96 protein-coding genes and 2 tRNA genes are annotated in these 105009 nt (G+C 70.2%); 61 read left to right on the top strand and 37 right to left on the bottom strand.

From position 1 onward, the window contains the following. The coding region (locus HZB25_06095; GenBank protein ID MBI5836794.1) for a T9SS type A sorting domain-containing protein at positions 1 to 1683 on the top strand (1683 nt) is incomplete at its 5' end. A 23-nt stretch (positions 1684 to 1706) separates the two neighbouring features. After that, on the top strand, positions 1707 to 2441 hold the full coding sequence (deoD, locus tag HZB25_06090; protein MBI5836793.1) for a purine-nucleoside phosphorylase: 735 nt from the start codon (positions 1707 to 1709) through the stop codon (positions 2439 to 2441). A gap of 79 nt (positions 2442 to 2520) precedes the next feature. Here the strand turns inward: deoD and HZB25_06085 are convergent, their stop codons facing one another. Beyond that, entirely contained in the window at positions 2521 to 3645 is a 1125-nt protein-coding gene (locus HZB25_06085; protein MBI5836792.1) for a hypothetical protein, read from the bottom strand. A 128-nt stretch (positions 3646 to 3773) separates the two neighbouring features. Between HZB25_06085 and HZB25_06080 the strand changes: the two genes are divergently transcribed. The 5 genes from HZB25_06080 to HZB25_06060 all read left to right on the top strand — a co-directional run bounded on the left by HZB25_06080 (position 3774) and on the right by HZB25_06060 (position 12432). After that, complete coding sequence (locus HZB25_06080) at positions 3774 to 6032, top strand: protein kinase (protein ID MBI5836791.1); 2259 nt, start codon at positions 3774 to 3776, stop codon at positions 6030 to 6032. Positions 6033 to 6103: 71 nt separating this feature from the next. After that, on the top strand, positions 6104 to 6442 hold the full coding sequence (locus HZB25_06075; protein MBI5836790.1) for a hypothetical protein: 339 nt from the start codon (positions 6104 to 6106) through the stop codon (positions 6440 to 6442). A gap of 100 nt (positions 6443 to 6542) precedes the next feature. Continuing rightward, entirely contained in the window at positions 6543 to 7976 is a 1434-nt protein-coding gene (locus HZB25_06070) for a TolC family protein (protein ID MBI5836789.1), read from the top strand. Next, positions 7973 to 9334, top strand: a complete 1362-nt coding sequence (locus HZB25_06065; GenBank protein MBI5836788.1) for an efflux RND transporter periplasmic adaptor subunit — start codon at positions 7973 to 7975, stop codon at positions 9332 to 9334. The genes HZB25_06070 and HZB25_06065 overlap by 4 nt, the downstream gene beginning before the upstream one ends. An 11-nt stretch (positions 9335 to 9345) precedes the next feature. After that, complete coding sequence (locus tag HZB25_06060; GenBank protein ID MBI5836787.1) at positions 9346 to 12432, top strand: efflux RND transporter permease subunit; 3087 nt, start codon at positions 9346 to 9348, stop codon at positions 12430 to 12432. Between the two features lie 11 nt (positions 12433 to 12443). Here the strand turns inward: HZB25_06060 and HZB25_06055 are convergent, their stop codons facing one another. From HZB25_06055 to HZB25_06020, 8 genes are all read right to left on the bottom strand, one after another. Beyond that, positions 12444 to 14297, bottom strand: a complete 1854-nt coding sequence (locus HZB25_06055) for an ABC-F family ATP-binding cassette domain-containing protein (GenBank protein ID MBI5836786.1) — start codon at positions 14295 to 14297, stop codon at positions 12444 to 12446. Between the two features lie 118 nt (positions 14298 to 14415). Next, the gene (locus HZB25_06050) at positions 14416 to 15111 is read right to left on the bottom strand and encodes a sulfite exporter TauE/SafE family protein (protein MBI5836785.1); all 696 of its coding nucleotides are present in this window, start codon (positions 15109 to 15111) and stop codon (positions 14416 to 14418) included. Continuing rightward, positions 15108 to 15581 carry a hypothetical protein gene (locus tag HZB25_06045; protein ID MBI5836784.1) on the bottom strand — a complete coding sequence of 158 codons (474 nt, stop codon included), beginning with the start codon at positions 15579 to 15581 and terminating at the stop codon, positions 15108 to 15110. The genes HZB25_06050 and HZB25_06045 overlap by 4 nt, the downstream gene beginning before the upstream one ends. Then, positions 15578 to 15811, bottom strand: coding sequence for a TM0996/MTH895 family glutaredoxin-like protein (locus HZB25_06040; protein ID MBI5836783.1), 234 nt, complete (start codon positions 15809 to 15811; stop codon positions 15578 to 15580). The genes HZB25_06045 and HZB25_06040 overlap by 4 nt, the downstream gene beginning before the upstream one ends. A 53-nt stretch (positions 15812 to 15864) precedes the next feature. Further along, positions 15865 to 16917: a permease gene (locus HZB25_06035; GenBank protein MBI5836782.1), complete on the bottom strand. Its 1053-nt coding sequence runs from the start codon at positions 16915 to 16917 to the stop codon at positions 15865 to 15867. After that, complete coding sequence (arsB, locus tag HZB25_06030; protein ID MBI5836781.1) at positions 16910 to 17938, bottom strand: ACR3 family arsenite efflux transporter; 1029 nt, start codon at positions 17936 to 17938, stop codon at positions 16910 to 16912. Before arsB ends, HZB25_06035 begins: the two co-directional genes overlap by 8 nt. 82 nt (positions 17939 to 18020) lie before the next feature. Beyond that, positions 18021 to 18488, bottom strand: coding sequence for an arsenate reductase ArsC (locus HZB25_06025; GenBank protein MBI5836780.1), 468 nt, complete (start codon positions 18486 to 18488; stop codon positions 18021 to 18023). Then, the gene (locus HZB25_06020) at positions 18481 to 18906 is read right to left on the bottom strand and encodes a winged helix-turn-helix transcriptional regulator (GenBank protein ID MBI5836779.1); all 426 of its coding nucleotides are present in this window, start codon (positions 18904 to 18906) and stop codon (positions 18481 to 18483) included. The genes HZB25_06025 and HZB25_06020 overlap by 8 nt, the downstream gene beginning before the upstream one ends. A gap of 182 nt (positions 18907 to 19088) precedes the next feature. On the opposite strand from HZB25_06020, the gene HZB25_06015 reads away from it, so the two are divergent. The 18 genes from HZB25_06015 to HZB25_05930 all read left to right on the top strand — a co-directional run bounded on the left by HZB25_06015 (position 19089) and on the right by HZB25_05930 (position 35993). Continuing rightward, complete coding sequence (locus HZB25_06015) at positions 19089 to 20021, top strand: RluA family pseudouridine synthase (protein MBI5836778.1); 933 nt, start codon at positions 19089 to 19091, stop codon at positions 20019 to 20021. Between the two features lie 107 nt (positions 20022 to 20128). Next, a complete protein-coding gene (locus HZB25_06010; GenBank protein MBI5836777.1) occupies positions 20129 to 21631 on the top strand; it encodes an ATP-binding protein in 1503 nt (500 codons plus the stop codon). 10 nt (positions 21632 to 21641) lie between these two features. Then, on the top strand, positions 21642 to 21707 hold the full coding sequence (locus HZB25_06005) for an SEC-C domain-containing protein (GenBank protein ID MBI5836776.1): 66 nt from the start codon (positions 21642 to 21644) through the stop codon (positions 21705 to 21707). 51 nt (positions 21708 to 21758) lie between these two features. Further along, the gene (locus HZB25_06000; GenBank protein MBI5836775.1) at positions 21759 to 22247 is read left to right on the top strand and encodes a hypothetical protein; all 489 of its coding nucleotides are present in this window, start codon (positions 21759 to 21761) and stop codon (positions 22245 to 22247) included. Positions 22248 to 22712: 465 nt separating this feature from the next. Beyond that, a complete protein-coding gene (locus HZB25_05995) occupies positions 22713 to 24440 on the top strand; it encodes a type II/IV secretion system protein (protein ID MBI5836774.1) in 1728 nt (575 codons plus the stop codon). 28 nt (positions 24441 to 24468) lie between these two features. Further along, positions 24469 to 25713: a type II secretion system F family protein gene (locus HZB25_05990; protein ID MBI5836773.1), complete on the top strand. Its 1245-nt coding sequence runs from the start codon at positions 24469 to 24471 to the stop codon at positions 25711 to 25713. A gap of 113 nt (positions 25714 to 25826) precedes the next feature. Beyond that, positions 25827 to 26255, top strand: coding sequence for a prepilin-type N-terminal cleavage/methylation domain-containing protein (locus HZB25_05985; GenBank protein MBI5836772.1), 429 nt, complete (start codon positions 25827 to 25829; stop codon positions 26253 to 26255). A 72-nt stretch (positions 26256 to 26327) separates the two neighbouring features. Beyond that, the gene (locus tag HZB25_05980; GenBank protein ID MBI5836771.1) at positions 26328 to 26765 is read left to right on the top strand and encodes a hypothetical protein; all 438 of its coding nucleotides are present in this window, start codon (positions 26328 to 26330) and stop codon (positions 26763 to 26765) included. After that, on the top strand, positions 26762 to 27235 hold the full coding sequence (locus tag HZB25_05975; GenBank protein MBI5836770.1) for a hypothetical protein: 474 nt from the start codon (positions 26762 to 26764) through the stop codon (positions 27233 to 27235). Before HZB25_05980 ends, HZB25_05975 begins: the two co-directional genes overlap by 4 nt. A 12-nt stretch (positions 27236 to 27247) precedes the next feature. Then, a complete protein-coding gene (locus HZB25_05970; protein MBI5836769.1) occupies positions 27248 to 28561 on the top strand; it encodes a pilus assembly PilX N-terminal domain-containing protein in 1314 nt (437 codons plus the stop codon). Next, positions 28558 to 29562, top strand: a complete 1005-nt coding sequence (gene pilM / locus HZB25_05965; GenBank protein MBI5836768.1) for a pilus assembly protein PilM — start codon at positions 28558 to 28560, stop codon at positions 29560 to 29562. The genes HZB25_05970 and pilM overlap by 4 nt, the downstream gene beginning before the upstream one ends. After that, the gene (locus tag HZB25_05960; GenBank protein MBI5836767.1) at positions 29555 to 30112 is read left to right on the top strand and encodes a hypothetical protein; all 558 of its coding nucleotides are present in this window, start codon (positions 29555 to 29557) and stop codon (positions 30110 to 30112) included. Before pilM ends, HZB25_05960 begins: the two co-directional genes overlap by 8 nt. Then, complete coding sequence (locus tag HZB25_05955; GenBank protein MBI5836766.1) at positions 30109 to 30648, top strand: hypothetical protein; 540 nt, start codon at positions 30109 to 30111, stop codon at positions 30646 to 30648. Before HZB25_05960 ends, HZB25_05955 begins: the two co-directional genes overlap by 4 nt. Next, complete coding sequence (locus tag HZB25_05950) at positions 30645 to 31130, top strand: hypothetical protein (protein MBI5836765.1); 486 nt, start codon at positions 30645 to 30647, stop codon at positions 31128 to 31130. Before HZB25_05955 ends, HZB25_05950 begins: the two co-directional genes overlap by 4 nt. A 10-nt stretch (positions 31131 to 31140) precedes the next feature. After that, entirely contained in the window at positions 31141 to 32568 is a 1428-nt protein-coding gene (locus HZB25_05945) for a hypothetical protein (GenBank protein ID MBI5836764.1), read from the top strand. A gap of 45 nt (positions 32569 to 32613) precedes the next feature. Continuing rightward, positions 32614 to 33681, top strand: a complete 1068-nt coding sequence (locus HZB25_05940) for a PilT/PilU family type 4a pilus ATPase (GenBank protein MBI5836763.1) — start codon at positions 32614 to 32616, stop codon at positions 33679 to 33681. 24 nt (positions 33682 to 33705) lie between these two features. After that, positions 33706 to 34413, top strand: coding sequence for a hypothetical protein (locus HZB25_05935; GenBank protein ID MBI5836762.1), 708 nt, complete (start codon positions 33706 to 33708; stop codon positions 34411 to 34413). A gap of 53 nt (positions 34414 to 34466) precedes the next feature. After that, positions 34467 to 35993 (top strand): carboxypeptidase regulatory-like domain-containing protein, encoded by a 1527-nt coding sequence (locus HZB25_05930; protein ID MBI5836761.1) that lies wholly within the window; start codon positions 34467 to 34469, stop codon positions 35991 to 35993. 163 nt (positions 35994 to 36156) lie between these two features. On the opposite strand, the gene HZB25_05925 is transcribed toward HZB25_05930, so the two are convergent. Continuing rightward, on the bottom strand, positions 36157 to 37083 hold the full coding sequence (locus tag HZB25_05925) for a hypothetical protein (GenBank protein ID MBI5836760.1): 927 nt from the start codon (positions 37081 to 37083) through the stop codon (positions 36157 to 36159). A 725-nt stretch (positions 37084 to 37808) separates the two neighbouring features. On the opposite strand from HZB25_05925, the gene HZB25_05920 reads away from it, so the two are divergent. The 3 genes from HZB25_05920 to HZB25_05910 are packed head-to-tail and all read left to right on the top strand — an operon-like array spanning position 37809 to position 40071. After that, on the top strand, positions 37809 to 38495 hold the full coding sequence (locus tag HZB25_05920) for a metalloregulator ArsR/SmtB family transcription factor (protein ID MBI5836759.1): 687 nt from the start codon (positions 37809 to 37811) through the stop codon (positions 38493 to 38495). A 1-nt stretch (position 38496) separates the two neighbouring features. Further along, entirely contained in the window at positions 38497 to 39699 is a 1203-nt protein-coding gene (locus HZB25_05915) for an FAD-dependent oxidoreductase (GenBank protein ID MBI5836758.1), read from the top strand. An 18-nt stretch (positions 39700 to 39717) separates the two neighbouring features. Then, positions 39718 to 40071: a DsrE family protein gene (locus tag HZB25_05910; GenBank protein MBI5836757.1), complete on the top strand. Its 354-nt coding sequence runs from the start codon at positions 39718 to 39720 to the stop codon at positions 40069 to 40071. 23 nt (positions 40072 to 40094) lie between these two features. On the opposite strand, the gene HZB25_05905 is transcribed toward HZB25_05910, so the two are convergent. After that, positions 40095 to 41165 carry a hypothetical protein gene (locus HZB25_05905; protein ID MBI5836756.1) on the bottom strand — a complete coding sequence of 357 codons (1071 nt, stop codon included), beginning with the start codon at positions 41163 to 41165 and terminating at the stop codon, positions 40095 to 40097. Between the two features lie 583 nt (positions 41166 to 41748). On the opposite strand from HZB25_05905, the gene HZB25_05900 reads away from it, so the two are divergent. After that, complete coding sequence (locus HZB25_05900; protein MBI5836755.1) at positions 41749 to 44457, top strand: hypothetical protein; 2709 nt, start codon at positions 41749 to 41751, stop codon at positions 44455 to 44457. A gap of 93 nt (positions 44458 to 44550) precedes the next feature. Here the strand turns inward: HZB25_05900 and HZB25_05895 are convergent, their stop codons facing one another. Then, complete coding sequence (locus tag HZB25_05895; protein MBI5836754.1) at positions 44551 to 45144, bottom strand: CHRD domain-containing protein; 594 nt, start codon at positions 45142 to 45144, stop codon at positions 44551 to 44553. Between the two features lie 274 nt (positions 45145 to 45418). On the opposite strand from HZB25_05895, the gene HZB25_05890 reads away from it, so the two are divergent. The 7 genes from HZB25_05890 (at position 45419) to HZB25_05860 (ending at position 50098) form a co-directional block, all read left to right on the top strand. Further along, positions 45419 to 45694: a MoaD/ThiS family protein gene (locus HZB25_05890; protein ID MBI5836753.1), complete on the top strand. Its 276-nt coding sequence runs from the start codon at positions 45419 to 45421 to the stop codon at positions 45692 to 45694. Between the two features lie 2 nt (positions 45695 to 45696). Then, positions 45697 to 46788 (top strand): exo-alpha-sialidase, encoded by a 1092-nt coding sequence (locus HZB25_05885; protein MBI5836752.1) that lies wholly within the window; start codon positions 45697 to 45699, stop codon positions 46786 to 46788. A 32-nt stretch (positions 46789 to 46820) separates the two neighbouring features. Next, positions 46821 to 47354 (top strand): hypothetical protein, encoded by a 534-nt coding sequence (locus HZB25_05880; GenBank protein ID MBI5836751.1) that lies wholly within the window; start codon positions 46821 to 46823, stop codon positions 47352 to 47354. Positions 47355 to 47457: 103 nt separating this feature from the next. Continuing rightward, complete coding sequence (locus tag HZB25_05875) at positions 47458 to 48396, top strand: zinc metalloprotease (protein MBI5836750.1); 939 nt, start codon at positions 47458 to 47460, stop codon at positions 48394 to 48396. Between the two features lie 154 nt (positions 48397 to 48550). Continuing rightward, a tRNA-Cys gene (locus tag HZB25_05870) sits at positions 48551 to 48625 on the top strand. A 214-nt stretch (positions 48626 to 48839) separates the two neighbouring features. After that, positions 48840 to 49238, top strand: coding sequence for a winged helix-turn-helix transcriptional regulator (locus HZB25_05865; GenBank protein ID MBI5836749.1), 399 nt, complete (start codon positions 48840 to 48842; stop codon positions 49236 to 49238). Positions 49239 to 49309: 71 nt separating this feature from the next. Continuing rightward, entirely contained in the window at positions 49310 to 50098 is a 789-nt protein-coding gene (locus HZB25_05860) for an arsenite methyltransferase (protein ID MBI5836748.1), read from the top strand. 60 nt (positions 50099 to 50158) lie between these two features. Here the strand turns inward: HZB25_05860 and HZB25_05855 are convergent, their stop codons facing one another. Beyond that, entirely contained in the window at positions 50159 to 51001 is an 843-nt protein-coding gene (locus HZB25_05855) for a transglutaminase domain-containing protein (protein ID MBI5836747.1), read from the bottom strand. Between the two features lie 251 nt (positions 51002 to 51252). On the opposite strand from HZB25_05855, the gene HZB25_05850 reads away from it, so the two are divergent. Then, on the top strand, positions 51253 to 52536 hold the full coding sequence (locus HZB25_05850; protein ID MBI5836746.1) for a citrate synthase: 1284 nt from the start codon (positions 51253 to 51255) through the stop codon (positions 52534 to 52536). A gap of 187 nt (positions 52537 to 52723) precedes the next feature. On the opposite strand, the gene HZB25_05845 is transcribed toward HZB25_05850, so the two are convergent. The 4 genes from HZB25_05845 to HZB25_05830 are packed head-to-tail and all read right to left on the bottom strand — an operon-like array spanning position 52724 to position 56488. Then, positions 52724 to 53659, bottom strand: coding sequence for an NAD-dependent epimerase/dehydratase family protein (locus tag HZB25_05845; GenBank protein ID MBI5836745.1), 936 nt, complete (start codon positions 53657 to 53659; stop codon positions 52724 to 52726). Continuing rightward, entirely contained in the window at positions 53656 to 54369 is a 714-nt protein-coding gene (locus HZB25_05840) for an NTP transferase domain-containing protein (protein ID MBI5836744.1), read from the bottom strand. Before HZB25_05840 ends, HZB25_05845 begins: the two co-directional genes overlap by 4 nt. A gap of 2 nt (positions 54370 to 54371) precedes the next feature. Beyond that, positions 54372 to 55370 carry a GDP-mannose 4,6-dehydratase gene (locus HZB25_05835; protein ID MBI5836743.1) on the bottom strand — a complete coding sequence of 333 codons (999 nt, stop codon included), beginning with the start codon at positions 55368 to 55370 and terminating at the stop codon, positions 54372 to 54374. Further along, the gene (locus HZB25_05830) at positions 55367 to 56488 is read right to left on the bottom strand and encodes a glycosyltransferase family 4 protein (protein MBI5836742.1); all 1122 of its coding nucleotides are present in this window, start codon (positions 56486 to 56488) and stop codon (positions 55367 to 55369) included. The genes HZB25_05835 and HZB25_05830 overlap by 4 nt, the downstream gene beginning before the upstream one ends. 378 nt (positions 56489 to 56866) lie before the next feature. On the opposite strand from HZB25_05830, the gene HZB25_05825 reads away from it, so the two are divergent. Then, positions 56867 to 57034: a hypothetical protein gene (locus tag HZB25_05825; protein ID MBI5836741.1), complete on the top strand. Its 168-nt coding sequence runs from the start codon at positions 56867 to 56869 to the stop codon at positions 57032 to 57034. 3 nt (positions 57035 to 57037) lie between these two features. Here HZB25_05825 and HZB25_05820 read toward each other — a convergent pair whose 3' ends face one another. Both HZB25_05820 and HZB25_05815 read right to left on the bottom strand, forming a co-directional pair. Then, entirely contained in the window at positions 57038 to 59104 is a 2067-nt protein-coding gene (locus HZB25_05820) for an HDOD domain-containing protein (protein MBI5836740.1), read from the bottom strand. 103 nt (positions 59105 to 59207) lie between these two features. Beyond that, on the bottom strand, positions 59208 to 60956 hold the full coding sequence (locus HZB25_05815; GenBank protein MBI5836739.1) for a hypothetical protein: 1749 nt from the start codon (positions 60954 to 60956) through the stop codon (positions 59208 to 59210). Between the two features lie 133 nt (positions 60957 to 61089). On the opposite strand from HZB25_05815, the gene HZB25_05810 reads away from it, so the two are divergent. Beyond that, on the top strand, positions 61090 to 61770 hold the full coding sequence (locus tag HZB25_05810; GenBank protein ID MBI5836738.1) for a DUF4397 domain-containing protein: 681 nt from the start codon (positions 61090 to 61092) through the stop codon (positions 61768 to 61770). A 106-nt stretch (positions 61771 to 61876) separates the two neighbouring features. On the opposite strand, the gene HZB25_05805 is transcribed toward HZB25_05810, so the two are convergent. Both HZB25_05805 and HZB25_05800 read right to left on the bottom strand, forming a co-directional pair. After that, positions 61877 to 62911: an MBL fold metallo-hydrolase gene (locus tag HZB25_05805; protein MBI5836737.1), complete on the bottom strand. Its 1035-nt coding sequence runs from the start codon at positions 62909 to 62911 to the stop codon at positions 61877 to 61879. A gap of 35 nt (positions 62912 to 62946) precedes the next feature. Continuing rightward, entirely contained in the window at positions 62947 to 64899 is a 1953-nt protein-coding gene (locus HZB25_05800; protein ID MBI5836736.1) for a glycosyltransferase family 39 protein, read from the bottom strand. A 170-nt stretch (positions 64900 to 65069) separates the two neighbouring features. On the opposite strand from HZB25_05800, the gene HZB25_05795 reads away from it, so the two are divergent. The 10 genes from HZB25_05795 to HZB25_05750 all read left to right on the top strand — a co-directional run bounded on the left by HZB25_05795 (position 65070) and on the right by HZB25_05750 (position 75029). Beyond that, positions 65070 to 65528 (top strand): arginine repressor, encoded by a 459-nt coding sequence (locus HZB25_05795; protein MBI5836735.1) that lies wholly within the window; start codon positions 65070 to 65072, stop codon positions 65526 to 65528. Next, positions 65525 to 66790 (top strand): argininosuccinate synthase, encoded by a 1266-nt coding sequence (gene argG, locus HZB25_05790; GenBank protein ID MBI5836734.1) that lies wholly within the window; start codon positions 65525 to 65527, stop codon positions 66788 to 66790. Before HZB25_05795 ends, argG begins: the two co-directional genes overlap by 4 nt. Beyond that, positions 66787 to 67854 carry a hypothetical protein gene (locus tag HZB25_05785; GenBank protein MBI5836733.1) on the top strand — a complete coding sequence of 356 codons (1068 nt, stop codon included), beginning with the start codon at positions 66787 to 66789 and terminating at the stop codon, positions 67852 to 67854. The genes argG and HZB25_05785 overlap by 4 nt, the downstream gene beginning before the upstream one ends. After that, positions 67851 to 69065, top strand: a complete 1215-nt coding sequence (locus tag HZB25_05780) for an N-acetyl-gamma-glutamyl-phosphate reductase (GenBank protein MBI5836732.1) — start codon at positions 67851 to 67853, stop codon at positions 69063 to 69065. The genes HZB25_05785 and HZB25_05780 overlap by 4 nt, the downstream gene beginning before the upstream one ends. Before the next feature lie 23 nt (positions 69066 to 69088). Further along, positions 69089 to 70369: an aspartate aminotransferase family protein gene (locus tag HZB25_05775; GenBank protein ID MBI5836731.1), complete on the top strand. Its 1281-nt coding sequence runs from the start codon at positions 69089 to 69091 to the stop codon at positions 70367 to 70369. After that, on the top strand, positions 70366 to 71484 hold the full coding sequence (locus tag HZB25_05770; GenBank protein MBI5836730.1) for an N-acetylornithine carbamoyltransferase: 1119 nt from the start codon (positions 70366 to 70368) through the stop codon (positions 71482 to 71484). The genes HZB25_05775 and HZB25_05770 overlap by 4 nt, the downstream gene beginning before the upstream one ends. Further along, complete coding sequence (gene argB, locus HZB25_05765; GenBank protein MBI5836729.1) at positions 71462 to 72412, top strand: acetylglutamate kinase; 951 nt, start codon at positions 71462 to 71464, stop codon at positions 72410 to 72412. The genes HZB25_05770 and argB overlap by 23 nt, the downstream gene beginning before the upstream one ends. Before the next feature lie 89 nt (positions 72413 to 72501). Continuing rightward, positions 72502 to 73509: a M20/M25/M40 family metallo-hydrolase gene (locus tag HZB25_05760; GenBank protein MBI5836728.1), complete on the top strand. Its 1008-nt coding sequence runs from the start codon at positions 72502 to 72504 to the stop codon at positions 73507 to 73509. Further along, a complete protein-coding gene (locus tag HZB25_05755; GenBank protein ID MBI5836727.1) occupies positions 73500 to 74861 on the top strand; it encodes an argininosuccinate lyase in 1362 nt (453 codons plus the stop codon). The genes HZB25_05760 and HZB25_05755 overlap by 10 nt, the downstream gene beginning before the upstream one ends. Positions 74862 to 74943: 82 nt before the next feature. Continuing rightward, positions 74944 to 75029, top strand: a tRNA-Leu gene (locus tag HZB25_05750). 34 nt (positions 75030 to 75063) lie between these two features. On the opposite strand, the gene preA is transcribed toward HZB25_05750, so the two are convergent. From preA to HZB25_05720, 6 genes are read right to left on the bottom strand one after another with little or no spacing between them, the layout of a single operon-like run. Then, positions 75064 to 76419, bottom strand: coding sequence for an NAD-dependent dihydropyrimidine dehydrogenase subunit PreA (gene preA / locus HZB25_05745; GenBank protein ID MBI5836726.1), 1356 nt, complete (start codon positions 76417 to 76419; stop codon positions 75064 to 75066). Positions 76420 to 76439: 20 nt separating this feature from the next. Further along, entirely contained in the window at positions 76440 to 77768 is a 1329-nt protein-coding gene (locus tag HZB25_05740; protein MBI5836725.1) for an FAD-dependent oxidoreductase, read from the bottom strand. A gap of 2 nt (positions 77769 to 77770) precedes the next feature. Then, positions 77771 to 79108 (bottom strand): aspartate aminotransferase family protein, encoded by a 1338-nt coding sequence (locus tag HZB25_05735; GenBank protein ID MBI5836724.1) that lies wholly within the window; start codon positions 79106 to 79108, stop codon positions 77771 to 77773. Positions 79109 to 79118: 10 nt separating this feature from the next. Continuing rightward, positions 79119 to 80558 carry a dihydropyrimidinase gene (hydA, locus tag HZB25_05730; GenBank protein ID MBI5836723.1) on the bottom strand — a complete coding sequence of 480 codons (1440 nt, stop codon included), beginning with the start codon at positions 80556 to 80558 and terminating at the stop codon, positions 79119 to 79121. A 12-nt stretch (positions 80559 to 80570) separates the two neighbouring features. Beyond that, a complete protein-coding gene (locus tag HZB25_05725; protein ID MBI5836722.1) occupies positions 80571 to 81443 on the bottom strand; it encodes an acyltransferase in 873 nt (290 codons plus the stop codon). Positions 81444 to 81465: 22 nt separating this feature from the next. Further along, positions 81466 to 82962: a CoA-acylating methylmalonate-semialdehyde dehydrogenase gene (locus HZB25_05720; GenBank protein MBI5836721.1), complete on the bottom strand. Its 1497-nt coding sequence runs from the start codon at positions 82960 to 82962 to the stop codon at positions 81466 to 81468. Positions 82963 to 83261: 299 nt separating this feature from the next. Here HZB25_05720 and HZB25_05715 point away from each other — a divergent pair, with 299 nt between their 5' ends. Together HZB25_05715 and HZB25_05710 are read left to right on the top strand one after the other, a co-directional pair. Continuing rightward, on the top strand, positions 83262 to 84773 hold the full coding sequence (locus HZB25_05715) for an NCS1 family nucleobase:cation symporter-1 (protein ID MBI5836720.1): 1512 nt from the start codon (positions 83262 to 83264) through the stop codon (positions 84771 to 84773). Further along, entirely contained in the window at positions 84774 to 85325 is a 552-nt protein-coding gene (locus tag HZB25_05710) for a hypothetical protein (protein ID MBI5836719.1), read from the top strand. A 74-nt stretch (positions 85326 to 85399) separates the two neighbouring features. Here the strand turns inward: HZB25_05710 and HZB25_05705 are convergent, their stop codons facing one another. The 6 genes from HZB25_05705 to acpS form a co-directional block, all read right to left on the bottom strand. Continuing rightward, positions 85400 to 85705 carry a hypothetical protein gene (locus HZB25_05705; GenBank protein MBI5836718.1) on the bottom strand — a complete coding sequence of 102 codons (306 nt, stop codon included), beginning with the start codon at positions 85703 to 85705 and terminating at the stop codon, positions 85400 to 85402. Positions 85706 to 85739: 34 nt separating this feature from the next. Beyond that, complete coding sequence (gene kbl / locus HZB25_05700; protein ID MBI5836717.1) at positions 85740 to 86987, bottom strand: glycine C-acetyltransferase; 1248 nt, start codon at positions 86985 to 86987, stop codon at positions 85740 to 85742. 53 nt (positions 86988 to 87040) lie between these two features. After that, the gene (locus HZB25_05695; GenBank protein ID MBI5836716.1) at positions 87041 to 87298 is read right to left on the bottom strand and encodes a hypothetical protein; all 258 of its coding nucleotides are present in this window, start codon (positions 87296 to 87298) and stop codon (positions 87041 to 87043) included. Between the two features lie 9 nt (positions 87299 to 87307). After that, positions 87308 to 87823, bottom strand: coding sequence for an AMP-binding protein (locus HZB25_05690; protein ID MBI5836715.1), 516 nt, complete (start codon positions 87821 to 87823; stop codon positions 87308 to 87310). A gap of 65 nt (positions 87824 to 87888) precedes the next feature. Then, positions 87889 to 88944: an AMP-binding protein gene (locus tag HZB25_05685; protein ID MBI5836714.1), complete on the bottom strand. Its 1056-nt coding sequence runs from the start codon at positions 88942 to 88944 to the stop codon at positions 87889 to 87891. A 34-nt stretch (positions 88945 to 88978) separates the two neighbouring features. Next, positions 88979 to 89356, bottom strand: a complete 378-nt coding sequence (gene acpS / locus HZB25_05680) for a holo-ACP synthase (protein MBI5836713.1) — start codon at positions 89354 to 89356, stop codon at positions 88979 to 88981. 409 nt (positions 89357 to 89765) lie between these two features. Between acpS and HZB25_05675 the strand changes: the two genes are divergently transcribed. From HZB25_05675 to HZB25_05650, 6 genes are all read left to right on the top strand, one after another. Beyond that, positions 89766 to 90482, top strand: coding sequence for a Crp/Fnr family transcriptional regulator (locus HZB25_05675; GenBank protein ID MBI5836712.1), 717 nt, complete (start codon positions 89766 to 89768; stop codon positions 90480 to 90482). A 209-nt stretch (positions 90483 to 90691) separates the two neighbouring features. Further along, positions 90692 to 91417, top strand: coding sequence for a hypothetical protein (locus tag HZB25_05670; protein MBI5836711.1), 726 nt, complete (start codon positions 90692 to 90694; stop codon positions 91415 to 91417). Between the two features lie 224 nt (positions 91418 to 91641). After that, positions 91642 to 93768, top strand: coding sequence for a S46 family peptidase (locus tag HZB25_05665; protein MBI5836710.1), 2127 nt, complete (start codon positions 91642 to 91644; stop codon positions 93766 to 93768). 198 nt (positions 93769 to 93966) lie between these two features. After that, complete coding sequence (locus tag HZB25_05660) at positions 93967 to 95202, top strand: PLP-dependent aminotransferase family protein (GenBank protein MBI5836709.1); 1236 nt, start codon at positions 93967 to 93969, stop codon at positions 95200 to 95202. Between the two features lie 3 nt (positions 95203 to 95205). Continuing rightward, on the top strand, positions 95206 to 96624 hold the full coding sequence (locus HZB25_05655) for an aminotransferase class V-fold PLP-dependent enzyme (protein ID MBI5836708.1): 1419 nt from the start codon (positions 95206 to 95208) through the stop codon (positions 96622 to 96624). 166 nt (positions 96625 to 96790) lie between these two features. Next, entirely contained in the window at positions 96791 to 98275 is a 1485-nt protein-coding gene (locus HZB25_05650) for a nitronate monooxygenase (GenBank protein ID MBI5836707.1), read from the top strand. A 91-nt stretch (positions 98276 to 98366) separates the two neighbouring features. Here HZB25_05650 and HZB25_05645 read toward each other — a convergent pair whose 3' ends face one another. From HZB25_05645 to rocD, 4 genes are read right to left on the bottom strand one after another with little or no spacing between them, the layout of a single operon-like run. After that, positions 98367 to 98825: a hypothetical protein gene (locus tag HZB25_05645; protein ID MBI5836706.1), complete on the bottom strand. Its 459-nt coding sequence runs from the start codon at positions 98823 to 98825 to the stop codon at positions 98367 to 98369. Between the two features lie 12 nt (positions 98826 to 98837). Beyond that, positions 98838 to 100211, bottom strand: coding sequence for a GTPase (locus HZB25_05640; GenBank protein MBI5836705.1), 1374 nt, complete (start codon positions 100209 to 100211; stop codon positions 98838 to 98840). A gap of 39 nt (positions 100212 to 100250) precedes the next feature. Continuing rightward, a complete protein-coding gene (gene argF / locus HZB25_05635) occupies positions 100251 to 101189 on the bottom strand; it encodes an ornithine carbamoyltransferase (GenBank protein ID MBI5836704.1) in 939 nt (312 codons plus the stop codon). Positions 101190 to 101205: 16 nt separating this feature from the next. Beyond that, the gene (rocD, locus tag HZB25_05630) at positions 101206 to 102444 is read right to left on the bottom strand and encodes an ornithine--oxo-acid transaminase (protein ID MBI5836703.1); all 1239 of its coding nucleotides are present in this window, start codon (positions 102442 to 102444) and stop codon (positions 101206 to 101208) included. Between the two features lie 194 nt (positions 102445 to 102638). On the opposite strand from rocD, the gene HZB25_05625 reads away from it, so the two are divergent. From HZB25_05625 to HZB25_05610, 4 genes are all read left to right on the top strand, one after another. Beyond that, positions 102639 to 103097 carry a chemotaxis protein CheX gene (locus HZB25_05625; protein ID MBI5836702.1) on the top strand — a complete coding sequence of 153 codons (459 nt, stop codon included), beginning with the start codon at positions 102639 to 102641 and terminating at the stop codon, positions 103095 to 103097. A 68-nt stretch (positions 103098 to 103165) separates the two neighbouring features. Next, positions 103166 to 103399 carry a CDGSH iron-sulfur domain-containing protein gene (locus HZB25_05620; GenBank protein MBI5836701.1) on the top strand — a complete coding sequence of 78 codons (234 nt, stop codon included), beginning with the start codon at positions 103166 to 103168 and terminating at the stop codon, positions 103397 to 103399. A 71-nt stretch (positions 103400 to 103470) separates the two neighbouring features. Beyond that, complete coding sequence (locus HZB25_05615; GenBank protein MBI5836700.1) at positions 103471 to 103884, top strand: MOSC domain-containing protein; 414 nt, start codon at positions 103471 to 103473, stop codon at positions 103882 to 103884. Between the two features lie 65 nt (positions 103885 to 103949). Beyond that, on the top strand, positions 103950 to 104873 hold the full coding sequence (locus HZB25_05610; GenBank protein ID MBI5836699.1) for a DMT family transporter: 924 nt from the start codon (positions 103950 to 103952) through the stop codon (positions 104871 to 104873). Positions 104874 to 105009: the final 136 nt, after the last annotated feature.

Raw genomic sequence — 105009 nt, 5'->3', positions numbered from 1 at the left:
ACCGGGATCGCCAACAGCGGCAGCCACCCGTGGACGGTGCCCGCCACGGCCACCGCCACCGCCCGCGTGCGCGCCACCGCGCACGACGCAGCGGCCAACACCGCCGCGTCGTCCAGCCCGGCGGACTTCGCCATCGCCGACCAGGCCAGCCCGGTGGTGACGGTCACCTCGCCCTCGGGCGGGGAGGACTGGGCCATGGGCTCGGGTCACAACATCACCTGGACCGCCACCGACAACGTGGCCGTGACCGACGTGGACCTGGCGTACTCCACCGACGGCGGCGCCACGTATCCCAACACCATCGCCACCGGCATCGCCAACAGCGGCTCGTACGCGTGGACCGTGCCGGGCGTGCCCACGGCGGCGGCCCGCGTGCGCGTGACCGCGCACGATGGGGCCTCGAACGCCACCTCCGCCGCGAGCGCGGCGAATTTCACCATCTCCGACCAGGCCCCGCCCTCGGCCAGCCTCACCGCCCCGGCGGGTGGCGAGACGTGGGCCGTGGGCTCCGGTCAAAACATCACCTGGACGGCCACCGACAACGTGGGCGTGACCTCGGTGGACCTGGCCTACTCGACCGACGGCGGCGCCACGTACGCGCACCCGATCGGCACCGGCATCGCCAACTCCGGCTCGTACGCCTGGACCGTGCCTGCCACGCCGTCCACCACCGCGCGGGTCCGCGTCACGGCGCACGATGCGGCCTCCAACTCCGCGTCCGCGTCGAGCGCGGCGGACTTCGCCATCGCCGACCAGTCGGCGCCGGCGGTGGCCGTGGCCTCGCCGGTGGGTGGGGAGGCGTGGTACGAGGGCAGCGCGCACAACATCAACTGGACCGCCACCGACGACGTGGGTGTGGCCTCGGTCAGCCTGGACTACTCGCGCCACGGCGCGGGCGGCCCCTGGATTCCGGTCGCCTCGGGCCTGGCCAACACCGGCAGCTATCCGTGGACGTTGCCCGGCCCGGCCACCGACAGCGCCTTCGTGCGCGTGCGGGCGCTGGACGCCGCCTCGAACACCGGGACGGCGCAGAGCGACTCGGCCTTCCACATCCTTCCGCCGCTCGACACCATGGCGCCGGTGGTCGTGGTGACCTCGCCGGTCGGCGGCGAGTCGTGGGTGGGTGGCTCCACGCACAACGTCACCTGGACCGCGACCGACAACGTCGGGGTGGACTCGGTGAACGTGGACTACTCGCTGACCGGCACGGGCGGCGCATGGATCACCCTGGCGCACTCGCTGGCCAACAGCGGAAGCTACCCGTGGCTGCTGCCGGCCGTGCTCAGCGACAGCGCGGTGGTGCGGGTGACGGCCTTCGACCACGCCGTCAATGCGGCGGCGGACCTGGGTGACAGCCTGTTCCACATCACCGCCTCGGCGGTGGGGGTGGGCGGGCCGCGCCCCACGGTCTTCACGCTCTACCGGCCCTCGCCGAACCCGGCGCGCGGCAGCGTGGAGCTGCGTTTCCACATAGTCAGGTCCGGCGACGCCACGGCCGAGATCTTCAGCGTCGGGGGCAGCCGCGTGTGGCACTCGTTCATGCCGGGCGTTGGCGCCGGCGAGCACCGCGTGGCCTGGGACGGGCGCGGCAGTTCGGGCGAACGCGTCACCAGCGGGCTGTATTTCGTGCGCGTGTCGTGCGCGGAGGGCGTGCGCACCGCGCGGATGGTGCGCCTGCCGTAGGCGCCAAGGAGATCCGTCACGTTATGCCCACACCTCACCTGTCCGCCCAGCCGGGCGACTTCGCCGACGTGGTGCTCATGCCCGGCGACCCGCTCCGGGCCAAGCTGATCGCCGAGAGCTACTTCGAGAAACCCCGCCTGGTGAACGACGTCCGCAACATGTACGGCTACACCGGCATGTACAAGGGCCGCCGCGTGTCGGTGCTGGCCCACGGCATGGGCATCCCTTCGTGCTCGATCTACGCCACCGAGCTGATCCGCGAGTACGGCGTGAAGACCCTGATCCGGGTGGGCAGCTGCGGGGTGCTGGCGGCCGACATCGAGTTGGGCGACGTGATCCTGGCCCTGGGCGCGTCCACGGATTCCAAGGTGAACCGCATCCGGTTCATGGACCACGACTTCGCCGCGGTCGCGGACTACGCGCTGCTGGCCCACGCCGTGGATGCCGCCCGCGAGCGGGGCACCCCGGTGCGCGTGGGCAACGTGTTCTCCTCGGACCTGTTCTACTCGCCGCAGACCGCGATGTTCGACGTGCTGGAGAAGATGGGGGTGCTGGCGGTGGAGATGGAGATTGCAGGTCTATACGGGCTGGCGGCGGAGTTCGGCGCGCGCGCGCTGGGCATCCTCAGCGTGTCCGACCACATCCGCAAGGGCACCCACCTGAGCGCCGACGAGCGGCGCACGCGCTTCCAGGCGATGATCGAGATCGCGCTGGAGACAGCCCGGCGCAGCGGAACTCACGTTCGGCCTCCGGCGTGAGCGGCCGGACGTTCTCGGAAATCCCGGGAGTGCCCCGGGGCACCGCGGGAGCGTGGCGGATCAGAAGGAGCTTCATGGACTATCGCCCCCGAACCTCCAGCGTGAAGCACCCGGGCCCGGCGCCGTGTCGCGAAGGCGCGAAGGTGGTGTCCACCATCGGGCCGGTGGCCTCGGGGTCCAGGCGGGCCTGCGCGAGGAACACCGCGCACAGGCGGTAGTGCGTCGAGTCCACGATCGAGTAGGTGTAGGGACGGCCCGTTTCGGGGTCCAGCAGGGGACCCGCGGGCGGGGCGCCGCGCCGCAAGGCCGCCACCCCGGTCAGCTCCCCGATGTCTCCCGGTAGCCTCTGCTTTCGGGTGTAGTAGTCATCCACCCGGGTGGCGAGTTCGGACAGGTGCTGCACCCGGATCCGGTCCAGCGCGCGGCGGCGCTCGGTTCCGGGGGATCCCAGCATCCCCAGCGCCACGACCACCGAGGCCAGCACCAGCGCCGCCGAGGCCCAGGCCACCGCGCGCCGCGCCAACTGGACCCCGGGCTGGGCCCGCGCTCCCGCGGTTTCCTCGCCCTCTTCCTGGCGCAACCCCGCCAGGTAGTACCAGAACGCGGCGCCGGCGATGACGAACACCGTGGCGACCTTGAGCAGGAAGGCCCGCGCCAGCTGGCCGCCCAGGATCGCCACGACCAGTGCGATCAGGTCGCCGATCAGGGTGCCCGCGGCGCCGAACAGGGTCACGTAGGTGAGCCACTTGCGCACCTTCGAGCCGCGCTTCTCGGGATCCCGCGCCATGGCCCGCCCCAGGGCCCGCGCCACCAGCAGGAACAGGGGGAAGGTGATGATCAGCGCGGCGACGTGCTGTCGCACCTGGCCCAGGCGGAAGCCATCCCATGCGTTGGTGCGCAGCGGATCCGGGAACGCCCGGTCGATCACCTGGAACACCAGGCCGCCGAGGTTGATCGCGCTCACGTAAAGCGCCAGGAACATGAGCAGGTAGAGGAAGGTCTCGCGCGCGGACAGGTATGGTCGGCGCCTCGGCACCGGCACGGGGAAGTCCGTCTCCGCCCACGCGGAGAGCGCGGCTTCGGTGTCCTCGGCTCGCCAGCCCGCGGCGTGGAGCTGCTCTCGAATGGCGCCGCGGGGGAGGCCCCGCAGGAGGGCGTCGCGGACGAAGGACTGCAGGCCCGGGTCCATGGCGTGAACGTACACGCGGTCGTCCCGCCCCGCAACACGGAAGCCCCCGAGCCGGGAAGCCCATGGCGCTGACCCGGTTCCTGCCGTAGACTCATGAGGCTGCGTTCCACGGCCGCCTCAATCTCCACCATCCAGGAGCCCCAATGCTCGTTTCCGGCACCCGGCTCGGACCCTATGAAATCGTGGCCCCCCTGGGAGCGGGCGGCATGGGCGAGGTGTACCGCGCGCGCGACACGCAACTGGGGCGCGACGTGGCCATCAAGGCGCTGCCCGCGGAATTCGCGCGGGACGCGGAGCGGCTGGCGCGGTTCCGCCGCGAGGCGCAGACCCTTGCGGCGCTCAACCACCCCAACGTGGCCTCCATCTACGGCCTCGAAGAGTCCGGCGGCATGCCCCACCTGGTGCTGGAGCTGGTGGAGGGCGAGTCGCTGCTGGCCTGCCTGGCCCGCGGGCCGCTGCCGCCGCGCGAGGCGGTCCGCGTCGGCATCCAGGTGGCCGCGGCCATCGAGGCGGCGCACGAGCGGGGCATCGTGCACCGCGACCTCAAGCCGGGCAATGTCATGCTCTCGGACTCCGGGCTGGCCAAGGTGCTGGACTTCGGCCTGGCGCGGAGCGAGGCGCCCCCGACGCCGTCGGGGGATCCGGGCGATTCCCCCACCATGACCCTGGGACCGGGGGCCACGCTCGCGGGGGCCATCCTGGGCACCGCGGCCTACATGAGCCCGGAGCAGGCGCGCGGCAGGCAGGTGGACCGGCGCAGCGACGTGTGGTCCTTCGGCTGCCTGCTCTTCGAGTGCCTGGCGGGCCGGCCGGCCTTCGAAGGGGCCACCACCTCGGACCTCATCGCGCGGATCCTGGAGCGGGAGCCCGATTGGAACCTGCTGCCCGCGGGCACGCCGGCCCGCGTCCGCGAGGTACTGCGCCGCTGCCTGCGCAAGGACGCCGACGCGCGCCCGCGCGACATCCGCGACGTCCGGCTGGATCTCTCGGAGGCGGCCGACGGCGGCACCCGGGCGGCCGGCGCGCGTGACAACTCCATCGCGGTGCTGCCCTTCGAAAACCTGAGCGGCGCCGACGACGAGTACTTCGCCGACGGCGTGACCGACGAGATCCTCAATGCGCTCTCACAGCTCGAGGGCCTGCGCGTGGCCGCGCGCGCCTCCTGCTTCGCGTTCAAGGGCCGCCGCGAGGATCCGCGCGCGGTGGGCGAGAAGCTGGACGTGGCCGCGGTGCTGGACGGCACCGTGCGCCGCTCGGGCGCGCGGCTGCGCATCACCGCCCAGCTGGTGAACGCCGCCGACGGGCGCCCGCTGTGGTCGGAGCGCTACGACGGCGAGATGACCGACGTCTTCGAGGTGCAGGACAAGATCGCGGAGGCCATCGCCGGCCGCCTGCGCGTGGCGCTGCAGGGGGCCGCCGGGGGCGAGCGCGGGCGCCGGGGCACCGACAGCGTGGAGGCCTATGAGCTGTTCCTCAAGGGCCGCGCACTGCTGCTGCAGCGGGGGCGCTTCATCCAGGAGGCCATCCCGTTCTTCCAGCGGGCGCTGGAGCTGGATCCGCGCTACGCGGAGGCCATGGCGCTGCTGGCGGACTCCTACCGGCTCCTGGGCACGTTCGGTGTGGTTCCATGCGACCAGGTGATGCCCCGCGCCAGCGAGCTGTCGCGCAGGGCGCTGGAGATCGAGCCGGGCCTGGCCGAGGCGTGGGCCACGCTGGCCAGCGTGGAGTCGCAGTACGAGCACCGGATCGAGCAGGCGGCGGTCTCCTGGCGCGAGGCGCTGGAATCCGATCCCCGCCACATCCGGGCGCGCTGCGAACGCGCGATGTGGTCGCACTCGTTCGGGAAGATGCCGGTGGAGGAGGCCCTGGCGGAGACGTCCCGGGCGGTGGAGTACGACCCGTTCAACGCCTGGGCGCTGTGCATCCACTCGTTCATCCTGGGTTACGCGGGCCGCCCGGGCGACGCGCTCGAGGCGGCCGCCCGTGCCGTGGCGGCGGATGCCGGCTCATTCATGGCCCAGTGGACCTTGATGCGGGCGCACGCCTTGGCGGGCGATGTCCAGAAGGCCCAGGAGATGTCGCCGGCGCTGCTGGCGTCTTCGGGGCGCAACGTGTGGGCCCTGGCCACCATGGCCTGGTTCCTGGGAAAGTCGGGGCAGCCGGTGAAGGCCCGGGCGGTCTACGACGAACTGGAGGCTCGCTCCCGGCTGGAACACGTCTCGCACTTCTGGATGAGTGTCGCCGCCGCCGCGGCGGGCTGCGGGGACACGGCCCTGCAACACGTGCGCCTGGCCGTGGCGCAGCGCGACCCGTTGATGGTGAGCTCGCGCGTGTTCCCCCACTGCGACGCGCTGCGCGCGCTCCCGGGCTTCGAGGAGGCGGTGAAGGGGGCGTGGGATTGAGGGGGCGGCGCGGGGCCACGAAACGCCGCTCGATTGACACCTCCGGGCATCGTTCCTACACTTACATGTCTATGGTACGCGGAATCTTCGGAGGGCTGCTGGGGGCGCTGCTGATGGTGGTGACGTGTTCGTCGCCGCTGCTGGCGGCGGCCGGCTATCCGTCCGCGGCCCTCGAGGCCACTCACTGTGACGGGGACACCGGCCCTGGAGCGTGCCCCGACGGCGCCCCGTGCGGGTCGGACTGCGCCTGCACCTGCTGTCCCTGGCATGTCCCGGGGCTTCCGGCCGGGGATTCGATGCCCGCCACCGGGACCGCCCCCGTGTACCGCTCCGCCTTCGACACGTCCTTCGAAATCCCCGGAACCGACCTCGCGCACCGCATCTTCCATCCTCCTCGCTCACTCGCCTAGTCCTGGTGGTTGGCTTCGGGCGCGACCGATCGCGCCCGCGCCGCAGGCTTAGCCGGGTATTCCCGGCGGGGAGTTCCTTCTCGAAGGCAGGTGGATGGCGATGCACTCGTTCCGTGCGTGGGCGGTCTCCGCGTGGAGGCCGGGCCCGGCAATTCAGGTCCTCTTTCTGATCCTGCTCTCCTCGGCAGCCGCGGTCCGCTCGGAGCCGCTGACCCAGGCAACGGCGTCGCCCGCGTCAGCAGCGCACGCCGCGGCCTCGCGGGCCCCGGCGGAACAGGCCGCAGGGTCGCCGACCGCCGCCTCGCGGGCCCCGGCCGCGCAGGCCGCAGCGTCGCCGGCCCCGGTCTCGCGGGCTGAGCTCCCCACCGACACACTCGGGATCTCCTGGCCGGACCTCAAGGGCCTGGTGGACCGGCATCCCCGGCTGGCTGCGAGTCTCTGCGGAGTGGATGCGGCCCGCGGGGTGGCGGCTGACGCGGGCTCCATTCCGAACCCATCGCTGGACGCGGCCCTGACGCGCCCCGAGGGCGCCCCGGATCCCGCCGCGCCGCGCGAGTGGAGCCTGGAGCTCACGATCCCGCTGGAGTGGCTCGCGAAGCGGGGCAGCCGGGTCTCCGCCGCGGAGGCGCTGGTGGAGGCCAGCACGGAGGATGCGCACGCCACCCGGCTCGAGGTCCTGCTTCAACTCCGCGAGTTGTTCGTGAACCTCGCCCACGACCAGGCCCGGGTCGCCTCGCTCCAGGCCCTCGAGTCCCAGACTTCCGAGCTCGCGCGATCGGTGTCGAGGCGCGTGGAGCTGGGAGAGGCTCGCCCCACCGATGCCACGCGCGTCGAGATCGAGCTCGAGAAGATCGCCAGCGATCTGGATGCGGCCCGGTGGGCGCGGCGGGCGCACCAGGGCCAGTTGAGGCTGTGGCTGGGCGGTGGGTGGCCGGGGGAACTCCGCGTGCAGGCCGATCTGGCGTCCGTGCCCGGCGTGCCGGACCTGGACTCGGCTCTTGCCGCAGCACGCTCGACCCATCCGTCCCGCCTGGCCGCGCGGGCGCGGGTCCGCTCCCTGGAGTCCGGGCTGAGCGTCGAAAAGCGCGCGCGCATCCCGGGCGTGTCCCTGAGGGCCTTCCGGCTCGCGGAGCCCGACCGAAGGGCGTACGGCGCCGGGGTCACGCTGGACGTGCCGCTGTGGAACTGGAATTCCGGGCGCATCGCGCAGGCGCGCGCCCTGCTCGACGCCGGCCGCCGGGACCTCGAATGGCAGGGGCGCGAGATCGAATCGGCGGTGATCGAGGCGCACGGGTCCAGTGTCGCCACCGCGGGCACCGCGGTCCGTTACCGGGACCGGATCCTCCCTCGCACCGAGTCCACCGCGCTGATCATGGAGCGGGCGTACGCCCTCGGCGAGACGAACCTGCTCGAACTGATTGACGCCCGGCGCGCGCTCGTCGGGACACGCCTCGAATATCTCTCGGCGCTCGCCGAGGCCCAGCTTGCGTCCAGCCGTCTCAACGCTCTCATCGGGCGGGAGGACTTCCAATGAAGACTGGTTCGGTGTTCGCATCCGCCGGCGCCTGGCTCCTGCTGGCGGTGCTCATTCAGTCCTGCGGCAGGTCCACCGCGCAGGAGGGTCGTCAACCGGCCGCGCCGGAGAGCGCGGCGGTGGAGGCGGGCCACGCGGCCGCCGGGGTCGGGACCAGGGGAGCCGCATCCGCGGAGGAGGCGGAGATCTCGGACCTCGACCGCCCCGTGGAGGAACTGTTCCGGCTCACCTGCGAGCACAAGATGAAGACCTTCGAGTGCGAAGAGTGCCGCTACGAGACGGGCGTGGTCCGCGTCCCCGGGGAGCTGCTGTCGGGAGCCCTGGTGAAGACGGGGAAGGTGGCGCGGGAACACGTTCATGATGCCATGCAGCTCACCGGCGAGGTGCGTTTCGACGAGCGCCGGGTCTCGCACGTGGGCACCCAGGCCGGCGGCATCATCCGGCGGGTATCCGTGACCCTCGGGGAGACGGTGCGAAAGGGAGAGCCCCTGATCGAGGTGGAGAGCATCGCGATCGGGGAGGCCGAGGGGGCGTACCTGGAGGCTCAGGCGGCGCTCCGCCTGGCGCGCCGCAACCACGACCGGACGGCGGAGCTGCGCAAGGAGGGCATCACTTCCGAGAGGGAATTCTTCCAGGGAAGGCAGGAGCTGGAGGCCGCGGAGATACGCGCAGAGTCCGCCCTGGGGCGCCTGCTCCGGCTGGGCATGTCCGAGGCCGACGCCAGGAGGCTCACCGCATCGGGTGCCAACAGTGGCCGCGTGGTGCTGCGCGCGCCCGTGGCCGGCACGGTGCTCACCCTGCACGCGTTCTCCGGAGAGACGGCCAAGGCCGAAGAGACCCTGCTCACCATCGGCGACGCCGGTGTCGTGTGGGTGTGGGCGGATCTCTACGAGAGGGACGTGGCCGCCGTGAACCAGGCCCGGCGCGGCGGGAAGCTCGCGGCGACGGTCACCGTGAAGGCCTATCCCGGGGAGGAGTTCCCGGGCTCGGTGGACCTGGTGAGCCCCGCCATGGAGGCGGCCTCCCGAACCGTGAAGCTGCGGGTCGAAGTCAAGAACCCGCGCGGACGGCTGCTGGCCGGGATGTTCGCAAACGTGCAGGTGTTCCTCCCCGGGACGCAGGAGGCGCTGGCCGTTTCCCGCGCCGCGGTCCTGGAGGATGCCGGCAGGTCGTTCGTGTTCATCCACCATCATGGCGAGTACTACGTGCGCAGGCCGGTCCAGCCCGGCCGTTCCTGGGGCGAGCGGGTCGAGATCCTCTCCGGCCTCCGCGGCGGTGAGACCGTGATCTGCGACGGCTCGTTCCTGATGAAGTCCGACGTCCTGCGCTCGAAGATGGGCGCAGGCTGCGCGGACTGAGGGGGCCGCCCGTGCGCGTGGTGTTGACGCTGCTCAACAACCGCCTCCTGGTGCTCCTGGCGGCCGGCACGCTGGTCGCGGGCGGGCTGTTCGCGTGGTCGCGCCTGCCCGTTGACGCCTTCCCGGACGTCACCAATACGCAGGTGATGATCCTGAGCAAGGTGCCGGGGCTGGCCGCGGTGGACGTGGAACAACGGGTGAGCTACCCCATCGAGCTGGAAATGCGGGGACTGCCCCGGGTGAAGCAGGTGCGCTCCACCTCGAAGGCCGGCCTTTCGCAGGTGGTGATCGTGTTCGAGGACGGGGCGGACATGTACTGGACCCGCCAGGTGGTCTTCGAGCGCCTGGCCGGGGCCCGCGATCAACTGCCGCCCGGTGTGGAGCCCGAGTTGGGCCCGATAAGCACCGGCCTGGGCGAGATCTTCCAGTACACCCTGGAAGGCGACCGGCAGGACGCCATGGAGCTGCGGTCCATCCAGGACTGGCTGGTGGCGCCGCTCCTGAAACCCATCCCGGGTGTCAACGAGGTCAACAGCGTGGGGGGCTACGTCAAGCAGTACCAGGTGCTGCTTGACCCGGACAAGCTGCTCAAGTACGGGCTCACCTCCAGCGAGGTGGTGGAGGCGGTCGAGCGCAGCAACGCCAACGCCGGGGGTGGGATCATCGTGCGCGGGTGGGAGCAGGCCTACCTGCGCGGGGTGGGGCTGCTCAAGGACACCCCGGATGTCGAGCGGATCGTGCTCAAGTCCAGCGGCGGCGCCCCGGTGTACGTGCGGGACGTGGCGGACGTGGTCATCGGCGCCGAGCCCCGCCAGGGGGCGGTGACGCGCGACGGCAAGGGCGAGGTGGTGGCCGGCATGATCATCATGCTCAAGGGCTCCAACTCCCGGGAAGTGGTCGACCGCGTGAAGGCGACCATTGCGAAGATCCAGGGCACACTGCCCCCGGGAGTCCGGATCAACGTGTTCTACGACCGGGCCTCACTCATCGAAGCCTGTATCGAGACCGTGGTGAAGGCCCTGCTCGAGGCCGGGCTCCTGGTCATCCTGGTGTTGTTCCTGCTGCTTGGTGAGTTCCGCACGGCGCTGGTGGTGGTGATCTCGCTCCCGATCACGTTCCTGGTGACATTCATCGTCATGGGGCCCGTGGGCATCTCGGCGAACCTGATGAGCCTCGGAGGGCTGGGGTTCTCCGTGGGCATGGTGGTGGACGCCTCGATCGTTGTCGTGGAGAACATCCGCAGGCATCTCGCCGAACGCCGCGACAGTGCACTCCGACGGGCCATCGTCGCCGAGGCGGTGGCGGAAGTGGCACGGCCGGTGACTTTCTCGGTTCTCATCATCACCATCGTGCTGGTTCCGCTGTTCACGTTGCAGGGGATCGAAGGCCGGATGTTCGCGCCGCTGGCCGCCACCATGCTCATCTCCATGCTGGCGTCGATCTGCGTCGCCCTGCTCCTGGTGCCCGTGTTTTCCGATGTGCTCCTGCGCCAGGATGCGGAGAGGACCTTCGGCTTTGCGCGCCGCCTGCGCGCCGGCTACTCGGCGCTACTGGCCCGCGCGATCCGGCGGCCGAGGATCACCCTGGGAATCGCGGCCGGGGCGCTGGTGCTGGCGGGCCTGTTCGCCCCGCTGATCGGCACGGAGTTCATGCCGCCGCTGGACGAGGGCTCCATCGCGATCAATGTCGTCCGTCTGCCCAACGCCTCGCTCGAGGGCGCGGTGAAGGTGTCGGGGTACATTGAGAAGCGGCTGCTCAGGTTTCCCGAGGTGTCTACGGTGGTCTGCAAGACCGGCCGCGCCGAGATCTCCGAGGACCCGATGGGACCGGAGCAGACCGATGTGTTCGTGATGTTGAAGCCCCGTGGACGCTGGGGCACGGGCCGGAACAAGGCGCAGCTCATCGAGGCCATCCAGGAGGATCTGGGCCAGATTCCGGGGCTCCGCTATTCCTTCTCCCAGCCCATCGCGCTGCGCGTGAACGAGCTGATCTCGGGGGTGAAGAGCGACCTGGCGGTGAAGGCGTTCGGTCCCGACCTGGCGGTCCTCAAGGCCTTTGCCGATCGCGCCGGGGCCGCGCTGGGGGGAGTCCGCGGAGCCCAGGACGTGAAGGTGGAGCAGGTGTCCGGGATGACCCAGGTGGATGTGGTGATCGACCGGGCGGCGGCGGCCCGCCACGGGATCCAGATCGGCTCGGTGAACGAGGCGATCGAGACCGCGCTCGCCGGCACGCAGGCCACCACTCTGATCGAGGAGCAACGGCGAATCGCGGTGGTGGTCCGCTTCGCGGAGGAGGCCCGCAGCGACCTGCCGCGAATCGAGCGACTGCTGGTGCCCATGCCGGGCGGGGGGCGCGTGCCGCTGGCGCAGATCGCCCGGTACGAGATGGTGGAGGCCCCCGCGCAGGTGAGCCGCGAAAACGGGATGCGCCGCGTGGTCGTGGAGGCGAATGTGCGGGGCCGCGACCTCGGCGGCTTCGTCAGGGACGCGCAGCGGGCCCTGGCCCCGCTGGCGAAGGAACTGCCGGCCGGGTACTTCATCGAGTACGGTGGCCAGTTCGAGAACCAGCAGCGTGCCATGCGGCAGCTCGGATTCGTCGTGCCCGTGGCGCTGCTCCTGATCGTGATCATGCTCTTCCTGGCGTTGAATTCCATCCGGAATTCGCTCCTGGTGCTGCTCAACCTGCCCTTCGCGCTGGTGGGCGGCGTGTTCGCCGTGGTCGTCTTCCGGATGCCACTCTCGGTTTCGGCCGCGGTGGCCTTCATCATGCTGCTGGGGGTCGCGGTGCAGAACGGCGTGGTGCTGGTGGCCTTCTTCCGGCAGCTGCGGGAGCGCGGGGAGAGCGTTCCGGAGACCGTCCGGAAGGGCTGCGACCTGCGCTTCCGGCCGCTGCTCATGACGGCCCTGACCGCCTTCATCGGGAAGGCGCCATGGCTGTTCGCCACCGGTTCCGGCGCGGACATCCAGCGGCCGCTCGCGGTGGTGGCGATGGGAGGGCTGGTCACCAGCACCCTGCTCACGCTGGTGGTGCTGCCAGTGCTCTACGGGTGGTTCGAGGGGCGGGGGGCGCAGGGGCAGGAGCCCGTGGGCCGCGCCTGAGCCGGGCCCGGCTACTTCTGCTTCGCCTCGAGCTCGGCCCAGCGCTCGTACAGGGCGGCCACCTCGGCGTGCGCCGCGTCGAGGTCGCGGCAGAGTTCCACCAACTTGAGGTGGTCCGCCGCCTGCCCCGGGTCGTCCATCTGCGCTTCCAGCGCGGCGACCCGCGCCTCCGCCTCCTGGATGGAGGTCTCCATGCGGTCCCACTCCCGCTGTTCCAGGTAACCGAGCCGGCCGGGCCGGGCACTGTCCTTCGCCGCGCGCGGGGTCACGGCGGGACGGGAGGCCTGGCTCGCCCGGGCGGCCCCGGCAGCCTCCGTCGCCGCAGCCTCCTGTGCCGCCAGCCACTGCGACACTCCCGCGAGCAGCTTCACCCCGCCCCGGCCGTCGAGTCCCAGCACCTGCGTGGCCAGGCGGTCCAGCATGAAACGGTCGTGCGTCACCAGCAGCACCGCGCCGGGGAACTCCTTCAGGCTCTCCTCCAGGACTTCGAGGGTCGGGATGTCCAGGTCGTTGGTGGGCTCGTCGAGGACCAGCAGGTCGGCCTCCTGCCGCATCAAGCCGGCGATGTGGATGCGGGCCTGCTCGCCGCCGGAGAGATCTCCCACGCTCACGTCCAGCTGCCCGGATCGAAACAGGAACTTCCGCGCCCAGGACGAGACGTGCACGGCCTGACCGCGGTAGACGATGGACTCGCCCTCGGGGCACAGGGCGTTGCGCAGCCGCTGGGCGGGGTCGAGGAGGCTGCGATCCTGCCGGAACACGGCCACGCGCAGGCCGGCGGCGGGTTTGACCGTCCCGGAGTCGGGCTCCAGCTCCCCGGTAAGCACCCGGATCAGCGTGGTCTTGCCGGAGCCGTTGGGGCCAAGCAGGCCGAGGCACGAGCCGGGGGAGAGCGTCAGGTCCACGCCCGAGAAGAGCGGGCGGCCGTCCATGGACTTCGAGAGGCCCTTGGCGACCAGCAGCTCGCGCGAGCGGCGGCCGGTGCCGCTGAAGTCAATGTCCGCCGCGGGGGCGGTGGTGTTGCGCCGCTTCAGCTCCGCCAGTTCCGCGATGCGCTGCGTGGCGTCCTGGATGCGGCCCTTGGCCTTGGTGCGGCGGGCCCGGGCGCCGCGCAGCAGCCAGGCCACGTCCTGCCGCACCCTGCCTGCCAGGTTCTGCTCCTGGCTTGCCTGGGCCTCGAGATGCGCCGCGCGGGCCTCCAGGAACTCGCTGTAGGGGCCATCCACCGAGAAGGTGCCGTCCCGGTACGCGGCATTCAGCTCCACGATGCGGCCCGCCACCTCCTCGAGGAAGTAGCGGTCGTGCGTGACCACCACCACGCCGAAGCGGGCTTCGTCCAGGAGGTCCTCGAGCCACAGGATGCCGTCCAGGTCGAGGTGATTGGTGGGCTCGTCCAGCAGCAGCAGGTCGGGCTCGGGCGCCAGCTCGCGCGCGATGGAGAGGCGCTTGCGCCAGCCGCCCGAGAGGGTCGCGATGTCCTGGTCGTGGCGGCGAAAGCCCACCCGGGCCAGCACCAGCGCGGCGGCGGTCTCGCGCTCGTGGGCCTCGTGGTGATCGTGGTCGGCCGGGGCCGCCTGGACCGGGTGTCGCAGGGCGTCCGCCACGTATCCCAGCGGGGTGGCGCCCCCGGGAAACGCGTCGGACTGCGCCACGTAGCCCACGCGCACACCCCGGCGGCGGGTGACCTCGCCCTCGTCGGGGATTTCCTGACCCGCGAGGATCCGCAACAGGGTGGTCTTGCCCGAGCCGTTGGGCCCGATGAGGCCCAGTCGCTCGCCGTCGGAAACGCCCAGGCCCACGCCCCGGAAGAGCGGGTGCGGGCCGTACGACTTTCCGAGGGACTGGCAGTTCAGCAGGATGGGCATGAGGGGAACAGACTAGCAGGCCTCGGGCGGCCGGGGGCCCCCGAGTTCAACGCCGGGTGCGACGCAGGTTGCACCCCCGGTTCGACCCCGGGCTCGGCCCGGGCTTCAACCCCCGGGCTCACACCAGCGAGAGATGGAACCAGTGTGTGAGCACCAGGTAGATCCCCGCGCAGATGAACACCACCCCGGTCGCCGGGCGGGCGAAGCGCTCGAAGCGCGTGATGGCGTTGAAGCCCCGGCTCAGCGCCCGGGCGCCGCCGGCGATCAAGAGCGCGAGCACGGCAACCGGCAGTCCCGTCCCGACGCCGTACACGAGCGGCAGGAGGACCGGTGAGTCCGAGGCTGCCGTCAGCGGCAGCAGGCTGCCGAAGAACAGTCCCGCGGACACCGGGCAGAACGACAGCGCGAAAAGGATGCCGAGCAGCCCCGCCCCGAGTGGACCGGAACGCGCCGCGCGCTCCTGCCAGGCGCGGGTCCCGGGCATCGTGATCCCCGGCAGGCGCAGCCAGCCGAGGGTCAGCAGGCCGATGAGCACCAGCAACGGCCCCAGGATGCGGTTCATCTCGCGCTGCAGGAACATGGACACGGACGGCAGCGAGAGCACGCTGGCAACGACGACGGAGCCCACGGCGAGGTAGGTGAGGGCCCGCCCGAGGCAGTAGAGCGCTCCGGCCATCCAGACCCGGCGGGACGAGCCGGCATGCTTCGAGATGTAGGACACGGCCGCCACGTTGGACGCCAGCGGACAGGGGCTGATCGAGGTCAGGATCCCCAGCCACAGGGCCGAGCCGGCCGCGGCCAGCAGGTCGCTCACGTGGCATCCCCGAGGTAGGCGCGGGTCTCCTCCCGGACGTACTTCAGGAATGCCGGCTTGTCATTGAGCAGCTCCCAGATCCGGGAGAGATTCTTCCACGCCGCCCGCTTTCCGCGCACTTCCCGTACCAGCACCAGCGACTTGGTGAAGAGCTGGTAGTCCTTCGCGAAGTGCCCGTTGCCCTTCGCGTCGATGTTGACCACCTTCCAGGCCAGGCGCCCGCTCTTGATCTCCCCGGCGAACGCGCTGTCCATGGCTTCCTTCGAGTTTGCCTCGAGGGTGCGGCAGGACGCGCAGCGGTAGGAAGTGTGGAAGTAGTACGCGACCACCCGCGGGGGAATCGGGCCCTGCCGGGCTTCAGCCGGGCGTGGAGCGGGAGCCGGGGAGGGCGCCTTCGCCTTCGCTCCCAGCAGCGCGAAGGTCCCCGCCGCCAGGGCCACCGTGAGCAGGAGAGCCGTGAAGCGCTTCACGACAGGACCTCCTTGATCTGCTGGGCCGACGGGACATGTCCGACGACCTTGACCTCGCCATTCACCACCAGCGCCGGGGTGGAGAGGACTCCATAACCCACGATGGCGCCGATGTCGGTGACCTTCTCAATCTCGCACTCGAGCCCGAGCTCCCTCACCGCCTGCTCCACGTGCCGGTAGAGCACCTGGCACTTCTGGCATCCGGGGCCGAGGACCTGGATATGGGTCATGAGGACTCCTCCTTGTGAAACTTATCACGATGCCGGGCGCGAGAGACGCCCCTTCAAACCAGCCAGTTGAACAGGTAGCCAACCAGGATGATCCCCACGGAGACCACGCCGATGAAGGTGCCGATCAGCACCGGCCGGAGCACCTTGCGCAGGATGATCATCTCCGGCAGGGAGAGGGCGATCACCGACATCATGAACGCGAGCACCGTGCCCAGCGCCGCCCCCTTTTCGAGCAGGGCGTGCACGATGGGGATGATCCCGGCGGCATTGGAATACATCGGCACGCCGATCAGGACCGCCAGCGGCACGGACCACCAGGCGGACTTCCCCATGAAGGAGGCCATGAAGTCCTGCGGCACCCAGCCGTGGATGCCCGCCCCCACGGCGATTCCGAGGACGACGAATGGCCACACCTTTCCGACGATGTCGCGGACCGAGCCGAGGCCGTGGCGAATGCGCCCGTCCCAGGTGAGCCGGACCTGCCCGGAGGCGGCCGCCACCGGCTCCACCCGGTAGACCCACGGCTCCACGTGGCGCTCCAGGCGCAGCCTCCCGATCACCCAGCCGGCCAGCACCGCCACCGCGAGGCCCGTTCCCGTGTACAGGGCGGCCACCTTCCAGCCGAACAGGCCGAACAGGAGCGCGAGCGCCACCTCGTTGACCATCGGCGCCGAGATCAGGAACGAGAAGGTCACGCCCAGGGGGATGCCCGCGGTGAGGAAGCCGATGAAGAGCGGCACCGCCGAGCAGGAACAGAATGGAGTGACCACGCCCAGCCCGGCCGCCAGCACATTGCCCGCCGACTCCGCCTTGCCCGCCAGGATGGCCCGGGTGCGCTCGGGGGTGAAGAAGGAGCGCACCATGCCGACGAGGAACACCACCAGCGCCAGCAGCAGCAGCACCTTGGGAGTCTCGTACACGAAGAACTCCACGGCGCTGCCGAAGTGGGTCGCGGGATCGAGTCCCAGGGCTTCCCGGCAGACCCATGCGGCGGCGGGCTTCAGGATGGAATAGAGCACCAGCCACGCCAGCAGCGCTCCCGTGGCCGGGAGCAGCAGGCGGAGGGATCGCGCCGGATCCGGCTGGAGGGCCCTCACCTCACCCATGGGCCAGCCCGGATCCCGGGGCCCCACCGTGCCTGGCCGGCAGTTCCGCCCTGAAGTAGCGCCGCCGGAACCACAACGCCACGTTCACCAGCCCGATCAGGGCCGGCACCTCCACCAGCGGCCCGATGACCGCGGCGAAGGCCGCGCCGTGGTGGATGCCGAATGTGGCCACCGCCACGGCGATGGCCAGCTCGAAGTTGTTCGACGCCGCCGTGAACGAGAGCGTGGCCGACTGCGGGTAGTCCGCTCCGGCCCAGCGGCTCAGGAAGAACGAAGCCACGAACATGACCACGAAGTAAATCAGCAGCGGGATGGCGATGCGCACCACGTCCAGGGGCAGCTGCACGATCTTCCCGCCCTTGAGCGAGAACATGATCACGATGGTGAACAGCAGCGCGATGAGCGTGATGGGGCTGATCCTCGGGATGAAGCGCCGCTGGTACCAGTCCCTTCCCTTCGCCGCGATCAGCGCGAAGCGGGTGGCGACGCCCGCGAGGAAGGGGATCCCCAGGTAGATGAACACGCTCCGGGCGATCTCCCCGATGGTGATGTTCACCGCCACGCCCCCGAGTCCGAACCAGCGCGGGGCCAGCGTGATGAAGAAGTACGCATACGCGGAGAAGAACAGCACCTGGAAGATGGAGTTGAACGCCACCAGCCCGGCGCAGTACTCGGGATCGCCCTTCGCCAGGTCGTTCCACACGATCACCATGGCGATGCAGCGCGCCAGGCCGATCAGGATCAGCCCCACCATGTATTCCGGCTTGTCGCGGAGGAACAGCACCGCGAGAGCGAACATGAGCACGGGGCCGATGATCCAGTTCTGCACCAACGAGAGCAGCAGGACGCGGCGGTTGCGGAAGACCTTGCCCAGCTCCTCGTAGCGGACCTTGGCCAGGGGGGGATACATCATGAGGATCAGGCCGACGGCGATGGGGATGGAGGTGGTGCCCACGCTGAAGCGGTTGAGCAGCGGCACGATCCCGGGGAACAGGTAGCCGGCGCCCACGCCGACCGCCATGCCGAGGAAGATCCACAGCGTGAGGAAGCGGTCGAGAAAGGACAGGCCGCCCGACACGCCCGCGTGCCTCGCGGGAGGATGTTCAACCGACACGAGAGTCCCCCCGGATGGCCCGGTCAATCAGTTCACGAACCCGGGATTCAATCCGGTCCCGCACGGCACGGAATTCCTCGTCGGGCAGGTTCTTCGGATCGGGCAGCTCCCAGTCGAGACGATGGCGGGCGGGCAGGGAGGGGCAGGCGTCCCCGCAACCCATCGTCACGACGTAGTCCCATGTCACACCGGCGGGCAGCGAATCCAGGCCCTTCGATCTGCGGCCGCCGAGGTCAATGCCCTTCTCGGCCATGAACCGGACGGCGGCCGGATGCACCTGCCCGGAGGGCTTCGACCCCGCGCTGTACGCGGCGACCCTTCCCTGGCCCAGGGCCGCGGCGAATCCCTCCGCCATCTGGGAGCGGCATGAGTTCTCGATGCACACGAAGAGCAGGGTGGGGCGGGCCTTCGGAGTTCTCGGGGACGCTGTGGGTGATGCCGGGCGGGCGTCAGTCATGACGGCGCCCCTTCGATGCCGGGCGGCGGGAGCGACCGCGGGGCGAAGCCGGCGGGGCCAGCGGCAACACGCCGCACAGATCCTCGATCGGGATCGCGCGGACTTCGCGCAGGCGGCGGCGGTCGGCCAGCAGACGGGGCTCGCGATTCGGGGTGCGCCGCACCAGGGCCAGGACCCCGTCTGCGTACGCGTTGCGCCCGGTCCGGTCCAGCGCGTAATGGATCCAGCGGCCCTCGCGGCGGTCCGCCACGAGGCCCGCGAGCTTGAGGATGGTGAGGTGCTTCGACACCGTGGAGGGCGCCAGGCCCAGCACCGCCTGGATCTGGCAGACACACAGCGGCGCCGGCTCCAGCAATCGCAGTATGCGCGTCCGGGTGGGGTCCGCCGCCGCCTTCAGGGCCAGCTCGAGATTGCGCATGGGAGCCTCAACCTCTCGATTCGCCATATGACGAAATATAGAACGGGTGGGACGTCGTGTCAAGCGGGGTGCGGTTGCAGCCGCGCGGGTGGTAGAATCGGTCGCCATGAGCGCGAACCGATCGTCCTTCATTCTGCGGCAGATCGCCGCGGCCCGCGGCGGCAGGGGCGGGGCGGGCCTCGATGGCTGAAAGACTCCTTGGCTGCCGCGTCACCGCGGGGCAGTCCGGCCGCGCGGACCGGGTGGTACAGGCGCTCACCGGCGTCTCCCGTGCGTGGGTTCGGGGCCTGTTCGACGACGACCGCGTGACCATCAACGCGCGCCCGGCACCGGACCCCGCGGCACAGGTGGCCGACGGCGACATGGTCGAGGTGCGTTTCGATCCGCACACGCGCTGCCACGCGAGGCCCCGGGAGCGCGTGGATCCCGCCTTCCGCGTGCTGTTCGAGGACGAGCACGTGATCGTGGTGGACAAGGCCGCGTTCGTGCTCACGATCCCCACCGACAAGATGGAGGCGGACACCCTGGTGGACCGCGTGGCCCGTCACCTGGGCCGCGGCGGCCGGGAACGACGCCCGCACGTGGTGCAGCGGCTGGATCGGGGCACCTCGGGGGTGATCATTTTCGCGGTCACCCGCGCGGCGGCGGTGGAGCTGATCCGGCAGTTCCGCCGGCACGAGCCCACCCGCGAGTACCTGGCGCTGCTGGCCGGCAGCCTCCGGGAGGACCGGGGCACGATCCAGACCCGGCTTGCCACCAGCCGGGGCCTGTCGCGATACTCCGTCCGCGATGGGGAGGCCGGCGAGGTGGCCGTGACCCACTTCGAGGTCGAAGCCCGCCACCCGGGCGCCACGCTGGTGCGCGTGCGCCTGGAGACCGGCCGCCGCAACCAGATCCGGGTCCACTTCGCCGAGGCCGGCCACCCGGTGCTGGGCGACCCGCGCTACGCGCCGGAAAGGGCGCGGCATCCCCGCTGGCGGGCGCGCCGCCTGGCGCTGCATGCCTCGGTGCTGGGCCTCCATCATCCGGTCACCGGGGAGGAGCTGTGGTTCGAGTCGCCGTTGCCGGAGGAGTTCGGGCGGTTTGAAGTTGCGCGCGGACATCGCGGTTCGTGAATGTCTCCACATGGCGGAGTCGGAGTCGCGTATTCTCGTCCGGGCGGACCTTCGGACAGGTCCCGGTGCCCGGTTCCTTTTCCCCCGATGAAGGATAGTGCACTCTCATGAACGACCCGGTTCTCTTCAGTTCACTGAAGCTCCCGGACGCCCTGGTCCGGGACCTGCGGCGGCTCAACCCATGGTGGGAGGGCAAGCCGATGCAGGAGCTGCCGGAGACCCGGCGGCATCTCGTGCGACAGGTGCACGCCCGGCTGGGCACCCGGCTCGCCCCCATCGTCGTCGTGCGCGGCCCGAGGCAGATTGGCAAGACGACCGCGCAGCTCCAGGTGCTCTCGGATCTGCTCACCTCCGGGATCCCGGCGCGGAACATCCTCCGAATCCAGGCGGATGAACTGCCCGAGCTGCGCAAGCTGAGCGAGCCCATCCTGCGGCTGGTGGACTGGTACGAAGCCAACGTCCTGGGTGGAACCCTGAACGAGGCGGCGAAGAAGGCCGAGAAGACGTACCTGTTCTTCGATGAAGTCCAGAACCTCAAGGACTGGGCCCCGCAACTGAAGTTCCTCGTTGACAACTCCACGACCCAGGTCCTGGTCACCGGCAGTTCCACGCTGAGAATCGAATTGGGGCGTGACAGCCTGGCCGGGAGAATCAGCACGATTGAAGCAGGGGTCCTCTCACTGACCGAGATTGCGGGCTTTCGTGGCGTGGATCTCGGCGGGCCATTCCTCCAGGACAACGGCCTCGAGCCGCTGACCCGTCCGGAGTTCTGGCGGGACCTGCGCCGGCACGGTTCGGGGCGGGCAGTAGAGAGAGATCGCGTCTTCGAGTGGTTCTCCGAGCGCGGTGGATACCCCCTGGTTCACCAGAGGGCGGACGTTGACTGGGGTGTCCTTGCGGATCAACTCAATGAGACGGTCATTCGAAGGGTCATCCAGCACGACCTGAGGATCGGAGACCGCGGACGCAAGCGGGATCCCGCGCTGCTGGAGGAGGTCTTCCGGCTGGCGTGCAGGTATGCAGGTCAGGCTCCGGGGCGCACCCTGCTCTCCCGGGAGGCCCAGAGGGCGCTGAACGCAAACGTGGGTCCGCAGCGTGTGGACACCTACCTGCGCTTTCTTCATGAGACGCTCCTTCTTCGCCTCGTGAGTCCGCTGGAGATCCGGTTGAAGAAGCGGCACGGGAACCCGAAGATCTGCCTCGCGGACCATGGACTCAGGGCAAGCTGGCTGCAGGAGGTGGTTCCCATCTCGCCCGCCCGGCTCCGGGAGGAATCGCACCTCACGACGCTGGCCGGACACATCGCGGAGGGAGTCGTGGGGGCCGCGCTCGCAACCATCTCCCAGCTGGATGTGGCGCACCTGCCCGAGCGGGGGGACCAGCCCGAGGTGGACTTCGTGCTGACCATCGGCACGAAGCGGATCCCCCTGGAGGTGAAGTACCAGCGGAAGATCGACCCGATGGCCCACACCGAGGGCCTCCGCACGTTCATCGAGAAGGCCGCGAACAACGCGCCGTTCGGCCTGTTGATCGGGCAGGTGGACGGGGAGCCGATCGCCGATCCTCGGATCATCTGTCTGCCATTGTCCAGCTTCCTGCTGCTCCGCTAGCGAGGCGCCGATGAGCCGCCCCGGACGAAACGACCCCTGCCACTGCGGCAGCGTGAAGAAGTACAAGCACTGTTGACTGCGCCTCGAAGAAGATCCCCGGGCCTTCATGGAGCCGGCGGCCCGGGAGATGCTCGAGGTGGACGAATGCATGTGCCCAACGCTCCTCGAGTTCGCGCGGCGGCGCTGGGGGATCGAGAAGATCAAGGAAGCCGATCGCGGCTTCGGCGAGGGTGGGGAGGGGCCTCTCGACGCGCCGGCGATCTTCGTCCCGTGGCTGCTATTTCACCGCCCCTTCGACCGGCACTCCATCGCAGACTGGTACGCGCGGGAGTCACGCGGGCCGGTGGGCGTCCGGGAACGGGCCTGGCTGGATTCCGCCCTGCCCGCGCTCAAGGGGCTCACCCCTCGGGAGGCGGTCGCAACCGCCTCCCCGCGCCGCAAGGCGGACCTCCTGCTCAAGGAAATCGAATCGGTCGTACGAACTCCTGATGCGCATTCGGAGGATTCGCGGTGGCGACCCGACCTGGCCGCGCCGTCCGAACGAAGTCACGAGGGTCCTGCTCATCCACGGGGTGGGCGACTTCAGGGAATTCGGGGGGAGCCGGGGTCCGAATGACAAGTGGGAGCCGGAAGTAGTTGAAATTACACCATTTGCCGTCCTGCCGTTCATTCCCATAACGGAAACTGCGGTGCGGGAGAAGTAGGGGCCTTTCGGCTGTTTCCGTGCAGGGCGCCGAGCGAGAAGTTGCGACAGAGTGTTCCCCGAATACGATATAATGGGTTACCTAAGGACCAGCCCGTCGGCGGCAGACGCCCCCTCCTCAGTACGCCGGTCGGGAAGTGCCCTGCCGTTTCGGGCCGGGCGGGCTGCTCCAGTTGCCACCGTGCGGGGCCGATAAGCCCTGCAGACCCCGTTTCCAAGGCCGCCATACACCTTGAGATAGCTCCCCGGCCGGGGCCGGTCACGGGGCTCGATTTTGGCCGATCACCACAGGGACCACCGGCTTGGCCGTGCGGACCGCTGCCTCCTGGGCGAGGGTCTGCTCGCGCCGGCTGTCCCTATCTTTCGGAGAGGCCCGACGTGTGCGCTGACACGAGGGAACTGGGCTCGCTGCTGCTTGGCCAGGGCCTGATCTCACCATCGCAACTCCAGGAGGCGCTCACCGAACAGGGGGCCACCCGGGAGCGCGTCGGGGAGATCCTGTGCCGTCGCGGCTACGTGTCCGCCGAGGACATCCTCGGGGCGCTCTCGGTGCAACTCGGTCACCGGCGCTTCGATCCCGCACGGGACGAGGTGCAGCACGCGGCCCTGTCGCTGCTGCCCTACGAGTTCGCGCGCCGGCACGGCATCCAGCCGGTCCGGCTGGACGACGGCCTGCTGGTGGTCGCGATGGCCGACCCGCTGGACATCGAGGCGCGGGACAACCTGCGGCGGATCGCGGAGCGCTCCGGTCGCCGGCTCGAGATCCTGCTGGCCACCCCGGAAATCCTGGAGCGCACCCGCGAGGCCAGCTACGGCCTGGTCGAGAGCAGCCGCAGCGTCACCGAGCTGATTGACAAGGTGGTGGACGAGGCCGGCGGCATGCAGGTGGCGGAGGAGGAGGCGGACGAGGCCGAGGCGCAGCGGCGCGCGCAGGAGGCCGGCACCATCAGCCTGGTGGACCAGATCATCGGGCGGGCGTTGCAGGAACGGGCCACGGACATTCACATCGAGCCCCAGGAAAAGGGGCTGCTCATCCGCTACCGCGTGGACGGGATCCTGTACGAGGCCCTGTCCCCGCCGCGCGCGGTGTACACGGGCACGGTGAGCCGCATCAAGATCATGTCGAACATGGACATCGCCGAGCGGCGCATGGCCCAGGACGGGCGCTTCACCTATCGCCGCAACGGCCACGACGTGGACGTGCGCGTCTCGGCCATCCCCACGATTCACGGGGAGAAGCTGGTGCTGCGGCTGCTCGACAAGTCGGGCTTCAACTTCTCGCTGCGGGACCTGGGTTTCTCCCAGGCCGACTTCGAGGCGTTCGAGCGGGCGATCCACCATCCGTACGGCATGGTCCTGCTGTCCGGGCCGACGGGTTCCGGCAAGACGACCACGCTCTACGCCAGCCTGCTGGAGCTGCGCCACCCGGGCATCAACATCACCACCATCGAGGATCCGGCCGAGTACAAGATCGGCGGGATCAACCAGGTGCAGGTCAACGAGCGCAAGCAGGTGTCCTTCGCGAACGCGCTGCGCTCGTTCCTGCGGCAGGATCCGGACGTGATCATGGTCGGCGAGATCCGCGACCACGACACCGCCGACATCGCCATCCGCGCCGCACTGACCGGGCACATGGTGTTCAGCACCATTCACGCCAACGACGCGCCCACCACGGCCACGCGGCTGGTGTCCATGGGCGCGGAGCCGTTCATGGCGGCCAGCGCGCTGACCATGGTGGCGGCGCAGCGGCTGGTGCGGCGGAACTGCCCCCACTGCCTGGCCGAGTACCGGCCCGCCGACGAGGTGCTGTTCGCCGCGGGGGAAGCTGGCATCACCGCCGGCGCGTCCCGTCCGCGCCTGCTCAAAGGTGCCGGTTGCGTGGCGTGCAAGGGGCGCGGCTACCTTGGGCGGGTGGCGATCGTGGAGCGGATGATGCTCACGCCCGGGCTGCGCCAGCTGGTCGCGGACAACCGCCCGGCCGACGAGATCCGCAAGCTGGCGCTCCAGGAAGGCATGGTGACGCTGCGCCAGAGCGGGCTGCAGAAGGCCCGCGAGGGATCCACCACGATCGAGGAAGTCCTTCGCGTCTGCCTGAGTGACGACTAGCGGCGTTCGCGCCGGCCAGGGGTACGGAATGGGAAGTTTCGCCTACATCGCCAGGAGCACCACCGGGGAGGAGGTCAGCGGCTTCCTGCCGGGCTCCAGCGCCGACGAGGTCGTGGACCAGCTCCAGCGGCAGGGCCTGGCGGTGCTGCACGTGGTGGAGGACCGCAGTCACGACCGCGAACGGGCGGCCCGCGGGCGCCCCTTCGCCGTCCCCTTCATGCGGCCCGGGACGCGCGACCAGGCGTTGTTCAACCGCCAGCTGGCCACGTTGCTGGAAGCGGGCATCCCGCTGGTGCGCGGCCTCCGGGGCCTGGCCGCGGACTGCTCGAACGGCATGCTGGCGCGCGCCATCGAGGACCTCGCCACGCGGATCGAGCGCGGCGAGAGCCTGTCAGAGGCGATGGCGGCCCACCCCGCCACGTTCAACACCATGTACCTCAGCATGGTGCGGGCTGGGGAGCGGGCCGGAACGCTATCCGAGATCGTGGAACAGCTGGCCGTGTACATGGAGAAGGTGGACGGGATCCAGAACAAGGTGCGGGCGGCGATGTCCTACCCGGTGTTCGTGCTGATCTTCGCCGTCGCGGTGACGCTGTTCCTGCTGCTGCAGATCGTGCCGACCTTCCAGAAGATCTACTCCGACTTCGGCCAGCAGCTGCCGGTGTACACCGCCGTGGTGATCGGGATCTCGAACGCCATTCGCCAGAACGCGCTGCTCTCCCTGGGCGTCGTGGCGGGGCTGGTGGTGCTGGCGGTCCTGGGGATCCGGACCCGCGCCGGGCGACTGGCCTTCGACGGGTTCCTGCTGCGGGTCCCGCTGTTCGGGCCCATCGTGCGCAAGGCGGTCATGAGCCGGTTCACCCGGACCTTCGGCATCCTGACGCGCACGGGCCTGCCGATCCTCGAGTCGCTGGACCTGGTGAGCGGCGCCGCGGGCAACGCGGTGGTGGGGCAGGCGATCCTGGACGTGAAGGAACGGGTGGCGGCGGGGCGGGGGATCACCGAGTCGTTCCGTGCCACGGGCACCTTTCCGGAGCTGGTGCTGCAGCTCATGGCCACGGGCGAGGAGACCGGCAACCTGGACGCGATGATGCTAAAGTCGTCGGACTTCTACGACCGGGAGGTGGAGGCCGCCGTGCACTGGCTCTCCTCACTGATCGAGCCGGTGATGATCATCCTGGTGGGGGCCATGGTGGGAGCGATCGTCATCGCCATGTTCCTGCCGATCTTCAGCCTCGGCGACGCCATCATGAGAGGCGGCTACAGCCACTGAGCGGAAGTTGAACCTGCACGCGGAATGCCATCGCCCAGGGGGGTTCCGCGGCAGCAACACCAACCCAACCGGGGCGCGCAGGCGCAGGGCGAGAAACTGCGGGAGGAAGGCAGATGCTGAGATTCAGACGCAAGCCCAACCAGAAGGGCTTCACCATGATCGAGCTGATGGTCGTGGTGGTGGTCATCGGGATCCTGGCGGCCATCGCCATTCCCATCTACGGCAAGTACATCAAGAACGCCCGGGTGTCCGAGGCGACCGGACGCATCGGTGAGATCATCACCGCGTCCAAGGCCTACGCCCAGGAGCACCAGGACGGCAGCGGCGTTCCGCAGTGGCCGCCGACAGCGGGTGCCGGCATTGCCACGCTCGAGGCGACGGAACTGTTCACGTACACCATCTCGGCCGGGGGTGGCACCGCCGCCACGGGGGCCATCACCTTCCGGGCCACCGGCACCGGCAAGATGACCGGGGTCCAGGTGGACGTGACCGTGCCCAATATCACCAGCAACGGCACGGCCCCGGTCGTGACCGGGCTGTAGCAGCTCCAGGCGGAGATCCGGGGGCCGGACGTTCCGGCCCCCGGATTGCCCGCACGAAACGAGGCACTGGAAATGAGAATCCACCGGCGGCACGGCAGGGCCCGAAACCCGGGTGAGCGCGGCCTGAGCATCATCGAGGTGCTGGTCGGCGCGACGCTGCTGCTGGTGGTGTTCTTCTCGGTGGCCCTGATCTACATGTACGGCCGCCGGCAGACGGTGTACGAGGAGGACCGGCGCAGGGCGTCCGCGGTGGCCGAGGCGCGCCTCGAGGCGATCCACCGGGACGAGGTGTACGAGGGACTACCCGCCCTGCAGGGCACCACCACCAACTTCGCGGTGGACGGCCGCACCTACTCCGTGGCCCACGCGGTCACCGCGGAGTCGCCGCAGGCCAATGCCACCACGCTCACGATCACCGTGACGTGGAATGCGCGGGCGGGGAACACCACCATCGCGCGCACGCTGGAGTGCACCACCATCCTGGCCCGGGGGATGGCATGGGGAACGTGAGGCGACCGGGCCGGGACGCCGGCTACACCATGGTGGAGCTGGCGGTCGCGCTGCTGATCAGCTTCGTGGTGGTGATGGCGCTGGGGCGGATCGTGATCACCAGCCAGAAGTCCTGGGAGTGGGGCCGGGACAAGGTGGTGCTGCAGCAGAACACCGCGGAGGCGCTGGCATGGATGACCCGCTCCATCCGGACGGCGCGCAGCGTGGCGGTGGTGGACACCAGCCAGTTCCGGACCTACGACGCCGACGGCGCGCTGGCGCACACGTTCCGCCGGGTTTCCTCCGGGGGGCAGTGGAGGCTGCAGCAGGACGGCGCCGACATGGTGGCGCGGGCCTGCTCCCGCTTCCGGGTGACCCCCAACGGGGACACCACCAGCCTCACCCTGACGCTGGCGCTGCAGGACAGCGCCAGGGACGTGGTCACGGACATGACCCGGGTCACCCTTCGCGGCCGCACGTTCGAGTTCTAACCGGAGCGTGCCATGAACGAACAGCCCAGGCTCCACCGGACAGGCGAGGCAGGCTACGTCATGATCGCAGTCATGGTGTTCCTGGTGGTGTTGCTCATCTCGGCCACTGCCTTCTTCACCATGTCCACCTACGAGACCAAGTCCGCGCTCTACCGGCAGGAATCGTCGGAGGCCTTCTTCCTGGCCGACGCCGCCGTGGAGCGGGCCCGCGCGATGTTCCTCGAGGACCGCGCCTGGCGCGACGGCTGGAGCGGCGTGGCCGCGGGCCGGGGGACGTACGACCTGGAGGTCCGGGACACGCTGTACCTGGGCATGAACGGTGTGGTGCAGCTGGTGGCCACCGGGCACGTGCTCCGGGCGAACCGGCGGATCGAGGTCATTGCCGAGGTTCCGCCCACCGGGCTGGGGCTGACGATCATCCAGGGCACCGCCAGCATCGGCGGAAACATGTGCCTGAGTGGCCCGATCCACGTGACCACCCTTCCCTTCGACCCCAGCCACCTCACGTGCGGCGGTACGTATACCAGCGGGTTCACGATCAAGCCGCCCTACATCTTTACGGATCCGGCGCACTTCCCGAACGCGACGTACTACTACGTCCGGGGCTGGAAGACCACCAACCCCTACAAGGCGCGGGTCTACAACCGCCTGGGCGTGGACATCACCCCCGCAGATAGCGTCTGCCTCAACGACGTGACGACCTACAACAACGCGACCCAGACCTTCACGTACAAGTTCGACAACGACGCCAAGATCACCAAGTACTTCCACGACGTGACGGGGGTGTTCAAGCGCGCTCCCGGAGACAGCTCCGTCGTGGTCAACTTCGGCGAAGTGCCCATCGCCAATCCCCCGGGTGTCAACGGGGTCAGCGCGGTGGAGCTCGACGGCGGCTTTGCAGGAAACCCGATCCACGCCACCGTGATCAACACGCGCTTCCTCGGGGTGACCGACAGTCTGCGTCTGAACCCCACCTACTGGACCGGCGCGTTGTTCACGGTGAAGCAGGTGACCATGGAGCCCTACGGCGGCGTCGCGGTGGTGGCATTCGATTTCTCCAAGTCCGGCGGATCGCTCGTCCAGCTGGGAACCTCGGCCTGGCCGGCATACCTCTACGTGACCCACAACGTGCCCACGCTGACCTCGAACTTCAATCTCGTCGGCGCGCTCACGGTGCTGGGAAATTGGACCAGCACCGGCGGGCCCAGCATCACCTACGACCCGGGGTTCCTGGGGAACCTCCCGCCGTATATCGAGGAGAACTGGTCCCACGGAGTCTCCGGAACTCTGCGGGTGCTCCGCTGGCGGGAGCTGGCCATCCCATGATCTCAGCGATCGGCAGGAGCCTGGGAGTCACCGGCTCCGTGCGCACCGGCATTGACCTGGGAACGTCCGGAATCAAGCTGGTGCGCGGTTCGGGCTCCCCGCGGCTGGAGCAGGTGACGCACCTGGGGGTGCAGGACTGGGTCGGGGGTGGCAGCGCGCCGGATGTCGAGGCGGCCGCCGCCGCGCTCCAGCAGCTGCTCGGTCGCCTGGGGCTGGGCCGTGGGCAGCTGGGCCACCTGGCGGTCGCCATCGGCGGCCAGGAGGCCAGCCTGCGCGAAGTGGTGCTGCCGCCGCTCACGGACGCGGAGCTGCGCCAGACGCTGCCCTACGCCGCGCGGCAACATCTGGACCTGGAAGGCATGACCTCGCCGGTGTTGGACGCCCAGATCCTCGGCCCCGCGCCGCCGAACCAGCCGGGCGGCCCGGCGCAGACGCGCGCGCTGCTGGTGGCTGCCCCCGCGCTGCAGCGGGACTTCCCGGTGCGGGTGCTGGCCCGGGTGGGCCTGGTGCCCGAGGTGGTGGACCTGGAGCCGCTGGCGGGGCTCAACGCCCTGCTGGGGTGCGCGAAGATGAAGCCGGGCAACGACGATGCGGTGGCGCTGCTGGACCTGGGGGCGCGGCGCGCGGCGCTGCACGTGAGCGGATCCTCCGGCGGGCTGCTGAGCCGGGTGGTGGGGGAGGGGGTCGGTCCGCGCCGCGAGCCGGCGGAAGTGCGGACCTTCGCGGCCGAACTGGCGAGCCAGGTGAAGGAGACCCTGGTCTTCTACCGGGGCCGGTTCCGCAGGGAAGTCGGCGGCGTGTACCTTTCCGGGGGCGGCGCGAGCCTGCCGGGCCTCGCGGATCTCCTGGCCAGGGGCCTGGGCGAGTGTCCAGTGAGCATCCTGGATCCGCTGGCCGGGCTGACGCGGGCCGCCGGGGTGATGGAGAACGGGGAGGGGATTTCCGCCCGGTTCGCGACGGCCTGCGGGCTGTGCCGCTGGTGGGACGGGCAGCTTGTATAGAGTCAACCTGTATCCCGAGTTCGAGGGCAACCGGCTGGCGGCGCGCCGGCGCGCGGTGCGCGCGGCGGTCTACGGCGTGGTCCTGGGTATCGAAGTGGCGCTGATCGGCGCGCTGGCGGTGAGCGCCGGGCTGCTCGGGGAGCGGGCCGCGGCGCTGCGCGCCGGGCTGCCGCGGCTCGAATCGCGCATCCAGGCCGGGGCCGGCTCGTTGCCGGAGCTCCAGGCGGCCCGGGACCTGCTGCAGGTGCGCCGCGAGCGCATTGACTGGTCGCCCAAGCTGGCCGCGCTCTCGGAGCAGCTCGACGCCTCGCTGCTGCTGATGCGCGTGACGGGTCACGCGCCGTCGCGAAACAGCGCGGCCCGCTTCGAGATCGAGGGCATCGTGCGGGACGGCGGCCGCTCGCTGGAGCAGGTGTCCGGGCTCATGGCCCGGCTCCGGGACGAGCCGCGGTTCTCGAGCGACTTCCCGGTGGTCAACCTGGGCACGCTGGGCAAGCAGGGCACGAACCGTTTCGAGCTGCAGTGCGCGCCCGCGGGAGCGAACCCGTGACGCGCCCGGCCCTGCCCACACGGATCGGACTCCTGCCCGCGGCGGCCGTGGGACTGCTGGTGGTGGGCGCTGGGATCCAGTTCGCGGTGGTCCGGCCACGGCTCGAGGAAGTCCGGCGGCTGCAGGCCCGGTACACCGAGCTGGCGCAGCGGGTCGCCCAGCAGGACGCCCGCGACCAGGAAGCGCGGGCGTTGGCGGGCACGGCCCAGGGCCAGGCCCTGCGAACAGCGCCGGCCGGCGGCCGCGGCACGGACCCGGTGGCCCACATCGGCGGGCTGATGAACCGCATCGGGCTCCGCCGCCTGGAGCTCGCCGCCGGCGCCGGTGCGGCGGACAGCAGCCTGGAGTCCACCCGGTCCACCGTGCGGGTCATGGGCAGCTACGGCCAGATCCTGGGATTCGTGCGCGCGCTGGAGAAGGGGCCGCCGCTGGCCTCCGTGGACGTGGTGTCCATCGAGGTCGTCCCGGGCGAGTCGCAGCTGGAGGGGAGGCTCAGCATCAGCATCTACTGGCCCGTGGCCGGGAGGCGAAGGTGAGGCGGCCCGTCCGCGACGATCGTGCGACGTGGATCGGCCCGGCCGCGCTGGGGCTGGCGGTGATCCTCCTGGGCGGCCAGGTGCGCCAGACGGTGGTGGACGTACTCTCGGTCACGCGCGGAACCGGCGCTTCGGGCCCGGGTGCGGCCAATGCCGGTGCGCCGGCCTGGAAGAGCGTCACGGCCCGTGACGGTCTGGTGGAGCGGTCGCACATGGGCCCCCGCGACCCATTCCGGCTTCCGCCCGCGCGCTCGATGACGCGGGAGAGGGGACCGGCGGCGCCGGAGCCCGCCCCGGCGCCCCGGCTCAGCAGCCTCCTGTTCGACAACGTGGCCCCGAGCGTGCAACTCACCGTGGGCGAGATCCGCTCCGGATGGCTCAAGGCGGGCGAGGTGTTCCAGGGTTGGACGGTGGTGGAAATCGGCAGGGCTTCAGTCAAAGTCACGGACGGCAGCAGGACCCTGGTCCTGGCGGCCAGTTAGGAGAGTCAGTATGGCGCTGAAATTCATCCGGTTCCCCGGCGTCGCGATCGCGATGACGCTCGTCCTCGGCTTGCTCCCGGGCTTCCCGGAACACGCCCGCGCCGCACAGGCGCAGGCGCCGGCACCCGCCGTGGTGGCCCCGCCGGTGCCGGCCGGACAGTCCCCCTCGGCGCTCATCACGCTGAGCGTGGACAGCACCCCGGTGGTGGAGATCCTCCAGATCCTCGCCAGCCGCACGGGCCTCAACATCGCCACCAGCGCGGACGTGCAGCACCGCCTGATCTCGCTGCGCATCCGCGAGACCCCGTTCGAGGAGGCGCTCAATCTCGTGTGCCGCACCGCCGGGCTGGGCTACGAGCGCGTCGGCAACTCCATCCTGGTCGCCGATCCCAAGAGCCTGGAGAATGCCACCGGACTGACGTCGCGCGTCTTCGACCTGCACTACGCCTCCGCGACGGACGTGGGCAAGATGCTCGAGATCATCTGCACGGGCGTGAAGGTGGACGTGAAGAGCAACCGGGTGATGGTGCGCGCCCCGCAGTCCGCCGTGGAACAGGCGGAGCGGACCGTGGCGGAGCTCGACCGCAAGCCGGCCCAGGTGCTGCTGGAGGCCCGGCTGATCGAGGTCAACACCAGCCGCCTCACCGAGCTGGGGATTGACTGGGAGAAGATCACCAAGTGGACCGGGGTGCTCACCGAGGGCGACCCGGGCGCGGGCTCCCCCGGGAGGCTGCCGAGCGAGATCGGTTCCATCAAGGTGGCCGACGGCGACTCGTGGTACCGCCAGAAGCTGTCCTTCGAGGTGGCACTCGACGCGCTGCTCACCGACGGCAGCGCCCGGCTGCTGGCCAACTCGCGGGTGGTCACCCTGGACGGCTCGCCCGCGGAGATCTTCGCGGGAGAGACGGTGCCGGTGGTCATCACCTCGCTGCAGTCGCAGGGCGTGGCCGGCGGGGCGTTCCAGACGGTCCAGCTGGAGAAGATTGACGTGGGCGTGCGGCTCAACATCACGCCGCGGATCGGCGCCGACAACCTGATCACCACGCTGGTCGAGCCCGAGGTGTCGCGGATCATCGCCTTCGTCGGGCCGAACAGCGACCTTCCGCAGACATCCACCCGCCGCGCCAAGACCCTGCTGCGGGTCAAGGACGGCCAGAAGATCTACCTCGGGGGCCTGATCACGGACGAACGGCGCAACACGCTCAAGAAGGTCCCGCTGCTGGGCGACATCCCGCTGCTCGGAGCGCTGTTCCGGCACCAGCGGGAGGAGGATGTCCGGCTGGACCTGGTGATCGAGATCACGCCGCGGATCATCGGCGACGACGGCCGGGAGATGGGCCTGCAGGCCCGCCCGGCCACCGACCCGGAGACGGAATGGCGCGCGCTCGAACAGCTGCAGCGGCCGTCGCGGGGCGGCGCCAAGCCGCCGCAGCGGTAACGGGACCACGTGGCGCAGGACGCCCGGGAACCAGGAGCCCCCACGATGAAGATTGACGATGTGCTGAAGGAGGCGGTGCGCAGGCAGGCGTCGGACGTCATCCTGTCCGCCGGCGCCCCGATCACCTACCACGTCTTCGGAGAGCTGCACCAGGACGCCCCACCGGTCCCGCTGCAGGCGGAGCAGACCCGGGAGCTGGTGTACCAGTTCCTGGGACCGGCCCAGCGGAAGGAGTTCGAGGAAGTCCAGGAGCTCGACATGGGCTTCGAGCTGGACGGCCTCGCGAGGTTTCGCGCCAGTGTGTTCCGACAGCGGGGCACGGTCGCGGCCGTGCTGCGCCTGATCCCGCTGGAGATTCCGCACTACTCCCGGATCGGGATGCCCGAGAGCCTGTTGCGCTCCCTGCTGACCATTCCCAACGGGCTGGTGCTCGTGACCGGGCCCACCGGTTCGGGCAAGTCCACCACGGTGGCCAGCTACCTCGAGTACCTGAACACCGAGCACGGCGTGCCCAAGCACGTGGTCACCATCGAGGACCCGATCGAGTTCCCGCTCAAGTCCAAGGTGTGCGTGATCAACCAGCGGGAGATCGGCGTGGACACCAGGGGATATGCCGCCGGGCTGCGCAGCGCCCTGCGGCAGATGCCCAACATCATCTTCGTGGGGGAGATGCGCGATCGCGAGACGATCGAGATCGCACTCACCGCGGCGGAGACCGGCAACGTGGTGATCAGCACCCTGTCCACGCAGTCGGCGTCCAAGACCATCCACCGGATCATTGACGTGTTCCCGATCCAGGACCAGGCGGAGATCCGGACCCGCCTGGCGCTCACGCTGAAGGCGGTCATCTCCCAGGTCCTGCTGCGCCGCAAGGACGGCAAGGGCCGGATCGCCGCGCGCGAGATCCTGCTGTCCAGCGGATCGGTGTCCAACCTGATCCGCGAGGGCAAGGTGCACCAGATCAACAACGTGATCGCCAGCAGCCGCAACGAGGGCATGGTGCTCCTCGACGACACGCTGCTGGAGCTCTACCACGAGGGTGTGTTGTACGCGGCCGACGTGTTGCCCCGGCTGCAGGATCCCGAGAAGGCCCGTTTCCTGTCGACCGCCTAGCCGGACGCGCAAGGAGGAACCACGATGTTCGAGTCCCTGGTCACCAGGTCGAAGATCCGGAGCCTGATCCGCCGCTGGATCGAATACCGGGCGAGCGTGCTCCACATCGTCGAAGCCGAGAAGGCCCCGCCCGCGGAAGAGCAGGCGCTCTACCAGCTGCAGGCGGGCATCGCCGCCGACCTGCAGTCGGTGACCGGCCGCCTGGGAAGCGACGTGCGCCCGGAGTTCCAGGAGATCAGCGCACTGCTCAAGCAGCACTACTCCCTGGGCAGCGGCGAGGCCCGCCCGCCGTTCCAGCGCGACGAGTTCGAGCGCGCCTGGCACTCCGCGTTCATCTTCCTGGGCCAGCTGCAGGGGATGGGTGCGGCCAAGGCAGCGCCGCGGCAGGCCGGACGCCCCGCGTTCGTGCCCACCGGGATGGAACGCCGCTGGGGACCGCACGCCATCGGGCTCCGCCGCTGGCTGCGCTTCGCCATCCAGCTGGCGGTGCTGGTGCTGCTGGTCTACGTGGTCGGCACGGCCCTGGGCGTGAAGATGGCGCCCGACGGGCGGTTCTCGATCGAGAACCCGGGCAGCGTGGGCAAGGTGATGCAGAACGGGCTCGAAGCGTTCAACGGGCTGTGGGTCGGCGTCTTCGGAACGGTCGCCGCGGCCTACGGGGTGGTGCCGACGGTGCTGCTGCTGGGGTTGCTGGTCTCCATCGTGGGCTACTGGGCCTTCAGCCGCGGCTAGGCTGACGCGTCCTCGAGCTTGAGGTTGTGTTCGGACAGGAGGGTTCTCTGACCGTGGAACGGATTCGTTGGACTCATACCGCCCTGCCTCGCGCCGCGGGATGGCTGTGCCTGGCGGTGACGTGCATGGCGCTGGCGGGGGGCTGCGGCAAGAGCTCCACCATCGAGGCCCCGCAGTTGACCTTCGTCGCCGGCCGGGTGGTCGAGTCGGCGCAACCGGACCAGGGAGTCGCCGGGGCCACCGTGCGGGCCGTGGGCCAGGACCGGGCCGCGACCACCGATTCCGTCGGGCTGTACCGGCTGGAAGTCTCGGCGGCCGACTCCACGCTGGTTCAGCTGGTCATCAGCAAGGCCGGCTACGCCTCGCAGGTGACCTCGGTCGCGGTGCGTCGCGGCGCGACGGCCACGGTGCCAAACGTGCAGCTGACCGCCGGGTCCTCGGGTGGCGGGGGTGGCGGCGACGCCACCGGGCCCGCCAGCAACATCGTCGTCGTGAGCGTGGCGCCCCAGAGAATCGGGGTCCGGCACTCCGGGGACGTCGAGACGGCCCTGCTCACGTTCGAAGTGCGGGACTCGAAGAGCAGCCCGGTGGACCTGGCGCAGCGCGCGCTGGTGCGCTTCCAGCTGACCGAGACTCTTCCGGACAGCGTGTTCCTGGGCGCCGACACGGTGCGCACCGACGCGAAGGGCCGGGTGGCGGTGACCGTCAACGCGGGGATCCGGGCGCAGGTGGTGCAGGTGCGGGCCAGCGTGGAAGGCACCGCGATCTACTCCACCCCGGTCCCGGTGGCCGTCCACGGCGGCCCGCCCGACGCGGCCCACTACAGCATCGCCGCGGAGCGGCTCAACGTGCCGGGCCTGGTGTTCTATGGCGTGGTGGATCCCATCACCGCCTTCACCGGCGACCGCTACGGAAACCCGGTGCCGGAGGGCACGGAGAACTACTTCACCACCACCGGTGGCATCATCGTGGGCTCCGCGCCCACCAACGACCACGGCCTCTCGACGGTGGACCTGGTCACGGCCGCGCCGGCCCCCGAGGGCGGGCTGGCCAGCGTCACGTGCCAGACCGTGGATGAATCGGGGGCGCGGATCAGCCGCTCCATGACCGTGATGTTTTCCGGCCACACCACCCTGTCGGTGAGCCCCGGCACGTTCTCGGTCGCCGCGGACCAGTCGCAGGAGTTCAGCGTGACCGTGCGGGACGCGGAGAACGGCAACCCCCTGACCGGCGGCACCCAGATCGCCGTGCTGGCCACCCTGGGGACGCTGGCGGGGGACGTGAGCGTGACGCTTCCCGACACCCAGGACCGGGTCGGCTGGACCAGCTTCACGTTCGTGCTGCAGAACCCGTCCGGTGGCGCCCCCACGCTGGTGGGGCCGCACGGCATCAAGGTGCAGTTGCGGCCGTCGAGCGTGAAGGTGGAGGGATTCGAGGAATGGGCGGCGGCGCAGGGAAGTGGTCGCGGGCTCGCCGGGCCGGAGGAGACGCAGGTGTTCAAGCCCGCGGCGGTCCGGGTCTCGGTGACCAGCCCGAACGGGAATGCGGCCCGCACGGTGTTCGGGTCGGTGGAGAAGTAGGCGAACTCGTTCGGGTGCCCGGGGCCGAACGGCAGGGACTCCCGGCGTTCGATCATCCATGGAACAGAACGCGACCGGCGCCGCCTCTCGGTGGCGCCGGTCGCGTTTTCTGTATCCGGGCGGGGTTGCAGGTCCGCCCTTTCAGCTGCGGGGCTTCCCCCGACTACCGGTAGATCTTCTTCAACTGTCCCCAGGTGCGGTTCTTCGAGTCCGTGTGGTTCTGCACCGCCACCGGGTAGTCCTCGGTCTCGCCGTTCTGGAGGGAACCGCCGGGCATGGTGGCCGAACCGGCCCATGGGAAGTCGTCGTTCACCGGGGTGTCGGACACGGTGATGCGCATCCAGCCGCGCCCGTTGGGAGACTTGGGACCGACCGGGAAGGCCGGGGAAGTCACCGGGCCGCAGATGCCGGGCAGGACGAGCGGGCTGTTCTTCACCGCCCACTCATAGGCGCAGGTCCCGTCGGGGCAGATGTAGTTGTCGTTCCAGTCGCCGTCCTCGTTCATGTCCACCAGGATGTTCAGGAACACCTGCCGCGGCACCAGGCAGGAAGCCATGCTGAACGTGACAGTCGCCGGGGAGCACGGCGTGAACACCGGCATGCTGAGCAGGCCCGCGTCCGAGCCGTCCCCGTAGCACTCGTCCTGGTCGAAGGTCAGTCCAAACCCGCTCTCCACGCAGTCCGCGGTGGCGCCGGGAAGGCAGAAGCTCCAGCCGACCGACGGGGAGTTGATCTTGCCCTCGCCCTCGCGGTCAATACCCAGAAGTCCACCGGGAGACGTGTAGCAACCGAGCCAGTAGGGGGCCATGGCGGCGAAAGTCAGGTGGCGCACGAAACCCGTGGGGCCGGGGGGAGTGCTGATGGGCGCGCAGCCCAGCGTCTGGGTTCCCGGCGCCGACGGGGCGAGGCAGGTGGGGAAGCGGCCCGGGACTCCGGGGTAGGCCAGCACGATTTCAGGCGCGTCGCCGAAGTCTTCCGTGGGCTTCTGGCAGTCGTCGGGACCGTCCACGTCGGTGGCCGTGGCGGTCATCGGAAGAGCGAACATGCCCGTGGTCAGGGCGACAAGCAAAAACATGCGAACCAGTTTCATGGTGCACTCCTTCATCGGCCGCAGGAGCGGGCGATGCAAGGCCGCGGCGCACGAGATCCACGTGACGTCCCGCGCGGCCTGCGGGAGGGCGATTCGCATGCCGTGGCTACGGCGGTGGTGGCCGGCCCGGAATCGGACCGGCGGGGCGCCTCCCCGCTTCAGCCTGAAGGCTGCGGGGAGGAATGCAAAAGGCGAGCTGGGTATCATGGAATTCCACTCGCGGAATTCCAGGCCGGCCCCGTTGGGTTCGGGGGGTCGCGATGGAGCCATGCCGGTCTTTAGATGTGGGATGGGTGTATCGGGGTTCGGGCGCATTGTTGAGCTTGCTGCGACTGCAGGCGCAGGAGCCACGCCGGGCGGACACGGGCCATGCGGGGAGCGAACGCCTCCCTGACCCTTGAAGTCAGCCTCGGTGCCGGCTTCCGCCTTCCGATGATCGTGCCGATGGTGCAAGTCCGGTGCATGGGGATGGCTGTGCTCCGCAGGCCCTCCAATCGGGGACTTCTCGCCCATCAGGGCCCCAGTCCCGGGTTCACCGGGAGCCCGACAGGAGGAGAACCGGCGCCGCGATTCCCCCGGAGACGATGCCCACGGCCCGCATCGCCGGCGCGGCGGTGAGCTTCGCGTCAGTCCGACGACTCTGCCAGATGCGGACAGCCGCGTTGACACCGGCGGGGAACTCGCGCATACTCAAGTAGTTGTTTGAATATATGGAGGATACGTGCATGGCGAAGCCCAGTCCGGATCGAGGGTTCAAGGATGCGGTCTACGAGCAGTTCGCACGCATTGGGAAGGCGGCCTCGAGCCCAAAGCGCCTGGAGCTGCTGGACCTGCTTTCCCAGGGGGAGCGGACCGTGGAGGTCCTGGCGCGGGAGGCGGGCGTATCGGTGGCCGCGGCATCCCACCATCTCCAGGCCCTGCGCGCGGCCCGGCTGGTGGAATCCACGAAGGAGGGTGTGTACGTCACCTACCGTCTCGCGGACTCGGCCGTGGCGGGGTTTCTCGGCGGCCTCCGCGGGCTGGCGGAAAAGCGCCTGGCGGAGCTGGATCAGATCGTCCGGGGCTATTTTCAGGGCCACCGGGGGATGGAGCCGCTGGATCGAAGGGAGCTCGCGCGGCGGGTCCGGCGCGGGGAGACGGTGCTCATCGACGTTCGGCCCCCGGAGGAGTTTCGCGCGGCGCACATCGCCGGGGCGCTCTCGATCCCTCTCAAGCAGCTCAGGGCCCGCCTTGCCGAATTGCCCCGCGACCAGGAAATCGTGGCCTACTGCCGGGGACCGTACTGCGTCCTCGCGGTGAACGCGGTCGAGATGCTGCGCAGGCGTGGTTACCGGGCTGCGCGGCTCGAGGACGGGGTTCGGGAATGGCAGGGCCGCGGGCTGCCCGTGGCATCCGCCGGCAAGGAGGTCTGAATTGCGGATTGTCATCCTGGGAGGCTCCTTTGGCGGGCTCACCGCCGCCTACGAACTCCGGCGTCTCCTCGGGAGGGATTGCGAGATCTCTCTCGTCAGCAAGGACCGCAGGTTCGTGTTCATCCCATCGCTGCCGTGGGTCGCGCTGGGAACCACCACTGTCGAGCGCATTGCCTTTGACCTGCAGCACCCGCTCGGCCGGAAGCAGATCCGTTTCGTTCACGGGGAGGTCCGGGGGATTGATGTGCAGGGGCAGCGGGTGGCCATGGCCGGGCAGGAGTTGGAATACGACTACCTGGTCGTGGCCACGGGACATCGAAGTGCCAGCGAGGCCATTCCGGGCCTGGGCCCATTCACCGGGCCGGGGCATTCACTGATGTCCCCGCCGGAGGCGGAAGAGGCCGGGGATGCGTGGCGACGGTTCCTGGAAGCCCCGGGACCCGTGGTGGTGGGCTGCGCACCGGGAGCGAGCTGCATCGGGCCTGCGTACGAGTTCGTGTTCGAGATCGATCATGCCCTGCGGCGTCGGCGCATGCGGCACAAGGTGCCCATCACGTTCGTAACTCCCGAGCCCTTCCTGGGGCACATGGGCGTGGGCGGCTTTGGCCGCGCGCGGCAGTTCCTGGAGGGCGCCCTGGAAGAGCGGGACATTCAATTCCGGACCTCGGCCGCGGTGACGAGGATCGCCGAGGGTGGCATCGAGCTGGCCGGCGGGGAAGCACTCGACTCCCGCTATTCGCTCATTATTCCGCCACTGGCCGGCATCAGGGCCGTGGCAGACTCACCGGGCCTCGCGAATCCCAAGGGCTTCATACCGGTCACTGACTGCTACCGGCACAAGGACCTGGCAAATGTCTACGCGGTCGGTGTCGCGGTCGCCCTGCCGCCGGCGGATATAACCCCGGTTCCGGTGAACTTCCCCAAGACGGGGCACATGACGGAGCAGATGGCGCGGATTGCCGCCCGCAGCATCGCGGCCGGGCTGCGCGGCGGCGCGGTGTCTTCCCCGGAGCTGTCGGCCACCTGCATCATGGACATGGGTGGAACGGCAGTGTACATGGCAGCTGACCCCATCCGGCCGCCCCGCAATCGCGTGGCGCTTCATTCCGGGAAGCACTGGCTGTGGGCGAAGAAGGCCTTCGCCTCCTTCTATCTCTGGAAGATGCGGAACGGCATCGCGGGCGAGACGAAGCTCGGATGGTGATTTGAGGAGCGAACCAGGATGAAGATCCTATTGATCATCAACGACGGCGGCTACGGCAGTGAGAAGGCCTACAACGCCCTTCGCCTCGCAATGGCGCTGCAGAAGGAACACCAGGGAATCGAGGTCTGGGTGTTCCTCATGGCGGACGCGGTGACGTGCGCTGTGGCCGGCCAGAAGACGCCGGACGGCTACTACAATCTCGAGAGGATGCTCAGGGCCATCGCGAATGCAGGCGGGCAGGTGAAGGCATGCGGTTCCTGCTGCGAAGCGCGCGGGATCGCGGGGCAGGCCCTTGCGGGTGGCGCCGAGGTGAGCACGATGAGCCATCTCGCTCGGTGGACAGCCGAAGCGGACAAGGTGATCAGCTTCTAGCGCCGTCCATTCCCGGCATTCGGTCAATCCCCGCTGCGCGCGGCCAGCCACTCCGGGGGGAGCGCTGCGAACACCGCGGCCGCAACCTCCTGCTGACCGTGGGAAGTCCAGTGCGGATCCCGCTTGAGGAAGGCCCCCTCTCGGCGCTCCAGGCCGGCCAGCACGGGAGTGATGTCCAGGACCGGCACCCGGCGCGAGCCCAGGACCCTGAGGGTCTCGTCGCGGGCGCCCTTCGTCAGCACCAGGGACAACCTGTGCAGGAACCCGCTCCCGCCCTCTACCTCGGACCGGCGCGGGCAGATCACCGTTAGCACCGGGATGTGGTCCCGCCGGCACTCATCAATCAGCAGCCCCATGGCCCGCCCCATCTCCCGTGTGGCCGGCGGGCTGATGTTGACCAGCGCCAGCTGCAGGCCCCTCGACTTCCTGTCCAGGATGGTCAGCAACCGGCTGCGACGGATCATCCGCGCCAGGAAGCTGTCCGGGTGCTTCCAGTCGCCCGAGTACCACGGAAGATGGCTCCCGAGATAGGGGGCGATTCGCAGGTCTTCCCACGGGTCGTTGGCCATGCTGGCGGTCAGGATGACGATGTCCACGCGGACCCTCGCGCGGATGAGCCCGAGCATCCGAAGCCGCTGATGGAAAGCGTACCCCGGGACACCGGCGTTGATGACTTCCACGGGCCGTCCCGGGGCGCGGGCCCGGAGCAGGCTCTCCAGGCGGCGCGGAAACGCATCCTCGTCGCTCACGCCCCAGCCAAACGCGTAGGAATCCCCGAGCACCAGGATGCGCAGCGGTGCGAGGTCAGCGGGATTCACCTCGGGGCCGCGGAGACCCCAGGCACTGGTCCGCAACTGGATGCGGTACTCGTTGCACATGAATGTCCCGCTCGTGCTCGCGGGCAGCCTCCAGCCCAGCAGGGAATCCGGGTCGCAGCGAATGAGGGCGCCGGTGGGCCGGGGAGGGATCCGCTCGGCGGGGAGCGGAGGGCCGAGCCTCAGGATGCCCTCCACGACAAGGAAGAGCACCCCGAGGGGCACGATCATCAGCGTGAGGTTGACCGCGCAGGCCTGGAGTCGCGTCTTGAGGCTCACGAGACCTCCCATTCCGTCGAAGGCGGCGAGGGGACGGGGGGTGTCCCCATTCGGCGAAGCAGGGAGTATGACAGGGACGAGCGGTTCGGGAGAAGCAGAATCCCGACCTTCGGGCTCAGGGCTCCGCGGCTCCCGGGTGGGCCCCCACCGCCTCCAGCACCCGCGCCACTGCGGCCACCGCGCGCCGCACAGGCGTCCGAGGCATGGGTCACGTAGGCCGCCCGCTGGGACATCGCCGAGCGATGCGCCTCCGGGTGCGCCACGAACGCATAGCCGCAGTCGAAGGGCACGTTGGGCGCTGGTGAAGATCCGGATCGGGGGCGCACCGGAAAGGCCCCGCTCCTCCACGTCCCAGCCGCGGGATTCCAGGACCGCGTGGCGGGCCGCCGCCAGGCACGTCATGTGGGCCATCCGTCGCTCCGGCCTGTGGAGTCAACTTGACCGGGATCAAGACTCAACTTGACGAAGGTCATCCCTGCGGCCAACAAAGTCGCACACTATTATGATTGTTGCTGGCGTCCTGGAGCCCCCCGTGGCGCCGCATGCAATCCGGCCACGGCCGGACCATTGAGGGAGGTGCCGCATGATCCGCACCCGCCACAGCTCCAGGAGGATCCTGGCTTCCCGCGTCACGCTGGTGGGCGTCCTCTGTGGGACGATGCTGGCAGCGGACCCCGCGGGGGCCCGGCCCACCATCCGGACTTCGTTCTTCAACGTGTATCCATCGGCGGTGGGAAGCCGCCTGGACAACCTCCCCAGTCACTCGGGTCACTGCGGGGTGTGCCATTGGGACTTCAACGGGGCGGGCGCGAAGAACCCGTACGGGCGACGTGTCGCGGCAGTGCTGGGGAACTTCGCCAACAACGACGCAGGCCGCCAACAGGCCATCCGCAGCATCGAGGGCCAGGACAGTGACTTGGACGGCTACACGAGCCTCGTCGAGATCACCAACCTGGCGAGCTACGCGAATACCCCGACGTTTCCTGGCATCACGGCCCTCACCGTGGATTCCACGGTGAACGTCCCCAACCGCCCCGAGATCACGCCGTACCTCACGCCCACGACCGGGCTCGACGTGACGCCCCCGTCGGTGACGGTGCTCTCCCCGAACGGGGGAGAGGCGTGGACGGGAGGGGCGGCCTACTCGGTAAGCTGGACCGCGACGGACAACGTGGGTGTCGCCTCGGTGAACATCTACTATCGCGACTCCGAAGCAGCAGCGTGGAGCATGATCGCGTCGAACCTGTCGAACTCCGGGGCCTTCCAGTGGTTCGTGCACAACACCCCCACGACTGCGGCGCGGGTGCGGGTCGAAGCGTTCGACCTTGCCGGAAACTCCGCTCGTGATTCCAGCAACGCCGTCTTCACGATCGTGAGAACTCCCGGGGGTGTCGTGCCCACCACGCTGCGTGACTTCCACCAGCCGGGAACCCAGCCGTTCGGCGGGGGGACCTTCCAGGACCACACCGTGTGCGCCAACTGTCACGGGGGTTATGACCCGGCGGTGGAGCCTGCCCGCAACTTCAACGGCAGCATGATGGCCCAGGCGGCGCGCGACCCGCTGTTCTACGCCTGCGTGGCGGTGGCCGAGCAGGACGCGCCCTCGTCGGGGGACCTGTGCCTGCGCTGTCACACCCCGTTCGGCTGGATGTCCGGCCGCAGCCAGCCGACCAGCGGCAGCCAGCTGACCGCGCTGGACCGCGACGGCGTGGCGTGCGACTTCTGCCACCGCTCGGTGGATCCGGTCTACAAGCCCGGTGTGAGCCCGGCCGAGGATCCGGCGGTCCTGGGCGGCCTGCTGCCGGGCCATACTCCGGCCGGCTACTCGAACGGGCAATACGTGTCGGACCCCGACTCGCGCAAGCGGGGACCCTTCCCCAGCACCGTGGCGCCCCACACCTACCTGGCCTCGGCCTTCCACCGGAGCAGCGAGTTCTGCGGCACCTGCCACGAGGTGTCGAACCCGGCGTTCAACCGCATTGCCGGGGCCGACTACGCGCCCGGCCCGCTGGACCAGCCGGCGGACTCCATCAGCTCGACCAGCCTCATGCCGCTCGAGCGCACCTACAGCGAGTGGAAGGCCAGTGCGTTTCCCTCCGGCGTGTACGCCCCCGACTTCGCAGGGAACAAGGCCGACGGCATCGTGGCCGTCTGCCAGGATTGCCACCTGAAGGACGTGCTGGGGAAGGGGTGCAACGACCCTGCGGCGCCGCTGCGGGCCGATATGCCCCTGCATGACATGACCGGCGGCAATTCCTGGATGCCGGGGGTCATCGGGAGTCTCTATCCGACCGAGACCGATCCCGCGGCGCTTTCGGCCGCGGCGCAGAGGGCGGTCGGGATGCTCCAGAAGGCGGCCACGGTGGACCTGACCGTGGCCACCGAGGGCGACAGCTTCCGCGCCACCGTGACGATCACCAACCGCTGCGGCCACAAGCTGCCCACGGGCTACCCGGAGGGCCGCAGGATGTGGCTGCACCTGGTGGCGCGCAGGGCCGACGGAACCGTGATCTACGAGTCGGGCGCCTATGATCCTGTGAGCGGGCAGCTGGCCATGAGTCCGTCCCCGGGGGTGTACGAAGCCGAGCTGGGCCTCTCACCCTCGCTGGCATCCGCCATCGGCAAGCCGCACGGCCCGGGCTTCCACTTCGCGCTGAATGACACTCTCTACAAGGACACGCGAATCCCACCGCAGGGTTTCACCAACGCCGCCTTCGCGGCATTTGGCGGTACGCCCGTGGACCCGGAACGACCGGGGGTGCGCTACGCGGACGGACAGAACTGGGACGTGGCGGAGTACTCCCTCCCGCGCAGCGCGTACTCGGTGAAGGCCACGCTGATGTACCAGACCACCTCGAAGGAATACGTGGAATTCCTGCGCGACGAGAACGTGACCAACACGGCCGGGCAGACCCTCTACGACGCCTGGACCGCGAACGGCCGCGCGGCACCGGTCACCATGGCCGCGGACTCGCTCGTATTTGGCGTGACGGACGTGGCAGGGGATCTGCGGGAGGGCAAAGCGGGCATGCACCTGCTCGGCAACCCGTCGCGCGGAACGCTGGAGATCAGGCTGGAACTGGTGCGGCCCGCCGCTGTGACCGTGGAGGTGTTCGACATCGCCGGGCGCCGGGTGTACCACTCGGATGCGGGAACCCTCGCCGCGGGGGTGCACCCGCTGAAGTGGACCGGACATGACACCCGCGGAGGCGGCGTCGGGGCGGGGGCCTACTGGGTGCGGGTGCGTGCGGGCGAGCTGGAGTGGACCCGCAAGGTGACGAGGATCCGCTAGGGGCGAGGCTGGAAGGCCCCCGGGAGCGAGAGCTTCCGGGGGCCTTCGAGTGTTCTGCGGCGCAGACAGGGAATCTGTGAGGGGGCCTCCGGCTCAACCCCGCGCGCGCTGCCTCGTGGCGAGCAGGCCCAGCAGGCCCACCGCCATCAGGCCGAGGGTCGGGGAGTCGGGCACCGCGTGGAGGAAGCCCCGGATCTCGCCACCGGGATACAGCTGGGTGTGGATGTTGAAGTAGGAGGTGCCTGCCGCCAGGCTCGCGACGAACGCGGCCTCGGCGCCGGCCGGGGTTCCGCCATGCGCGGTGATGTACGAGGGATTCCACGTGGCGGGCAGGGTGGTGTCGAACAGGTGGTCGTAGGTCCCCGCCGTCACGCCGGAGGGGAAGCCGGTGAAGGTCGGGGTTGCCGTGGCCACCCCGGCGGTCCCCACCCCGGGCACGGCGGTGGCGGCGTGGATGTGCGAGGCGGTGACCGGACCCAGCAGGTCCTGGAATTCGGCGTGCACGAGCAGGGTATGCAGGACATCGTTGTACTCGGTCCAGGCGTAGCCAGTTCCCGGTGACGGCGTGGGCACGGCCTCACTGGGTCCGTCGAGGTACGCGTAGTAGGCGAACGATGCCGCCTGGGAGTCTCCGGCGGGCCCCGCCAGGGCAGCCAGGAGAAGGGTAAGGACGAGCAGTCGTTTCAAGGTGGCACCTCCAGGGATGGAATGTGGCGAGAGCTCGGGCGGGGGGGATGCCCCACGGTCAGGTTAGATGACCGGCGGGGCGGATCGGTCCTCCGGATCTTGGGTCGTCCGGGGGCGCGCCGGCCTGAACCCGGGCGCCAGCCGGGAGGTCCCGCGAGCGACGCGCCCCCTTCCCCGGACCCGCCGAAATCCGCTATCCTAGAGGCCGCACCCCCGAGGACGAACCCCGCCCAGCGTCCTCCTCAAGACCCACTGGCCGCGGGGAGTCCGAGTTGTGAGCGTCAAGGTCCATGTTCCGACGGCGCTGCGCCCCTACTGCGCGGGCGCCGCGGAGATTTCACTGCCTGTCTCCAGCGTGAGCGCCGCACTGGAGATGCTCGAAGCGCGCCATCCGTCCCTCTACAGCTGCATCTGCGACGAGACGGGCGCGGTGCGTCCCCACGTGGGTCTCTTCGTGAACCAATCCCACATCCGGGACCGGGAGGGGCTGGCGACCGCCCTGGCCCCGGGGGACGTCGTCATCATCCTGACCGCGGTTTCTGGAGGGTAGGCATGCCGGCACGCGTCGTTCTTTGCATCGGCACCCGGAAGGGCCTGTTCGTGGCCGAAGCGGCGGCATCCCGCCGCAAGTTCACCCTGCGCGGCCCCTTCGCGCCGGGTGTGGGAGTGTATGCCGCGCTGGTGGACCCGCGCGGGACACCCCGGATCTTCGCCTCGAGCTGCAATCCGTACTTCGGGATGAAGGTGCTGCGCTCCACCGACCTGGGGAAGAGCTTCAAGGAGACGAAGTCGGCCCCGGCCTTTCCCAAGGACGACGGCCGGGCGCTCGCCAACATCTGGGCCCTGGAAGCGGGCGAGGCGAAGAAGGAACTGTGGTGCGGGGTGGAGCCAGCCTCGCTGTTCCGCAGCCGCGACGCCGGCGATTCCTGGGAACTGGTCCGGGGCATCAGCAATCACGAGCACTCGCGGAAGTGGCAGCCGGGGGCCGGGGGTCTCTGCCTGCACACCATCCTGCGCGACGGGCACCGCATGCACGTGGGCATCTCCACGGGCGGCCACTACCTGAGCGAGGATGGTGGCGCGAGCTTCGTGGCCTCCAACCACGGCGTCGGCGCGGGCTTCGTGCCGGATGCATACCCGGAGTTTGGACAGTGCGTGCACAAGATCGTGGGTCACAGGAAGGCGCCCGGCCGGCTGTACATGCAAAACCACGGCGGCTGGCCCGACCGGCCGGGGATCGGGGTGCTGCGGAGCGACGACCACGGCCGCACCTGGCGCTCGATCGCCCAGGGGCTGCCGTCGGACTTCGGGTTCCCCATCGTCGCGCACCCGCACGATCCCGACACGGTGTACGTGATGCCGCTGGAGCCGGCCACCCGCGCCTGTCCGGACGGTTCGCCCGCCGTGTGGCGCACCGAGGACGGGGGCAAGTCGTGGAGCCGGATCGCCCGCGGACTGCCGAAGAAGGAGAGCTTCTTCACGGTCCAGCGGGACGCGATGGACATGGACGAGTTGCGCTCGCCGGCGCTGTACGTCGGAACCACCACCGGACAGCTCTGGATGGGGCGTGACGGGGGGGAAGAGTGGTCCTGTTTGTATGATTCGCTGCCGCCGGTGCATTGTGTGAAGGTGGCGGTGGTGTGAGATCCGGGGGATCCATTGAGAGGAGTGGCCGCATGGATCGCAAGGAGTTCCTGAAGAGCGTTTGTGGGCTTGGCGTGTGCGGGTGCGCACTGAATCTCCTCGGTGCGCCCGGTGCGCTGCATGCGGCCGAAGCCGCGGCCGAGGACCAGCGGCTGGTCTTCGCCCGGTATCAATTGGCGAAGTTGCTCGGGTTCATGGCCACCGACGCGCCGGAGGAAGTCCGCACACTGATCCTCGAGAAGACCGGCCGCGAGTGCGCCAAGGTGGGCCAGCTCGGGGCCAAGTACGTGGGTGACCCCGAAGGCTACTTCGCCACGGCCAACAAGATGTGGGGCACGGATTTCGCGTGGGACAAGCAGAAGGGCGTGGTCACCGTCTCGGTGGCCGAAGGGGATTGTGGTTGCCCCCTGGTGGACAAGCGGCGGACGCCGGCGGTCTGGTGCAATTGCTCGGTCGGGTATCAGAAGCAGACCTTCGAGACCATCTTTGGCCGGCCGGTGCAGGCGCGCCTCAAGGAGTCCAAGCTCGGCGGGAGCAAGCGATGCGTGTTCGAGGTAACGGTATAGCGCGAACGCTGGCAGCTTGTGATATACTCGCTCAAGTCTTTCTTGGCCGCGTCCACCCCCACTCCGACCGCGGCGTTCCGATGGACCCCGCACGGGAGGCATCATGATCCGGTTCAACCTGCGGCATGCGGTGACCACGGGAATCCTCACCAGCGTCCTTCTCTCCCTCGCGGGGTGCCGGAGCGAGGCTCCCCTGGCGCCCTTGTCCCATGAGATCGCCGTGACGCAGGGCGCCGGAGCCGGACATGGCCTGGGGCTGAACGTCAACCGCTGCGGGACCCGTGAGCTGAGCGAGGGCGAGTCGGACAACATCGAGCGCATCGTTCGCCAGCGACTCGACGACCTGGCGCGGATGAACCGGTCCGAGATCACCGGGGGCACCATCAACGTGTACTGGCACGTGATCAACAACGGCTCGGGCATCGCGAACGGGGACATCTCCGATGCGCAGATCGCGAGCCAGATCAGCGTGCTGAACGCGGCCTACGGCCCCTGGGGCTGGTCGTTCAACCTCGTCAGCGTGGATCGCACCACCAACTCGGGCTGGTACACCTGCAGCGGCGGGACCTGCGAGACCCAGATGAAGTCCGCCCTGCACCAGGGCACCGCCAAGGACCTCAACATCTACTCGAACAACATGGGCGGCGGCCTGCTGGGCTGGGCGACGTTCCCCTCGGGTTACTCCAGGGCGCCCCAGATGGACGGCGTCGTGATCCTGTACTCCTCGCTCCCCGGCGGGACCGCCGCGCCGTACGACGAGGGCGACACCGCGACGCACGAGATCGGACACTGGATGGGCCTCTATCACACCTTCCAGGGCGGCTGCAACCAGAAGAAGGGCGACTACGTGCTCGACACGCCGGCCGAGCAGTCCGCGGCCTTCGGCTGCCCGAATGGTCGCGACACTTGCACCCGGTTGGCCGGACTCGACCCGATCCACAACTTCATGGACTACACGGACGACTCGTGCATGTTCGAGTTCACGAGCGGCCAGGACAGCCGGATGGACGCGCAGTACACGACGTACCGTTTCGGCAAGTAGGTTTCCGAACGGGCCTCGGGCACAGAGTGAACCGGAGCGGCGGGGCATCCCCGCCGCTCCGCGCGTTTGCCCTGCATGGGCACTGACTTGGGGTTCGCCGGACGGGTTCACGCTTGAGTTTCGGCCGTAACCCGGTGTAGACTGCGCACCTGACGGCGGCATAGCCAAGTGGTAAGGCGACGGTCTGCAAAACCGTTATTCCCGAGTTCGAGTCTCGGTGCCGCCTCCATACCGAAATTCAATTCCCCCAGTGGATAACCGAAGCCTCGGCGGCCGGCCCCGTCGGGGCTCCGTGCATCCGCCCAAGGTCTACATCTACGAAACCAAGGCAACACCAGTCCCCCCGAAATATCCCCGTGCCCTGCAACTTCTCCCCTTGACGCCCTGCGGTGGCTATCGTATATTGCCGATAAGCGATGAAGACAGCCTCAGGGAGGTACTCGATGATCACGAGCAAGACCGGGCGGGTCGGGCGCAAGGGCGCCCCCGGAGTCACCCCGGTCGCCGGCTCCACGTCCGGCGCCCGGGCCGTCTCTGCAGCGGCCCCAGTTGTTGCGCCCGTTGTCGCCCCTACGGCGGCCGACCACGATCTGGCCGCCCTCGCCAAGGCCCTCGGACACCCGGCCCGGGTAGCCATCCTGCGCTTCCTGACGTCCAAGGGCAGCTGCATGTGCGGGCGCATCGTCTCCCGCCTGCCGCTGGCCCAGGCCACCGTCTCACAGCATCTCAAGATGCTGAAGGAGTCGGGGCTGGTGGAGGGCGAGATTGACGGCCCGCGGGTGTGCTACTGCGCCCGTCCCGAGGCGCTGGCGCGCCTCAAGGCCCTGCTCGCGGAACTCTGAAACCCCGGACCGTGTCCGGAAGATGGGAGTCACAACCCGGCGGCCTGACCGCCGCGAAGAAGGAGAGAGCCATGGAAGAGAAGGACCTGCGCAGCGTGGTGCGCGAGAAGTACGGCGCCGTGGCCGAGGCCGGCGGGGCCACCGAGCTGGGTAAGCAGGGCTGCTGCACCTACTCCGGCTGCGGCTGCGAGGGGCCGGGCCTCACGCAACTGGGCTACACCCCCGAGCAGGCCGCCGCGATCCCGGAGGGCGCCGACCTGGGCCTGGGCTGCGGCAATCCGCTGGGCCACGCCGCGGTGAAGCCGGGGGAGACGGTGCTGGACCTGGGCTCGGGCGCCGGGATTGACGCCTTCCTGGCGGCCCGCGACACCGGCCCCACCGGGCGGGTGATCGGCGTGGACATGACCGCGGCCATGCTGGAGCGCGCCCGCGCCAACGCCGCCAAGGTGCACGCCACCAACGTGGAGTTCCGCCTGGGCGAGATCGAGAACCTGCCGGTGGCCGACGGCACCGTGGACGTGATCATCTCCAACTGCGTGGTGAACCTCTCGCCCCACAAGGACCGGGTGTTCCGCGAGGCGCTGCGGGTGCTGAAGCCCGGCGGGCGGCTGGTGGTGAGCGACCTGGTGTGGCTGCGGGAGGCGCCGCAGAAGGTGCGCGATTCCATCGAGGCGCTGGTGGGCTGCGTCGCGGGCGCGTCGCTGAAGGAGGAGTACCTGGGCCTGATCCGCGGCTCGGGCTTCCGGGACGTCGAGGTCCTCGAGCAGAAGGGTTACCAGAACGACGCCACGCGCCAGTACTGCGGCGAGGAGTTCTCCGACGCGGTGGTCTCGGTGAAGGTCCGCGCGTTCAAGCCCTGAGGTAGCCCTGAAGCCTGTGAAGCCGCCTGCGCCGGGACGGAGATCCCGGCGCAGGCGTGCTCATGCCCGCGGGCGGAAGCGCCTCCGCGCGGCGCCCCCGGCCAGCGCCAGCAGGGCGCAGAACCCGGCGATCGCGAAGCACAGACTGGCGTAGAACGCCGCGGGCCACATCCACACAATCGGCCGCTGCCACTCGCGCACCCGGGCCTCGCCCAGGGCGAGCACCAGGAGCTTGCGAGCCGCGGGGAGGATCACCGGGATCTTGTTCCAGTTGAACGCGGTCACATCGTCGTAGTTGTAATTGAGCATGTCGTAGCCGCGCACCCCGCGCACCTGGCGCACGAAGTTCTGCGGTTCCCGGACCAGGTCCTCCACCGTGGCCAGCCTCCCGTCCGCGGTGTGGAACACGATCCCGTACAGGGCGTCGGCCACCACCCAGCGGCCGTCAATGCGGGCCTGGACCACGGTGTGGATGTTCTGTCCCTGCGGGCCGAGGATGATCAGCGGCCGGGCGTCAATTCCCGCCGCATGGAGCATCGCCACGACCACTCGCACGTGGGAGCCGCAACCGCCACGATAGTCGGTGCCGTGCCGGAGCACGTCCGCGGGGCCGGGGTGGGTGGGGTTGAAGCGGTAGTACATCCGCATCAGGCCGGGCTGCACGTCTTCCGGCTTGCGGTTCTTGCGGACCTGCTCGTGGGCGAAGCGGACGTACTCCGCGAAGCGCTGGGTCGGGGGAAGGCGCCGGTTCCCATCCACGGTGTGGGCCACGCCGGCAACCATGGTGCGATCCTGGAGGTAGCGGGCGCCGAGCCCCAGCCCCAGCAGGACGAACAGGAGCACCGCCGACCAGAGCGCGCGGCTCGCCCTCGCCAGCAGGGGCGGTCTCCGCAGGGGAGTCATGAATGGGGGCCTTTCATTGGACCGGCGGAGGTCGGGCCGCCAAGGGCGTCGCCGGTGTCCCGGCCGCATTTCGGTTTTCTTAAATGCCGAAGAAACCAGCGGCCGATTCTAGCACTCTGTGGATTTTGCCCCCAAATCGGCTCTATTGTCAATGTTGCCATGAGGCTATACTCTCTGGGTCGAGGACCCTCAGAAGGGGGAAACGTGCGGGCCCGGTCCCCCGGGACGGGCTGGGAAAGGGGAGCAACACCATGGCAAAAGAGAGCCTCTCGATCACCGACAACCGGACCGGCAAGGCCGCGGAAGTGCCCATTCAGGACGGGGCCATCCGGGCCATTGATCTCCGGCAGTTCAAGACATCCGCCGACGACTTCGGGTTGCTGTCGTACGACCCGGCCTTCCTGAACACCGCTTCGTGCAAGAGCACCATCACCTACATTGACGGCGACAAGGGTATCCTCGAATACCGCGGCTACCCGATTGATCAGCTGGCCGAGCACAGCACCTTCGCGGAGTGCGCGTATCTCACGGTGAACGGCGAGCTGCCCACTTCCGGCGAGTACGAGGCCTGGCAGCGCGAGATCGCCAGCAACTACAACCTTCCCGCCGGGCTGCTGCCGACCATCTACGCCTTCGACCGTCACTCGCACCCGTGCGTCATGATGATCTCGTGCCTCGCGGCGCTCTCCGGCCAGTACCCGGACGCGCGCCACGTGCTCGACCCGGCGGCCCGCCGCCTGCAGGCCATGCGCCTGATCGGCCATGTGCCCACGCTGGCGGCGATGATCTACCGCCACACGCAGGGCCTGCCGCCGGTCTCGCCGGACGCCTCGCTGTCCTACACCGCGAACTTCCTGCGCATGATGTTCTCGGACAAGGACGGCAAGTTCAAACCCAGCAAGGCGCTCGAGCGCGCCATGGACGTGCTGCTGATCCTGCACCTGGACCACGAGCAGAACTGCAGCACCAGCACCCTGCGCGCCGTCGCCTCCTCGCAGAGCGACCTGTTCTGCTCCGCGGCCGGCGCCATGGCCGCCCTCTACGGCCCGCTGCACGGCGGCGCCAACGAGGAAGTGCTGCACATGCTCAAACAGATCGGCACCAAGGACAAGGTGGGCGACTTCGTGAAGAGCGTGAAGGAAGGCCACGGCAAGATCATGGGTTTCGGGCACCGCGTCTACAAGAACTACGACCCGCGCGCCCGGGTGATCAAGCAGATGGCCGACATGGTCTTCGCCGAGGTGGGCAAGAACCCGCTCATTGACCTGGCCCTGGAGCTGGAGCGCATCGCCCTGAGCGACGAGTACTTCATCTCGCGCAAGCTCTACCCCAACGTGGACTTCTACTCGGGCCTGGTCTACGAGGCCTTCAAGCTGCCGGAGCCCATGTTCACGGTGATGTTCGCCACCGCCCGCGCCAGCGGCTGGGCGGCGCACTACCTCGAGATCATGCAGGACGCCGAGCAGAAGATCGCCCGCCCGCGCCAGCTGTTCCTGGGCGCGCGCAAGCGCGAGTACGGGTTGGTGACCAAGTAGGGCAGGCGTTCATGCCTGCCGGGAATTGGCAGGCCCCAGAGACCAGACGCCAAGGGGCGCCCCAACCGGGGCGCCCCGATTCATGCACGCCCGCCGTGGGTCAGGCATTCATGCCGGGCCTGCGACGGCCCGCCGCAGGTCGGGCATTCATGCCTGACCTGCGACCGCCCCTCCGTAAGTGAGGCAATCATGCCTGGCCTGCAACCGCCGCCTCCAGCATCGCGCGCAGCGAATCGCGCAGCGCCACCCGCGGCTCGAACCCGGTTGCCGCCCGGAGTTTCCCTATGTCGGCCACGCTGTGCTCGGCCGCCTCATGGGAGGCGGCGGGCGGCGCGGGGGCGCCCGGCGGCGGGCGCAGGCCGGTGAGCTCCTGGAACACTTCGAGCACGTCCGCGACGCGCGTTCCGCGGCCCGTCCCCACGTTGTAGGCCTCGCCCGGGCGGGCCCGCCCCAGCAGCAGGCGGAGCGCTTCGGCGGCGTCGGAGACATCTATGAAGTCCCGCTGCGGGGTGAGCGGACCCAGGCGCAGCGGGGCCACGCCCGTGGCGCGCATCCGCGCGAACTGCGCGGCCAGCGAGCCGCAGACAAAGCGCGTGCCCTGCCCGGGGCCCACGGGGTTGAACACCCGCGCCACGAAGGCCGGCACCCCCAGCTTCGCGGGGGCCTGCAGCGCCAGCGAGCACTCCGCCAGCTTGGCGTAGCCGTAGGCGCCGGCGGGATGGGGCACGCGGTCCTCGGGGATGGGCAGCTCGGATTCGGGGAACAGACCGTACTCGGCCGCCGAGCCGGGCACCAGCACGCGCCGGACGCCGCCGGCGCGCTGCACCGCGTGGCATACCGCCAGGGTGAAGCCCAGGTGCTCGCGCATCAGGGGGCCCAGTTCGGTGGTCTCGGGCGCGCGGGCGAGGTGGGCCACGGCGTCCACGGTGTGGGAGCGGATGAGGCGCTCCACGAGTGCGGAGTCCGCCGCGCTGCCGCGCTCCCACGCGAAGTGGGCGGGCAGGCCGGGAGGAGGCGGGCCGGGGTCCAGGCCGATCACGCGGGAGGCGGGCTCGCGTTCCAGCACGGAGCGCACCAGGGCGCGGCCCAGGAAGCCGCCGGCCCCGGTCACCAGCAGGATCATCGGGCCGGGGGCAGGAACGCGCCGGGATCGCGCTCCAGCGTCTCGACGGCCAGCGCGTGGTCCTCGGGCCGGCCGATGTCCAGCCACTGCCCGGTGAACAGGTGCGTGCCCAGCGATTCGCCCCGGGCGATCAGGTCTCGCACCAGGTCGGGGAAGTCCAGGCGCCGGCCCCTGGGGATGAAGTCCAGGATGCGCCGGTGGAACGCGTAGATGCCGGTGCTCACGTGGTAGGTGAGCGTGGGCTTTTCGATGTACTCGAGCAGGTTGCCCTGGTCGTCCAGCTTGAGCACGCCCAGGTCAATGGGCACCTTCTTCTCGAACACCGTCACGGTGGCCAGCCGGCCGCCCTGCATGTGGGCGCGCAGCAGCGCGCCGTAGTCCAGCGTGGTGAGCAGGTCGCCGTTCATGGCCAGGAAGAACTCCTCCGGGGGGGCGGCCAGTGCCAGCGGGCCGGCGGTGCCCAGCGGGGCGTCCTCGATGGAGTAGACGATCTTGAGGCCCCAGCGCGAGCCGTCGCCACAGTAGGCCTGGATCAGCTGGCCCATGTGGCCCAGGGCCAGCGTGACGTCGGTGAAGCCGGCGGCCTTGAGCTGGCGCAGCACCAGCTCCAGGATGGGCTGGTCGCCCACCGGGACGAGCGGCTTGGGGAAGACCGTGGTGTAGGGTTTGAGGCGGGAGCCCTTGCCCCCGGCCAGGATGACCGCGCGCATGGCTAGACGATGTACCGGTCGGTCTTGTACCGGCCCAGGTTGGCGTCCAGGTAGCGCTTCACGCGGTGCAGCCCGTCGTCCAGCGTCACGCGCGGCTTCCAGCCCAGCACGCGCAGCGCCTTGCGGTTGTCGCACACCAGGCGCATCACCTCGCTCGCCCCGGGGCGCACGCGCTGCTTGTCCTCCACCAGTTCCACTTTCGCGCCGCACACCTTGGCGGCCCGCTTCACCAGCTCGCCGATGCTCACGCCCTTGCCCGAGCCCAGGTTCACCACCGTGCCCACCGCCCTGGCCGCCTGCGCGGCGCGCAGGAAGCCGTCCACCGTGTCCTCCACGTAGGTGAAGTCGCGGATGGGCTTGAGCGAGCCCAGCCTGAGGCGCGCGCGGCCGGTCAGCATCTGCGTCAGGATGGTGGGGATGATGGCGCGCGCGGACTGGCGCGGGCCGTAGGCGTTGAAGGGCCGCACCGTGGCCACCGGCAGGCCGAAGGAGAGGTGGTAGCTCTCGGCGATCTTGTCCGCGCCGATCTTGCTGGCGGAGTAGGGGGACTGGCCCTGCAGCGGGTGCTCCTCGTCCATGGGCACGTAGCGCGCGGTGCCGTAGGTCTCGGAGGTGGAGGTGTGCACCACGCGCTCCACCTCCAGGCGGCGGGCGGCCTCCAGCACGTTCACCGTGCCCTGCACGTTCACCGACACGTAGCTGGCGGGCGCGCTGTAGGAGTAGGGGATGGCGATCAGGGCGCCCAGGTGGAACACCGTCTGCTGGTCTTCCATGGCCTCGAACACGCTGCGCGGGTCGGTCAGCTCGCCGGCCACCACCCGCAGCGCGCGCTTCACCTCGGGGGTGCAGAACTCCAGATTGCCCCAGTCGCTGCGGCTGTTGTAATGGACGAACGCGGTCACCCTGGCACCTTCGCGGACGAGGCGTTCCACGAGGTGGCTCCCGATGAACCCGCCCGCGCCGGTGACCAGCACGCGGCGGCCTTTCCAGTGTCGGCTCACAGACCCAGCTCCCGGTAGAGGTCGAGAATCTTCCCGCCGTTGTCTTCCACGGGCTCGCGCCGCACGCGCGCGCGGGCGGCTCCCACGTCTTCCAGCACGCCCAGCACGGCGCGCTCCAGCGCATCCGCGTCCCCGGTGCGGTAGGTCACGCACGCGCCGGGCCGCGGGGCGGCGTCGCTGGCGACCACCGGGGTGCCCAGCGCCAGCGCCTCACGCACCGACACGGAATCTCCGTCGCTCACGGTGGGGCGCACGTACACGTCGGCGCGGCGGAACAGGGGGTGGATCTCCGGCAGCCCGCCGCGGCCCACGAACACGCTGTCGCGCAGGTCCGCGCGACCGGCCTCGTCCCACAGCCGGTCCCAGTGCGCCGCATCCTCGACGCCGCTGAACCATAGCACGCAGCCCAGCCCGGGGAAACGCTTCCGCAGCCGGCCCGCGAGCCGCAGCGTATGGTCCAGCCCGTAGAGGTCGCGGCCCTCGAGCAGCCGCGACCAGCCCACCCACAGCACCACCGGCGAGTGCGCCCCGAGGAAGGCCTCCAGCTCCGCCGGCAGCGGCAGGCCGGCCTCGTCCAGCGGCGGGGGCAGGAACGCGGGGATCATGCGCACCATCACCGCCGGGCCGGCCTCCGCGCGCACCCGGGCCTCGATGCCCGGGTTGCAGGCGATCACCGCCGAGGTGCGTCGCAGGAAGAAGCGGATCAGCGCGCGCTGCAGCGGCCCCCCGCGCATGGAGTAGTCGTAGCTCTGTCCGTGGATCGAGATCAGGCTCTTGCGGCCGGTCACCATGCCCCACAGCGCCACCAGGCAGCGCATGCGCCAGTCGGGGCTCTGGTAGTGGAGGATGTGGGAAGGGCCCGCGGAAAACAGGCGGGCCAGCAGCCGTCGCGCGCCCGCGAAGCCGGTGACGCGCTCGCCGGGCACGTCCGCGCCCGTCTCGCTGTAGATGTGGAAATCCACGCCGTTCGCGGCCAGATGTCGCCCCAGGCGCTGGATGCCCACGGAGATCCCGCCGTAGGGCGGCGGGTACGGCCCGACGATCCCCACCCGGGGCCGGCGGATATGGCCGGTGGGGGCGAGGCTCGCAACGGGGGGTGAGACGCTGGGCATCGCCATGGGGCTAGGGGAGTCTCCCGTCCGGTTCGCGAGCCCGCCGGGACTTCCGGCTTGCGCGCACGGACTTCGAGGCGAGAATCTAGGCCACGGGCCGCCGACTGTCCAGCGCGGCCCCCCTGGACATCCTGGTGCTGGCCCAGGAGGCGTTCGTGCCCATGTGCATCGCGCGGGCCCGGCCCATCGGCGTGATGCAGAAACCGGCCGCCCGGCGTTCCCGGGATCTTGCCGCGCGGGTGCCCCGCGCGGGTAACCCGTTGCGCCGCCTGGCCCGCTGCCGCTACACTCCCGCGCGTGGAATCCCGGCCCGGGCCGCGGGCATCCCGGGTTCCTGGGGGGGGCGGTACGACCCCTCATCCGATCCACCTCGGAGGTCTCGGAATGAAGTCCTTGAGCAAGGCGGTGGTCCCGCTGGGGATCCTGATCGTGCTGAGCGGCCTGTTCTGGATGGGCTACGACGCCATCCAGGCGGCGGGGGTGCTGGCGGTCGGCGGGCTGGTGCTGGCCGTGGGGCTGTTCGACGCATTCCGCTGGGACGGCCAGAACTAGCGTTCAGGCCGCCTGTCCCAGCATCTGCATCATCGAGGATTTCTCGCGCTCCATCGCCTCCAGCGTGGCCCGGATCTCCTCCGGGGTGAGCATGAGGTGCTTCACGGCGCCGTTCTCGAGATGTTGCTCCAGGTCGTCGTCCACGCGGTGGCGCAGCTCCGAGAGCGCCTCCGCGGCTCCCGCCAGGTAGGTCAGCTGCAGCGCCTCCGGCGCCTCCGCCGCGCAGCGGGCGGGGTCGTGATGGTAGCGGATGGTGCTGCACAGGGTGGACGGCAGGTTCCACTGCGCCGCCACCCACGCTCCGATGGCCCCGTGGTCCACCCCGGTCACGCGCCGCTCGGCCTCCACCTCGCTCAGGCCCTCCTCCTCGATCAGCGACTCGATGCGCGCCGACAGGTCGTGGTGGTAGTAGTCCAGCGCGATCCGGCCGATGTCGTGCAGCAACCCCGCGGTGAAGGCCTCGTCGGGCTCGCCCATGCGGCGCAGCCGCGCCAGCGTCATCGCCCCCACCGCCGTTTCCACGGAATGCTCCCACAGTCGCAGCCGCGTGGAGCGGCTCTGGGTGGTGCCGCCCCGGAAGAAGCCCGCCAGCCCCACGTTGATCACCATGTTGCGCACGTTGCGCAGCCCCAGGATGGTGAGCGCCAGGCTCACCGTGGAGATGCGCCGCGAGAATCCGTAGAATGCCGAGTTCACCAGGCGCAGCACGCGGGTCACCAGGCCCTGGTCGCGCGAGACCAGCTCGGCCAGCTCGCGGATGCTGCAGTTGATGTCCCGGCTGCGCTCGATCACCTGGTGCACCACCTGCGGCATGGACGGGAGTTCCTTGATCCGGCGGCTGAACAGCTTCTCGAGGACCTCCTGGTTCACGTCCTCGCGCTTGCGCGTGGAGTCTTCCACGTGGATGGACAACTGCCCGGACTCGAAGGCGCGGCCCAGAGCGTCCACCACCTCGGGGTCGAAGTGGATGCCGGCCATGTTCCGGATCTGCTCCACCGCGAACTCCGGCGCGCTGCCCTTGCGGTAGGGCCGGTCGCTGGTCATGGCGTCGAAGGCGTCGGCGATGCCCACGATGCGCGCGATCATCGGGATGATCTCGCCCTTGAGCCCGCGCGGGTAGCCGGTGCCGTCGAAGCGCTCGTGGTGGAAGCGGATGGCGTCCAGGATGTCGCGGGTGTTGCGCACGCCGCCCACGATGCTCGCGCCCATGTCGGTGTGCGAGCGCATGGAGTCGAACTCCTCGGGCGTGAGCTTGTCCGGCTTGTGCAGGATCGAGTCGGGCACCCCGATCTTGCCGATGTCGTGCAGCATCGCCCCCAGGCGCACCGAGTCGCGGAAGCCCTCGGGGAAGCCGTCGGGGCGCGCGGCCTCCAGCTCGTTGAGCACGCCCAGCGAGTACATGGCCACGCGCTCGCTGTGGCCGCGGGTGTAGGGGTCGCGGGCGTCCAGGGCCGTGGACAGCGAGCGGATGGTGGCGATCAGGAAGTTCTGGGCGTCCTCCACGGCGCGTATGCTGCGCAACGCGCTCGCGGCGAAGGTCGCCAGCAGCTCGAGGTACTTGAGGTCGGAGTCCTGGAAGCGGTGGCGCCGCTCCAGCGTGCCCACGCACAGGATGCCCCCCAGCTCGTTCTGCTGCGGCAGCGGGACCAGCAGGAAGTTGCCGGCGTGGAAGTGCACCGCGCGGGCGCCGGAGAGGTCCACCGGCACGCCCGGCGGGGAGAGCAGCAGCGGCCGGTCGTGGTCCAGCACCCACAGGAAGTGGGTCTGCTCCAGCTCGGTGCGGGCGTGGTCCATGAGGCCGTCGTCGAACTCCCGGCGGGCCTCGATGTCCACGCTGCCCTGTGCGCCGTGCCGCACCGCGATGCTGCCGAAGGCCATGCCCAGCCCTTCCAGCGCCGCGTCCAGGATGGCCTGGAGCGTGGGCTGGACGGACGTGGAGGAGGCCAGCGAGGCGGCCACGCGGCCCACCTGGTCGAGGTGGCGGCGCGCCACCTCCAGCTCCGCGAGGGAGCGCTGGATCCTCTGCACCACTTCGGGTTGCGGTTTCGGCGGCTGAGATTTCGGCTGCATGATCTCCCGGCAGGCGCGGTGGGATACCGCGCCACGAGGGTCGGGGCGCTGACGGCCGTGGGTATTGTGTTCCGGGTGGGTTATCGGGCGCCGGAGGCGGCTTCTAAATGGCGGGCGGCGGCCCATTCGGGCCGGGGGCAGGAGGGGCCTGCGGTGGCCGGGGAGCCCACTCGAGCAGCACCGGCTGGCCCAGGGGCCCGTCGGGCCCGGTCAGGCGGGCGGAGGGATCGTACACGCCGTGGGGTGTCAACTCCGCCTCCAGGGCCCGGTACACCTCGCGGGCATCCTCGGGGCGATTCCACAGCTGCGCCGCGAAAGGAGTGACCACCAGGCCCGTGCCCAGGAACCAGGCACGGCCGCCGGCGGCGCGCGCCCGGGTGGCGCGGGCGCGCAGGCTGTCCAGCGTGGCCGGCAGGGAGCGGGTGGAGCGCGCCAGCGATTCAAGTGTCTCGAGATTCCCGCGCCGGCCGTAGTAGAGCAGGTAGCCCTCCAGGTCTCCCTCCGGCACCAGCAGGAAGTCGCGCGGGGCGGTGCTCCGCGCCACGGCCTCGGACCAGCGGCGCGGCAGGTCGAGCCGGGTGTCGTGCCGTCGCGCCACCACCAGGAAGCCGGTGGTGAGCACCATCAGCGCCAGGATCAGCACGCTCACCACCGAGGCCACGGGCGACATGCGCCGCGCCCCCAGGCCCTCCGGGTCCCCGAAGCGCAGGTCGGCCCAGATGGCGGTGAAGGCCCACAGCGGGGGCAGCGTGAGGGTCCAGAACTTGAGGCTCGAACGTCCCACCCAGCCCAGGAACAACTCGAACACCAGGAACCAGGCCAGGCACATCACGGGCAGCGCCCCGAAGCGCCACGTCAGGTAGGGGCGCTTGCGCCAGCCGTCCCAGGCCAGGTAGCCCACGGCGCCCGCGAACAGCAGGAAGGGCACCCGGGCCAGGTCGTTGAGCCAGCCCACGGCGGTGGGCGGCGGCGCGTTGCCGATCAGGCCGAAGTCGGGCACCGCGCCGCGCAGGAACCACAGGAAGCCCAGCAGCAACCGCACCGGGTCGCGGTCCACCCACGAGTCCCAGCGCATGTAGCGGTTCAGCCAGGCGGTGGCCAGCGCCACGGAGGTGTCGTGGCGGACCGCCATGACCACGAGATAGGCCGCCACCGCGGGCACGACCGCTCCCAGCGCCGCGGCCCCCAGCAGCCGGCGGCGGCGTGGCGCGTCGGGTGCCGCGCGGAAGGCCACCAGCAGCACCGGGACCAGGAACAGCGCCGCCACCACGTGGAAGAGCGAGGCCGCCGCCACCAGCATCCCGGCCTGGAGCGCCTGGTCGGCCCGCCCGGTGCGCGCGGCGCGCAGCGCCTGCCGGGCCGAGGCGATGAGCAGCAGCAGCGTGGCCACGTACACTTCGTTTTCGGATGCCAGCGTCCACGTGCACTGCGAGAGGCCCAGGCCCAGGGTGGCGAAGCTGGTCCAGAAGAAGGTGGCGCCGTTCTCGAGCAGGCAGCGCGCGAAGATGGCCAGCGCCAGCCCCGCGAGCAGGGAGTTCAGGAAGCCCGCCACGGCCAGCGGATCCAGGTGGGGGTGGATCACCTGCAGCGCGTTCCACAGCACCTTGATCACCAGGCTGTAGGCCAGGTGGTGGGGGTGGAAGAGGTCGGCCCACGCGCCGTCGCGCACGGTGCGGGCGTAGGAGATGGCGTCCAGGCTGTGGGCCTCGGTCCGGCCGATCCAGTAGAGCAGCGCGAAGCCGATGCCCCACACCCGGGTGGCCAGTCGCTCGCGGGCATCGAGGGCCTTCAGGGGTCGGTCGGGCATGGCGGAAATGTAGTCGAGGTGCGGCCGGCCCGCAATGCGACCCACGCGGGACAGCCCCGGACGCCGCCCTGCGCCCGGGCTGTGCCGGCGTCCGTCCCCCCGGGAACCGTGGGTCATGGTATTCTGTCCTGGTACTGGGCCGTCCCCGCGTCGGGGAGGGCGGAAAGGGAGCGTGTTGATGCGGATGAGGATCCTGGCGATGGCCCTGCTCGGGCTCGCGGCGGTGACGGCGGCCGGTTGCGGGAAAGACCCCGTGCAGCCGGCGGCGAAGGCCCGGCTGCGCATGGCCCACTTTGCCCCGACCGCGCCGAACGCGGACCTCTGGGCCGGTTCCTCGGCACTGGGTGCGAACCTGAACTTCGAGAAGGCCACCGGCTACACCACGGTGGATGCCACGGACTTCCGGGTGAAAGCGCTGGAAGCCGGCAAGACCGACGTGCTGGCCGACAACCTGCTCTACATCGCGCTCGCGGCCAGCCGGGACTACACCTGCATCCTCACGGAATCCCCGGTCGGGCACTACGCGCTGGCGCTCACCATTGACGACCACAGCGCCATCTCTTCGAGCCAGGCGAAGCTGCGCTTCTTCCACCTCTCGCCCGACGTCGCGGACACGCTGCAGCTGGTGCTCAACGGGCTGGCGACCGGCGGACTGGCGCGCAACGACACCAACCGGCAGTACTACCCGGTGACCCCCGGGACGTACGCCATGAAGTTCCGGCTGTACCGCGACACCACGCGGGTGCTGGCGGAGCGGGAGGTGGAGCTCGAGGGGGGGAAGCGGTACACGCTGATCTTCAGCGGAGTGAACACCGGGGGGCCGGGCTACCGGATGACGGTGCTGAACGACACTCTGTAGCCTCCCCGCGCTTGCGACGAAGTGAGGCTCCCCGATGGCCGTTCCTGCGGCATCGGGGAGCCTCGCTGTTTCGTCCCGCGGTCGGTCCCTGCTTCGAGACTCGCCCCTACCTGTAGATCGTCCTCCACGCCGCCTCGACGTTTGCGCCCAGGCGCTCCTTGTAGCCGCTCCACTTCTCGTACTTCGGCAGCTTCACGCTCTCGACAGCCTGGGCCATGGTCTTGCCCGCGTCGTGGGCTCCGCGGGTGGCGACGGAGAGGTCCGCGAGGTAGGCGCGGAACTCCCGCAGCCCGGCGGCGTCGCTGACCTCGCCGTGTCCCGGGATGAACATGGCGTCGTCCGGCGCGTGCGCCAGCACGGAATCAATGAAGTTCATGTACCCGGGCACCGATGCGCCGTGCTGCCAGTCTATGTAGGGGATGACCGCGTGGAAGTACACGTCGCCCATGTGGATCACGTGCGCCTTCTCAAAGAACACCACGCAGTCCCCGTCGGTGTGCGCGGAGTCGTAATGGACCAGGCGGATGGTCTCATCCCCCAGGTGCACGCGCATCTCACCGGTGCCGGCGAGCGTGACCAGCGGCGCGATCTCTTCGATCTTCACCGTCTTCGCCCACATCACCTGGTCATCCACGCGCTGGGTGGTGCTGTTCAGCGACGCGCGCTTCGCCGAGTCGGTGGTGGCGGCGGCCAGCGCCTTGAGCGAGTCGGAAACCCGGGGCCCCGCGGCGAGGATCTCCGCGGGGGAGGCCAGCATGTGGGTGCGCACGTTCTCGTGCGCCAGGACCTCGGCGAACTGCGAGAAGAACTCGTTGCCGCCCACGTGGTCCCCGTGGTGGTGGGTGTTGACCAGGAAGCGGATCGGCAGCGGCGTGACCTTCTCCACCTGTGCCTTGATGCCGGGGGCGAGGTCCTTGAACTGGTCGTCAATCAGCAGCACCGACCTGGGGCCCACGTAGAAACCCACGTTGCCGCCCCGCCCGTACAGGGCGTGCACGCCCCCGCGCAGCGGCTGCAGCCGGAAGGGGTCCGAGGGCGCGCGGTCGTGGTGGTCGTCGGCGGCGCGGGCGCCCGGGGCGCACGCGAACGCCAGGAGCAGCGCGGCCAGCAGGGCGGATCTTCCGGTGAGGCGGGCGTTCATGGGTCCTCCAGGGGCTGCGACCAGCCTTGGGTGGTTCAGCGATGTGGGGCGACGGCTGCAAGTTCGCGCGCCGCGAGGTCGGCGTCAATCCTGCGCGCGTCGGCGTCGGCCGGCGCGAGGGACAGGACCAGGTCCAGCTCCGCGCGGGCCTGGCGCAGCTCGCCCATGGCCAGCAGGGCGTCCGCGACCCGGATGCGCGCGCGGACGTCCGTGGAATCCACCGCCAGCGCGGTGCGGGCGTGGTGCAGCGCCCGCAGGGTGTCGCTGGCGAACCACGCCGGGAGCGCCCCGAACTCGGGCCCGATGAAGTAGAGCCTTCCGGTGCCGCGCCGCGTGGCCGCGCGAAGCGTGAGGCCGGGCACGGTCGCGGTGCTGTCCAGCAGGTACCAGAAGTCAAACCGGGACTGCGACTCGGTGAAGGAGAAGTACAGCCAGCGCGCGCCGCGGGCCCGGGCGAAGGCGGCCAGCTCGGGCAGAGTGGTCACCGCCGGGAACATCTCGGTGCGCAGGCCGGCGTAGTAGCCCAGGTGCGCCTTGCGCGCCACCACCCGATCCCCGGCCCGGATCTCCGGGCGGAGGGTGCGTGCCACTTCGAGGATCTCCACCGGGAGCGAGGCCGTGACCGCAGCCTGGGTGCGCACGCACGCGGCCGCGGTGAATGCCAGCGGCAGCAGGGCCACGAGCGGCCGGAGCCAGCCGCCGACCCCCCGGCCGCCCCGCGGCGCGAACCGGGGCGCGAGCAGCGCTCCCGCGGCCAGCGCGGCGTAGAAGGGCACCAGCGCCACCGAGTAGCGCGCGGAGTGGAACACCGGCACCAGCGTGAGGTAAAGACACGCGCCCGCCAGCGTGACCGGACGCAGCCGGCGCAGCGCGGGATCGGTCCACGAGAGGAGCACGCCGGCCGCGGCGCAGGCGGCCGGGACCCATCCCAGCACGTCGCGCGCATCGAGGCGCAGGTGGTCGAACGTGTTCCACGCCAGGCGCGCGGCCACCGCGACCGGGTCGTAGGCCAGCACGTCCCAGGGGGTGCGGAAGCGAGGCTGCAGGGTGGCGGCGTAGTCGTCCCAGGACACGTTGCGGGCGTGCGCGAACACCTCTGCGGCCACGTCGTGATGGAGCTGGAACTGGAAGCGCACGCCGTTCGCCAGGCAGAAGGCGGTCCACGCCGCCACGGGTGCCAGGAAGCACACCGCGAAGAGCAGCGCGCTCCGCGCGCGGCGGCCGGGAGCGGCCCGCCACGCGATCGCGGCGATGCCCGCCGGGAGCAGGTAGACGGCATTGTAGCGGGTGAGGAACGCCAGTGCGGCCACGAGGCCGGCGCACGCGGCGAGCACGATGTGCGTGGATGCCTCGGCGCGGGCCTCCCTGGTGGGGGATCCGGAGGCCCGGGGGTGGGGCTCCCCGGCGGAGGGGGCGACTGCCCCCGGACCCGGGGCCCACGAGCGCACCAGGAGGCACAGCGCGGCCGCCTGGAGCGCCACGGCCGGCAGGTCGGTGCACGCGGCATAGCCGTAGTGGAAGAAATGGGGGTTGAGGGCCACGAAGGCCACCGCCAGCAGCGCCACGCGCCCGTCCGCCACGCGGCGAAGCAGGCGGTGCCACAGCAGCACGCAGGCCACCGCGGCAAGCGCGGAGAGCAGCTGCGCGGCCCGGAACAAGTCGGTCACGAGGAAGCCCGCCAGGGCCAGCAGGGCCTCGTACACCGGGCCGATCACGGCGTAGCGCGAGGCGTCCAGGTGGCCGTGCTGCAGCAGGCGGGCGCCGTCGGCGTAGGCGCCGTAGAAATCGCTCTCCGCGAAATAGTCGCCCACCGGGTGCCGGCCCAGCGCCATCCACACCAGGGCGGCGCCCAGCGCCGCGGCCAGGGCCCACGCGGCCCGCATGAGGCGGCGCCCGCCCGGGTCGCCGTTCACCTCTGCGGGCCCCCCGGCGCGGCCCCGGGGAGGCTGCGCACCGCGGCCCGGGTGTGCCCGGGGTGTGGGGGACATGGGTCGGGATCCTCCTCCGTGGATGGCGAGCGCACATTCTAGCACGGGTGGGGGCGCGGTCCGCCACCCGGAGCCCGGGAAAGGCCGGAAATTCGGCTTGACCCGCGCCGAGAATGGAAATATATTCATCCGATAGTGACTTATCCAGCATCCAACCATCGGGAGGCGACATGACGACCGAGAAGGGCCGCCGGCAGGCCGCCATTCTGAGGGTGGTCCGGCGGCACGCGGTGGCCAGCCAGGCGGAGTTGTCCCAGGAACTGGCGCAGGCGGGGGTGCGCGGGACCCAGGCCAGCCTGAGCCGGGACATACGGGAACTGGGAATCGTGAAGGTGCGGGGGCGCTACGCGCTGACCGCCCCGGTTCGGGGATCGGCCCCGGCGGCGCCGGAGGTCCCCGAGGTGGAGGCGCTGCGCGCCGCGGTCCCGGTGGGCGCGAACCTGATCATCATCCGCACGCCCCCGGGCGGGGCGCCGCTGGCCGCAAGCTACGTGGACCGCGCGGGACGGACCGAGCTCGTCGGCAGCCTGGCGGGCGACGACACCAGCTTCCGCGCCGTGCGCAGCCGGGCCGACCAGGGCCGCCTGCTGGCGTGGCTGCGCAACCTTGGAAAGGGAAGAACGACATGAAGCCTCGCGTGGCGCTGGCATTCTCCGGCGGGCTCGACACCAGCTACTGCTGCGTCGCGCTGCATGAAGACTACGGGCTCGAGGTGCACACCGTGACCGCCGACACCGGCGGCTTCAGCGCCGCCGAGCTGGCCGACCTCGAGAAGCGCGCGCACATCCTGGGGGCGGCCAGCCACCGCACCCTCGACGTGCGCCCGCGCCTGTTCGACCGGTTCCTGCGCTACCTGGTGTACGGCAACGTGCTCCGCGGGCAGGTCTACCCGCTGTGCGTGGCGGCCGAGCGCGTGGCGCAGGCGGAAGCCGTGGCACTCGCCGCGCTGGAACTGGGCGCCACCGCCATCGCGCACGGCTCCACCGGCGCGGGCAACGACCAGGTGCGCTTCGACGTGGCCTTCAAGGTGCTGGCGCCGCAACTGCGGCTCATCGCGCCGATCCGCGAGTCGGGGCTGGCCCGCGCCCGTGCGGCGGCGCGCCTGGGTGACGCCGGGCTGCCGGTCCCCGAGGAGGCGAAGCGCTTCTCCATCAATCGCGGCCTGTGGGGCAACACCGTGGGCGGCGGCCCCACGCACGACAGCGACGCCACCATCCCCGACGACGCCTACCCGGCCACCGCGCCGCCCGCGTTCTGGCCGGACGCGCCCGAGCGGCTCACGCTGGAATTCGCGCAGGGCGTGCCCGTGGCCGTGGACGGCCGCGCCCTGTCCCCGGTGGACGCGCTGCTCGAAACGGCGGCGCGCGCCGGCGCGCACGGCGTGGGCCGTGGCGTGCACCTGGGCGACACCATCCTGGGCATCAAGGGCCGCGTGGGCTTCGAGGCGCCCGCCGCGGTGACCTTGATCACCGCGCACCGCGAACTGGAGAAGCTGGTGCTCACGCGCGCGCAGCAGAACTGGAAGGAGACGCTGGGTAACCTGTACGGCTCGATGCTGCACGAGGGGCACTACTTCGACCCGCTGATGCGGGACCTGGAAGCGTTCCTGGAATCCACGCAGCAGCACGTCAGCGGCACGGTGCGGGTGCGGCTGTTCAAGGGACAGGCCTCGGTGGAGGGCGTGCGCAGCGCGCACTCGCTGCTGCAGTCGGACGTGGCGCTCTACGGCGAGGAGAACCACCTGTGGGACGGCCGCGACGCGCAGGGCTTCTGCCGGCTCTACGCGCTGCAGGAGGCGCTGGCGGCGCGCCGGGACCGCAGCGTGGCCGGGACCGCCGGCGGCCAGGCTCCGAACGGCGCGCCGGTGCCGACGTCCGCGGGGGCGGCATGAGCGAGTCGCGGGTCCGCCTGGACAAGATCGCCTCGGTCACCCGCAACTGCCGTCTGGCTCCCGACGTGGTGGTCTCCCCGAAGGTGGACTGCCGCGCCGGCGCGGTGCTGGCGGTGCGCATCCTGGGCGAGAAGGGCACCTACAACCAGCTCGAGGACGTGCACGGCCGGATGAGCTTCCTGCATGGCGGCGACGTCATTGCCGGGGCGCTGGGGCACCGCAACGCGCTGCACGGCTACTCCGGCGTGGTGCCGGAGAAGCTGGCGGTGGGCGAGACGGTGCACGTGCTGAACCTGGGCGGGGTGCTGGGCCACTGCGTCTCGCACAACCCGGAAGTGGGCGAGCCGTTCCGCGCGGAAGTGCTGGGCTCGGTGCTGGCGTTCCCCACGTTCCAGAGCCGCTCGGGGGTGCCCGCGCACATTTCCATGAACGCGCTGCCGCCCGCGGAAGCGCTGGAAGGCCGCGCCCCGGTGGTGTTCGTGGCCGGCACGTGCATGAACGCCGGCAAGACGCTGGCGGCCTGCCAGATCGTGCGGCACCTGGCGCACCGCGGCCTCAAGGTGGGGGGTGCGAAGCTCACCGGCATCTCGCTGATGCGCGACGTCTTGAGCATGCGCGACTACGGCGCTTGGCGCGCGCTGACATTCACCGACGTGGGGGTGGTGGCCACCGATCCGGCCACCGCGGTGCCGGCCTCGCGCGCCATCCTGGGTGAGCTGGCGCGCGGCGCGCCGGACGTGATCGTGGCCGAGCTGGGCGACGGCATCCTGGGCGACTACGGGGTGCAGTCCATCCTCTCCGAGCCGGCCTTTCGCGGGCGCGCGGCGGCCATGGTGCTGTGCGCCAACGACCCGGTGGGCGCGTGGGGCGGCGTGGAGATCCTGCGCCGCACGTTCCAGTGGGGCGTGAACGTGGTGAGCGGGCCGGCCACCGACAACGAGGTGGGCTGTCGCTACGTGCGCGACGAGCTGAACGTGCCGGCGCTCAACGCGCGCACGCACGGGCCGCAGCTGGCGGAGCAGGTGGCGGACAAGGTGGCGCAGTTCTCGGGGGCCGCGGCGTGAGCGGCTTCGACAGGCGCCTGGCCTGGAGCGGGGCCGGTGGCGGCGGCGCGGTGCGCGTGGTGCGCCGCGTCCCGGTGGCCATCCTGGGCGGGTCCGGCTACGGCGGCGGCGAGCTGCTGCGCCTCCTGGGCGCGCACCCCGGCTTCGAGGTGACGCAGATCGCCTCGCGCCATCACGCCGGCCGGGCGGTGCACGAGGTGCACCGGGGCCTGCTGGGGCTCACCCAGCTCACATTCGGCGCGGAGCCGGACCTCGCGGGATTGCTGGCGGACGGGCCCGCGTTCCTGGTCTCGGCGCTGCCGGCGGGCGAGGGGGCAAAGGCCCTGGGCTCGGTCCTGGGTTGGGCGGCCGCGCGCAAGGCGGCGCAACGCGCGGCGGCGGCTTCCGGCGCGGCGGTGGTCGCGGCGGCGGATCCCCGCGTGACAACCGCCCCGGGTGGCCCGGCCGTTGCGGACGCCGTGATTGACCTCGCCGCTGATTGGCCGGACGGACTCAGCGTGATTGACCTGGGCCCGGACCTGCGTCCGGGTGGACCCCACGCCTCGGGGGCGAGGGAGGCGCTGTTTCCGCTGGCGCGCTACGGCCTGGTGGAGCTCAACCGTGCCGCGCTGGAAGGCGCGCGGCTGGTGGCCAACCCGGGCTGCTTCGCCACCGCGCTGCAGCTGGCCATCGCACCGTTGGTGGCCACGGGCCTGCGCGGTTTCGTCGCCGCCGACGGCGCCACGGGCTCCTCGGGCTCCGGGGCGCTGCCGTCCGAGACCACGCATCACCCCCGGCGCCACTCCGACTACCGCGCCTACCGGCTCGAGGGCCACGCGCACGTGGCGGAGGTCCAGGCGCAGTTCGCGGACGCGGGCCTGCGGCTCAGTTTCGTGGCGCACAGCGCGCCGTTCGTGCGGGGGATCTTCGTCACCGTGCACGCGCCGCGGGAGTCATTCGCGTCGGGGCTGCCGGCGCCGGACTTCCTGCGGGAGTTCTACCGCGACGAGCCGCTGGTGCGGGTGCGGGACGATTCGCCCCGCGTGCTCGACGTGGCCGGGACCGCCTTCTGCGATCTGTCCATGACGGTGCGCGGCGATCACGTGGTGGTGTGCGCGGCGCTGGATAACCTGGGCAAGGGGATGGCCGCGCAGGCCGTCCAGAACATGAACCTGCTGGCGGGCTACCCGGAGACCACCGGGCTGCTGTCCCCGGCGCTTGGGCCGGTTTGAACACCGGGCCCGGCGAGGAGCGCATGAAGACGACGAGCGCCGGCGTGATGCCGGAGACGACAAACACGCCGGGCGGCCCGGCTTCCGCAGGCGCGGCCGCAAGCTCCGCGGCGGGCGGCGCGGCTCCCACTGGCGCGGCAGCGAACTCCGCAGCCGGCGCTGCCGCACCCCCGGCGTCGGCGCTGCTGCCGACGTACAAGACCTACCCCTTCGAACTCGCGCAGGGCGAGGGCATGTGGGTGTGGGACACCTCGGGGCGGCGCTACCTGGACTTCTACGGCGGCCACGCGGTGGCCTCGCTGGGGCATTCGCCGAAGGCGCTGGCGGACGCCCTGGCCGGGCAGGCGCGGGAGTTCCTGTTCTACTCCAACGTGGCGCGCATCCCGGTCCGCGAAACCGCGGCGCGCGCGCTGGCGGAGTACGCCGGCCCGCCCTTCACGCAAGTGTTCTTCTGCAACTCCGGCGCGGAGGCCAACGAGGCCGCGCTGAAGGTGGCGATCCAGTCCACCGGGCGCACGCGCGTCGCGGCGCTCACCGGGGCCTTCCACGGTCGCACGCTGCTGGCGCTGTCGGCCACCGACGGTGCCGGCTACCGCGCCGGCCTGGAGCCGCTGCTGGCGCCGTGCATGCGGCTGCGCCCGAACCGGTTCGAGGACCTGGACCGGCTGGACGACACGGTGGCCGCGGTGATCGTGGAGCCGGTGCAGAGTATGGCCGGCGTGGTGGTGCTGGAGCCGGCGTGGCTGGGGGCGCTGCGCGAGCGCACCCGGCGGCTGGGGATCGTGCTCATCTACGACGAAGTGCAGACCGGCATGGGCCGGCTGGGCGCGGCCTTCGCGGCGGGGCAGTCCGGCGTGACGCCCGACCTGGTGACCACGGCCAAGGGCCTCGGCGGGGGCGTGCCGGTGGGAGCGCTGCTGCTGTCCACGGAAATGGGCGCGGGGGTGAAGGAGGGCGACCTGGGCTCCACGTTCGGGGGCGGGCCGCTGGCGTGCGTCGCGGTCACGACCGTGTTGAGCGAGATCGCCAACCAGGACCTGCACTCGCGCGTGCGGCGGGTCTCCGCCTACGCGCGGGAGCGCCTGATCGTGGGGCCGGTGAGCGGCGTGCACGGGGTGGGCTGGCTGACCGGCCTGGCCACGCGTGGTCCCGCCCGGGAAGTGGTGGCCTTCCTGCTGCAGCGGGGGGTGCTGACGGGGACCAGCGCCGACCCTCACGTGGTGCGGCTGCTGCCGCCGTTGATCGCCGGCGAGGAGCACGTGGACCTGTTGCGCGAGGCGCTGCTCGAGTGGGGGAACGCGTGAGCGCCCCGGTGCTGGCCGCCGCCGAGGGAGCCACGCGCGTGCGCCACTTCGTGAGCCACCTGGACTGGTCGCCCGCGGAGATTGACGCGATGATTGACCTGGCGCAGGAGCTCAAGGCCGAGGGCCTGGATGTGGCGGCGCACCGCGGCGTTCCCGGCGGTGAGGCGGCGCGCCCGTCCTACTCCCGGGCACTTCAAGATCGCGTGCTGGGCCTGGTGTTCTTCAATCCCTCGCTGCGCACGCTGTTCTCCTCGCAGGCGGCCATGCAGCGCCTGGGGGGCAGCGCCATCCCGCTGCACGTGGGGCAGGGCACCTGGGACCTGGAGTGGCGCGACGGGGTGCGCATGGACGGCAAGGCCTCGGAGCACGTGCGCGAAGGCGTGCCGGTGCTCTCGCGCTACGCGGAAGCTCTGGGGGTGCGCTGCTTCGCGGGCATGCGCGACGCCGACGAAGACGCGCAGGACTCCATGATCCGCGCCTTCGCCGCGCACGCGACGGTGCCGGTGATCAACCTGGAATCGGCTGCGGAACATCCCTGCCAGGCGCTGGCGGGCATCATGACCGCGCGCGAGCTGCTGGGCGCCACCGCCGGGCGCACCCTGACCGTGACCTGGGCGCCGCAGGCGAAACCCACGCCCATGGCTGTGCCGCACTCGGCGCTGCTGGGGGCGGCGTGGGCGGGGATGAACGTGCGACTGCTGCACCCGGAAGGCTACGAGCTGGGCGCGAAGTACGTGGAGGCGGCCCGGACCGAGTGCGCCCGCCGCGGGTCGCGCTTCGAGATCTCGCACGACCCCGCAGCGCTGGGGGGCACCGACATCCTGTACGTGAAGAGCTGGGGCCGGCGCGACATGTACGGCCGGGCCGAGGAACAGGCCGCCGATTTCGCGCGGCTGGCGGGATGGCGCGTGAGCGAGGCCCGGCTGGCCGCGTCGCAGGCGCCGGTGCTGCACTGCCTGCCGGTGCGCCGGGATGTGGTGATTGACGCCGCGGTTCTCGATGGACCGCGCTCCCGGGTGGTGGACGAGGCCGAGAACCGCATGTGGGTGTTCATGGCCGTGCTTCTGACATTGCTCAAGGGGGAGCCCGTAAATGACTCTGGAAAGCGGAATTAGCCTGGAGGCGGCGGCTCCGTTCGTGAAGCACTTCCGGGGCTCGACCTTCGTGGTGAAACTGTCCGGCGCGGTGCTGGACGACGCCGGCGCCACGGACGCGGTGGCCGCGCAGCTCGCCCTGCTCGACGCGCTGGGCATCCGCCTGGTGCTGGTGCACGGCGGCGGCGCGCAGGCCGACCGGCTGGGCGAGCGGTTGGGCGTGCCGCAGAAGCGCGTGGCGGGCCGGCGCGTCACCGACGACGCCACGCTGGAAGTGGTGAGCATGGCCTTCTCCGGCCCGGTGCGCAACGCGCTGCTGGGCGCGCTGCGCCGGCACGGGCTGTCCGCGGTGGGCCTCTCGGGGCTGGACGCGCGGCTGACCTCGGCGGTGAAGCGGCCGCCGCTGGCGGTGCGCGAGGCCGGCGGGCCGCCGGTCACCACCGACTTCGGGCACGTGGGCGATATCGCCGAGGTGCACCCCGGGGTGCTGCGCGACCTCATGGAGGCCGGGCACGTGCCGGTGGTGACCTCGCTCGCGGGCGATGACGAGGGCCACCTGTACAACGTGAACGCCGACACGCTGGCCGCGGCGCTGGCCGCGGCGCTGGGTGCCGCCAAGCTGGTGCTGCTGACCACCGTGCCGGGGCTGTTGCGCGACGTGGCGCAGCCCTCGAGCGTGATCAGTTGCCTGGACCTCGAGGCCTGCCGCGAGATGGCGGACTCGGGCGCCGTCGGCGGCGGCATGCTGCCCAAGCTGGAGGCGTGCCGTAACGCGCTGCTCAAGGGCGTGGATCGGGTGCACCTGGTGGACGGGCTCAAGCCCAACGCGCTGCTGCGAGAGATCTTCACCAACGAAGGCTGCGGCACGCTGATCGTGCGCCGGCGCGAGGACGCCGACGGATCCGGCGAAGCGTGGATCGGCGCGGACGTGCCGGTGGGGGCGAAGTGATCGAACGCCTGGCTCGCCTGGTCGGCACGCCCAGCGTCTCCGGGGCGGAAGCCGCCGTTGCGGACCTGCTGGGCCTGGAACTGGGTGGTATGGGCTTCGAGGTGCAGCGCGCCGGCGACAACCTGTTCTTCCGCGCGTTCGAGGCCCCCGGCCCCACGCTGCTGTTCAACTCGCACCTGGACACCGTGCCCGCCTGCGGGGGCTGGACGCGGGAGCCCAACCGCATGACCCGCGTCGGCGACCGCCTGTACGGGCTGGGCGCCAACGACGCCAAGGGCTGTGTCACCGCGCTGCTGGAGGCCGCGCTGATCCTGCGCACCAGGTACGCCGACGAAGGCGCGCCGGGCACGCTGTGGGTGGCGTTCACCGCGCAGGAGGAGACCGGCGGCCAGGGCATCGAGAACGTGATGGCGCGCCTGCCGCGGCCGGATGCGGCGGTGGTGGGCGAGCCCACCGGTTGCCGCCCGGTGCTGGCGCAGAAGGGCCTGCTGGTGCTGAAGGGCTCGGCGCGCGGGGTGGCGGGACATGCCGCGCACGCGGCGCGCGACGGCGCGCGCAACGCCGTGCACATGGCAGCCGCGGACGTGGCGCGCCTGGCGGGGTTCGAAGAGTCCGGCGCCGAAGTGCTGGGCACGCCGCACCCGATGCTGGGCCCGGTCACGGTGCAGGTGACCATGATCTCGGGCGGCCATGCCCGCAACGCGGTGCCGGACAGCTGCGACTTCTGGGTGGACGTGCGCACCAACCCCGGCACCGACCCGCGCGCCCTGGCGGCGCGCATCGGCGAGGGACTTCAGAGCGAGATCACCGTGCACAGCGCGCGGCTGCGCGCCATGGAGACCCCGCCCGCGTCGGCCGTGGCTCGCGCGGCGGTCGAGGCCACCGGCTGCCCCGCGGAGGGCTCGCGCACCACCAGCGACTGGGTGCACCTCGGGGATGTGCCCACGGTGAAGATCGGCCCCGGCGAGACGTCGCGCTCGCACCGGGCCGATGAGTTCGTGACCGGAGCCGAGCTGCAGCGCGGCGCGCAGGTCTACGCGGGACTGGCGCGCCGCTACTTCGCGGCCGCGCGGAAGGAGCACCCGTCGTGGCAGTGAACCTGTGGGACAAGGGCGTGGCGATGGACCCGCGGGTCCGCGCGTTCACCGTGGGTGAGGACGTGGCCATGGACCGCGTGCTCCTGCCGTGGGACCTGGCCGGCAGCGCCGCGCACGCGAAGATGCTGGCCTCGATCGGCGCGCTTGCCGGGTCCGAAGCGGCCTCGCTGGTGCGCGAGCTTCGCGCGATGCGCGACGCGCACGCGGCGGGGCAGTTCACCGTGGCCGACTCCGACGAGGACTGCCACACCGCCATCGAGAACCGGCTGACGGAGAAGCTGGGCCCGCTGGGCGGCAAGATTCACCTGGGGCGTTCGCGCAACGACCAGGTGGTGCTGGCGCTGCGGTTGTGGATGCGGGATGCGGCGCTGGAGCTCTGCGGGAGCCTGGGGGAGTACGCGCGCGCGCAGCTGGAGTTCGCGGAGCGGCACGCGGGCCTGCCGCTGCCCGGTCACACGCACCTGCAGGCGGCCATGCCCAGCTCCTGGGCGCTGTGGGCGCAGGCGTGGGTCGAAGCGGCGCTGGAGTCCATGCGCGCGCTGCGGCACCTGTACTCGGAACTCAACCGCTGCCCGCTGGGGGCGGCCGCCGGGTTCGGTTCGCCGGTCGCCACCGACCGGGCCTTTGTGTCCCATGCCCTGGGCTTCGATGCACCGCAGCGGTCCGTGGTGGACGTGATCCACTCGCGGGCAAGGCTGGAGGGGCGCCTGCTGCACGAGATCGCGGTCGTGGGGGCGTCGGTGGAGAAGTTCGCCTGTGACGCCTCGCTCTACCTCACGCGCGAGTTCGGCTACCTGCGGCTGGACCCCGCGTTCCAGACCGGCTCCTCGATCATGCCGCAGAAACAGAATCCCGACGTGGTGGAGTTGCTGAGGGCCCGCGCCGCGCGCCTGCGTGCCCGGCAGGAGGAGCACGCGTGGGTGGCGGCCAAGCTGCCGTCGAACTATCACCGGGACTACCAGCTGCTCAAGGAGCCACTGTTGCGCGGGCTGGGCGAGGCACTTGAAGTTCTTGAGATGGCCGCGCTGCTGCCGGCACATGTTGAGCCGGTGGAGGAGCGTCTGCGCGCAGCGCTGACGCCGGACCTGGACGCGGCGCGCGAAGCGTCAGAGCGGGCGCTGGCGGGGACGCCGTTCCGGGAGGCGTATCGGGAGACGGCGGCGCACGGCGTTATCGGCGCGGCGGGGGCTGCTTCCGCGGGGCCCGGCACGTCCCGTGGGTTGCCCGAACACGTGCGCACGGCTGCTGCTGCGGAGTTGCGGGTCGCGGCGGTGGAGTGTGCGGCGCTGGAAGCGTGGATTCGGGGGACGCGGGGGCACTTCCGGGAGGCGCTGGAGAGAGTGTTCGAGTAGGGCCCGGAAATCTCCTCGGATTGGATCGCAGGAGAAACGGGGCGGCCACGCGGCCGCCCCGTTTCCGCTACAATGGCCGCGTGCCGGGATGGCGAAATGGCAGACGCTGCGGACTTAAAATCCGCTGGCCGAAAGGCCGTGCAGGTTCGACCCCTGCTCCCGGCACCACGACTTGCCGCGAGCCACCGGGCTCGGGGGCCGGCTACTTCCCGCCACCGCCCGCGAGGTCCTGAAGCCCTCCGGGGACATGCGCGGTGCCCCGGGCAAGCCGGTCGTTCCACGACTCCACCGGCGCGCCCCCGGTGACGTCCTTCATGGTGATGCAGCCGGGGACGGGACAGACGTGCGCGCACAGGTTGCACCCGATGCACTCGGTCTCGTCCACCCACACCACGTGATTGTTCTTCCGCTTCGCGGCAGCCACGGCAGCCGGGCGCGTGGGCGCGAGGTGGTCGGGCGCCGGGGTCTCGTCGGAGTGGTGGATGCAGCTCACGGCCGAGTCGCGGCAGGCCACCATGCACAGCTTGCAGCCGATGCAGGCTTCCGCGTTCACCTCGGCCACGACCTTGTAGTTGAGGTCCAGGTCGCCCCATTCCCCGAACGCGGGGATGGCCTTGCCGCGCAACTCCGACACCGACTTCATGCCCTTGGAGTCCAGGTAGGTGTTCAGCCCGTCGGCCATGTCCTCGACGATGCGATAGCCGTAGTGCATCACCGCGGTGCACACCTGCACCGAGGTGGCGCCCAGCGCGATGAACTCGGCCGCGTCCCGCCACGTGGCGATGCCGCCGATGCCGGAGATCGGCAGCGTGATGCGCGGGTCCCGCGCCAGCGAAGCCACCATGAACTGCGCGATGGGCTTCACCGCCGGGCCGCAGTAGCCCCCGTCCGTGGAACGACCACCCACCACGGGGGTGGGGACGAAGCGGTCGAGGTCTACGCCCATCAGGCCCTTGAGCGTGTTGATGAGCGAGAGTCCGTGCACGCCGGTGCCCACGGCCGCCACGGCGGGCTCCAGGATGTCGGTCACGTTGGGGGAGAGCTTGATGAGCACCGGCAGGTGCGCGTACTCCAGCGCCCAGCCGGCCACCACCTTCAGCACCTCGGGCTCCGCGCCCACGGCCGAGCCCATGCCGCGCTCGCACATGCCGTGCGGACAGCCGAAGTTGAGCTCGATGCCGTCGCAGCCGGTGTCCTCGGTGCGCCGGATGATGTCGCGCCAGTCGGCCTTGCTCTCCACCATCAGCGAGACCAGCAGGGCCCGGTCGGGGTAGCGCCGTTTCACCTCGCGGATTTCGCGGAAGTTCACGTCCAGCGGCCGGTCGGTGATGAGCTCGATGTTGTTGAACCCCGCCATGCGGACGCCGTCAATCTGGAGGGCGCCAAAGCGGCTGGAGGTGTTGACGATGGGGTTGCCCAGCGTCTTCCACACCACGCCGCCCCAGCCGAGGTCGAAGGCGCGCATCACCTGCTCGCCCGAGTTGGTGGGCGGGGCGGAGGCGAGCCAGAACGGGTTCGGGCTCTTGATGCCCGCGAAGCTGATCGAAAGGTCTGCCATCGTCGCCGTCCTCGCCTTCGCTACCGGTGACCGGCCATGAGCGGCGCGTCGTGCGCCACCGTGACACCCAGTTGCGCGCAGATCGCGCGCGCGGCGCGCTTGCCCTCCTGCACCGCGGTGACCACCAGGTCCCCGCCGTTCACCGCGTCGCCGCCGGCGTACACCTTCGGATTGCCGGTGCGCCCGGTGGCGGCGTCCACGGTCACGCAGCCCCGCTCATTGATCTCGATCCCGGGAAACGCTCCCAGCAGCTCACCCAGGTGGGCCTGGCCGATGGCCACCAGCGCCAGGTCGCAGGCAATCTCGCGGCCGTCCGCGAAGCGCACCGCGGCGAGACCGCCATCCGGCCGGCGCGCGAACTCGGCCGGCACGGCGCGCTCCATGAGCAGCACACCATCCAGGTGCGCCTGGGCCAGCTCGTGGCGGTAGCCGGGCATCACGTCGCGGGTGCGGCGGTAGGCCAGCGTGACGGGGGACACCCCCAGGTGCGCCAGTTCACGGGCAGCGTCAATGGCGGTGTTGCCGCCTCCGATCACCACGGCCCCGCGGAGGGGCGGCAGGGTGTAGCCGGGCTCGGTCTTCAGGCTCTCGATCCACTCGGTGGCGCCCATCACTCCCGGGCCGTCCTCTCCGGGGATGTGGAGCCGGGAATCCGGGCCCAGGCCCACGCCGACGAACACGGCGTCGTGCTCTTTCAACAGCTGCCCGGGGGGGACGTCGCGGCCGATCTCCACCCCGGCGCGGATCTCCACGCCGAGATCGCGGATGAGACCGACCTCCCGCAGCGAGTCCTGAAGGTGCATTTTGTACGGGGCCACGCCGGTGGTGTTGAGCCCGCCCGCGAGCGGGCGTTTCTCGAACACCACGCATTTGAAGCCCTCGAGCGCCAGGTAGCCGGCGCACGCCAGGGACGCCGGGCCCGCGCCCACGCACGCGACCGATTTCCCGTTGGCGGGCTGCCTGCGGAGGAGGCTGGTGGCGGTGCCCTGGTCCAGCGCGATCTGCACCGCGTGGCGCTGCAGGCGGCCGATGGCGATGGGCTCACGGCCCTGGTGGTGGTGCACGCAGGCGCCCGCGCACAGCACCTCCACCGGGCAGACCCGCGCGCACGAGTAGCCAAGCAGGTTGGCGGACAGGATGGTCCGGGCCGACCCGCCCAGGTTGCCGGTGGAGATCTTCCGGATGAAGCCCGGGATGTCGATCCCGGTGGGGCACGCGGCGACGCACGGCGCGTCGTGGCAGTACAGGCAGCGCGCGGCTTCCACAATGGCCTCGGCCGGCCGGTAGTTGGGCCGGTGATCGTGGATCTTGAGCTCGAGCGGGTCCTTTGCCGGGGAGGGGCCCGCCATCGCTACGCGGCCCCCATACCCGCAAGGCTCTTGTCGAGGATTCCCAGGGCCTCGTTGACGTCGTTCTCGCTGGCCACCAGGGGCGGGGAGATGCGCGCCACGTTGCCGTTCAGGCCGCCCTTGCCGATGAGCAGCCCGCGCTTCCTGGTCTCCTCGAACAGTCCCGTGAGGGCCTGGGGGTTGGGCGTGCGGTCGTGTGCGGTCTCGTCCTTCACGAACTCCACCCCCTGCATCAGGCCCATGCCGCGCACGTCACCCAGGATGCGGGGGTACTTGCCTTTCAGCTTCTCCAGGCCCGCGCGCAGCAGCGCGCCGGTCTTCTCCGCGTTCTCCCGCAGCCGTTCCTTCTCGATGGCCTCGATGGTGGCCAAGCCGGCGGCGGCCGAGACGGGGTTGCCCCCGAAGGTGGAGATGGTGAGCGCCTTGAACGAGTCGGCGATGGCCGGGGTGCAGATGGTGGCCGAGAGCGGCATGCCGTTGGCGATGCCCTTGGCCATGGTCATGATCTCGGGCTGCACGCCCCAGTGCTCGATCCCCCACCACTTGCCACCGGTGCGCCCGAGGCCGGTCTGCACCTCGTCACAGATGAACACGCCGCCGTACTTGCGCACGATCCCGACCACGATCTCGAAGTACTCCCGCGGTGGGGTGACGAAGCCGCCGACGCCCTGGATCGGTTCGGCCAGGAGTGCGGCCACCTGGCCCGTGGTGGTGGTGCGGATCAGCTCCTCGACATCCCGGGCGCACTGCACCTTGCACGTGGGGTAGGTGAGGCCCAGCGGGCAGCGATAGCAGTAGGGGGAGAGCGCGTGCTTGATCCCCGGCACCTGCGTGGGCATGGCGCGCCACGGGGCGTGCCCGGTGAGCGACTGGGCCAGCACCGAGCGGCCGGAGTATCCGTGGCGCAGCGCGATGATCTCGCTGCGGCCGGTGAAGACCTGCGCCAGCATCACCGCGGTCTCGTCGGCCTCGGTGCCGCTGGCGGTGAAGAAGCACTTCTTGAGGTCGCCCGGCGTGATGGCGGCCAGCTTCTCGGCCAGCTGCACGATGGGCAGCGTGGGGTAGAGCGTGGAGACGTGCCCCAGGCGGTCCACCTGCGCCTTGATGGCCGCGTTCACGCCCGGGTGGGCGTGACCCACGGAGACCGTGAGAATGCCGCCGAAGAAATCCAGGTACTCGCGCCCGTCCAGGTCCCGAACGCGCATGCCCTTGCCCTCGGACAGCACCACGGGCTCCTGGTAATAGTTCGCCACCGCGGGAAGCAGGTACTCCTTGTGCTTGCTGCGGACGTCGGCGGCGCCGAGCCCGGCATCCAGGTCGGACGTGGATCTTGGGTTCATCGCCGCCTCCTTATCGTGCCTGCGCCCGCTCGGGCGCCCTCGCGGCCCCGGCCATGACCGGGGTCGCCGTCTGGATCTCGCGCTTCAGGAACCGCCCCGCGCCGCGCTGCACGCGGAGGTCACCGTCCTTGAACTGCACCCGGCCGCCGGCCACGACATAGGACGGCTTTCCCTTCACCTTGAATCCCTCGAAGATGTTGCGGTCGCACCCGGAGTGGTGGGTCTTCGCGGAAATGGTGCGCTCGCTGGCCGGGTCCCACACCACCAGGTCGGCGTCGCCGCCCACGCAGATCGAGCCCTTGCGCGGGTACAGCCCGAAGATGCGGGCGGGCGCGGTGCTGATCAGCTCCACCATGCGCTGGAGCGAGATGCGCCCCTCGCACACGCCGTAGGTGTAAAGCAGGGCCAGGCGCTCCTCGATCCCGGTGCCACCGTTGGGGATCAGGGTGAACTTCTCGAGGCCCATGCGCTTCTGCTCGAATGTGAACGGGCAGAAGTCGGTGCCCACGGCGTTCAGGATGCCGTTGCCCAGGTGCGACCACAGCGCGTCCTGGTGGCCCTCCCGGCGGGACCGGATGGGAGGGGACATCACGAACACCGACCCCTCGAAGTTCGGCTTCTCGTACACCGAGTCGTCGAGCAGCAGGTACTGCGGGCAGGTCTCGCCGTAGCAGTGCTGGCCTTCGGCCTTGGCCCGCGCCAGCGCCTGGATGGACTCCCGGCAGGTCATGTGAACGATGTAGGCGGTGGCGCCGTTGAGGCGCGCCATCATCAGGGCGCGGCCGGTGGCTTCGCCCTCCACCGCGCTGGGCCGGGACACCGCGTGGTACTTCGGTTCGGTCTTGCCCGCAGCCACCAGTTCCGCCTGGAGATTCGCCACCGCGTCGCCGTTCTCGGCGTGCACCGTGACCACCGCGCCCAGCCTGGCCGCGTGCTTCATCACCTGCCACAGCTCGCCGTCGTCGAGCATGAAGGCGCCCTTGTAGGCCATGAACACCTTGAACGAGGTGATGCCCTTCTCCTGCACCACGATGCGCATCTCCTCGGCGGTCTTGTCGCTCCAGCCGGGGATGGACATGTGGTAGGTGTAGTCGGCCACGGCGATCTTCGACTTGGCCTCCCACTCCCGGAGCCCTTCGAGCAGCGAGCCGCCGCGCGCCGGGATCACGAAGTCCACCACCGTGGTGGTGCCGCCGGCCAGGGCGCAGGCGGTGCCGGCCTCGTAATCGTCCGCGGAGACCGTGCCCATGAAGGGCAGTGCCAGGTGCACGTGTGGGTCCACCGCGCCGGGAAGGACGTACTGGCCCGAGGCGTCAATCACCTCGTCTTTCGCGCCGCGCTTTTCGAGGTCCCGTCCCAGGGCCACCACCTGGCCGCCGTCGCAGTACACGTCGGCCACGGTCTGCTCGCTGGCGGTCACCAGCGTGCCGTTCTTGATCAGGATGCCCATGCGAGGTCTCTCCTACGGCGCCTGCCGCACCATGGCTTCATACGACTCAGGCCGCCGGTCGCGATAGAACTGCCACACCCGGCGCACCTCCTCGATCAGGTCGAGGTCCATCTCGGCCACCACCAGCTCGTCCTGGTCCTCGCTGGCCTGCGCCAGGAAGCTCCCGCGCGGGTCCACGAAGTAGGACGAGCCGTAGAAGCGGCCCACGTTCCACGGAGCCTCGGTGCCGACGCGGTTGATGCAACCCATGAAGTACCCGTTGGCCACCGCGTGCGCCGGCTGCTCCAGCTTCCACAGGTGCTGCGAGAGCCCGGCCACCGTGGCGCTGGGATTGAACACCAGCTCGGCCCCGTTCAGTCCCAGGATGCGGGCTCCCTCGGGGAAGTGGCGGTCGTAGCAGATGTACACGCCCACCTTCGCGTAGCGCGTCTGGAACACCGGGTAGCCCAGGTTTCCGGGCTTGAAGAAGTACTTCTCCCAGAAGCCCGACGTCTGCGGAATGTGGTTCTTGCGGTACTTGCCCAGGTAGGAGCCGTCGGCGTCGTACACGGCGGCCGTGTTGTAGTACACGCCGGCCTGCTCGCGCTCGTACACCGGCACGACCACGGCCATCGAGTGCTTCTTCGCCACCGCCGCGACCGCCTCGGTGGTGGGGCCGGGCACCGGCTCGGCCGCGGCGTACCAGCGCGCGTCCTGGCCGGGGCAGAAATACGGGCCGTTGAAGATCTCCTGCAGGCACAGGACCTGCACGCCCTTGCGACCGGCCTCCTCGACCAGCTTCAGGTGTTTGTCCAGGGCCGCCCGCTGGATCTTCTCCACGGGCTGCGACTCGTCATTGACCGGGTTGCTGCACTGGATCAGACCGCCGACGATCTTGCGGGGCATGGATCACTCCCTCGATGGCCAGCTACCACCTGCTGATGACCACCTTCTTGTCGGTGAAGAAGTCCACGCACTCGCGGCCGTGGGCCTTGACGTCGCCGAAGAACGAGGCCTTGGTTCCGCCGAACGGGAAGAACGCCATCGGCGCGGCCACGCCGATGTTGATGCCCAGCATCGAGGGCGCCACCCGGTAACGGAACTCACGCGCCCACTTGCCGCTGGTGGTGAAGATGCTGGAGGCGTTGCCCTGCGGATGGCCGTTGACCACCGCGCAGGCTTCGTCGAAGTCCTTCGCCCGCATGAGGCACAGCACCGGCCCGAAGATCTCCTCGCGCGCGATCACCATGTCCGGGGTCACTTCGTCGAAGATGCACGGGCCCAGCCAGTAGCCGTCGGGGTGCTTGGGGTGGCGGAAACCCCGGCCGTCCAGGATGAGCTTGGCGCCCTCCTTGAGGCCGGTCTCGATGTAGCCCAGGATCTTGTCGCGGTGCTGGGCCGAGATGACCGGCCCCATGGTCACGCCCGGCTCCATGCCGTCGCCCACCTTGATGGCGCGCGCCCGCGCCAGCAGACCCTCGCGCACCGTCGGGTAGCAGTCGCCCACCGCGATCACCGCGCTGTTGGCGAGGCAGCGCTCGCCGGCGCAACCGAAGGCCGAGTCAATGGAGACCTCGCAGGCCTTCCCCAGGTCGGCATCCGGCATCACCAGCACGAAGTTCTTCGCCCCGCCCAGCGCCTGGGCGCGCTTGCCCTTCTCGGCGGCGCGCATGTAGATGTGGTGCGCCACCGGCGTGGAGCCCACGAAGGAGTAGCCGCAAACGCCGGGGTGATCGAGCAGCGCGTCCACCACTTCCCGGGCGCCGTTGACCAGGTTGACCACGCCGGGGGGGAGGCCCACGGCGTGCAGCATCTCGAAGACCACCTGCTGGGAGAGCGGCACGCGCTCGCTGGGCTTGACCACGAAGGTGTTCCCCAGGGCGATGGCGTGCGGCAGGAACCACAGCGGCACCATGGCCGGGAAATTGAACGGCGTGATCGCGGCGAACACGCCCATCGGCTGGCGGATGGACTCGCAGTCTATGCCGCTGGCGATGTCCTCGAGGGCCGCACCCTGCATGGTCATCGGGATGGCGCAGCCGATCTCCACGTTCTCGATGGCGCGGCGCACGCTGCTGCGCGACTCGTCCAGCGTCTTGCCGTGCTCCAGGGTGACCACGCGGGCCAGGTCCTCGAAGCGCTCTTCCATGACGTGCTTGAGCTTGAACAGGTACCGCGCACGCTGCACCGGGGGGGTGGCGCGCCACGCCGGGAAGGCGGCCTGCGCGGCGCGCACGGCGCGTTCCACGTCGGAGGCGCCGCCCAGGGGCGTGCGGGCAATCACCTCGGCGGTGGCCGGGTTGTGCACCTCGCCCCAGCGGGTCGCGTTGGAGTCCACCCACTGGCCGCCGACGTAGTCCCGCGCGGTGCGCACGGCTGCCGCGGTGGCGGCGCCGGTGGCCGCCTGGTCCTTCGGGGTACTCATGGTTGAGCCGCCTTCGTTCGGAGGTGGATCCGGCGAGTCGGGGCTCACGGGCCACGAGTCTCCCGGCAGCCTGGGCGCGACCGGCAGGGGCCCGATGAGCCCGTGGGATCGCGCGCCAGGCACATTCGCCTGGGTGGCAGGCGCGTGGGTCGGCCTGCCGGCTCGGTCAACCGGTAGGATAGCGCATACGCGGCAAAACAGGCTAGGATGCTCCATCCGGCGGGGGAGACGCCCTCCGGTGGCCCGGTACACCCAGGGCCGTCCCATGGTGCATGAACCCTTGCCCGGGAGGTCATCCCATGCCGTCCACCGCGGACGCGGAAGTCATCCGCCACCCCGACGGTCGCGTCGAGCTGCGCGATCCGGCGGCGCTCGACTCCGGCCCGCTCTACAACCGGGACCTCGCGCCGGTGCCGGTGGCCCGGCGGGACTGGACCACCTACAACTTCGCCGCGCTGTGGATCAGCATGGCGCACTGCATCCCCACCTACATGCTGGCCTCGAGCCTGATCAGCGTGGGAATGAACTGGTGGCAGGCGCTGGTGACGATTCTGCTGGGCAACACCATCGTGCTCGGCCCGATCCTGCTCAACTCCCACGCCGGCACCAAGTACGGCATTCCCTTCCCCGTGTTCGCCCGCGCCAGCTACGGCACGTTTGGATCCAACCTCCCGGCCCTGATGCGCGCCATCGTGGCGTGCGGCTGGTTCGGCATCCAGGCCTGGATCGGCGGCGAGGCGCTGCACACCCTGTTCCGGGCGCTCATCCCGGGCTGGGCCACCCTGCTGGGCGGGCCGGTGATGGGTCACGCGCCCACCGAGTGGATTTCGTTCCTGCTGTTCTGGTGTCTCAACATCTACATCATTTACCGGGGCATGAACCTGCTCCGGAAGGTGGAGAACTGGGCCGCCCCATTCGTGCTGGTGATGACCGCGCTGCTGCTGGCGTGGGCGGTCTGGCGGGCGCACGGGCTGGGCTACCTGCTGCACTGGCCCACCCGGCTCCGGACCTGGGCCGAGTTCATGCCCGTGTTCATCCCTTCGCTGACCGGGATGATCGGTTACTGGGCCACGCTGTCGCTCAACATGCCGGACTTCACCCGCTTCGGGCGGAGCCAGCGTCAGCAGGCCATCGGGCAGACCGTGGCGCTACCCACCACCATGACCGTCTTCGCGGCGATGGGGGTGATGATCACCTCGGCCGCGGTGATCATCTACCCGCACATGAAGGCCGACGACCTGTGGGACCCCATGAAGCTGGTGGGACAATTCAGCCAGGTATGGATCGTGGCGGTGTCCATGTTCACCGTGGTGGTGGCCACGCTGGCGGTGAATATCGCGGCCAACGTGGTCTCGCCGGCCAACGACTTCGCCAACGCGTTCCCGCGCTGGATCTCGTTCCGCACCGGCGGGCTGATCACCGGGATCATCGGCGTGCTGATGCAGCCCTGGCGGCTGCTGGCGGATCCATCCGGGTACATCTTCCAGTGGCTGGTCGGATACTCCGGCGGACTGGGCTCGATCGCCGGCGTGCCGATCACCGACTACTGGCTGGTGCGCAATCGGCGGCTGGTCCTGGGAGACCTGTATCGCACCCGCGGCGCCTACACCTACACGGCGGGCTGGAACTGGCGCGCGGTGCTGGCGACGCTCGTGGGCTGCACCCTGGCCTGGATCGGCCTGGTGGTGCCGGCGCTGCGGCCGCTGTACGACTACGCGTGGTTCGTGGGGTTCGGGGCGGCGGCGGGAATCTACTTCGTGGCGATGAGGATGTTCCCGTCGGGAGCGGCGGGAGTGGAACAGGAGGTCTAGATGCGCCGGACCATGTTCCTTGTCACCCTTGCACTGCTGCTCGCACCCACGCTCGCATGGTCCCAGGGGCCACGCGTGCTCGCACCCGGTGACCGGATCCGGATCACCGAGCTGGGAACGACCGGCAGCGAGCCCCGTACCGGGACGGTCACGACGGCCGGCACGGACAGTATCGTCCTGAAGCTCGACGGCGTCGGAGAGATGATGCCGTTCACCTGGAATAGAGTAGCCAGCATCGAGGCGAGCCACGGGCGGCAGCGGCATACCCTCACGGGCGCCGTGATCGGACTCTTCGTCGGTGCCCTCAGCGGCGCGGTCCTGGGTGTCACCCAATGCGGGGTCAGTTGCACCGGGGAGGAGATCGGCAACAAGGCGATTGCCCCGCTGATCGGCGCGGGAATCGTGGGCATCGCCGGGATGGGCGTCGGGGCGGCGATCGGGGCCATCTACACCACCGAGAGGTGGGAAACGGTACCCGCGAGTGAGTGGCACGCCAGCGGCCGGCCGGACGGCACGCGTGGCATCGGCCTTCGCTTTTCAGTGGGCTTCTGAGAGGGCGCTTCTCTACCGGGTTCATCCCGCCGGCAGCAACCGGGCTGCCACCGCATCGGGCCGGGGGCGCACCCCTAGGTGCACCCCTCGGTGACGTCCATCCTCGTCAGGTCGAACACGTTTCGGTAGGCTTCGGCCCGCGTGGCCCCGCACGCCTCCTCGAAGTCGTGTTTCCGCCGCGCCTCCACGTGCCACGTCAGGGAGCACTGCACGTCCCAGCCCTCGATTTCCAGCTTGATGGCGGTCTCGCGCCAGTCGGCCCGGCTGCCGTAGTGCAGCTCCAGCAGCGAGGCGAAAGCGCTGCGAAGGTGCTCCAGCTCATCCGTCGGGACGGCGATCTTCCCGGGAATGCTCAGTTCGATGACGTTCTCGGGGGCCATGGCGGCCCTCCTCTCCGCGCCCGCGCGCCGCCCCTCACAGGGCGTACAGTTCCACGATCTCCTTGCGGCCCTTGCCCAGGATCCCGTACTTGGCGCCCACCTTCTTGAAGGCCTCGATGCCCCGGGCCAGGTGGTGCTTCTCGTGCGCCGCGGAGAGCTGGGTGCGGATGCGCGCCTGGCCCTTGGCCACGACGGGGAAGAAGAAGCCCACCACGTAGATCCCCTCCTCGAACAGGTCCCGGGCCATGTCCTGGGCGAGCCTGGCGTTGTACAGCATCACCGGCACGATGGGACTCTCGCCGGCCTTGATGTCGAAGCCCGCCTGCGTGAGCAGGTCGCGCCAGTAGCGGGTGTTCTCCTCCAGCTTGTCGCGCCGCTCGGTGGTCTTCGACACCAGCTCCAGGACCTTGAGCGCGCCCGAGACGATCACCGGGGCCACGGAGTTGGAGAACAGGTACGGCCGGGCCCGCTGCCGGCACATCTCCACCAGCTCCGCCCGCCCGCTGACGCAGCCGCCCGAGGCCCCGCCCAGCGCCTTGCCCAGCGTGGTGGTGATCAGGTCGATTCGGCCCAGCACACCGCAGTGTTCGTGCGTGCCCCGCCCGGTGCGCCCGATGAAGCCGGAAGCGTGCGAGTCATCCACCAGCACCATGGCGCCGTGTTCCTCGGCGAGGGCCACGATCGCGTCCAGCCGGGCGAGATCGCCGTCCATGGAGAACACCCCGTCGGTGACGATCAGGCGGCGGCGCTTGTCCCGGTGCTCGACCAGCTTCTCCTCCAGGTGGGCCATGTCGGAGTGCTTGTAGGTGTCCTGCTGCGCCTTGCACAGGCGGATGCCGTCCACCAGGGAGGCATGCACCAGCCGGTCCGCGATGATCACGTCCGGTTCGCCCAGCACCGCCTCGAACACGCCGCCGTTGGCGTCCATGCACGAGGGGAACAGCAACGTGTCCTCGGTGCCGAGGAACTCCGTGAGCCGGCGTTCCAGCTCGCGGTGGATGTCCTGGGTGCCGCAGATGAAGCGCACCGAGGACAGGCCGTAGCCGCGGCGGTCCAGGCCCTCGTGCGCGGCCTTGACCACCTCCGGCTGGCTGGAGAGGCCCAGGTAGTTGTTGGCGCACAGATTGATCACCCGGCGGGGAGCGCGCCCCGCGGGGAACTCGACCTCGATCTCGCCGGCCTGGGCGGAGTGAATGACCCGCTCCTCCTTGAACAGGCCTGCCTCGCGGATGCCGGCCAGCTCCTGCCGGTACGCGTCCCGTGTGGTGTTGCTGTATGCCATGGCGATTTCCTCGCGTTCATGCCGGGCGGGGGCCAGGGCCCGCGCCCCGGCGGCTAGACGGTGGCCTTCCGGAAGCGTCCCACCAGGGCCGCGATGCTGGTCACGGTGTCGAAGGCGTCCGGGGTCGCCTCGGCGTCGGGAATCTGCACCTGGTATTTCCGCTCCAGGAAACGCTTGAGTGAGACCATCGAGAAGGAGTCCACGATCCCGCCGCTGATCAGCGGGGTGTTCACGTCCACCTCCCGGTCGTCGCCGTCCTCCAGGTACTCCTTCTTCACGTAGTCCAGGATGGTCCGCTGGGTCTCGTCCATCGCTTCCTCCTAGTCCTCCATCAGGGTGGACAAGTCGCCCACCGGTTCATTCCATTCCTTCGCCCGGAGCACGCGGCGCACGATCTTGCCGCTGCGCGTCTTGGGCAGCCCGTCCGTGAACTCGATCTCCTGCGGCATGGCGATCGAGGACAGGCGCTTGCGGATGAAGTTCATGATCTCCAGCTCGAGGTCCGGCCCGGGCTCGTGCCCCGGCTTGAGCACCACGAAGGCCTTCACCACCTCCATGTTCACCGGGTCGGGCTTGGAAACCGCCGCGGATTCGGCCACGGCGGGGTGCTCCAGCAGCGCCGACTCGATCTCGAAGGGGCCCACCAGGTGCCCGCCGGTGTTGATGACGTCGTCGTCGCGGCCCACGAACCAGTAGTAGCCGTCGGCGTCAATGCTGGCGCGGTCTCCGCAGAGGTACCAGCCCCCGTGGAACTTGGCGTCGTAGGCGGACGCGTTGTTCCAGTAGGAGCGCATCATGGAGGGCCAGCCCGGGCGCAGTGCGATGAGGCCGGCCACGCCGGGGCGATGGAGCCCGGGCGCACCGGCATGCCCGGGACGTTGATGATCACGATGCAGCCGGTCTAGGTCAGCCAGCAGGTGTCGAGGAAGGGGATGCCAAACGTCTCCCTCGACCAGATCACGGCCTCGGCGTTCAGGGGCTCGCCCACGCTGGCCAGGTGCCGCAGGCTGGAGAGGTCGAAGCGGCGGGGCAGCTCCTTGCCCTCCTTCATCAGCAGACGGATGGCGGTGGGGGCGGAGTACCACACCGTGACCTTGTGCCGGGCCAGGAAGTCGTACCAGCGCCCGGCCTGGAACCCGGAGTCCAGCACCACCTGGGTCACGCCGTTGGCCCAGGGGCCGATGATCCCGTAGGAAGTCCCGGTCACCCAGCCGGGATCGGCGTTGCACCAGTAGACGTCGCCCTCGCGCAGGTCCAGCACCCATTTCGCGGTGAGGTACTGGGAGATCACCGAGCCGTGCACGTGCTGTGCGCCCTTGGGCTGACCGGTGGTCCCCGACGTGTAGTGCAGCAGCGAGGGTGATTCCGAGGTGGTGGGATGGACCGGGAAGTCCTGGCACCGGGGCATGCGGTCGAGCGTGAGCCCCAGCTCGCCCGGCTGCAGCGGCGCGTCCCCGGCGTCCACCACGATCACGTGGCGCAGTTCGGGCAGCGCGGAGCGCACCTTGCGGACCTTGGCCAGGTGGCGGCGCTGCGTGAACACCGCGCAGGCGCCCGCGTCCTTGAGGCGCGTGAACAGCGACTCGTCCCCGAAGGCGGAGAAGAGCGGCTGGACCACCGCGCCCAGCTTGAGGATGCCGAGGAATGCGAAGTACAGCTCGGGGACGCGGTCCAGGAACAGGCACACACGTTCGCCCGGCCGCACGCCGAGGGTCTTGAGGTAGTCCGCCAGCGTGTTGCTCAGAACGCGCAGGTCGTCGAACGAGTAGGTGCGCCCGTTGCCCTGCGAGCCCTCCCACACCAGCGCCCGGCGGGCGCCGTGGCCCATGCGGCAGATCCGGTCGCTGCACATCCAGCCGATGTTGATCGGGTTCCCGGCGCGGTGCCCGAGCTCCCGCTCGGCCACCGACCATTCGAATCCCCGCAGGCGCTCCTCGTACGTGATGGTCTGGGTCATCCGCCGCCCCCCTGGTTCCGGTTCCACTCCGCCGTCAGGACTCCAGCACCACCCCCGCCGCGGACATCCGGCTCGACAACGCGAGGCTCAACGCGATCCTGCGAACACCGCGCCCCGCGGCGAGGTCCCTGGCCCTGCCGTGCAGCACCACCTGGCCCTGGCCCCGGTCCGCGACACGCACCTCCACCTCGCGAAACGAAGCGATGTCGCGGGCGCCGCAGGCCAGCGCCTTGAGAACTGCCTCCTTGGCGGCAAAGCGCGCCGCGAAATGCCTCGCGGGGTGGCGCCGCCGCGCGCAGTCGGCGATTTCAGAGGCAAGAAAGATGCTGGGCAGGAAATCGTCCGCGCCGCGCTGAAGCTCGCGCTCCACGCGGTCCACCTCGAGCAGGTCAATGCCGATGCCGACGATCATGGGTCCGCCGTCAGCGGCCGGAGGCGGGCAGGTGATTGTGAGGGAGTCTGGGTATGCCCGGTCCCCGGCGTCGAAACGCCAATATTGACCGCACCGCCTCCAACAGGAGGGGTGCGCACCGGGGTACCGGCCGACGGGAGCCTGCCCCGGGACCGGGCCGGGAGGCCGGGCGGGGCGGTGGCAGCGAGGCCGTCTGGCAACAATGGTGGGGGGGATGCGCGGGGGAGTCAAGGGGATCTGGCGTGGCTCTGGTGTGGAAGGGCCGGGGCAGGGTTGCAGCGGCGTGCCGGTGGCGGGGCGGTGGATTGCTGCGCCCCCCGCGAGAGTGTAGAATTAACGCGCCGACGTGCCGCGCGGGAGCAGCTTCCCGCGCGCGGCGCCCCCGCACGGCCCATATCGCGCGAGGACCATGAAGAAATCTCCCGCCAGGCCCTGCAGTCTCTGCGGCACCCGCAAGGGCGGCTGCCTGACCGCCCTGAGCACCAGCGCCTTCGAACGCCTCGAGGGCGACGTCGCGACCCATCTGTTCCGGCGCGGGGACGTGCTGTTCCACGCGGGCACACCGGCGCACTCGCTGTACGTGCTCCGCTCCGGGCAGGCGAAGGTGTATCTCACCGGCAGCGACGGCGAGGAGCGCGTGGTGCGCCTGCTCGGCCCGGGGGAGATGCTGGGCTACCGCCCGCTGTGCGCGGGGGAGACCTACGGAGCCAGTGCCTCCGCGGTGACCGACGCCGAGGTGTGCATCATTCCGTGGCCCGTCCTGCGCGAGACGCTGCGCCAGGAGCCGGAACTGGCGCTGGAGCTGCTGGCCAAGCTGGCCCGCGAACTGCGCATCTCCGAGGAACTGATGATGGACCTGGTGTGCCGCCCGGTACGCCAGCGAGCCGCCCGGCTGCTGCTGGGCCTGCTGCACACCCGCCAGGATGCCCCGGAGCCGGCGACCATCCTCGCCGCCGAGCTCAAGCGCAAGGACATGGCGCGCATGATCGGCACCACTCCGGAGACTTTTTCGCGCGTGCTGCGCGCGTTCGCCCTCCGGGGGATCGTGGGCCTGGCCCGCGACCGCATCACCGTCCGCAACCGGGCCCTGCTGCGGCGCGCGGCCGGCGAGGCCGACCCGGCCTGACTTGACCACGGTCAAGTTGGTGATTGACCCTTATCATCGCGGCTCGCCGCCAGTTTCCCCACAATCCTGGGTAGCCGGGCTCACTGCCGCGGCTCCGGGCTGCCCCCGCGCCGGGAACGATGCTGCGCGGCCCAGCCCCCGGGACACTTCGCCGGGGGCGGCCGCCAACTTGTGGATCCACCAACGGTTCCCACATGAGGAGAGGCACCATGATGCGCATTGCTACCCGCGTCCTGCTGGCGGCCGTCGCCGTCACCCTCGTCGCCGGCGTCGCGCTCGCCGGGGCTCCCCTTTCCGGCAACTACAAGACCAATGACATCGGCGGCCCCATCAGCGTGGGCCGCTACACCGAGGGCTGGGCCGCCGGCGGCGGCGCGCTGCTGGCCGGCACCACCATGATGGCCGAGTCCTGGAACGGCGTGAGCCTGGGGACGGAGTGGCGCTACACCTGCGGCCGCGAGCTCACCCCCGGCGTGCTGATTTTCGACGCGGTGGACGGCAACGGGAACGGCAACCGCACCTACATGAAGACCTTCACCGGCGGCATGATCTGGCTGAGCGGCAGTGGCCCGTGGGGCAACGGCGACCCGTTCTACTCCGGCCCGATTGACAGCTACAGGGAATTCGAAACGGTGCAGTACTCGTCCGGCCAGCCGGTGGCGGCGGTGACCAACGTGCAGGCCATCGCGCACTTCATCGGCTACCCGTCCGAGTGCGTGGCCTTCACGGTGGCCAACGGCCTGTTGATCGGAAGCACCGCGTTCGGCATGACCAAACCCGCCGACTATCCCGGCTTCCTGGACGGCACCACCTGCAACCCGACGATGACCAACGGCGCGTGGTGGAACATGATGACCATGACGCTGTCCATCAACAACTGTGCGACGCCGGTGAAGGCGGGCAGCTGGGGCGCGCTGAAGCGCATCTACAGGTAGGCCGGCGGATCGAGGCGCGTTTTTCGGCGGGGAGCCCAACGGCTCCCCGCCTTGCTATTCCGCTTCGAGCGCGCTCGGAGCCTCCGCCTTGACAGTGCCGTCGGGAGACCTCACGCTCCTTGCCGATCATCGCATTGGGCCGCCCCTTCACACTTCCGCGCTCCCGGTGACACCGGGATCTCACGAACGCGCGGCGTCCCCCGGGACGCCGCCGGGGGGAATGCATGTCGCGCACCTTCTCCGCCTTCCGTCCTCCGGCCCTGCAACGGGCTCTCGTCGTCGCCACCCTGATCGTCACCTCGGCTTTCGCCTCGCCGGCCGTCCGCGCCGACGAAGGCATGTGGACCTTCGACAACCTCCCGCTCGCGAAGATGCAGCAGCGCTACGGCTTCACACCCACTCCGGAGTGGATCGCGCACGTGCAGAAGGCCTCGGTGCACTTCGGCGGCGCCTCCGGGGCGTTCGTGTCCCCGGACGGGCTGGTGCTCACCAACCACCACGTGGGCCTGGGGCAGCTGCAGAAGCTCTCGTCCCCGAAGGCCGACTTCGTGAAGGACGGCTTCTTCGCCCGCACCCGGGCGGAAGAGCTGCGCTGCCCGGACCTCGAATTGAATGTGCTCCTCTCCATGGAGGAAGTGACCGCGAGGGTGACCGCGGCCATCGATCCCGCGGCGGATGCCAGGAAGCAGAACGCGCAGCGCAAGTCGGTCTCCGCGCGGATCGAGAAGGAGGCCACCGAGAAGACGAAGCTGCGCTGCCGCGTGGTGGAGCTCTACCACGGCGGGGAGTACTGGCTCTACCGGTACAGGAAGTACACCGACGTCCGGCTGGTGATGGCGCCCGAGCAGCAGGCCGCCTTCTACGGCGGCGATCCGGACAACTTCTGCTATCCGCGCCACGACCTCGACATGACCTTCTTCCGGGTGTACGAGAACGGCCAGCCGGTGCGCCCCGCGGACTACCTTAAGTGGAACACGAGGGGCCCGGGCGAAGGCGACCTGGTGTTCGTCTCCGGCCATCCGGGCTCCACCAGCCGGCTGAAGACCGTGGCGGAGCTGGAGTACGAGCGCGACGGCGAGATCCCCGAACGCACCCGCATCCGGGAGCGGCAGCTCGCCGCGTACCGCGAGTACGAGGCCCGCGGAGCCGAACAGGCCCGCCAGGCCCAGGACCGCATCTTCGGGCTGGAGAATTCGCTCAAGCGGCTGCGCGGCTATCTCGAGGCGCTGCAGGGCGACCCGGTGAACCGGCACTACATCCTGCAGGAGAAGCGCCAGGCGGAGGACTCGCTCCGCTCGTGGGTGGCGCGGGATCCGAAGCTGTCCGCGGAGTGCGTCGGGGCTTGGGACCGGATCGCCGCGGCGGAGAAGGAAATGATGCGCCGTAACAAGGAATACCAGGTGCGCACGGGCTATCTGGGAGGCCGGCTGCTGGGCTTCGCCGGGGACATCGTGCGGATGGTGGCGGAAACCTCCAGGCCCAACGACCAGCGCCTCGAGGAGTACCGCGACTCGCACCTGGAATCGGTCAAGTACCAGCTGTTCTCGAAGGCTCCCGTGTACCCGGCGATGGAGGAGTACCTGTTTGCCGTGGGCCTGGAGGAGTGTCTCAAGGACCTGGGCCCGGAGGACCCGTGGGTGAAGCTGGCCCTGGGCGGGATGCAGCCGGCCGAAGTGGCGCACGAGTTGTTCGCGGGCACCCGCCTGGCGGACGTGGCATTCCGCCGGGAGCTGGTGCAGGGTGGGCGGAAGGCCGTGGAAGCCTCCACGGACCCGCTGGTGACGTGGACGCGCCGCATGGACGGAATGTACCGGGACCTGCGCAGCTGGTATGAGGAGAATGTCACCGGCGTGGAGTCGCTCGAGGGCGCGAAGATCGCGCGGGCGCGCTTCGCGATGCTCGGCAAGTCCACCTACCCGGACGCCACCGGCACCCTGCGGCTCACCTACGGGAAGGTGGCCGGCTACCGGCAGCTGACCACGCGGGTGCCCTGGAAGACCACCTTCCTGGGCCTGTACGACCGGGCCGAGAGCTTCGACAACCAGCCGCCGTTCCAGCTCCCGGCGCGCGTCGCGGCGGGACGGGCGAAGGTGGACCTGTCCACGCCGCTCGACTTCGTGACCACCAACGACATCATCGGCGGCAACTCCGGGAGCCCGGTCCTCAACAAGAACGCCGAGTTCGTGGGCCTGGTCTTCGACGGCAACGTGCAGGCGTTCCAGTGGAGCTTCGACTTCGACGAAGTGCAGGGCCGCACCGTGGCGGTGCACCCGGCGGCCATCGTGGAATCGCTCCGCCACATCTACGACATGGGCGCCCTGGCCGACGAACTGGAGGGGGCCGGAAGATAGTGCCGGAAGACCCCGGCGCGGATCGAGTCGGCCCGCGGGTGGCGACACCGGCCCGCGGGCCGTCGCTTGACCCGGCCCCGTTCCGGGCGTAGCGTAGTTGCGTGTGTCGTTGCGCCCGCGCGGCGGCGCCAGGTTCCTTGAAGGACACGGCCGCCGTTGCCGGGTGCCAACCCGGGAGGGGAGGAGCGCATGTCCACCATGCTGGACCTGAAGACGCCGTGGGGCGGCCGGTTCGCCCAGAGGACCGAAGGGATGACCAGCTCGGTCATCCGGGAACTGCTCAAGCTCACCGAGAAGCCCGACATCATCTCCTTCGCCGGCGGCCTGCCGGCGCCCGACGTGTTCCCGCTGCAGGAAATTCAGGACGCCACCCAGCGCGTGCTCGCCGAGCGCGGGGCGATCGCGTTGCAGTACGCCGCCACCGAGGGCTACCTGCCGCTGCGCGAACTGCTGGTGCGCCACATGGACCGCTACGGCATCCAGGTGAAGCCGGAGAACGTGCTGATCACCTCCGGCTCCCAGCAGGCGCTGGACCTCATCGGCAAGCTGATGCTCAACCCGGGTGACCGGGTGCTCACCGAGCAGCCCACCTACCTGGGCGCGGTGCAGGCGTTCAGCGCCTACCAGGCCCGCTACGTGACGGTGCCCATCGACGAGCACGGCATCCGGATCGAGCCGCTCGAGGACGCGATTCGGGTCGGCCCCAAGTTCCTGTACCTGCTGCCCAACTTCCAGAATCCCGCCGGCGTGACCATGAGCCTGGAGCGCCGCCGCCGCGTGGTGGAGCTGGCGAACCACTACGGCACCCCCATCGTGGAGGACGACCCGTACGGTCAGCTGCGCTACGAGGGCGAGCACGTGCACTCGCTGGTGAACGTGGACGCCGAGTACCACCACTGCGCCAAGGGCGAGGGCGCCTTCACCGGGAACGTGATCTACCTCAGCACGCTGTCGAAGACGCTGGCGCCCGGGCTGCGGATCGCCTGGATCGTGGCCCCCGAGGAGGTGATCCGGCGCCTGGTGCAGATCAAGCAGGGCGCCGACCTGCACACCAGCACGCTGTGCCAGCACATCGCGTACGAGGTGGCGAAGGGGGGCTTCCTGGACCGCCACGTGAAGCGGATCCGCGACGTGTACGGCTCCCGCCGCAAGGTGATGCTGGAGGCGCTGCGCGAGAACTTCCCGGCGCAGGTGCGCTGGACGCAGCCCGACGGCGGGCTGTTCCTGTGGCTCACGCTGCCGGGGCACTTCGACACCATGGAACTGTTGCGCGAGGCGCTGCAGGAGGGTGTGGCGTTCGTGCCGGGGGCGCCGTTCTATCCCAACGGCGGCGGCGGCGACACCATGCGGCTCAACTTCTCGTTCTGTCCGCCGGACACCATCCGCGAGGGCGCCCGGCGGCTGGCGACGGTGGTGAACCGGCACTTGAAATAGCGCATGAGGCCAACCCCGGACACCTGGCCGCTCGAGCCCGACCCCGAAGCCCTCCGTCGCATGATCGATGCGTGCGCGGACTATGTCGTGGACCACGTCGCCACGCTCCCGGAGCAGCACGCCGGCGACACCGACGGCGCCGCCGCGCTGGCAGCCACGTTCCGCGAGCCGGTGCCCGAGACGGGCCGGGCGCTGGAGGAGATCCTGGCCCGGCTGAAGCCGGCGGTGCTGAAGTCGTTCAACACCGCCGGTCCGGGTTACCTGGCCTTCATTCCCGGCGGCGGCCTGCCCACGGTGGCGCTGGCGGACTTCATCGGCCTGGTGGCGAACCGCTACGTCGGCATGGTGGCGCCTTCGCCGGCCCTCGCCCGCATCGAGGCCACCGCCATCGAGTGGCTGGCGGCGATAATGGGCTACGGCCCCGGCTCCGGGGGCATCCTCACCTCCGGAGGCTCGCTGTCGAACCTGAGCGCGGTGGTGGCGGCGCGCGCGGCGAAGCTGCCCGAGGACTTCCTGCACGGAACGCTCTACATCTCCGGGGAGGCGCACAATTCGGTCCAGAAGGCGGCCCGGACGGCGGGCTTCCCGGAGCGCTGCATCCGCCGGGTGCCCACCGACGCCCGCCTGCGGATGCGGGCCGATGAGCTGGAGAAGCTGGTGGTCGCGGACCGGGCGGCGGGGCTGAGACCCTTCCTGGTGGTGGCCAACGTGGGCAGCACCAACACCGGCGCGATCGACCCGTTGCCCTCCATCCTCGAGGTGGCCTCGCGCCACGACCTGTGGGTGCACGCGGACGCCGCCTACGGCGGCTTCTTCCGGATCGCCCCCGGCGGCGAGGCGCTCATGCCGGGCATCGAGCGCTGCGATTCCATCACCCTGGACCCGCACAAGGGACTGTTCTTTCCCTACGGCACCGGCTGCCTGCTGGTGCGCGAGCGGGAGTCGCTGCGGCGGCCGTACCGGGTGGCGGGGGCCTACCTGCAGGACATCACCGGCGGGGATGAACCGAACTTCAGCGATATCTCGCCGGAGCTGTCGCGGGAATTCCGGGGGCTCAGGGTGTGGCTGCCGCTGCAGCTCCACGGCCTGGAGCCGTTCCGCCGCCAGCTGGGGGAGAAGCTGGAGCTCACCCGCTGGGCCTACGGGCAGCTCAAGGACGACCCCCACTTCGAGATGCTGGACGAGCCCCAGATGTCGGTGGTGGCCTTCAGCGTTCGCGCTCCGGGGCGGGACCAGGCCGCGCTGGGGGCGGAGATCCTGCGCCGGGTGAACGCGCGCGGCCGGGTGTACCTCTCCAGCACCAGCATTGCGGGACGGTACGTCCTCCGGATCTGCGTGTTGAGTTTCAGGACCCATATAGAGCGGGTGCGGGATGCCGTGGAGAGCCTCAAGGAAGAAGCCCGGGGCCTGCTGGACAGCTGAGCCCGCCGTATGGCCCCGGGAGGGGGGCAAGTATCTTTGTCGCTTCCCTCGGCCGGGGATGGTATGATGCCCCGAAGGTAGGACCCCGTTCGTGGCGGTGGCGAAGCCATGGAGTTTTTCGGCTTCGTTGCCGCGTTTTGTTACACCCAGGAGCTCGAACCCACGCATGAAGCTACCGATCCTGATCCAGGGCGGCATGGGTATAGGCGTATCCGGCTGGCGGCTGGCAAACGCAGTGGCTTGCACGGGCCAGTTGGGCGTGGTTTCGGGCAGCGCGATCGACCACGTTTTCTCCCGGCGTCTCCAGCAGGGAGACCCCGGGGGACACCTCCAGGCTGCCCTGGCGCACTTCCCCGTGCCCGGCATCGTAGAACGCATCCTGGCCAAGTATTTCTGCCCCGGTGGCCGTCCTCCCGGAACCCCGTACCGAGCCCCCGTGATGTACCGCGCCGAGCCCCAGACCGAGGTCTTCGAGCTGAGCGTGGTGGCCAACTTCTGCGAGGTGTTCCTCGCCAAGCGGGGCCACGCGGGCCTGGTGGGCATCAATCTGCTCGAGAAGCTCCAGCTCCCGAACCCGGCGGCCCTCTACGGGGCCATGCTGGCGGGCGTGGATTTCGTCCTGATGGGCGCTGGCATTCCCCGCGAGATCCCGGGCGTGCTGGACCGGCTGACCCGGCAACTGCCGGTCTCCCTGAAGCTGTACGTGGAAGGGGCCCAGGCCGGCGACGACTTCCGGCTGCACTTCGATCCGGTGAAGGTGATGCAGTCGGTGCTGCCCGCGCTCAACCGCCCGCGCTTCCTGGCCATCGTGGCTTCGACCACCCTGGCGCTCTCCCTGGGCAAGCGTACGGGCGGGGTGGACGGCTTCGTGATCGAAGGCCCCACCGCGGGCGGGCACAATGCGCCGCCGCGAGGCGCCCCGGTGCTGAACCAGCGCGGGGAGCCCCAGTACGGCCCGCGCGACGTGGTGGATCTCGACGTGGTGGGCGGCATCGGTCTCCCGTTCTGGCTCGCCGGCTCCTACGCCCACCGGGACCGGGTGATCGAGGCCCGGGCTGCCGGCGCGCAGGGGGTGCAGGTGGGCACCGTGTTCGCGCTGTGCGAGGAGTCCGGTCTGGACCCGGCGATCAAGCACAAGCTGGCCCTCCAGGTGCTCGCGGGGACCACCGACGTGGTCACCAGCGCCACCGCCTCGCCCACGGGCTATCCCTTCAAGGTGGCTTCCCTGGGCGGGACCATGTCCGAGCCCTCCACCTACCAGGGCCGCGAGCGGGTCTGCGACATCGGCCTGCTGCGCACGCCGTATCGCAGGGAGGACGGCAAGCTGGGCTTCCGCTGCCCGGCCGAGCCGGTGGCGACCTTCGTCAAGCGCGGTGGCAAGCTGGAGGACACCCAGGGCCGCTGCTGCCTGTGCAACGGCCTGCTGGCCGGAATCGGACTGGGTCAATACCGCGAGGGTGGCCGGCGCGAGCCCGCCATCGTGACCATCGGGGATGACGTGCGGGCCATGGGCCGCTTCTACCGGGACGGGAAGTTGAGCTATACCGCCCGCGAGGTCGTGGCGGACCTGCTGGGGGAGGCGGCGCTGCTGCCGAATCTCGCAGTGGCGTCGCAGGACGCGGAGCCCGCGGAGCCCGTGGCCGAGACGTGATCCCCGCGGCAATCGCGACAGATTTCTCAGCAAATTCGAGGGCCCCGGCGCCGAGACGCCGGGGCCCTCTGCTCGTCCACCTCGGGATGGCTCAACCTTCGGTGCGGCCCTCGAACAGCTTGTTGAGATCCAGGGATGGCGTGCGCGTGCGGGTGGCCAGCGCCACGTAGGCTCCGGCGAGGCGGTCCTTGCCCGCCCCGAGCACGGTTCCCACCAGCCCCAGCGACTCCGCCAGCTCCCCGGGCGGGACCGCCGGGATGATGCGCTTCCAGATGACCTCCTCGAGAACGTTGAAGGCGGTCTGCACCTCGGAGAGATCGAATCCCGCGTTGAAGCGCTCCTTCGCCACCTGGTCGGCGTGCTCCAGCATCGGGGCCAGGTTGCGGTCCGCGACACAGCGCGCCGTGAGTTCGAACAGAGCCTGGAGCCTGCGTCGCACCGCCTCGTCACCGGCGGCCTCGTAGTGTTCCAGGTTGGAGCGTCGCACCAGCTCCCGGGCCTCCGCCAGGATGGACCCGGACTGTTGCGTCAGCAGTTCATGGACCTTCATACCCTCGCCTCCCTACTTCCTCCCGCCGGCCTGGGCAGACGCCACTCCCTTCCGGGCCAGCACGGCACCGAGAATCTCCTCCAGGTTGGGCCGGCCCTTCTCCTGCAGCCGGTAGCGGACCCGAACGATGGGCTTGTTGGGGTGAATGATGCGCGCCAGGTCAATGGGCGTGCCGCTCAGCACCAGGTCGCAGTCGGCCGCGTTGATCGCGTCCTCCAGCTCCTTGAGCTGCTCGGCGCTGTAGCCCATGGCCGGGAGCACGTCCACCAGCTGGGGATTGCGTTCCATCTCGAGCTTCAGCGCGCCGCGGCAGAAGGGCCGCGGGTCCACCAGGGATGCGGCGCCGTGCCGCTTGGCAGCCACGTAGCCCGCGCCGTAGCCCATGCCGCCGTGCGTGACGGTGGGACCGTCCTCGATGACCAGGACGCGCTTGCCCTTGACCGCCGCGGGGTCGTCCACCGTGAGCGGCGAATCGGCGTCCACGATGACGGCCCGGGGATTCGCCCGCTTCACCGCCGCGCGCACGGAAGCGATGTCCTCCGCGCGGGCCGAGTCCTCCTTGTTGATCACCACCACGTCGGCCATCCGGAGGTTCACCTCGCCGGGGTGGTAGGAGGTCTCGTGGCCGGGGCGCAGCGGGTCGGTGAGCACGATCAGGCAGTCGGTCTGGTAGAAGGCGATCTCGTTGTTGCCGCCGTCCCAGACGATCACGTCGGCCTCGGCCTCGGCGTGCTTGAGGATCTCCGCGTAGTCGCAGCCCGCGTAGATCACCATGCCGTTTTCGATGTAGGGCTCGTACTCCTCGCGCTCCTCGATGGTGACCTTCGCCCGGTCCAGGTCCTCGTAGCTGGCGAAGCGCTGCCACACCTGCTGGGCCAGGTCGCCGTAGGGCATCGGCTCGCGGATGGCCACCACGCGCAGGCCGCGGTTCTTGAGGATCTCGTAGACGCGGCGCGAGGTCTGCGACTTGCCGCACCCGGTGCGCACCGCGCACACCGCGAACACCGGCTTGGTGGCGGGCAGCTGCACGAAGCGCGGCGCCACGATGCGGTAGCTGGCGCCTGCGGCCAGGGCCTTGGCCGCCAGGCTCATCAGGTAGCCGTACGAGGTGTCGGAGTAGGCGAACACCACCTCGTCCACCCCCAGCTTCGGGATCAGGTCGGAAAGATCGTTCTCCAGGTGGGTGGGAATGCCCTTCGGATACAGCGGCCCCGCGAGGACGGGCGGGTAGGTGCGCATGGAGCCGACGGTGCCCAGGTTCTGCTCCGCCGCCATGGTGAAGCCCACCACTTCGGAGGACTCGTCCCCGCGGAAGTGAGTGTTGAAGACGTGGTAGTCCATTCCCGCGGCCCCCAGGATCAGGACCCGCTTGCGCCCGTTGTTCATAAAGCTCCTTTCAGCCACGCCAGTGCAGCACCGGCCGGCTCATGCCCCGGCCAGCATCACCATCAGCGCCTTTTGCGCGTGCATTCGGTTCTCGGCCTCGTCGAAGATCGCGGAGTTGGGAGTGCGGGAGGCGGCGTACTCGATCTCCTCGCCGTAGTGCGCGGGCAGGCAGTGCAGCAGCACGCAGCCGGGATCGGCGGCGCGCAGCAGCTCCGTGTTCACCTGCCAGCCGGTGAAGTCGTGCTGGCGCTTCGAGGCCTCGGCCTCCTGGCCCATGCTGGCCCACACGTCGGTGTAGATGACATCGGCGCCGCGGCAGGCCGACTTCAGGTCGTGGGAAACAGCGATCGAGGCGCCGGTGCCGGCGCCCATGGCGGCCGCGTCCTTCACGATCTCGGGCAGCGGGTCGTAGCCCTCCGGGCAGGCCACCGTGGTGTGCATCCCCAGCAGCGCCCCGCCGTAGAGGAACGACTGGGCCACGTTGTTGCCGTCGCCCACGAACACCGCCTTCAGGCCCTCGATGCGGCCCTTGCGCTCCTGGATGGTCTGCAGGTCGGCGAGGATCTGGCAGGGGTGCTCTCGGTCGGAGAGGGCATTGATCACCGGCACCGTGGAGTGCTTCGCCAGGCCGGCCACGATGTCGTGGCCGAACACCCGGGCCATGATCAGGTCGCACATCCGGGAGAGGGTGAGGGCGATGTCCTCGACCGTCTCGCGTTCCCCCAGCTTGATGTCGGCGGGGCCCAGGTAGATCGCGTGCCCTCCGAGTTGCGTCATTCCCGCCTCGAAGGACACCCGGGTGCGCAGCGAGGGCTTCTGGAAGATCATCCCCAGCGTCCGGCCCGCCAGCCGGAGGTGCGGCTTGCCCCGCGCACGCTCCGCCTTGAGCTGCGCGGCCAGGCGCAGGACCTCGAGGGTCTCCGCGGCGGAGAAGTCCCTGACTGAAAGATAACTGCGGCCTTTCACATCCACCCCCATCATCCACCTCCGAGTTTCAGGCCAGCACGCGCACGATGCGCTCCAGCGCCCAGTCCAGGTCCTTCTCCTCGATCACCAGCGGCGGCGCGATGCGCATCACGCTCTCCACGGTGTCCTTGCACAGCACGCCTTCGTCCTTGAGCTTCTTGCAGTAGCCCTTGGCCGGACCGGCCCCGGGCACCAGCTCGATGCCGATCAGCAGGCCCTTGCCGCGCGCCGCGCGCACCTTGGGCAGCTTGAGCGCCTGGAGCTTCGCCAGGAAGCTGCCGCCGACTTCCGCGGAGCGCTCGGCCAGCTTGTCACGCACCAGCACACGCAGCGCCACCCGGGCCACCGCGCAGGCCAGCGGGTTGCCGCCGAAGGTGCTGCCGTGGTCCCCGGGCTGGAACACGCCCAGGATCTCCTTCGACGCCAGCACCGCCGAGACCGGCATCATGCCGCCACCCAGCGCCTTGCCCAGGATCAGGACGTCCGGCTTCACGCCCTCGTGGTCGCAGGCGAACAGGCGGCCGGTGCGGCCCAGCCCGGTCTGGATCTCGTCGGCGATGAACAGCACCCGGTGCTTCGCGCAGATCTCGCGGGCCCGCTTGAGGTAGCCGGCCGGCGGCACCACGATTCCGCCCTCACCCTGGATGGGCTCCACCAGGAATGCCACGGTCTGGGGTGTGATGGCGCGCTCCAGCGCCTCGGCGTCGCCGTAGGGCACCAGCTTGAAGCCCGGGGTGAAGGGGCCGAAGCCCTCCCGGAACTGCGGGTCGTCCGAGAAGCTGATGATGCTGATGGTGCGACCGTGGAAGTTGCCCTCGCAGCACAGGATCTCGCCGCGGTCCTTCGCCACGCCCTTCACCTTCTCGCCCCACTTGCGCGCGGTCTTCAGGGCCGTCTCCACGGCCTCGGCGCCGCTGTTCATCGGCAGCACCAGGTCCTGGCCGCACAGCTCGGTGACCTCCTGGCAGAAGGGCCCGAACTGGTCGTTCTGGAACGCGCGGGAGGTGAGCGTGAGCACCCGGGACTGGGCCACGAAGGCCTCCACGATCTCGGGGTGCGAGTGGCCGAAGTTCAGGGCCGAATAGGCGCTCAGCATGTCCAGGTACTTGTGGCCGTCCACGTCCTCCACCCAGCAGCCGCTTCCCTTCGAGACGACCACGGGCAGCGGCGCGTAGTTCCGGGCGCTGTAGCGGTCAATCAGCGCGTTGTGCTGGCTGGTGCGGGTCGGGGTGTCGGTGGCGCCGAGCGGGGCGTCCGCGGGAGTCATGAGGGACCGTCCTTTCGTAGGGTGAGGCCTGCCGCCGGGCGGGGCCCCGGGGAGCGCCCGCGGAAGGGTCGCGCAGGCGCTGCCCGGGGGCTTCCCGATATTGTTCCCGCGCCTGAATATACCAGACAGGAGGGGGGGTGCGGCACCCCCGCCCGGGCTAAAGCAGCCCCGCGACGCGCCCGATAACTCAGGGCATGGAACGCCCCCAACTTGCAGTGGTTTCAGAGGACGCCCTCCAGGCCCTGACCGGAGCGGTGTGGAGGTCGCTCGCCGGCCTCGAGACCCGCCCGGCTGCCGCCGACGCGGACGTCGAGGGGGCCCTGACGGCCATGGTGCACTTTACCGGCGAGTGGGAGGGGGTCCTGATCCTGGACGTGACCCCCGGCCTGGCGCGCCAGGCGATGGCCCGGATGACCGGAGCCTCGCAGGACGAACTTCCCGAGGAAGAGCTGTACGACATGGTCGCGGAAGTCTCCAACATCCTGAGCGCCTCGCTGCTGCCCCGCCTGCCGCGCCCCTGCGAGACCTCGCACCCGAGGGTGGAGCGGCTGCTGGACGACCGTCGCCGCACCGCGGCGGGCGAGCCGGTCGCGCAGGTGCGCATGGCGTGCGAGGGGCACGCTCTTCGAGTCACCCTGCTGAAACGCCGCTGAGCCCCCAGCCTCCCCGCTGTGCTAGTCTACTCCCGGCCGGAAACCGCCAGCAGGGGAGGGACCTCGCCATGGCAGCAACCCGCATCACCGTGAATCCCAACGGATCCCTTCGAGTGGAAGGGGACTTCGAGATCGTGGACCCGCAGGGCAGTGTCTTCGGCCTGGCGGGACGCACCCGCGTGAGTCTGTGCCGCTGCGGCCAGTCGTCGGACAAGCCGTTCTGCGACGGGACGCACAAGACGTGCGGCTTCGCCTCGGTGGTGGTGGCGCGGGAGCTGCCCGCGCCGGGGGCGCCAAAGTGAGCGGGGCCGGCGTGAAGCCGTGGGCGGGTGAGGTGGTCTCGATCCACGTGGCCGCCGAAGGCTCCGCGCCGATGGAACCCCGCCGGGAGGTCACCGCCGTGCCGGGCAGGGGGCTGGAGGGCGACCGCTACCACGCCGGAGTCGGCACGTACTCCCGGAAGATGGAGCCGGCTCGCGAGGTGACGCTCGTGGAGACGGAGGCCCTGGACGCGCTGGAGCGGGAGTACGGCTACCGGCTCGCCCCGGGCGCCAGTCGTCGCAACATCGAGACCCGCGGCGTGCCGCTCAATCACCTGGTTGGCCGGGAGTTCCGGGTCGGCGCCGCGCGCCTGCGCGGGATCCGGCTGTGCGAACCGTGCTCGCACCTGGCCGCTCTGACGGATGCGCGCGCCCACAAGGGGCTGGTGCATCGCGGGGGATTGCGCGCCCAGGTGCTCGAGGGGGGCGCCATCCGCGTCGGGGACGCGCTGGAGGTGGTGGGCTGATTTCTCGAAGCCGGCCGGCCCGCCGCTCGCGGACCGGCAGCAACTCCGCGCGCGGCGAGGGGCCCATGGTGCGCGCCGGTCACCCCGCGCTCTATCCCGCAATCCTGGCGCACCTGTTCATCTCCCCGTTCACCTACATCGTGGCCAAGTACGCGGTGGGCGCGATGCCCGTCCCGGCGGTGGCGCTGCTGCGCTTCTACATCGCCGCGGTGGCGCTGTCGCTGCTGTGGCTGGGCACCGGCGGACGCCCCGGGCAGTTCAGCGCCCGAGACTGGCGGGGACTGGCCTGGCTGGGGCTGCTGGCGGTGCCGCTGAACCAGGGCATGTTCCTGTGGGGGATGCAGCGCAGCTCGCCGGCGCACGCCGCGCTGTTCTTCGCCACCACGCCGCTGCTGGTGCTGCTGGCCGGCGTGCTGCGTGGCGAGGATCGGTTCACGTGGCTGCGCCTGGGCGGGCTGCTGGCGGCGCTGGCAGGCGTGCTGCTGGTGCTGCTGGATCGCGGCCTGGCGCTCGACCGGCGCCACCTGGCGGGCGACCTGCTGATGCTGGTGGCGGTGGTGGCGTGGGCGCTGTACAGCGTGGAGAGCCAGGCGCGGATGCGCGAGCACCCGCCCATCACGGTGACCGCGGTGTCGCTGGTGCTGGGCGCGCTCATGACCCTGCCCGCCGCCCCGTGGGTATTCGGGGACTTCCGGCCCGCGGCCTACCCCGCGGCCGCCTGGGGCGCGGTGCTGTTCCTGGGCCTGGTCACCTCGGTGCTCTCGTACTACCTGTGGGTGTGGTGCCTCTCGCGCACCGAGGCCAGCCGCGTGGCGGTGTTCTCCAACTTCCAGCCGGTGCTGACCACGGTGCTGGCGTGGCTGCTGTTCCACGAGCGGTTCGCACCGCATTTCTTCGTGGGCGGGGCGCTGGTGCTGGCGGGGGTGGGGATGGTGCAGTGGTCGGGGGGGCGCGCGGCGGCCCCGGGCAGCGGGATGGCGGAGCCCTAGCCTGCTTTATTCGCGAGCGCCGAGAAGATGAGGGCCCCCTGCCGATTTCGCGGCTGGCTGGTTTCTTTCGCGGTGCCGGCGAGGCGCTACACGGCTGATTCTACCTCCGGAGCGGCCGATTGTCTGCGGCGGGAAG

This window comes from Candidatus Eisenbacteria bacterium (genome assembly GCA_016235265.1).
Classification (GTDB): Bacteria; Eisenbacteria; RBG-16-71-46; order RBG-16-71-46; family JACRLI01; genus JACRLI01.
This window is presented reverse-complemented; position numbering and strand designations above follow the sequence as displayed.

Excerpts from the sequence above, each read along its gene's own strand:
- HZB25_05885 (MBI5836752.1), top strand. The coding sequence starts at position 45,697 with ATGCCGGCACGCGTCGTTCTTTGCATCGGCACCCGGAAGGGCCTGTTC.
- HZB25_05805 (MBI5836737.1), bottom strand. The coding sequence starts at position 62,911 with ATGAACGCCCGCCTCACCGGAAGATCCGCCCTGCTGGCCGCGCTGCTC.
- HZB25_05840 (MBI5836744.1), bottom strand. The coding sequence starts at position 54,369 with ATGCGCGCGGTCATCCTGGCCGGGGGCAAGGGCTCCCGCCTCAAACCC.
- HZB25_05685 (MBI5836714.1), bottom strand. The coding sequence starts at position 88,944 with ATGACCCAGACCATCACGTACGAGGAGCGCCTGCGGGGATTCGAATGG.
- HZB25_05775 (MBI5836731.1), top strand. The coding sequence starts at position 69,089 with ATGAAGACGACGAGCGCCGGCGTGATGCCGGAGACGACAAACACGCCG.
- HZB25_06025 (MBI5836780.1), bottom strand. The coding sequence starts at position 18,488 with ATGACTGACGCCCGCCCGGCATCACCCACAGCGTCCCCGAGAACTCCG.
- HZB25_05820 (MBI5836740.1), bottom strand. The coding sequence starts at position 59,104 with ATGCAGCCGAAATCTCAGCCGCCGAAACCGCAACCCGAAGTGGTGCAG.
- argG (MBI5836734.1), top strand. The coding sequence starts at position 65,525 with ATGAAGCCTCGCGTGGCGCTGGCATTCTCCGGCGGGCTCGACACCAGC.
- HZB25_05850 (MBI5836746.1), top strand. The coding sequence starts at position 51,253 with ATGGCAAAAGAGAGCCTCTCGATCACCGACAACCGGACCGGCAAGGCC.
- HZB25_06040 (MBI5836783.1), bottom strand. The coding sequence starts at position 15,811 with ATGACCCATATCCAGGTCCTCGGCCCCGGATGCCAGAAGTGCCAGGTG.
- HZB25_05925 (MBI5836760.1), bottom strand. The coding sequence starts at position 37,083 with ATGAAACTGGTTCGCATGTTTTTGCTTGTCGCCCTGACCACGGGCATG.
- HZB25_05675 (MBI5836712.1), top strand. The coding sequence starts at position 89,766 with ATGAAGAAATCTCCCGCCAGGCCCTGCAGTCTCTGCGGCACCCGCAAG.
- HZB25_05735 (MBI5836724.1), bottom strand. The coding sequence starts at position 79,108 with ATGAACCCAAGATCCACGTCCGACCTGGATGCCGGGCTCGGCGCCGCC.
- HZB25_06055 (MBI5836786.1), bottom strand. The coding sequence starts at position 14,297 with ATGCCCATCCTGCTGAACTGCCAGTCCCTCGGAAAGTCGTACGGCCCG.
- HZB25_05695 (MBI5836716.1), bottom strand. The coding sequence starts at position 87,298 with ATGGACGAGACCCAGCGGACCATCCTGGACTACGTGAAGAAGGAGTAC.
- HZB25_05760 (MBI5836728.1), top strand. The coding sequence starts at position 72,502 with ATGGGCTTCGAGGTGCAGCGCGCCGGCGACAACCTGTTCTTCCGCGCG.
- HZB25_06070 (MBI5836789.1), top strand. The coding sequence starts at position 6,543 with ATGCACTCGTTCCGTGCGTGGGCGGTCTCCGCGTGGAGGCCGGGCCCG.
- argB (MBI5836729.1), top strand. The coding sequence starts at position 71,462 with ATGACTCTGGAAAGCGGAATTAGCCTGGAGGCGGCGGCTCCGTTCGTG.
- rocD (MBI5836703.1), bottom strand. The coding sequence starts at position 102,444 with ATGACTCCCGCGGACGCCCCGCTCGGCGCCACCGACACCCCGACCCGC.
- HZB25_05970 (MBI5836769.1), top strand. The coding sequence starts at position 27,248 with ATGAACGAACAGCCCAGGCTCCACCGGACAGGCGAGGCAGGCTACGTC.
- HZB25_05880 (MBI5836751.1), top strand. The coding sequence starts at position 46,821 with ATGGATCGCAAGGAGTTCCTGAAGAGCGTTTGTGGGCTTGGCGTGTGC.
- HZB25_06075 (MBI5836790.1), top strand. The coding sequence starts at position 6,104 with ATGGTACGCGGAATCTTCGGAGGGCTGCTGGGGGCGCTGCTGATGGTG.
- HZB25_05615 (MBI5836700.1), top strand. The coding sequence starts at position 103,471 with ATGGAACCCCGCCGGGAGGTCACCGCCGTGCCGGGCAGGGGGCTGGAG.
- HZB25_06020 (MBI5836779.1), bottom strand. The coding sequence starts at position 18,906 with ATGCGCAATCTCGAGCTGGCCCTGAAGGCGGCGGCGGACCCCACCCGG.
- HZB25_05715 (MBI5836720.1), top strand. The coding sequence starts at position 83,262 with ATGCCGTCCACCGCGGACGCGGAAGTCATCCGCCACCCCGACGGTCGC.
- kbl (MBI5836717.1), bottom strand. The coding sequence starts at position 86,987 with ATGGCATACAGCAACACCACACGGGACGCGTACCGGCAGGAGCTGGCC.
- acpS (MBI5836713.1), bottom strand. The coding sequence starts at position 89,356 with ATGATCGTCGGCATCGGCATTGACCTGCTCGAGGTGGACCGCGTGGAG.
- HZB25_05665 (MBI5836710.1), top strand. The coding sequence starts at position 91,642 with ATGTCGCGCACCTTCTCCGCCTTCCGTCCTCCGGCCCTGCAACGGGCT.
- HZB25_05945 (MBI5836764.1), top strand. The coding sequence starts at position 31,141 with ATGGCGCTGAAATTCATCCGGTTCCCCGGCGTCGCGATCGCGATGACG.
- HZB25_05640 (MBI5836705.1), bottom strand. The coding sequence starts at position 100,211 with ATGAACAACGGGCGCAAGCGGGTCCTGATCCTGGGGGCCGCGGGAATG.
- HZB25_05900 (MBI5836755.1), top strand. The coding sequence starts at position 41,749 with ATGATCCGCACCCGCCACAGCTCCAGGAGGATCCTGGCTTCCCGCGTC.
- HZB25_05725 (MBI5836722.1), bottom strand. The coding sequence starts at position 81,443 with ATGCCCCGCAAGATCGTCGGCGGTCTGATCCAGTGCAGCAACCCGGTC.
- HZB25_05935 (MBI5836762.1), top strand. The coding sequence starts at position 33,706 with ATGTTCGAGTCCCTGGTCACCAGGTCGAAGATCCGGAGCCTGATCCGC.
- HZB25_05740 (MBI5836725.1), bottom strand. The coding sequence starts at position 77,768 with ATGGCGGGCCCCTCCCCGGCAAAGGACCCGCTCGAGCTCAAGATCCAC.
- HZB25_05920 (MBI5836759.1), top strand. The coding sequence starts at position 37,809 with ATGGCGAAGCCCAGTCCGGATCGAGGGTTCAAGGATGCGGTCTACGAG.
- HZB25_05705 (MBI5836718.1), bottom strand. The coding sequence starts at position 85,705 with ATGGCCCCCGAGAACGTCATCGAACTGAGCATTCCCGGGAAGATCGCC.
- HZB25_05980 (MBI5836771.1), top strand. The coding sequence starts at position 26,328 with ATGAGAATCCACCGGCGGCACGGCAGGGCCCGAAACCCGGGTGAGCGC.
- HZB25_05610 (MBI5836699.1), top strand. The coding sequence starts at position 103,950 with ATGGTGCGCGCCGGTCACCCCGCGCTCTATCCCGCAATCCTGGCGCAC.
- HZB25_05645 (MBI5836706.1), bottom strand. The coding sequence starts at position 98,825 with ATGAAGGTCCATGAACTGCTGACGCAACAGTCCGGGTCCATCCTGGCG.
- HZB25_06035 (MBI5836782.1), bottom strand. The coding sequence starts at position 16,917 with ATGGGTGAGGTGAGGGCCCTCCAGCCGGATCCGGCGCGATCCCTCCGC.
- HZB25_05620 (MBI5836701.1), top strand. The coding sequence starts at position 103,166 with ATGGCAGCAACCCGCATCACCGTGAATCCCAACGGATCCCTTCGAGTG.
- HZB25_05795 (MBI5836735.1), top strand. The coding sequence starts at position 65,070 with ATGACGACCGAGAAGGGCCGCCGGCAGGCCGCCATTCTGAGGGTGGTC.
- pilM (MBI5836768.1), top strand. The coding sequence starts at position 28,558 with ATGATCTCAGCGATCGGCAGGAGCCTGGGAGTCACCGGCTCCGTGCGC.
- HZB25_06010 (MBI5836777.1), top strand. The coding sequence starts at position 20,129 with ATGAACGACCCGGTTCTCTTCAGTTCACTGAAGCTCCCGGACGCCCTG.
- arsB (MBI5836781.1), bottom strand. The coding sequence starts at position 17,938 with ATGGCGGTCGGCGTGGGCGCCGGCTACCTGTTCCCCGGGATCGTGCCG.
- HZB25_05855 (MBI5836747.1), bottom strand. The coding sequence starts at position 51,001 with ATGACTCCCCTGCGGAGACCGCCCCTGCTGGCGAGGGCGAGCCGCGCG.
- deoD (MBI5836793.1), top strand. The coding sequence starts at position 1,707 with ATGCCCACACCTCACCTGTCCGCCCAGCCGGGCGACTTCGCCGACGTG.
- hydA (MBI5836723.1), bottom strand. The coding sequence starts at position 80,558 with ATGGGCATCCTGATCAAGAACGGCACGCTGGTGACCGCCAGCGAGCAG.
- HZB25_05990 (MBI5836773.1), top strand. The coding sequence starts at position 24,469 with ATGGGAAGTTTCGCCTACATCGCCAGGAGCACCACCGGGGAGGAGGTC.
- HZB25_05660 (MBI5836709.1), top strand. The coding sequence starts at position 93,967 with ATGCTGGACCTGAAGACGCCGTGGGGCGGCCGGTTCGCCCAGAGGACC.
- HZB25_05845 (MBI5836745.1), bottom strand. The coding sequence starts at position 53,659 with ATGATCCTGCTGGTGACCGGGGCCGGCGGCTTCCTGGGCCGCGCCCTG.
- preA (MBI5836726.1), bottom strand. The coding sequence starts at position 76,419 with ATGGCAGACCTTTCGATCAGCTTCGCGGGCATCAAGAGCCCGAACCCG.
- HZB25_06000 (MBI5836775.1), top strand. The coding sequence starts at position 21,759 with ATGCTCGAGGTGGACGAATGCATGTGCCCAACGCTCCTCGAGTTCGCG.
- HZB25_05825 (MBI5836741.1), top strand. The coding sequence starts at position 56,867 with ATGAAGTCCTTGAGCAAGGCGGTGGTCCCGCTGGGGATCCTGATCGTG.
- HZB25_05810 (MBI5836738.1), top strand. The coding sequence starts at position 61,090 with ATGCGGATGAGGATCCTGGCGATGGCCCTGCTCGGGCTCGCGGCGGTG.
- HZB25_05650 (MBI5836707.1), top strand. The coding sequence starts at position 96,791 with ATGAAGCTACCGATCCTGATCCAGGGCGGCATGGGTATAGGCGTATCC.
- HZB25_05875 (MBI5836750.1), top strand. The coding sequence starts at position 47,458 with ATGATCCGGTTCAACCTGCGGCATGCGGTGACCACGGGAATCCTCACC.
- HZB25_05625 (MBI5836702.1), top strand. The coding sequence starts at position 102,639 with ATGGAACGCCCCCAACTTGCAGTGGTTTCAGAGGACGCCCTCCAGGCC.
- HZB25_05865 (MBI5836749.1), top strand. The coding sequence starts at position 48,840 with ATGATCACGAGCAAGACCGGGCGGGTCGGGCGCAAGGGCGCCCCCGGA.
- HZB25_05860 (MBI5836748.1), top strand. The coding sequence starts at position 49,310 with ATGGAAGAGAAGGACCTGCGCAGCGTGGTGCGCGAGAAGTACGGCGCC.
- HZB25_05720 (MBI5836721.1), bottom strand. The coding sequence starts at position 82,962 with ATGAGTACCCCGAAGGACCAGGCGGCCACCGGCGCCGCCACCGCGGCA.
- HZB25_05940 (MBI5836763.1), top strand. The coding sequence starts at position 32,614 with ATGAAGATTGACGATGTGCTGAAGGAGGCGGTGCGCAGGCAGGCGTCG.
- HZB25_05655 (MBI5836708.1), top strand. The coding sequence starts at position 95,206 with ATGAGGCCAACCCCGGACACCTGGCCGCTCGAGCCCGACCCCGAAGCC.
- HZB25_06015 (MBI5836778.1), top strand. The coding sequence starts at position 19,089 with ATGGCTGAAAGACTCCTTGGCTGCCGCGTCACCGCGGGGCAGTCCGGC.
- HZB25_05985 (MBI5836772.1), top strand. The coding sequence starts at position 25,827 with ATGCTGAGATTCAGACGCAAGCCCAACCAGAAGGGCTTCACCATGATC.
- HZB25_05710 (MBI5836719.1), top strand. The coding sequence starts at position 84,774 with ATGCGCCGGACCATGTTCCTTGTCACCCTTGCACTGCTGCTCGCACCC.
- argF (MBI5836704.1), bottom strand. The coding sequence starts at position 101,189 with ATGGGGGTGGATGTGAAAGGCCGCAGTTATCTTTCAGTCAGGGACTTC.
- HZB25_05830 (MBI5836742.1), bottom strand. The coding sequence starts at position 56,488 with ATGGCGATGCCCAGCGTCTCACCCCCCGTTGCGAGCCTCGCCCCCACC.
- HZB25_05910 (MBI5836757.1), top strand. The coding sequence starts at position 39,718 with ATGAAGATCCTATTGATCATCAACGACGGCGGCTACGGCAGTGAGAAG.
- HZB25_06080 (MBI5836791.1), top strand. The coding sequence starts at position 3,774 with ATGCTCGTTTCCGGCACCCGGCTCGGACCCTATGAAATCGTGGCCCCC.
- HZB25_06065 (MBI5836788.1), top strand. The coding sequence starts at position 7,973 with ATGAAGACTGGTTCGGTGTTCGCATCCGCCGGCGCCTGGCTCCTGCTG.
- HZB25_05800 (MBI5836736.1), bottom strand. The coding sequence starts at position 64,899 with ATGTCCCCCACACCCCGGGCACACCCGGGCCGCGGTGCGCAGCCTCCC.
- HZB25_05670 (MBI5836711.1), top strand. The coding sequence starts at position 90,692 with ATGATGCGCATTGCTACCCGCGTCCTGCTGGCGGCCGTCGCCGTCACC.
- HZB25_05785 (MBI5836733.1), top strand. The coding sequence starts at position 66,787 with ATGAGCGAGTCGCGGGTCCGCCTGGACAAGATCGCCTCGGTCACCCGC.